The sequence below is a fragment of the Phormidesmis priestleyi ULC007 genome, from assembly GCF_003003695.1.
Classification (GTDB): Bacteria; Cyanobacteriota; Cyanobacteriia; order Leptolyngbyales; family Leptolyngbyaceae; genus Phormidesmis_A; species Phormidesmis_A priestleyi_A.
Genome location: NZ_PVWG01000001.1, coordinates 345,155 through 459,377, shown reverse-complemented (window position 1 = coordinate 459,377; position 114,223 = coordinate 345,155). Strand labels below are relative to the sequence as shown.

Below are 114,223 nucleotides of genomic sequence, written 5' to 3'. Positions count from 1 at the left end.
GTTCGATCGTGCCGTGCGTCGTGCATCTCTTCCTGTAACATTTACAGGCGGATTTCATCCTGCACCTCGAATTGTCTCTGCCAACGCACTGCCGTTAGGAACTACCAGTTCTGGCGAGATTGTGGACTTTGACTTGACCGAAACGATCGACCCCAAGGTTTTTTGGGAGAAGCTTGCCGCTAAGCTGCCGTCCGAAATTCCTATTTATAGTGTTGAATCTGTTGAGGTCAGTGCCCCCGCTGCTACTCAACTCCTAGAGAAAGCTGAGTATCAAATCACGGTTGACTTTACCAAAGCGGCTTCCTTGGCTCAGTGGCAAGAGTGGATTGACACCATCAAAGCAAAAGAAGAAATTTGGTTTGAGCAAACGACAAAATCAGGAAAGGTGCGATCGATTAACCTGCGCGATCGGCTCTTTGACCTGGCAGCGATCGAAGTAAACGAGTTGCAAGCTGTCTTTCGATACATTGGAAGTTGCCGCAACGATGGAACTCTGCTGCGTTCTGACCATGTTCTCTATCTACTAGAACAAGCTTCACAGCAAGAGTTGCGGATGCTTCAAACTCACCGGAGTCACCTGATTTTGTCGGGCGATTAAACGAGTTTCTCAGTAAGGTCACGGTCTTTGACGCAGCCTGAAATTTTGTTCACTCTCGAAAATTTCAGCTAAATCTGAGCGAATTCTCCAAATTTAGTAGCAGAGTCATGTCTACACGCTATAATGCTTTGCATCAGAGGCAGTTGTGGACTACAATTCCCCGTGGTTGCCGCCGGGTGAATTGCATTAGATGCTAGTCACAGCTTAACTCTTGCTAGACTTTCCGCTCATCGTTAATCTGTATGCAAGATTTGATTCGTTTAGTGACGGATCGAACTGCTCGACAGATTACAGCTTGTGTATTGACTCGTCTGACACTGAAGCGCCGGGCTTGAGGTTAAGGGTTTAGTAAACCTCAAACCATTGGCAGCTTCTAGGTATACGTGGCTTTAAAGGTTTAGCTCACAAAATTTAAAAAAGCGAGAGGCGCAAGAACTTCGATGCCCCCACCGCTGCCAACTTTGAGGAAATTGAATGACCAAGCAGATTGTTATCGCTGAACAGCATAGAATTGCTGCTGTTTTTTCGGAAGATCAGATTCAAGAGATTATTGTTGCGACTGGAAGCCACCAGGTTAGTGATATTTACCTAGGAATTGTTGAAAATGTCCTTCCTGGGATAGACGCTGCCTTCGTTAACATTGGAGACTCAGAGCGCAATGGGTTCATCCATGTGAGCGATCTGGGCCCTTTGCGGTTGAAGCGGGCAGCAGGTTCAATCACTGAGTTGCTGGCTCCTCAACAAAAAGTTCTCGTGCAGGTGATGAAGGAACCCACTGGCAATAAGGGGCCTCGCCTGACAGGAAATGTTTCGCTGCCGGGACGCTATCTAGTCTTGATGCCTAACGGTCGAGGCGTTAACTTATCTCGGCGCATTCGCAGTGAAAATGAGCGGAACCGTTTGAGAGCATTAGCCATTTTAGTCAAACCTGCGGGAATGGGGCTGGTGATTCGCACAGAAGCTGAAGGGATGCCTGAAGAGGCAATTATTGAGGATTTAGAAACGCTGCAACGGCAATGGGAGTCAATCATTCAAGAAGCTGGCTCTACTCGTGCCCCAGCATTGCTAAACCGCGACGATGATTTTATTCAGCGCGTGCTTCGAGATGTCTATAGTTCAGATGTCAATCGGATTGTGGTGGACTCTCACACTGGGCTAAAACGGGTCAAGCAGCAACTGGTTAATTGGGGTGGAGGAAAGTCTCCTCAAGGAGTGCTGATCGATCATCACCGTGAACGTATCCCAATGCTGGAATATTTCCGGGTGAATGCTGCGATTCGGGAAGCGCTGAAACCCAGAGTAGACTTGCCTTCTGGCGGATATATTATTATCGAGCGCACCGAAGCATTAACAGTCATTGACGTAAACTCTGGCTCGTTTACCCGATCGGCAACCGCGCGCGAAACGGTTCTCTGGACTAACTGTGAGGCAGCAACCGAAATTGCCCGTCAACTGCGTCTCAGAAATATTGCGGGAGTGATCATTGTAGACTTCATCGATATGGATGCTCGGCGTGACCAACTGCAAGTGCTCGAACATTTCAATAAAGCTCTCAGAGCCGACAAGTCTAAACCGCAAATCTCCCAACTCTCAGAACTGGGGCTGGTTGAACTGACTCGCAAACGCCAGGGCAAGAATATCTACGAACTGTTTGGTCGTCCTTGTGCGACTTGCGGTGGATTGGGGCTTTTGGCTCACTTGCCTGGAGAATCACACGATGACGAAGGGGAAAACCTGGAACGATCGGCAGTGTCTCTCAGAGAAAATCGTGAGAGCCGTCGCCTTCCAGAACCTCGTCGAGAACTTCCTGCCACAAACGATTTGTTTTGGGAAGGGGATGATGCTGACGGAGACAATGGCGATCAGGATCTAGAGTTACTCAATCATCCTAGCTATCAAGAGCGAGGGCGAGGCGGCGCAAATCGTCGTCGCCGCCGTCGCGTGGACAGTCCCACAACCAGTCCCACAACCAGAGAAGGCGTGAGTGCAAAGGGTGTTCCTTGGGAAGAACCCACTCGCTACATTCCCGCGCCTGCCACGGTAGCTCCGGTCATTTCGAGATCGGAACCGATCTCTGAACCACCATCTTCCCCTGCTGTTGAAGAGGTTTTCACTTCAGTAGAGGTTAGACCCTCTGAGGATAAGCGAGGTCGCCTGCCTCGACGCGGGGCGGTTAAACCAACTGCTGAGCCGCCTGAGTCGATCTATGTTGAGATGACTCCAGACGAGCAAGACGTTTATGCGTGGATGGGAATCTCACCGATCGTGCTCACCACTCAGGAGTTGAAAAATCCGAAATCGGCAAACATCTTTGTAACCCTACCAGGGCAAGCTCCTCCTACACCACCCGTTGTAGCAACTGAAGCTCCAACGATCGAGGATGAAGACTTTGCGCCAGACGTGGAGGCTGCTCCTTCACAAAATTCTGAATTGGTCTCTCTGAAAGTCAGGAAAAAGCCTTCTACTAGAGTGGTTGATGAACCTCTTTTGACTTCTGACCTCATTGAAGAAGCTCCCTCAGAACCGAGTTTAAATGAACAGCCTGCACCCGAACCGGAAGAAGAGGCCCTAGTGACTCGTCGTCGTCGCCGCCGATCTTCTGCAACTACAGGCGAGTAGATATAGCAATCCTCCTGAAAGATTTGTGGGATGGGCATCCTGCCCGTATAGGCTAGAAGCCTGTCTCACTCTTACAACTGAGATGGGATTGCTATAGCTCCTACGCTAAAGTCTGTAATTTGATCAACGCTATGGCAAAGAATCCAGGCTTGGAGGTTGAGCAAGCCTTCTGGCAGCAGGGGCAACTACGAATCGCAGGAGTAGACGAGGTAGGACTTGGAAGTTTGTGTGGCCCGATCGTGGCAGCCGCGGTGTTGCTTCCAGCTCATTGCCCAATGATTGCAGGAGTTCGCGATTCTAAACTTCTATCTGCTGCCCAGCGAGACCGTCTCTTCACCCAAATTCTCAACCAGGCGACCTCGGTTGGAGTCGGAATTGCCACCGTTGCAGAAATCGAACAGTTTAATGTGCTCAGAGCATCTCATCTAGCAATGCAGCGATCGTTACGTCGCATTGCGCCAATTGATCATGCCCTGATTGATGGACGTGAAATTAAGAAGGCAGATTTGGGGGCGCACACAGCGATCGTTGATGGAGATGCGTCTTCTTATGCGATCGCCTGCGCCTCGATTATTGCAAAAGTGCGCCGCGATCGTTTCTTAAAGCGTTTGGCGAAGCGGCATCCGGGTTACGGCTGGGAGCGCAATGCTGGCTATGGCACAAAAGAACATTTGAACGCGATCGAAAAGCTTGGTATCACTCCTTTTCATCGTCGCAGCTACGCTCCGATTCAAAAAGCTCTACTTCAATGGGAATGATTCAACTAGGATGCGGGATGATTGACTGGAAATAAATTTCTTCCTTGAGAAACTTCCGTTTCTGATTGACTGGTTGCCCAATTGCGATAGTCGAGCAGGAGTTGATGAAGTAATCTTTGTTTGATGGTACTCAAAACACTTAGCAGCAAACCATTCCCGGCTCTCTCTAGCAAAAACTTGGGAGTTAGCAGAAAAGGCGGCGGCAACTCGACTTGCACTTCTAGATCGGCTCTCCCTTTCAGATAGGTGGTTTGCTCGATTTGAGTAGGATAAAGCTGCCCAACAAGATTGAGAGAAAAGCGTTGGTTAATATATTCAACGCCACGAATTTCACACGCGATCGACTTCACATTAATCGCTCCGTTAGAATCTGCCCACACCCTCATATCCACGGTCGGTTGAATGCTAAGAGACAGAAAATTCAACGGACGCATCGTGAGACGAAACTGATCGTCATTCAACAGTTCGATTCGACTAGAAGCGGCAAGGGCAGTCACCACTCGCTGGGGCTGGCGCAAATAGTGAGCGATCGGAATCGGCTGTTCTTGAACAACAATTTCAACAGATTGAGAAGCGGCAAACCGAATATCCATTGATAATAATGTAGGGGTTTAATGAATGAGAAGTAATCGTTAAGTAATTCTAACTAGCTTCTCATAAATTGAAGTAGCCCTATCGGAATATTAAAAAATTGTTTAGAAAAAGAGTAGTAAGATGGCAATCTCGATCGCGCACCTGGGTCCTCCTGGCACTTATACAGAAGCGGCTGCGATCGCGTGTCTAGATTGGCTAAAGCAGGAGACAGGACAAGATGCCATTCTGTGTCCTTATCCCAGTATTGGTCAGACGCTAGAGGCAGTTGCTTCTAAAGAAGCGCAGATGGCAGTAGTGCCGATGGAGAACTCGATCGAAGGCAGTGTCACCATGACGCTGGATAATCTTTGGCAGTTAGACACCTTAAGAATTCAGCGCGCGTTAGTCATGCCGATTTTTCATGCGTTGCTCTCTCGTGCTGAAGATTGGGAAGCGATTCGCGTCGTCTATTCTCATCCTCAAGCGCTAGCTCAATGTCAGAAATGGTTAGACAATTTTTTGCCAAAAGCCCAGCCGATCGCGCTCAATTCCACCACGGAAGCGCTGCAATATTTAGATGGGGATCCGACGATCGCGGCAATTTCCTCCCAGCAGGCTGCCCAGTTGCACCACTTGCCGATTCTAGCTTGCCCAATCAATGACTATCCGGACAACTGCACTCGATTTCTATTATTGAGCTTAACTCCCTCTCCAGGGGGCGCTTATACCTCTCTAGCCTTTAGCGTTGGAGCAAACCAACCCGGAGCGTTGGTGACACCCCTCCAAATCTTTGCAAAGCGCTCGATTAACTTGAGCCGTATTGAGTCACGTCCTACCAAACGCTCACTGGGAGAATATCTCTTCTTCATCGATCTAGAAGCTGATGCTAGAGGAGCCTCAATGCAGTCAGCTTTAGTAGAGTTAGCCGACCACACTGAAACGCTCAAGATCTTCGGAAGTTATGACGTTTTGTCGATCTGACTACCAACATCCTCTCAGGCAGAAGTATCTCCAAGCGTGTCTTTAAGAACGGTACGGGCAGCTAAATGATTACGCGTCGAAGTTAAGATTTCTGCTTCGCGATCGAGCCGGGCGGCGGTGTCCTGCATCTCTAAAAGTGATTGCTGTTCGTCTGCCACTCCATAGAGATTGCTGGCAACCCAGTAAGACAACTCAGTCGGCAAATCTGGGATCGTCTCAGGCAGCTCGATTTCTTGCCCGGTTAGCTTCGCAGATAAACGAACCACGTCTTGCAATAGTTGACTCACATTATTAGAGAGGGGTCTTAAGTCTTGAACTGGTGGATGATCCTCAATCCATTCGACTAAGCCAACCCGATAGGGTTTTTCGCGGACATATTCTAAAACTCTAAACCTTTGCTGCCCTAACGTCCAAACCTTCATGCGATCGTCAGGCAACCGATGAAATTGAACGATCTCTGCACAACATCCTACTAATGCAGGCTTACCTTGCACCTGATCCCACATCAGCACCCCAAAGCGACGATCGCTTTCGAGGACAGTGTTCATCATCATTCGGTAGCGAAACTCAAAAATGTGCAAAGGCAGAGGTCTACCCGGAAATAAAACCACCTCAGGTAGTGGAAAGATGGGAAGTTCTCGAACTGCGATCGATGAGGTTGCCATTATTCGTCAACTGTAAAGACTGCTCCTCTTATTACTCTAGCCCATCTAGAGCTAGGGGATCGATACAGAGAGACGGTTTCAGGGGAAATTTATATACGTAAAACGCAGGGAGACAACTTGATCATCCCTGCATTTAGTCAATTTGGATAACGTCAGTGTTGGCTTATAGTTTCACTTCAATGTCAACGCCTGCTGGTAAATCGAGCTTCATCAAGGCATCGATTGTTTTAGAAGACGGCTGATAGATATCAATGATGCGATGGTGAGTGCGTGTCTCAAAATGCTCACGAGAGTCTTTGTCAACGTGAGGTGAACGCAACAAACAATAGATGCGACGACGCGTAGGGAGAGGAATAGGGCCGACTGCTGTAGCGTTTGTGCGGTTAGCGGTGTCTACGATCTTCTCACAGGAAGTGTCTAGAAGACGGCGATCAAACGCTTTCAAACGAATCCGAATTTTTTGCTGCTGAATCGTTGCCATGAGTAGTTCTTTAAATTGTCTAGGTTCTGGATTAAATCAAACATTAAAGCTATCAGCAGTCTCGCTAGATAGCTCTGACTGCTGATAGCCGCCTACAGTCCGTTAAAACTACTTGAGGATCTTCGCGACGACCCCTGCACCTACCGTCCGACCACCTTCACGAATTGCAAAACGCATTCCCTGTTCAATGGCAATTGGGTTGATCAGTTCAACGGTCATTTTGATGCGATCACCAGGCATCACCATCTCAGCCTCACTTCCATCGTCAGAGGTAAAGTTGCTGATGGTGCCAGTTACGTCGGTTGTCCGCACATAGAACTGAGGACGGTAGCCAGGGAAGAAAGGCGTATGACGACCGCCTTCTTCCTTCTTAAGAATGTACACTTCAGATTCAAACTGAGTGTGAGGCGTGATCGAACCGGGCTTGGCGATTACCATCCCGCGCTCAATATCTTCCTTTTTGAGACCCCGAAGCAGAATACCCGCGTTGTCGCCAGCTAGACCCTGCTCAAGACTCTTCTTGAACATCTCAATCCCGGTCACAGTAGTCTTCTGGGTGTTCCTGATGCCGACTAACTCGACTTCATCTTGCACCTTGACGGTACCGCGCTCAATCCGTCCAGTTGCGACGGTGCCACGACCAGTAATAGAGAACACGTCCTCCACTGCCATCAAGAATGGCTTGTCCACTTCCCGCGCGGGAGTTGGGATGTAAGCATCAACCTCGTCCATGAGCTTGTAGATCCCATCGACCCACTCGTTGTCGCCCCGCTTTGCCTTAGGGTTTGCAGCCATGAATTCCAACGCTTGCAGGGCAGAACCTGTCACGATCGGAACGTCATCGCCTGGGAAATCGTAGGAACTGAGAAGCTCACGCACCTCTAGCTCAACGAGTTCTAGGAGTTCTTCGTCATCTACCATGTCTTTCTTATTTAAGAAAACCACGAGATGAGGAACGCCTACTTGTTTTGCTAACAAGATGTGCTCACGAGTTTGGGGCATCGGGCCATCAGCAGCAGACACGACGAGAATACCACCGTCCATCTGAGCTGCACCCGTGATCATGTTTTTCACATAGTCAGCGTGACCCGGACAGTCTACGTGAGCGTAGTGACGTTCAGCCGTCTCGTATTCGACGTGAGCGGTGTTAATCGTAATCCCTCTCGCCTTTTCTTCAGGAGCAGCGTCGATCTCGTCGTACTTTCTGCCGGTTGCTTGACCCAGTGCCGATAGAGTCATTGTAATTGCAGCCGTCAACGTAGTTTTGCCGTGGTCAACGTGACCAACTGTGCCAATGTTGACGTGAGGCTTTGTCCGTTCAAACTTTGCGCGTGCCATGTGTTATTGTTCCTCTTTCTGATTATGCGTTCCCTTTGTTCTTTGCGATGATGGTTTCAGCCACGTTACGAGGCACTTCTTCATAATGGCTAAACTCCATTGTAAACGTACCTCGTCCCTGAGTCATAGACCGAATATCGGTGGCATAACCGAACATCTCAGCCAAGGGGACTTTGGTTGCAACCTTCGCAATTCCTCGTTCAACCCCTTGAGATTCAATCTGACCCCTGCGAGAAATCAAATTGCCCATCACGGGGCCGAGAAAATCTTCAGGTACTTCGACTTCGACCTTCATGACTGGCTCTAGAAGGACGGGCGAAGCTTTCATGACTCCATCTTTGATTGCCATTGAGCCTGCAATCTTAAATGCCATCTCATTAGAGTCAACCTCGTGGTAAGACCCATCAATGAGGGTCGCTCTTACGTCAATCAGGGGGTAGCCAGCAAGGATACCAGACTCACAGGCTTCCTTCATCCCTTGTTCAGCAGGCCCGACATATTCTTTAGGAACAGTGCCACCCACAATCTTCGAGACGAACTCAAACCCAGTTCCCGGTTCGCCGGGTTCTACCGTGATCACGACATGACCATACTGACCCTTACCACCACTCTGACGAACGAATCTTCCTTCGGCTTTGACCGCCTTGCGAATGGTTTCACGGTAAGCCACTTGCGGCGCACCTACGTTTGCTTCGACCTTAAACTCACGCATCATGCGATCGACCAGAATCTCTAGGTGGAGTTCACCCATTCCAGCGATAATCGTCTGATTGGTTTCTTGGTCAATGTTGACTCGGAAAGTTGGATCTTCCTCAGACAGAGCTTTCAGCGCTTTGGAGAGCTTTTCCATGTCCTGTTTGGTTTTCGGCTCAACCGCCACCGAGATCACTGGTTCTGGAATAAACAACGTCTCCAGAATCACCTGTGCGTTCTCGTCACAAAGCGTATCTCCGGTCAATGTATCAGACAGACCCGGAATAGCACCCAAGTCACCTGCACGAAGTTCGTCTACGTCAATGCGATCGTCCGCTTTCAAGATGATTAAACGAGAAACCCGTTCTTTCTTGCCTTTAGAGGAGTTCATCACGTAGCTTCCCTTCTTAAGCACGCCAGAATAGACGCGAACGAAGGTCAAGCGGCCCACAAACTTGTCAGACATCACTTTGAATGCCAAAGCAGACATCGGCGAGTTATCATCCGCCCTTCGCTCAACGGTGGTGCCGTCTGCAAGCAGCCCTTGAACAGGAGGAACGTCAAGCGGGGATGGAAGATAGTCGATTACTGCATCCAACATGAGCTGAACGCCTTTGTTTTTGAAGGCAGAACCGCAGAGCATGGGCACGAAGAATTCGCCGTTGACTCCTTCGATCGTACCTTTGCGAATCGCTTTTCTGATTTCTTCTTCAGTTAGCTCCTCGCCAGCAAAGTATTTCTCCATTAGAGCGTCGCTGGTTTCTGCCACCGATTCGATCAGCTTGGTGCGATACTCGTCTGCTAGATCCTTAACGTCGTCAGGAATATCAGTTTCTTCGATGTCTGTACCCGCATCGTTGTTATAGATGTAGGCACGCATCTTCACCAGGTCTACAATGCCTCTGAGCTTATCTTCAGCCCCGATCGGAATCTGAATCGGAACGGCATTTGCGCGGAGCCGATCGCGAACCTGCTCATACACCTTATAAAAATTCGCGCCCGTCCGATCCATCTTGTTGACGAAGACGATTCGAGGAACGTTGTAGCGATTTGCCTGCTTCCAAACGGTTTCAGACTGAGGTTGAACACCACCCACTGAGCAAAACACCGCGATCACACCATCCAACACTCGCATTGAGCGTTCGACCTCGATCGTAAAGTCTACGTGACCAGGCGTGTCAATAATGTTGATCTGGTGATCTTTCCAACTGGTGCTGATAGCGGCGGCAGTGATCGTAATACCGCGCTCACGCTCTTGCTCCATCCAGTCAGTCGTTGCGGTTCCTTCGTGAACTTCGCCGATCTTGTGAACGACCCCTGAGTAGAACAAAATCCGCTCGGTTGTCGTTGTTTTGCCCGCATCAATATGGGCTGCAATTCCAATATTGCGCACTCGTTCGAGCGGGGTTGTACGAGCCACAGCTACCTCCTTGTTCTCTGCCGCATGAGTGAGTTAAGAAGCACGACTGCCTCTATTGAGATTTTAGGCTTTTTAATAGCGATAGTGTGCAAACGCTTTGTTTGCCTCTGCCATCCGGTGAGTTTCCTCACGTTTGCGGATTGCACTTCCCGTTTCGTTGGCGGCATCCATCAACTCGTTGGCCAGCCTAGCAGACATCGTTCGACCAGGACGTTGACGCGAGAATTGAATGAGCCAGCGCAGAGCCAGCGCGATTCCACGATCAGGACGCACTTCCATCGGCACTTGGTAGGTGGCACCACCGACCCGACGCGCTTTGACTTCTACCAAAGGCGTTGCGTTCCGAACTGCCCGCTCAAAAACTTCGAGGGGTTCAGTCCCCGTCCGTTCTTTAATGGTTTCAAAGGCATCATAAATAATGCGAGAAGCCAAAGACTTTTTGCCGCTTCTCATGATTCTACGCATCATCATGCTGACGAGGCGAGAGTTATGAACGGGATCGGGGGGAACTGGACGCTTTTTGACGACAACGCGACGAGACATAGTGAGCCTTCTAGAAAAAAATCAAGGATTTACTTTGGTTGCAACCTTTTCAGGGTGACAGAGGACAGGTAGAAGCCAGAGCGCACAAACAACCTTGAGAAAGTTATGTAAAAGAACTCTCTTCAAAGCTGTTCTCTATGAGATGACTACTAACAAACCAGGGTTAGCTAGATATAAGCTGACGACGAATGAAATCAGATGACTGTAAGAGCCTCAAGCAAATGCTTGATCATCTATACGGGTCTTATGAAGCTTTCTTAGGACGCTTTGCACCGTACTTAGAGCGTGCTTGCTTGCGGTCTTTAACACCTGCGGTGTCAAGAGTTCCACGAATGATATGGTAGCGAACTCCGGGAAGATCTTTTACCCGACCGCCACGAATCATTACGACAGAGTGTTCTTGGAGATTATGACCGATGCCGGGAATGTAAGCCGTAACCTCAAAACCGGAAGTCAAGCGAACCCGTGCAACTTTACGCAGGGCAGAGTTGGGCTTTTTAGGAGTCGTTGTGTAGACTCTCGTACAGACACCACGACGCTGCGGGCAACTCTTGAGAGCTGGAGATTTAGTCTTCTTTTGCGCTTTGTAGCGCTCGTCACGAATGAGTTGCTGGATTGTGGGCATTTTATAGCATGTTCAGTCTTTTGACTGTTCCAACTTTCAACAAATATTGAGCATATCAATTTACGAGTGCCCCTGTCAAACAATTTTCTATAATCGCCAGGGGGCAAAGTATACAGAGATATTCAAGCATCTAATGGAACTATTCCGGTGATGCCTCTGCGATCGAGAATGAATTCCCGCAGTCACAGCTTTTGACGGCATTGGGATTATGAAAGCGAAAGCTTCCTCCCATTAGATCCTCTGAATAGTCTAACGTCAAACCTTGCAGATGAGTCAGACTATCGGGGTCGATCGCGACTTGAATGCCATTACAGTCATAAATTTGGTCTTCTGGCTGCAAGACTTGATCAAATTTGGTCAAATAAGATCGTCCAAAACAGCCCACGGGTTGGATGCTCAGACGGAAAAAGACTTGTGAGTTTCGCTGCCTGAGCTTGAGGCGAAGAATTTCTTCAACAGCAGAATGGCTTAGATGAATCATACGATCGAGCGTTCAGCGCAAACAAGATGTAATGGCAATCGTATCGCGCAAAGCCAGACTCGTAGCATTTAGATTAAGGACTTTAAAAAATATGAGACAGCCAAAAAATTGACTGCCTCGTTAATCTTGATGTTGAACTTATGGACTGGCTAATTATTTGTTAGAACCAGCACGAGCGTAATCATCTTGGAAGCGAATGATGTCGTCTTCGCCCAAATACTCACCGTTTTGAACTTCGATCAGCACGAGAGAAATCACACCAGGATTTTCTAAGCGATGAGCCGTACATTGAGGAACGTAGGTTGATTGATTGCTGCTGAGTACAAGTTCTTCTTCGCCACAGGTGACTCTAGCAGTCCCTGAAACCACGATCCAATGCTCACTGCGGTGGTGGTGCATTTGAAGGCTGAGGCGGTGTCCGGGTTTCACTTCAATTCGCTTAATTTTATAGCCCCGTCCTTCTTCAAGCGTGGTGAATGAACCCCAAGGACGAAGTTCGGTTGCTGCGGCTCCTCTGAGCGGTGATGTCGATAGAGCTAATGTAGGGGTTTGAGTCATTTCTTGAAGTTGAGCCACCGTTTTATCTCCTTTATCACACTAAGTTTAAGTATTTGACAGCTTATGCTTTGAGAAATTCAAAGGCTTCACTATGCCCAGTTGCCTATTTGCAACCTGCAACAACCGACAAGGCTAACAAAGAGTTTTGATTGACACCACCTAGAAGGGAACGATTTAGAGGAATTTTACTAACTCTTCATGCGAACCACCCTAAGCTTGAAGCCGACTTGGTTTTGAGCAGTCTTTTGCATCATTGATTCACGATTAGGGAATCGGCTGAAGAAAAATGCCGATGCCGTTCTGAACGCGAGCAGAACTGCGCGGGGGACGATCGAGAATTTGTCCTCCTAAATAAAGGGTGGTTGAACTGCCGCCATCTAAGTTCAGAGCATTAACGGCTCCTAACTGATTCATGATTTGAGCCATTTCTGACAAGGTTGCCCCCCTGCCGCCAATTCGGTTATGAACCGTCACCAGCAAGAGGGTGCCGTTTGTCGTTTGCCCGATCGCGCTACGAGCCGCCATTTCTCGAATAAAGGCATCACTAAACTGTTCTGCTTTTGCATCTAAAACAATGCGACCGTTTTGAATCAAGAGCGGCCCCGCCCCAGTAATATTCGGGTAAAGATTAAGATCAGCAGGAACCGTAGCGCTGTCAATCTGAAGCGAAGTGCCAATCGGCAAAGAAGCCGCGATCGCAGAATTAGAACGAATCACCAATAAATAACCGTCCGCAGGAATTGAAAAGAGACTTCCAAGTGCCCCTCCAGTTCGCTGCTCTGTCACCCGATTGTTTTGCACAGTAAGCACTATTTCAGCCTGTGAGAGAGCGGCATAGGTTGCTCCCCAAGCGGCGCTATAACGAGCCACACCCGCCTGAGAGTAACCACTATTCAATGACGTGAGAGGAAGGCGCTGTCCGTTAGAGGTGGTGATCGTTTCTTGAAGCGTTAAGCGATCGACTCTGGCTTCTCCCCGATCGTTCCAGGCAAACACGCCTCGGTTTAAAATCGGACTAGATAACCACTCACCGCTTCGACGAATCGCACCCAGCGGCAGTTGATTATTGCGATTAAAAAATCCGCCATTGATCGCAGCGCTGGCTTGAGCTTGTCGAGCCGTTTGGTTCAAGGGAGCAATTCCAGGAACGGTGGTCGGATTGGGGAGAATAGGTCGAAGCCGCAGCCCAGGCTGACGAGAATTTGCCTCTAACCAAACCACCGGAAATTGAGCCGTTCCTGAAGTCAGATATCGTTGCCGCCAGCGTAGCCCTGGTGCCCATAAAATGTCACGATCGACTAAATAATCAGGACGAACATCGAGAACGATCCGATTGGGGCTAGATAGCGTTGAAATTTGTGAACGCAACTCGATCGGAATGCCGACTCGAATGGTCGTGCGATCGCTGGTTGCCTCTAACTTAATTGACTTAATTTGTTTTCCCGGTTTGGCTTTAAAGCTTTGGATCAACGCCGGATCAGATTGAGCATCCAGGGTGATGACCAGTTCTTGACTTTGAGGATCGATTTGATAGGGAGCTGGATGATCGAGGTCAATTACAAGCCGTTCTCCATTCGGCTGCTGTCCTTGGCGAATTCCCAGCACTTTTGCAGATGGGGTAGAAATTTGCAGCGTGTTTCCTTGAGACTTAAGTTGCCAGCCTGATTGTTGAGCGAGATTGGTGATGTCAAGATAGCGAAAAGGAGCCACTAGACGAGTTGGAAGTGGAGGAGTCGGGGTAGCAAACCAGTCGATCGGTTGGTTCGTCGCAGTGGACGTGTTGAGTAATTGCGCTCCAAACAATTGCACGAGAGCGGCATCACTCAAACCGATGCGGGTTGCTCCTGCGCCTTGCCATTGGCTCCAAGGGAGTGTAAATACTCGCCCGTTTAGAGAGATTTGACTGACCTGTTGAATCGGCAAAGCTTGGGCAACGGTAGGAACTAAACTAGGTCGTGACAGCGTAGAAGGCGGTTCAGGGAAAGGAGTAGCGATCGCTGGAATCACGAATCCCACGATCGAAGTCACTGGGATAGAGAGGATTTTTATGAGGAGAGTCCAGCCTAAGAGAGGCAGTGCTGGCGATCGAGATCGGCTGCAAGTTTGAGTCTTAACCACAGGTTTTTTAATAACTTCAGACAGGTTTCTGAAAATGACTGAGCAAAGGCAAAAAATGTTCGCAGCGTAATTCTACTCATATTTTCGGATGTATCAGGAAACAATGACTTTCTGACTTCTGCTATTTCTAAACGCCCCTAATTTCAGCTAAATCTTAGTAGCATAGAGCTATCAACGCTTTGCAGAGATAGAGAATGTTTGCAATCTGGGGGATGTAGGGATTGTCAGAGAAGCAGATTTTTTATAATATCTTTACTCCTCCTCTCTAATTCGTCACTTTGTGAAAGCAGAATTTGGCTCTTTCAATCAGGTTTTTAAAAGTATTGGTCTACGCATTCTTTCTGAGAGAAGACTGATCTTATCTAGAATTTCTGCCTGAGTTTGTTGGTCAGCAGGCTTGACTAGCAAGAATTTTTACTCGATTGTGTGATCTATGTCAGTTATGTTCACATTTTCTTCATAAAGTTTCTAGTTAGATGTATCGATCGGCAATCAGCGTCAAAAGCGGGTAGAGGCAGCCCGACCCATTGCAGTCCTTTTTTCAGAACCATTTTCTCGTTGACAGTGAACGAAATGAGCTATCCCATGATTAAAGTCAGTGAAAATTTAGACAATCAGTCTCCTCAAGGGGATGCTGGGTATGCAGGTCAGCCTTGGCTCATCGAAGAACGGGATGCGTGTGGAGTCGGGTTTATTGCAGATCAACAGGGTCGGAAGAGCCATGATTTGGTAGAGAAAGCGCTATCTGCACTGACTTGTCTAGAACATCGGGGAGGCTGTAGCGCTGACCAAGACTCTGGGGATGGAGCAGGTTTGATGACGGCGATCCCGTGGGAGATTTTTGACGAGTGGGCAGACTCGATCGGACTTCCACCTCTACAAATGGCACACGTTGGAGTAGGAATGATTTTTCTGCCCCAAGATGAGGATGCCGCCACTACAGCGCGACAGATTCTAGAACAGGTTTTAGTTGAAGAAGGGCTGACCGTTTTAGGTTGGCGCGTGGTTCCCGTCAAACCTGACTCGTTGGGAGTTCAAGCACGAGAGAACCAGCCTCAAATTGAACAGATTCTAGTCCAGTCTGAGCAGCTTCAAGATGAAGATTTAGAGCGGCGGCTTTATCTGGTTCGCAAGCGAGTCTTGAGAGCGCTGGCTGAGAATGGCGACCTAGCGCTAGCAGAATTTTATGTATGTTCGTTCTCAAATCGCACGATCGTTTATAAAGGCATGGTGCGATCGGCGATTTTAGGCAGCTTTTACGAAGATCTGCAAAACACTGCCTATCAAAGTGGGTTTGCAGTTTATCACCGCCGCTTCAGCACCAACACGCTACCAAAATGGCCGCTTGCCCAACCGATGCGGCTGTTAGGTCATAACGGTGAAATTAATACTCTGCTGGGCAACGTTAACTGGATGAGAGCGCGAGAGGCTGATATTGCTCATTCCAACTGGGGCGATCGTATCTCTGAGCTAAAGCCCAGTGTGAACTCTGACAACAGCGACTCAGCGAATTTAGATAATGTCATGGAGTTGCTCGTGCGTTCTGGACGCAGCCCCATGGAAGCGCTGATGATCATGGTGCCAGAAGCTTATAAGAATCAGCCCGATCTGATTGACCACCCAGAGATCGTGGATTTTTATGAGTATTACAGTGGCATTCAAGAGCCTTGGGATGGGCCGGCTTTGCTAGTTTTTAGTGATGGCAAGCGCGTGGGAGCAACGCTCGATCGCAATGGTTTACGTCCCGCCCGTTATACCGTCACTCGCGATGGTTACGTTATGGTGGCATCAGAAGCAGGGGTGGTAGATATCCCTGAGTCTGAAGTGCTTGAAAAAGGTCGTCTGGGGCCTGGACAGATGATCGCCTTTGACTTGGAAACCCATGAAGTCTTGAAAAACTGGGAGCTAAAGCAGCGCGTCGCGTCGGCTCACCCTTATGGCGAGTGGTTGCAGAAAAATCGTCGCGATCTGCAAACCCAACCTGCTGTTGAAGCGTCTGTGATGACTGCTCAGGCACTGCTTGGCTATCAGACTGCTTTTGGCTACACCTCTGAAGATGTGGAGATGATCATTCAGGAGATGGCGGCTCAGGGCAAGGAGCCAACATTTTGCATGGGCGATGACATTCCTCTAGCGGTGCTGTCAGAGAAGCCTCATATGCTTTATGACTACTTTAAGCAGCGATTTGCTCAGGTCACTAATCCAGCGATCGACCCGTTGCGCGAAAAGCTGGTGATGTCGCTGACGATACAGCTTGGAGAGCGAGGAAATCTCCTAGAGGCAAAGCCTGAGTATGCAAAAATGCTCAAATTAGAATCTCCAATTTTAGATGAGGGAGACTTAGAGCAAGTTCAGAATTCTGGCTTTGAAGCGGCTAAGTTATCGACGCTGTTTGCGATCGCCACCGGACCCGAAGGACTCAGACGCGCCGTGACTGAGCTTTGTCAAAAAGCGACTGAGGCAGTTAGGGCTGGGAAGAAGATTTTGATTTTGAGCGATCGCCTCGACTCAACAGGCAACTTCAGCAATCTCAGCGCCGATCACAGCTACATTCCGCCTTTACTTGCTGTAGGAGCCGTTCACCATCACCTGATCCGACAGGGATTGCGGATGAAGGCTTCTTTGGTCGTTGACACCGCTCAAGCGTGGAGTACTCATCATTTTGCTTGCTTGATTGGCTATGGCGCGAGTGCTGTCTGCCCTTATCTGGCCTTAGAAACCGTTCGTCAGTGGTGGGGCGATTCTAGAACCAAGAGCCTGATGGAGCGAGGCAAGATCAAATCGGCAAGTCTGGCGGCAGTTCAAACCAATTTCCGTAAAGCCGTAGAAGACGGGTTGCTGAAGATTCTCTCAAAGATGGGAATTTCGCTGCTGTCGAGCTATCAAGGCGCACAGATTTTTGAAGCGATCGGCATCGGCGCTGACTTGCTCAATCTGGGCTTTTATGGAACGGCTTCTCGGCTAGGCGGCTTAACCGTTAACGATCTTGCCCAAGAAGTTCTATCTTTCCACTGCCGCGCTTTTCCTGAACTGGTGGGCAAAAAGCTCGAAAACTTTGGGTTTGTGCAATACCGTCCGGGCGGTGAATATCACATGAATAGCCCAGAATTGGCGAAGCATCTGCACAAGGCAGTGGCAACAAAAAGCTTCGACCACTATGAGCTTTATCAAAAACACCTGCAAAATCGTCCTTTGACTGCGCTACGAGATTTGCTCGACTTCAAGAGCGATCGTCCTTCAGTGCCGCTTGCAGAAGTCGAGCCTGTGACCGAAATTGTCAAGCGATTTTGCACGGGTGGAATGTCGCTGGGTGCGCTCTCACGAGAAGCGCATGAAGTGTTAGCGATCGCCATGAATCGCATCGGCGGCAAATCCAACTCTGGTGAAGGGGGCGAAGATCCGGTTCGATTCAACATTCTCAAGGATGTGGACGAAACCGGACTTTCTCCGCTGCTGCCTCACTTGAAAGGATTGCAAAAAGGAGACACGGCTAGTTCTGCGATTAAACAGGTAGCCTCTGGGCGATTTGGCGTGACACCCGAATATTTGATGAGCGCAAAACAGCTCGAAATCAAAATCGCGCAAGGTGCCAAGCCGGGTGAAGGCGGACAGTTACCGGGGCCAAAAGTTAGCCCTTATATCGCGATGCTGCGCCGATCGAAGCCCGGAGTCACCCTGATTTCGCCGCCGCCGCACCATGACATTTACTCGATCGAAGATCTGTCCCAGCTAATTTTTGATTTGCACCAAATTAATCCAGTTGCCCAAGTCTCAGTGAAACTGGTAGCAGAAGTGGGAATCGGTACGATCGCCGCTGGGGTCGCCAAAGCCAACGCCGATATTATTCAAATTTCGGGTCACGATGGCGGCACGGGTGCGTCTCCTCTCAGTTCGATCAAACACGCAGGCAGCCCGTGGGAACTCGGCTTAACCGAAGTGCATCGTGTGCTAATGGAAAACCAACTGCGCGATCGCGTCCTACTGCGCGTCGATGGGGGCATCAAAACTGGGTGGGACATCATCATGGCGGCACTGATGGGCGGCGAGGAATATGGCTTTGGCTCGATCGCGATGATCGCAGAAGGCTGCATTATGGCGCGAATTTGTCACACCAACAACTGTCCAGTGGGCGTGGCGAGTCAGAAAGAAGAACTACGGAAACGCTTTCCTGGCACCCCAGAACACGTCGTTAATTTCTTCTATTTTATTGCTGAAGAAGTGCGATCGCTGTTAGCTCGCCTGGGCTACCGCACTCTCAATGACATCATTGGTCGCTCAGACTTGCTGAAGCTGCGCGAGTCGGTGCAGTTAACTAAAACCAAGAGTCTTAACTTAGATTGTTTAGTTCGGCTCCCTGATACGCGTGAAAATCGGGACTGGCTGAAGCATGAACCCGTTCACAGCAATGGCGTTGTGCTAGATGATGAGTTGCTCAGTGATGCTGATATTCAGTCTGCAATTCAAAACCAGACTCATGCAGACAAAACTCTAAAAGTCGTCAACACCGATCGTACAGTGGGCGCTCGGTTGGCAGGGGCGATCGCCAAGCGCTATGGCAACACAGGCTTTAGTGGTCAAATCACACTTAACTTCGAAGGCAGTGTGGGTCAAAGCTTTGGAGCGTTCAACCTTCCTGGCATGACCCTTAACTTAGTGGGTGAAGCCAATGACTATGTAGGCAAAGGGATGCACGGCGGCGAAATTGCCATTCAGCCTAGTGCGGACATCACTTACGATCCTGCTCAGAGTGTGATTATTGGTAACACTTGCCTCTATGGTGCGACGGGTGGCAGCTTATTTGCCAACGGGCAAGCGGGTGAACGATTTGCAGTTCGCAATTCTCAAGCGCAAGCCGTGGTTGAAGGGGTCGGTGATCACTGCTGCGAATATATGACAGGCGGCACGATCGTCGTTTTGGGTCGAACGGGTCGCAACGTTGGTGCAGGCATGACGGGCGGTTTAGCTTACTTCTTAGACGAAGACGGCAGCTTCCAATCGAAGGTCAACTCAGAGATTGTGAAAGTCCAACGAGTGAGCGCGCCTGCGGGTGAGCAACAATTGAGAGAGTTGATTGAAGCACACGCCGATCGTACCCACAGCCCAAAAGCCAAGGTAATTTTGGCAAACTGGTCAGATTATCTACCTAAGTTTTGGCAGGTAGTGCCACCGTCTGAGAAGGACACGCCCGAAGCCAATCCTGATGCTGAAGTGAAGGAATTAAGCTCGGTGCAATAATCTCAAAATTGGAAAGCTGTTAGTTCGAGCCGTTAGCGATCGCTGACGGCTTTTTTGATTTAAACCGCTAAAAGCATATTTCCAAACACAATGGCACAGTAGCCCATTCCCTTTTCTGAAATACAATTGAATGAAGTTGAGCTGTCCTGCTAATTTTCATGAATGACAGTGCTGCCTTGAAGTCAATCTTGCTGTTAGCTGCCAATCCCAAAGGGACAGTAAGTTTGCGCTTACAAGAAGAGGAACGGGAAATTAAGGAACGGCTGCGTTTAGTGGGATATGGCAAAGTACCCATCAACTCAACTGGAGCAACCCGAACTAGAGATATTCAGCAAGCAATGCTGGACTTTAAGCCACAGATTGTACATTTCACAGGTCATGGGACGGGGAAAGATGGTTTAGCGTTTGAAGATGGGACAGGACAACTTAAACTGGTTAATTCAGACGCATTAGCCAGTCTATTCAAACTTTTCTCCAGTCGTGTGGAATGTGTTGTTTTGAACGCCTGTTACTCAGAGTTTCAAGCCAAGGCGATCGCTCAACATATTGATTATGTGATTGGGATGAATCAGGCGATCGGCGATCGGGCGGCGATCGAATTTGCTGTCGGCTTTTACACTGCTCTAGGTGCTGGAGAATCAATTGAATTTGCTTATGAATTAGGTCGTAATGCTATTCAACTGGAGGGAATTCCAGAACACTTAACCCCAGTTCTTTTTGTAAAAAATAAAGATGAATCTATCAGCTTGAATTTAGGAGAATTACAGGCTCAATCACCTGTACTCCTTCCGGAGCGGAAAACTTCTCCTCCGGAGAATGATGCTCAACTATATAACACTCCGTTTGAAGGAGAAATGGCGCGTCATTCTCTTGAGCCTACTTCTGTAAACTGGCATACATGGCTCCCAGTATTGATAAGAAGAATTGCAGTATTGATTCCCACAACACGTACTTCTTTCTGGCGACGATGGGTTCTCTCAACTACTTTAGGAGTAGCTTTAGGAGCTTTTGCAAGTTTTTTAGGAGGAATTCTGGTTGGTTTGGCGCAATGGCTTGTACTGAGAAAATTAATTACCAGACCAAATAGATGGGTTTTCGCAACTGGAGTTGGTTGGGCTTTAGGTAGGATTTTAGCCGCGCTGATATTTTCAAATGCTACTGATTATTCGATGGGTAGCATTTTAGCTGTTATATTTGGAACTCCATTTACGTTTGCTTTACTAGGACTAGCGCAATGGTTTTTCCTAAAAGAGCGGTTTGCTGATGCTCGATGGTGGATTTTCGCAACTACTGTAGGTGGAACTATAGGCGTGGCTTTAAGCGTAGCTATATTCTCTGCGATCCTAGTCATAGCACCTAATATAAGTTCGGAGTCAGATAGAATTACTTTGACAATAATTTTAGGAATCATAGGTTTTACTGTAGGTGTAACTATATTCGGGGCTACAACGGGAATTGCAATGGTTTGGTTGTTAAAGCAGTCACGCAGTAAAGTGCATGTTGATTCACAGAAAGCACCGCCTAGTTAAACCTATAAGAGAAAAGCAAAGGATTTTGGGAGAGGCTATTCTCATGACGACTCGCGAAGCTACCATTGCCAAATTGCAGCAATTGCCTGAGCCGCTCTTGCAGCAAGTCAGCGACTTTATTGACGTTTTGACCGAAACACAACAGCAAAGTCTAGCCATCGGTAATCCTCAAGACCAACTTACTGAAGCATGGATGCGATGGTTTGAGTCTGTCGATCGTCTAGAAGTCACACCAATCGAGTCAGTCAGCGACTATCAGCAACTCCTGCTAACTAAATATCGGCAACAGGGTCTAGAGCTATGATTCTTTGCGATGCTGGGGTCTTGCTCTGTCTGGTCGATCGCACCCAACCCCAACACAAAGCTTACCGAAGTGCAGTGATGCAACTTGCCCCTCCTCTCCTCACAACCTGGTCTTGCCTGACGGAAGTTATGTATTTGGCTCTTCATCGCGGTGGGTGGACAATGCAAAAACAATTAGGAAAACTGCTTTTGGACAAACTTCTAATGACTTACGAAATTCAGGAGAGGGATTACAGCCGTTTGTTGGAGTTGATGGAGCAGTATCGCGATCGACCAATGGACTTAGCAGATGCCTCACTCGTTCTAGTGGCTGAGAAGACAAGTACTCGGCAAATTCTCACTCTCGATTCGGACTTTCTGTTCTATCGTATTGGAAATCGGGAGACTTTTGATGTTATTCAAGTTCAGTGATTAAGCGATTAAATCTCTGAGCAAAAACGCCGCCTAACATAGCCTTTAAGCCAGACGAGCCGTAACCCAAGTTAAAATCAATGGATAAAGTTGAAACGAGGTTAAGCCTATGACAGTTCGGCAACCCCGCTACAGCAAAGAGGAATTCGCTCGACGCGGCGATGAGATCTATGAATCTCAGGTGCGCTCTCAAGTTGAGACAGGCAACCACGGAAAAATCGTCGCGATCGACATCGAAACCGGAGCCTTTGAAGTTGCCGAGAATACGATCGCAGCCATCGATCGACTCTATGAATGCTACCCCGATGCTCAACCTTGGGTGATTCGGATTGGACATCGAGCAGTCTATCGCTTCGGTTCCCGGAGCCTGAAAAAATCAGTATGATGCAGTGAGGTGGAACGTTAGGCGATGGCAGTGAAGTCATCTTTGAAATGTACCGTGCAACTGTTATTTGGGATGGTCAGATCCAAGTTGTGGATGTGGCAGAATCGGAAGCAGATCCATTAATGGGAATGAGTTTGCTGTATGGATTTAAACTTCAAATTGAAGCGATTGAGGGTGGAGTCGTTACTATCGAAGCTTTGAAGTAATGTCAAACCGAAACAAACTATGACTGCACTCGTTGTAAATTTGCGCCCCACGATCGACCTGACCGATGAGCAGTTCTTCCAACTGTGTCAAAACAACCCAGAGTTACGCATTGAGCGCACGGCAACCGGAGATTTAGTGATTATGCCACCGACAGGCAGCAGCACCGGAAAACGCAACTTCAATCTGATTACACAGCTTGGAGTTTGGGCTGAACGGGATGGTTCTGGCGTTGGTTTTGATTCTTCGACGGGGTTCAAATTGCCCAATGGTGCAGACCGTTCCCCCGATGCCGCTTGAATTTTAAACGATCGCTGGAACGCCTTGACATCCGAACAACAGGAACGGTTTGCCCCGATCGCGCCCGATTCTGTGATCGAGCTACGCTCACGAACAGACTCGTTAGAAATGCTAGAAGCGAAAATGCAGGAGTATCTAGAGAATGGCGTTCGGTTAGGCTGGCTGCTTGATCCGCAAACTCCGCAAGCAAAAATCTGGCGTTGCTGAATCCAGGTATGAACCGCTAGATTTACCCTCACCCTAGCCATCTCCTTTTGGGAGAGGGAACAAGACTTCTGGCTCCCTTCTCTCTGGGGAGAAGGGTTGGGGATGAGGGCAATTCATACCATCGTTCAGCAACGCCGCAAAAATCTATCGTCAAGGGCAGCCCATTGAGACTCTACAGTCTCCGATTACACTCTCAGGTGAAAATGTGCTTCCGGGGTTTGTTTTAGATTTGAGTCGAGTTTTTTGTTAAGGATCAAGTTTTTCTAGGTAGAGTCGGACGATCGCCCCCACTACTTCATCAACACTGAGATGATCAGTTTGAATCTCGATCGCATCGTCTGCCTTTCTAAGCGGCGAAATTGCACGGGTGCTGTCTTTACGATCGCGCTCAAAAATCGATTGTTCTAACTCGTCTAAGCTGATCTCGCCTTTGCCCTGATTTTTGAGATCTTGCTGTCTGCGTCTGGCTCGTTCTTGCACCGAAGCCGTTAAAAAGATTTTCACTTCAGCATCAGGAAAGACGCAAGTTCCGATATCACGACCTTCGATCACAATGCCGCCACTGCTGCCATAGCGTTGTTGTTGTTTGACTAGAACCTTTCGCACGATCGCATGAGCAGAAATCGCCGAGACATTCGCCGTCACGTCTACATCGCGAATCTCTTCAGTGACATCTCGATCGTTGATAAAAATGCGCTTTGAGCGTTGAGCATCTGACTCGTAATCTTTAAACTCAATGTGACTTTGACTGACCAATTCTGCGATCGCTGGCTCGTCATCCACTGCAATTCCAGATTGCAACACTAGCCACGTCAGAGCGCGATACATGGCTCCCGTGTCTAAATAAAACAGGTTTAGCTGCTCGGCAACTCGACGGGCAACCGTAGATTTTCCAGCCCCAGCCGGGCCGTCGATCGCCAAAATCGGCTTACGAGTCCGCAGCAAAACGTTGTCAATCAACCGAGTCGAACCGAGGCGGGCAGCCACCGCCAGTAACCCTGCTTCTTCAACCACTTCCACAGGCGCAAGGGTCATTGGATGAACTAACTCAACATATTCGGTCTTCATGGCTGGCACCTTCTCCAGTTCTTTCTTTACTGCCTGAATTAAGTTAGCACTCAAGCGCTCCCCCGATCGAAAAGCTTTCTCGGCTTGAGAAAGTCCTTGATCAAGCGCGATTGCCTGCTGGCGCTCCTCTGCACGTAAATATTGGTTGCGCGAACTCAACGCCAACCCATCTGGCTCTCGCACGATCGCGCACGGCACAATTTCGACGGGTAAGTTTAAATCGGTCACTAAACGCTGAATGATCGCCAGTTGTTGAGCATCTTTGCGTCCAAAATAAGCACGATCGGGCTGAACTAGATTGAGAAGCTTAGTCACGATCGTTGCCACGCCTTCAAAGTGTCCGGGTCTAAAGGCACCACACAGCCCAGAAGTCATGAACGTTGGGGGAATTACCTGAACAGAGTGCTGGCGATCGATGCCCAATTCTGCTGCCGTTGGCGCAAAGATTACATTGACTCCAGCTTGTTCACAGAGTTGTTTGTCTCGCTCTAGGGTGCGAGGATATTGCTGAAAGTCTTCATTGGGCCCGAATTGCAGGGGGTTGACAAAAATTGTGACCACCACGCTTCTATTTTCTTGTCTAGCCCGCCGAATCAAACTGAGATGCCCTGTGTGCAAAGCACCCATCGTTGGCACGAGTCCAATTTCTAGGCTATTCAAGTCATTTGAATAAGATTGACTTCTTCGGCAGAGGTCTAGGTAGCAGCGCAAAGCCGCAACAGTCGTAAACAGGCGCACCGGAACCCCCAAAAATGATTTCGCTCTTCGCCTCTCTTAGTGTATAGAATTCTCTCAAAGATGTGGAGGGAGGAATTGTGAAGGAATCAGACCAAATAATTTGACCCTCATTTCTTTTTGAAAAGCGCGCTACGATCGCACTCAACAGCCTCTTGACAAAACTTCATGAACTTTTTAACTCAAATTCTGCACATAGCGGGGTCTGGAGCGGTGGCATTTATTTCCGCTCGGAGCCTGAGAGATTTGTAAACCCGACCCAATGTTTTGGCTGGGTTTCAACTAGCAGAGTCTGGCTCGGTGCCGTTTCTCGAAGCGCTGCGCGATCGTGCTCAAGCTGAGGAAAATTCTTGGTTAGCTGAACGGCTCGATCGCCATGCTTCTGATGAGCGGCGGCATGGGCAAATTTTTGCTCACGCGCTCAAACAACTCAATAAGCACGTCATTGATTTCAAAAAGCTGCCTCAAAAAACGGTCGATGGCAAACTGGATGAGCGCAAACGCAGTCCGTTTTTTGATGCTTATTTTCAGGGCTATTCTCAAGAGCAACTCAAGCCTCAAAATATGGAGTGGGCAGTGTTTTTTGCGAGTACTTATATTCTGGAGTTAGATGCCAGTAAGGATTTCCTGCGAATGGCAAACACCTTGCCAGAAGATGAATCTCATAGCGCCAATCTGAAGAAAGGAATGACAAGTATCGCTCAAGATGAAACGGGTCATGCGGCTTATTTACGCGAAGCGATGGAGCGTTATTTAGGATTGGCGGCAACCGAGCAAGCGATCGATGAATGGCGCACCCGCAAAGTCAATGCAATGTTGGCGATGGTGACCAATTTCGTTCAGAAAGGTGGTCAAATGGCATCAATGGTCGAAGAGGGTGCGCCCGTGGAGATGGAGACATCTTTGACTTCACAAAGCAACTCGGTTTTAGAGAAAGTTGCGGCTTAGAAGGGTGTATTGGCAAGCAGCGATCGGGCTTGAGAATTTTTTAGGCGCGATCGCTGCCCGTCGATCGTCTACAAATCCGTCTCATAAAGGCTTTACAATGGTTTACAATAGCAAAAATAGCTTTTATCTTTAGATCATGCAGGTAGCGCCCACAGTTACTTCCGTACCGGGTCAATATTGGAGTTGGCGACAGCAGCCCATTTATTACGTCAAAGCAGGACAGGATTTGCAGCGTCCGCCTCTGCTACTCATTCATGGGTTTGGGGCATCAACCGATCACTGGAAAAAAAATGTGATTGGGTTGAGCCAACATTTTGAAGTCTGGGCGATTGACTTGCTCGGATTCGGACGATCGGGCAAACCTGACTGGGAATACAGTGGCGATCTTTGGCGTGATCAGCTTCACGAATTTATCACTGAGGTGATTGGAAGACCTGCGGTTTTAGCTGGCAACTCATTGGGTGGCTATGCGGCTCTCTGTGTTGCTTCGCAGCGTCCCGAATCGGCAGCAGGATTGATTCTGATCAATAGTGCGGGCCCCTTTACTGACCTTCAGGGCACTACAAAACCTGATCCCATTCGCAAGGTGATGGGCGAAGTTGTGACCACCCTGTTTCGGCAAGATTGGGCGAGTTTCCTGCTATTTCAATACATCAAACAAAAATCGGTGATTCGCAAGACTTTAGAGAAGGTTTATCTCGATCAAAGTGCCATTACCGATCAGCTAGTCGAAGATATTTATCGTCCGTCGTGTGACATCGGCGCTGAGAAAGTTTTTGCGTCTGTCTTTCGCACACCCCAAGGCGAAAAAGTGGATGTGTTGCTCAATCAACTGACCAAGCCGCTCTTAATGCTCTGGGGTGAAGGCGATCCCTGGATCAATGCACGAGAACGCGGTGAAAAGTTTCGCAGCTATCACCCTCGACTAACGGAATATTATCTGAATGCGGGTCATTGCCCTCACGATGAGGTTCCCGATCAAGTGAATGAGTTAATTCTCAATTGGGTAACGGATGTAGCCAATCACACTTAGGCTCCTGGCTCCCAGTGCTGCACACCTAAGCGCAAAATTGAGAGGGCGAGAATCATCAGAAACATCACCAGCCCGATCGTGCAGGCATAGCTGATTTCTAAACTCTGGAAGGCTTGCTCATAGACGTAATAGACGATCGTCTTAGAACTATTGAGCGGGCCGCCCTGAGTCATGATGTAAATCTCTTCAAAGACTTTAGTGGCCGAGATCGCCGAGATCACAGCCACTAAAAGCAAGTAAGGACGCATCAATGGGACGGTGATATCCCAATGTTTGCGAAACCCATCAGAACCGTCGATCGCTGCTGCTTCATAGAGATCTTCTGGAATTGACTGTAACCCCGCCAGATAGATCACCATGTAGTAGCCTAATCCTTTCCAAACCGTCACCACCATGACGCTAAAGATCGACCAATCAGGACTGGTTAGCCACGGAATTCCTTCGGCTGAGAGCTTAGACAGCTTTAGAAACTGATTGAGCAACCCGTTATCGGCGTAGAGCCACTTCCAGGCAATGCCCGCAACCACCATTGAAATGATCACTGGTGTATAATACGCGACTCGAAACCAGCGAATTCCTCGCAGCTTTTGATTGACTAAAATCGCTAGACCTAACGGAGCTGTCACTAAAATTGGGACAACGCAAACCAAATAAAGGAGAGTATTTCGCAGCGTTTGCCAAAAAATCGGATCAGCCCACAAGCGACGAAAGTTGGCGACACCAATCCACTGGGGTGGGTCAATCAAGTCATAGCGCGTGAAGCTGAGATAAAAAGCCTGTAGTGCTGGATAGAAAACCGTCAGCCCTAAAATTAACAAAGCGGGCAGCAAAAACAGATAGGGAGTCAAGTGCTGTTGATGAATGCGCCAGCTTTTGGGCAATTGCTTATACACGATCGTGCTATTCCCAATCGTCTGCATCGACCCGCTTAATGGTGCGGCGCGGGGGCAACACTTGCGACTTGCGGCGAGCAGGCAGATAGTTTGGATAGTCGTCGTGAATCACCTCGATCGTGCGCGAGGGTCGCTGCTGACGAGAAAATAAAACAAACATTCCCACCAGGGCAAGACCGCCCCCAAACGCCAGCAGCATTCCGCCTAACGCCCAGAGAATGCCTGTCATCATCGGGTTAGAAGCAGTCTGCTCTAAGTTTAAGGGTTGCCCCTGGACTGATTTTCCAGGAATTGGCATCACGCCGTTATTTTTGCTTTGGGCATTCAAGGTTTCAATTAGCGCTTGCTGGCTTTGAATCTGCGCCTTCAGTTGCTCGGTCTGCATGCGCTGCTGCTCAAACTGTGCCCTGAGTTGCTCGGCTTCTACTCGCTGTTTCTCTAAATCATAGACCGTCGGTGCGGCTGTCGTAGAAGGCATCCCCGCAGCAGGCAAGGTCGCTGTCGGATAAGGTTGAACCGGATAAGCCTGAGGCGATGTAAAACTAGGCGCAGTCGCACTGACACCACCCTTCAACAGAATGATGGCGGCTAACCCTGCTAATGCGGCTCCTCCTAAAAACGAAGTGGTATCGCTCATCTCCTCACACCTTCACGTCTGGATTGAATTTTAACGGATAAACCTTGGGTCTGAAACTCTATTCAGCGATCGGTGACTCAATCCAGGAACACTCTAAATTCATGACACCAGTTTACCTTGCAAAATGCCAGGGTTAAGATGTTTGCCTCTATTCAATAACACAAATTTTCATTTGTCTACTCAAGTTTATCCAGAATTAGCGAAATAAATCATAAATAATGAGTTTGTTCAGCCAGAACTATCAGAATTTTGAAGATAAGAAGGGGTGCGATCGGAGCAAGATTTAGCTGCTTTTTAGCGTGTCCCATGATCAGGCAAACAGAACGACTGATCAGGATTGTAGCTGACACAAAATCAATCCAAACCACTGCTTGGCATCCGTCCAAACCTGTCGCGATTTTAGCCCCTTGCTCTCAAGATCTTGCTGAATTTTTGTCAGGCTAAATTTACGAGAGATTTCACTCAAAATCGATTCTCCTAGCGCAAACTCAACAGTCAACCCTAATGATTTGAGTTGAGCGACTTGAGACTGCACACTGCGAAGGTGCATTTCGATTTGGTGTTGAGACTCGTTATAAAAAGCGAGATGCTCAAACTGAGTTAGATCAAATGTGCCCTCAAAGCGGTGATTGAGATGACGCAGCATGTTGAGATTAAAGGCTGCGGTGATTCCCTGGCGGTCATTGTAAGCCGCTTCTAGTTGAGCCTTTGACTTTTGCAAATCGATGCCTAATAGAAAATATTCACCCGGTTGCAGCGCGTTTTTAATCTGTTCGAGAAACCGATCGCATTCCTGCGGGTTGAGATTGCCCAATGTGCTGCCAATAAAGCAGATCATGCGCGTAGGCAAATGACTGGGTGCTAACCGTTGGAGGGCGAGTTCATAAGTGCCGACCAAGCCGTGAACCTGCAAAGCTGGGTAGTCAAGCAGCAGACTTTGAGCGCTGCTTTCGAGAATGCCTGCACTAATGTCGATCGGACAATAGCAAAGAGAATGCCCGGCTGTTTGATAGGCATCCAGTAAGAGTCTGGTTTTGGTAGAACTGCCGCTTCCCAATTCCACTAGTTCGCAGGTGCCTGTGATCTCAGCAATCTCAGAAGCACAACTTTGCAGAATCTCAGTTTCGGTGCGCGTTAGATAATATTCTGGCAGGTCGCAAATTTGTTCAAAAAGTTGAGAACCACGATCGTCATAAAAATATCGCGGCGGCAGCGTCTTGGGCTGTTGACTCAACCCTTGAATCACGTCACTACCGGGATGCAATTCTTCGTCTGAGGGTCTGGCGGTGTTGACGAGATGCTCGATCTGCAACCGTTCTTCTAACGAGTAAGCTGGCTGCTGAGGTTGACGTGCAAAAACTTTCCGCCCTGCGGATTGAAACGTTGACATATCTCTTTCCTTATTTCCTCACATTCCGTTTCTGATTAACGCTTGCTCTAGGGGGCTGAGTAACTCCCTCACAAGACAGAATCTTTAATGACTGTAGCGCTTAAGCACTCTGGATTGGCATCGCTCACACAGCGAAACCCTGACAGCATTTGTCGCATGTGAGGGTAATACCAGTTGCGAAAGGCACACCGCATCGCCCAGGGACGAGTTGCCCAACTGCCGCCTTTAAGCACTCGATGTTCGCCATCAAAATAGACTTGAGAATAGCCTGGGTAAGGATAACTTTCAAATTCTGCATAGCGATCGAACCAGGTTGCCGTCCATTCCCAAACGTTGCCTAGTAAATCGTAGCAGCCAGCGAGATTTGCAGGGTAGCGATCGACGGGCGTAGTTGTACTCCACTCATGACCATAGTTGCAGCGAGTTGCATCAGGAAACTGATCACCCCAAGCATAAAGCGATCGGGTTCCAGCTTGCGAGTTCCAGCTTGCGGCTTTTTCCCATTCTGACTCGGTGGGCAGTCGCTTGCCCACAAATCGAGCATAGGCTTCTGCTTCGTAATAGCTGACCCCGCAAACGGGATGATTGGCGTAAGTTGGATCTTCTCGCCAGTAAAGCGGGTGCGTCACAGGATTTTTTTGTAGCCATTGCCAACCCTCTGATGACCACCAACGCACATCTTGATAACCGTTTGATTGAATGAACGATCGATAGGCTTGATGGGTGACAGGGGTGCGATCGATGCAATAAGTCTCTAAATAAACTTGATGCACCGGGCGTTCATTATCGAGTGCGTCGAGCGATTCATTTCCCTGCTCAAAATATCCGGCAGGAATGCAAACCATCGAAGAGGTTTGAGGTTTAAGATTGGATTGAGAACGCGAGAGTTCAGGACGCTTTTTTTGTAATTCTAAAATTAGCGCGACGGTTTCACAGTGTTGGCTCTCGTGTTGCAAAATCCATCTCCAGAGCCGTTCTTGTTGATCTAGAGGCGCGATTTGCAAATAGTCAAAAACCTTTGCTCTGACTGCCTTGAGATAGTCACACACTTCTGAGAGGGGAGGCAGTTTGACGCGATCGCCCTTCGGCATTCCATCTTGGGCAAACAATCGGTGATATTCGGGAAACAAAGGACGATCGCCAGCACTGTGTTGAAGCAGCCAAAGCGCCTCGGTGTAAGCAATGTGCCCCAAATGCCAGCCTACTGGACTGAAATCGGAATGCGGTTGACGGCAGAAGGTTTCGTGATCCATGCCGTCAAAGAGCGCTAACGTTGCGGTGCGGCAGGCGTGCATCCAGTCAGCAATGCATTGTCTGCGATCGACCAGATCAGAGAGATTGGACTTGAAAGTTAAAGTCATCTTGAACGGTAAGGAGGCTACGATCGGGCAATAAATTCCAGTCGCCAGGAAATAGCGGCTCAGAGGCAATCACAACCGCGTCAGGCAGAGTCAAATCGTCTCGCAGCCAATAAAGCGTTGGAACGGGCGTGTGACTTGCAAATCGAGACGCAACGATTTGATGACCATCAGTGACGATCAGATTAGCTGAAAACGAAGTGTGATGCTTCTCTCCTAGCTCTGTCAAAATGTCGAGAGTCTGCCGTAAAGCGCCTGTGAGGCTCAAATTAGGATCAGACAACAACTCATCAATTAGCAATGCAAAAATATGCTCAGAGTCGGTCGAGCCTTGAATGAATTGATAGGCAGTGTCGCTGAGACGATCGCAAATCGGCCGATACAACGTTTGCCGAAAGCTTTGAATAAAACCATTGTGCATTCCTAAAAGGTGAGAATGCTGAAACGGCTGACAGTTACTCAGATCTACGGCAAGACCCGCCGTAGCACTGCGAACCGATGCCAGAGTGCAGCCCGACTCAATATATCGGCTCAAACTGGGCAGGTTGACATCGTTCCAGATCGGCAGCGTATTTTTGTAAATAAAAGGTTCGATCTGACGGTGCGGGTGATACCAACCGATCCCAAACCCGTCTGCGTTGAGCAGTCCTGCTGTCATTTCGCGAGGCTGATAGCTTTGCACGACGAGAGAATGGTCAGGTTTATAGAGCAGCCGATCGAGTTGAACGGGCGAACCGAGATAGCCTAAAAGACGGCACATTTGGGTTAGTGAAGATTTGTTTCCCGATCGTGCCACACGAATCTAAATTTAGGGGAATTTATTAAGGTTGACTTTCGAGAGATTCTTAATGGCTGAGACCACGATCGTTAAAAACCTTTGCAACCCACACAACCATGTCAGACAATCAACCTCAACTCACGCCTACAGAACTGCGCGAATGGCAACAAAGCCTTGAAGAGGCAAATCGACACAATATTTTCTGCCACTGTCGAGAGTGCAACTATGAATGGGTTGCGTCTAAACCTGAAGCGTGTGTTTGTGGCAGTAAAAGCATGGAATACATCTCCTGTTGGCAGTTTCCAGATGGTTGAGCCGTTAGAACGATACATCGAACGTCTGCGAAGACTTAGACTATCGGGAGAACACTTGGGAGTAATGCTGATGAGCGACAATGATTCTTCACAATCTGATCAGGAGTGGTTCGATCGCGGGAAGGAAGATGCTTGGGCAGGTAAATCAAAGCAGCCACCAGAGCATGATCCCCAGGCTGCTAGTCTGTATGATTTAGGCTACAGCGAGGGAGAGATTGAACGCCCACCGACCAGCAAGCCATCTGCTGACGCAGAAAAATCATGAATCTATTTTTTGTGGATTAACAATACGCTGCGATGTCTTCACCACACACATCAGCCAAGTAGCAAAGCGCTTTGAATCGTAATCCCACCAGTTGTTCATAAAACGGGTTCAGTTTGCACATTGGGGGAATGTGCAGTAAGACACGATCGAAGCAGCGAATATCCCGTTCAAATGGGCATTGGGCAGGAATGAGACGACAGAAGAAATGGGCTGTTTTGGCGTTGCAAATCTCGATTTTGTCGAGTTTTCGGGCGATCGGTTGAAGAAAGCGAACTGCGAATTTATGGGAGGTAAGGGATAGCATGATTAATCTCCTGAGCCGTTGATGGAGCATTTTGGCTTCAATGGCTGCTACTGATTTATACGCTTGTGCTGGATAATTTATGCAACAAAGTTAGGATCGTGATGCTTGATCTCCTTAATCACTACCGAGCAGGAATGGCAGCGTATGACTATTGCCACCCTCCAACCCTTCAATCTCAATGGGCAGCATTCACGACAGAACTGAAAGAATTTATTGCAGAACCCAGCTTAGAAGAGGCTTGGGATGTCCTACATTCTTTTGGTCGATTGGTTTGGAAACTGACAGGAATTCCGCTTCAACGGCTGGCTCATCCCACGGTGCGAAAGCATGGACAGCGCTATGCAGAAACGGGTTGCATTCGCAGTCGTCGTAACTGTGAGGGGCGTTGCTGCTGAAACGATCGCATCCTTGTTCTAGGGGAAGGTGAAGAGTGATGCCGTAGATAGGTTTTTAAAGTTACAGGAAGAGCCGTATTTTCACTTATAAGAATTCTAAAGTTTCCGCCTAATCCCACTTTCTTGAGAGATTATATGGAAGGATTAGCGGGATAATGCCTCTATTCCGGTTCAGCCCTGAGCTAAACCGATTAGCCAGTTGTGAGAACTGAGTGTTGAGATTGTGATTCTCGTCAGCTTCTCACTGACTTGACTGTAAACAGAGTTTTTCAAAATAAGCTAAAGGCACGATATTCATGTCCACCAAATCTGAAATTCAATCTGGGTCAATTAAGGCAAATTTGAGTAATCTGTTTGGCTTAATTGCCATGGGAACAATAGTCTCGCTTGCTGGTTTCAGCCAAAAGACAGTAGCGCAAAATACCAAGCTTCCGATGACGATTCACTGGTCAGACAACGAAGTCTTTTTCTTAGATGTGCCAAATAAAGATGTTAGTCGTCCAGCCTATGGCGCGAAACTCAAACTCTATGATGCACATGTTGCCAAGATGTTTGAAGTTACTCAACACCTTTGCCAGAGGGAGCCGAAGCGAGCAGGCTACAGTTGGATTTATGAAAAGAACGGAGGTCGTACACGTATTGGCGGGTTTGAAATTAGCTGTGATTTAGCCAACGATATTGCAATTGCATACGGAGCTGGAAAATCAGAGAGTACAACGGTTGAGTGTTCTCGTGGAGGTAGAGCCTGTCCTTCTAAAACCTACAGCGTTCCCATTCTAAATATTACGGGTGGCAAAGTGAATTCATGGATACAGTTTATGTCGAGGTTTAAACCAACTTGGTAGCAGGATTAGTCAGTGTCGTAAAGGTGGGGCGCTCCCATCGTTTGCTGCTCAAACATCTTAAAGAGCGATCGGTAATGCTATTCCAAGCCAACTAATCTACTCGTCACCCTTTCAACTTCCAGTCTAGACACTCGATCGAGACACAAAGATTCTCAGTTGGATGATGGAAAGCGTTGCAAGTGTTTGGTTCACCGAATTTGACTCCAGGCATGAGATAAGAGCAAGTTGAGCAAGAACGAGCAGAAACATCTGGTTTAGACAACGTGGGATTGACACTCCTTTGCTGTCGAGCTTCTTCCAAAATCTGATGTCGATGTTGAGGAGAGATTGCACTCAAAACTTTTAATATCTGGTTCATTACCTTTTCCCTTCTCCTGCTTTCTTGGCTTAATTCTAGCAATTTTGGTCTGAGATCATTTTTTCCATTCGCGTTAGTGTTAGACAGTTAGTTTCATTAAGACTTTGACAACCAGAGAATTCTTCCGAGCGTCCCACTCACCATTCCTAAGCTTCCCAAAATTGCCCAAAGTTTCCAGGGTCGATGGGTTCGTACACTCAGGATATTGGCTTGAGGGGTCGTGAGAAATCGGTCAATCTGGTCACGTTGGGCGAAGAGTTGAGCATTGGCAGTTCTCGACCCATTGCGGGTGAATGGAATCTCGTCGTGTGCTTTTGTGTTTAAGACAAGTCGAGCAACGGAACCCCGATAAAGGCTCCATTCCATCTGCACGTTGGTTTTGATCAGGTCAGATTTAGCGAGATAACGGGTGTTTAGATTGCCCATCAGCGGTTCGCGGGTGAGTTCGCAGATCACCTGGTCAGGTTGAGGGCGACAGTTGAAGTGAACTAATTCACCCAGATCTGCGATCGCGATTCCCCCAATTCCCAAAATGATTGACATCAAGAAAGCCGTGACACCGAGTTTTAAGAGAAGCTGGGAACGATTCACAAAAGGATGAGTGCTTGATGTTGGGAAAATCTCATTTACCTAAACGTTTAGGATCGTGGATTAAATAACCTGTCAAACTTGTAATCAAATCTTTTGATTCGTCATGGCTGAGATCTTCGCCCCCTAAATCCCCCATTCATGGGGGACTTTGAGCTAAAATTTCCGGTTTCAAAGTCCCCCAAAATGGGAGATTTAGGGGGCACAAGCCGACTCCAACGGAGTCATCAACAAACTTATCTACACTCTAGTTGAGTCCGAGAAGTTGCACCTTAATAAATTCACGTTCCTTAGATCAGTCTAAGAGGCGATCGTCAAGAAAATTCTCGTCATCATAAAGTTTTGCAATCCTATCGCAAAACAATTAATACGCTTGCCCCAACGGCTTCTAATTGCCGACGAAACTGATCGGCCGTCGGCTTCGCAACGTTTTCAGCAATCAGAATGGGACTGGCTCGACTTCCTTTAATCACCCGTTTCGCAGGTTTCTCATCCAATCCTGTAAGCTGCTGGATGACGCGCACTACGTCTTGTCGAGTCCGAGGCGGAACGTATTCTAGAACGACATCATAGGTTTCTTCGCCCGCGATCGACTTCAAAGTCGGCGTGTTGAAGTCTCCATCAAAATAATAAAAGACTCTGCCTGCTTCACTGACGTTAAACGCAGCATTAAATTCTCTGGCACGCTCATCTAGATAGATTTTTGCTTCAGCACCGCTAATGTTTGCCTCCATTGAGAAGCGCAAGATGTTGATGTTTCCGTCCCCTTGGCGCAGCAGATTAAAAAATACTCTTTGAAGACGATCGCGCTCCAATTTTTGACTTTGACGATGATTGTTCAAAGTGAGCCAACTTCCGATCGCGACAGGCAAAATTCCGTAAAAAATAAGAGTCGCAATATTGATCGATCGCGCCGAATCCGTTAAGGAATCGCTCTGCTGAATCAGGTTCCAAATACACACGAGACTAATCGGCAACCCCATGCCTAACAGCATCCCCGCTACGATCGTGTTCACTCGCCTCATGGTTTCGGCTAATGGTAGTTCTAGTGCGATCTTAGCGGTTGCTGACGAGTGTTAGGCGTGGCGATCGTGAGATTAACGCTAGGCTCCTTTTACAATGAATCTAAAAACTTCGATTTATCATTCCGTGATTTTTGCAGCAATAGATAGCGAGTAATTTTAGCGTCTGGAATGTTTAAATCTTCAGAAATTCTCACATCGAGACCTCTTATAGCGATTATCTACAAAAAGCTGGAGTTTCCTTCAAGGATATCGCTACTATCTCGCTCTATGCAGCCGCTTCTGGTGTGACGAATCTACCCAAAAACAAGACAATCCCAGTGTGCTTCTCACGAATTAGAAGAATAAAGGGATGATTAGCCTGAAAAACGGCGGGGCGGTGGTAGACTCCTCTCTACTAAAAAGTGAAGAACTTGAGCCATTTGCCGTCCTGTCTCTCCATGAGCACCAGCATAGGTCATAGCGAATGCCACAGATACGCTGTATGGGAGAAAAGAAGAGGTTATCTTTTCCTTGCAATGCTTTGTAAAGGTCAAGTGCAAAAGCAGTGTTTTCTTGCACAATCGCTACAGTGCTTGGATCAACATGCTCTCTAAAATCCCCTTCTCTAAATTTGCTAAATGTCACTTTGACTGTTCTCCAGTATTACCCAACATTGCTTTAACGATAACTCAGCAAGGAGTTCCTGCCCTTACAGATAACTCAGAGTAGGCTGAAAGTATCGTGTTAGATATGCCAAGAAGAGAGCATGAAAGGTTAGCAATCGTCACTTTAGAATTAGGATATGCAACGATCGCCCCAGCCCATAGTTAAAGATCTCGTTTTGATCGGGGGTGGACACAGCCACGCGATCGCCCAATCCTCCCTATGCGATTGACTTACAACAGGGCTGTTAGTCAGAATCTGAGCCATCCAACAGATCAATCAAGGGTTTGAGATCAAGATACATCGTGCGGTAGGGGGTGGACGGTGGCAAGGCTTCTTCGATGTTGGCAAAACGAAACCCAAACTTTTCGTAAAAGCCAGAAGCATCGTAAGGCGGTGTCAAATCCGCGTCATATAGGGCATCCACTGTCCTAAACCTGACCCCGATCGTAGGTGCGATCTCACTCGCTACGTATTCGATCGCCCACTCTACTAACCGACGACCGACACCCTTTGCCCGTCGATCAGCCGCAAGCAAACCAATTTTGATGGCTGGAAACATTTGATATTGAACGCCTTCGTCAATCAGAATCGGTTGGTCAATCTCCAGTTTGTCAGCAATGAGAGTGATGTAACCAGCTAAAGAATCTTCGCATCGCAGAATCCAACATTGACTGATCCGGGCGTTAATTTCCCGCTGGATACGCCCTTGTCGCCAATAGGTAACAAATTCTCCTCGCGAACAACGAAATCCTTGACCCAACCTAGCCAGTGTAGGAGTGACGCGCTCGACTGGAATCTCGGAGAAGTCAACACTTGTAAACTTACTACTTGGCGGCATTTGCAGACTTTCGACGGCGACGTTCTGCGATCCGTTGCATCAGAGCAAGGGCGGTTTCATTCGCAATGTAGCCACCACTTTGAATGGCTTGAGCCAGTTTCTCAGCTTCACTGCCAGAGACAGGCTTTGATACGGTGTGGAGAGGGTATTTCATGTTTCTATTCTAGCAAGGCTCTGTTGTTCAGTCACTCCGGTAGAAGTTCCTCTAGTAACCCGAAGATACCTATGACGATCGGACTGTTGATCCGATCGATACTAGTAACTGGTGCGAGTCTTCTTTACCAGCAGCTTTCGACAGTCCGCTCGATCGTATGTTTAGATCGCCGCTACTCAACTTGCTTGAGTTTCTCTCTGAGGATGGCTTCTACTTCGCGCTCAGGATCATCAAGGTCAAACGGATAAGGTTGCCGAGGAGCATTAGGATCTTGGCGGCTCATAATAATTTGCAGCGCTGCACGAAATGCTTCCTCGTCATTCCGATGTTCTGAAAGATAGCGCTTCAATTCAGGAGTGGTCAGTTGATCAAGATTTTGCATCATAGAACAAAGTTCCAAATTCCTTCTTCATCAATTATGAGCGCAATTTGATCAGTTGCTCCCGCCTGAACATAAAGCGTTTTTAGCTTTTGATCATAGCGAAAGATCTGAATTGGCTGGTACAAATTCGAGAGTAGCTGACAGACGAAAATTGCTGTATTGGACTGCTTCTGTGTCGGCAACCTGAAACTCCTAGAGACACACCAAAAACATCAAACAGACCAAACAGACTATCTCTAAACTCCTACCACTGACGTGACTTAATTTTAGGATCTAGCGAAGAACTTACATGCAGCACCTATACAAACAGCCCAAATGATAGCGATACTCGATATTAAGAGAATTAAATTCTGATTTAAAGCTGCGCTGGATGTTTGAATGTGAGCATACAAGAGGCAGCACGCAATCAGAGGTATTAAACACGCAAATCCGCCCACAGAAATCTTTAATTTCTTCGCCGATGATTTCTGTAACATGTCACTTACGCCTTCCCCAAGTAAAGCGACAGCTACGATAAGTAGCTCTCCCCTAGATGACACTGCTTGGACAAACCCATTAAAACCTGGCTCCAAATGTTTGCCTGTTAACAATGCACCGATATATACAAATAACATTGGTGTCAACGCAAACCCTACTGAGGTCAAACACCAGATAAGTAGAGTCATAGATATTCCGTTAGGCAGAAAATGTTTTTTCCTGGGAGGCATTGAAGATCTACTCTACTGTCTCATTTTTTACTAAGACTGATTATAGCTGTTATTTCTGGCACTAGATAAATGCCCTAACAAAAGCGACCGCCCCACGTTCAACTCTATTAATAGTGCAACAACTTTCTACAAGTTGCTTGAACTTACCTTGATTTTGAAAGCCAAAAGGCTGTCCACGATCGCTCCGAAATTACCCATGCTTCGTGCGCCAAGAAAAGAGCATGAAAAGTTCACGATCGTCACTCTAAAATTGAGACATGAAACGATCGCCCCAGCCCATAGTTAAAGATCTCGTTTTGATCGGGGGTGGACACAGCCACGCGATCGTACTCCGAATGTTTGGGATGCACCCATTGCCCGGAGTGCGGCTAACGCTGATCACCGAAGCCTCCGACACGCCTTATTCGGGAATGCTGCCGGGGCACATTGCTGGGTTTTATGACCATGAGGACTGTCATATCAATCTGCGATCGCTCTGTCAATTTGCTCAAGCTCAGATTTTCATCGATACCGCGATCGGACTGGATTTAGAGAACAATCGAGTCTTGTGTGCAAACCGTCCGCCAGTTGCGTTTGATTGGGTATCGATCGACATTGGCAGTACGCCGAAAATGCCGATCGTCACAGGCGCAGCAGAACACAGCATTGCCGCAAAACCTGTTCAACATTTGTTGTCGTGGTGGAATCGCTTCACCGATTCTCTCAAGCAAACCCCTGAGAAACCATTAGCTCTCAGCATTGTGGGAGGTGGAACGGGTGGTGTTGAGTTAGCCCTCAACATGCAGCATCGCTTGCACGACATTTTGCAAAAGGCTGGACAGTCGAAAGATCTTTTGACGCTGCATCTCTTCCACAGTGGGGCTGAACTGATGCCCAAACATAATGCTTGGGTACGCCATCACTTTTATAACCTACTGACTCAGCGAGGAATTCATCTGCACTTGTCTGAGAAGATTTGTGAAATTAACCAAGGGACGATCGTCAGCAAGTCTGGCTTAGAAATTCCTTGTGATGCGACGGTTTGGGTCACGCAAGCATCGGCTCCTGATTGGTTAAGCAAAGCCGGATTAGCGGTCGATGAGCAAGGATTCATTCTCGTCAACAATGAGTTGCAGTCCATTTCTCACCCGCAGGTGTTTGCGGCGGGAGACATTGCCACAATGGTCAATTATGCTCGTCCCAAAGCGGGAGTTTTTGCAGTCCGGCAGGGCAAGCCACTCTTCAAGAATTTGCAAAACATCGTTCTCGATAAACCGTTGCAGCCTTACCATCCGCAGAAAAATTATCTCAGCTTAATTGGCACCGGAGACGAGTCTGCCGTCGCATCTTATGGGAAAGTGGGCTGGAATTCTGCACTTTTATGGCGCATTAAAGATCGTATCGATCGCACATTCATGCGACGTTTCCACGAGCTTCCATCAATGGCAACAGAAGATACCGAGAACGCTAGTAAAGATCCGAGTCAGCCGTTGATGCGATGTTTGGGATGTGGTGCCAAAGTTGGGGGCAATACACTAGAACGATCGCTCAAACGCATCCAGCAAGACCAGCCGATCGCTCAATCTCAAGATATTCTCATCGGCTTAGACGCGCCCGATGATGCAGCCGTTGTGCAAGTTCCGATCGGGAAAGTGTTGGTGCAAACGATCGACTATTTCCCCGCACTGTTGAGTGACCCTTTTTTGTTTGGTCAAATCAGTACTCATCACAGTTTGAGCGATGTGTTTGCAATGGGAGCAACCGCGCAGAGTGCATTGGCGATCGCGACGATTCCCTACGCTACAGAAGCCAAACAAGAAGAAACTCTCTATCAGCTACTCTCTGGGTCAGTCAGAGCACTTCAGCAAGCAGGTGCCGTCTTAATCGGAGGCCACACGGTTGAGGGTGCAGACTTAGCCTTTGGCTTGTCGTGTAATGGCTTCGCCGATCCGACTCGGCTGCTTCGCAAAGGTGGAATGCAACCGGGACAGGTGCTAATTTTGACGAAAGCGATCGGCACCGGAACGCTGTTTGCAGCCGAAATGCGGCGACAGGCAAAAGCGAGTTGGATCGATGGCGCGATCGCCTCAATGCTGATCTCTAATCAACAAGCTGCTGTCTGTTTTCTGACTCATGGCGCAACTGCTTGCACCGATATTACAGGCTTCGGCTTACTCGGCCATTTGGTTGAAATGACTCGTGCATCAGGTCTGTCAGTTCAACTTGATCTCTCTGCACTACCGATTTTAGAAGGCGCACGACAGACAGTTCGACAGGAAATTTTTAGTTCTCTCTATCCTCAAAACTTGCGATCGAGTCAAGCGATCGCGAACGTTGATGAAGCTAACAATCATCGTGACTATCCACTGTTGTTTGACCCGCAAACGTCGGGCGGTTTGTTAGCGAGTGTTGATGCCAATCGAGCAAATGCGTGTTTAACAGCACTTCAAGCTGCCGGGTATGTGGAGGCAGCCATAGTCGGTTATGTATTGTTAAAAAGTGCCTCTGACTTGCCCGTTGTTCTCTGTCAAAGTGTAAGTTGAGAACGGCTCAAATCAGCGGCGGCAGATGAACTCGAACTCAGTGCGAACGACTCTCGACCGTCCGATGCATTTGAATGGTTAGGCTGACATATAATGTACGAAGCTATTGGAGTTACTTAGAAACCTTTTTTGTGTAGAGGATTTGGCAAATCTCGTCAACAGTTGAGAAAAACGCATCTCCCATGAATCTGAGACTCGCGATCGCACGCTGACCAGCTTCTTCATTACCTGCTCCACAGGCATCAGTAACTACAACAGGGATATAGCCAAGATCAGCCGCATGGCGAACTGTTGGCTCAATGCCGATTTCGGTTGCCACGCCCACAATAATAACAGTTTGGATACCACAATCACGCAGAGCAATATCCAAAGGAGTACTCTCAAAGGCCGACATTGTGATCTTGTCGAAAACTGCTTCAGAGGAAAGCGGCATCATCTCTGGAATGAGTTGAAAACTGGGTGAGTCACGAAGAAACCAGGGTTTAACATCATTAACTGAGGTAGCTTTTTGCCATGCCTTTGCCGTCCTGAGTTGGAATACACCTGATAGCTCATTTGGCAGCGACATGTGGCGCATAAAAAATATACGTAAATCAACTTCTCTTGCTGCTTGAAGAACCTTTACAACCTGTGACTTGATCTCAGATCCATTGCTTAATTGGCTAAAAATACCTACCTGCATATCGTAGACGACTAAAGCCGTTCGATTAAGTTCGCAGGTTTCTTCCAAGTTTTCAGGAATTTCTAATCCAAATGCCTTCTCCATCTGTTTCTCCCTTGAGCTTACCTTTAGATAGTATCAGGTCAACTGTTATATGGCATTCTGCTGGGTCCGGTCAGCCTAACAACCATTTACTCAACCACTCGCTCTGCAATTCTGAGTTTTGCCGATCGCGCTCTAGGGTTCTCGTCTAACTCATCTTCTTGAGCAATGATCGGTTTTTTGGTTAACACTCGCAGCAACGGCGACTCTTTTAATCGGTGTTTGACAATCCGATCTTCTAAACTGTGAAAGCTAATCATCGCAATTCTCCCGTCTGGTTTGAGCCACTGTGGAGCCTGATTGACAAACGTTTCTAAAACGGTGAGTTCTTGATTGACCGCGATGCGAAGTGCTTGAAACACGCGAGTTGCAGGGTGAATTCGTCCGTAGCGATATTGACGAGGCACCGAATGCGCGATCGTTTCTGCTAATTCGGTTGTGGACTGAAAGGGTCGCCGCTCTACAATTCGTCGGGCAATTCTTCGTGAGAGCCGCTCTTCGCCATAGGTGTAGAAAATATTGGCAAGTTTAGTTTCATCCCAGTGATTAATGATCTCGGCGGCGGTGAGCGATTGCCCGCGATCCATTCGCATATCTAATGGTGCTTCATGGCGAAAACTAAACCCTCGATCGGCAATATCAAACTGAGCAGAACTTACGCCTAAATCTGCCAAAATGCCGTCAAACCTCGTCTCTCCTGGATCGAAATTGGCAAAATTAGTTTGCTGGAATTCGACTCGATCGCCAAATTCTGCTAGTTTTTGGGTTGCCGCTGCGATCGCCTGATCATCCTGATCGATTGCAGTGACACGCACCCCGTCTGCTGCCGCTAAGATCAGTGCTGTATGTCCACCCCCGCCAACCGTTGCATCTAAATAGTGACCGTGAGGACGAATCGCTAAACCCTCGATGACTTCGCGATGCAGCACTGGAATGTGTAAAAACTCAGGCGCGATCGCCAAATCAGAATCATCCGATACAGAAGTCATAGTTTTAGCCACCCAAACACATCACCCACCGTTAACTTTAGATCCTTCACTGTTGATCTTGCCTGTCTTTCCCATCTTAGAAGCATCGGTTTGGTTCAACATCGACTTCGCTCTATTGATTTTCTGCAAAAACTTCATTGTCAGCTAAATCTATTCCAGTCAACGTTTACAGCCAGCCATCTCTATAATTAAGAAGGCGCAACAAAAGCGAGCAACGATATACATTCAGCTAATTAAACGCTTTCGACTCAACTGCTGCCAGTCGCCTATTATGATCCGAGACTGAAGCAGGGCTATTCCAAAATCTGTAAGGGAGAGGCTGAACATCTATGGCAATGCTCGAAACCAAAACCGAACCCATGGTTCTCAACATGGGGCCGCACCATCCCTCAATGCACGGAGTGATGCGGCTGATCGTCACCCTCGACGGGGAGAACGTGATCGACTGCGAACCCGTGATCGGCTACTTGCACCGAGGCATGGAAAAAATTGCCGAAAACCGCACTAACATTATGTTTGTGCCCTACGTGAGTCGATGGGACTACGCCGCAGGCATGTTTAACGAAGCGGTGACAGTTAACGCGCCAGAAAAGCTAGCCGGAATCACGGTTCCTAAGCGGGCTAGTCACATCCGCGTCATCATGTTAGAGCTAAATCGCATCGCTAATCATCTACTGTGGCTTGGGCCATTCATGGCAGACGTGGGAGCGCAAACCCCGTTCTTTTATATCTTCCGCGAACGCGAACTGATTTATGACCTGTGGGAAGCGGCTTGTGGATATCGCATGGTTAACCATAACTATTTTCGCATTGGCGGCGTTGCGGCTGACCTCCCCTATGGCTGGATTGACAAGTGCGAAGACTTCTGTGATTATTTCATGCCCAAAGTGGATGAATATGAGCGGCTGATCACCGACAATCCGATCTTCCGCAAGCGGGTCGAGGCAGTCGGCACTGTTACACGCGATGAAGCGATTAACTGGGGTCTGTCTGGGCCGATGTTGCGCGCATCAGGCGTTAACTGGGACTTGCGAAAAGTTGACCACTACGAATGCTACGACGATTTTGACTGGGATGTGCAGTGGGAGACGGCAGGAGACTGCTTTGCCCGTTACATCGTGCGAATTCGGGAGATGCGCGAGTCGGTCAAGATTATCAGACAAGCGATCGCGGCTCTACCCGGCGGCCCGTTTGAGAATTTAGAAGCGAAGCGAATGGCAGAAGGGCCAAAATCTGAGTGGAATAGCTTTGACTATCAGTTCATCGGCAAGAAAATTGCACCGACATTCAAGATTCCCAAAGGCGAACACTACGTCAGAGTTGAGAGCGGGAAGGGCGAGTTAGGCATCTTTATTATGGGCGACGACAACCCATTTCCCTGGCGCTGGAAGATTCGGGCGGCTGACTTTAACAACGTGCAAATTTTGCCCCACTTGCTAAAAGGCATGAAGGTGGCAGATATTGTCACCATTTTAGGAAGCATCGATATCATTATGGGATCGGTCGATCGCTAACAAAATGTCTTGAAAGTCTCTTGATCTTGGAGGGATGTACTTTGGTGCATCCCTATTTTTTGTCTCAAAACGTTGAACGAATCGTTAAGGGAGTGATGGAATTCGTCATAGCTCTCAGTGATATCAACCACTGTCTAAACCCTGTGTTTCGTCAAGCTCCGTAAAACCACTGACTTTTTTACTTGTTCTTTATAGATTATAAAATCAGATTTAAACACCATATGTTGAGCCTTTAGACGTTTTATTTCAATCTGCGACACAATGGTTAAAAAGACGCAATGGTTAAAAAGAACGAAATTCATAAACTTGAGTCGTTTTAGGGTAGTATAAAGTGTTAGTAAAGTTAAGAGCGCTGAAAATGCTTTGTCGTCCGTAAGTTCTCAGTGCTTGAAAGGTGCCTCTATAAAATTCTTTCTGACTTGCATAATGTGCATCATGACTGGTGCAAACGTACGCTTCTTAATTAAGTCAGGATACTTAATATCTAACTAAATCTAAGTTCATGGGCTATGCCTTTTGAGCTTTTAAGGTCGGAAGTTGCGAGAGTTTCGATCGTGCCCAAAGCCCACAGCATTCTTCACTAGGCAAAGCAGTTTGTAGTGCAAAAGTCTGGAGATACAACCACTAAAAGTTTGCTTGAGCTAAGGGTTGACAATCTCAAAATTAACCGCTATCACTAGTAGAAAGCAAAGAGCAGTAACGCTACATCTAGCATCTGACCCGGCACGTCCTGAACCGCTCCCCTAAAGTTTGTCAACTCCATCCATTTCGTCAACTATTACTCCTCACCCCAATAGAACTATGAATTATCAAGAGCAATTGACTCCCTGGGCTGTCTATCAAACCCTGCCCGATCTTCAACGTCAGTTAGTTATTCGCTTCCGTCGCCGCACCGATGCCGATTGTTATATAAAGGTGCTGAAGCAAACCCGACCCCAGACTGATTTTATGATCGCTTTTGAAACGGTTAAGAAGGAAGTCATTCCTGCTGCGATCGCTTAACTCAACTCTAACGAGCCAGATGTTAGGGTTTAGAGGTCAGACAGAGGCTAATTTTTACTGTGAACGATTTACCCGATCGCACATCTGACCTTTCTAGTTTGATTACTCAGCAGATTCTCCACAGTTCCGAATGTCGGATTTCATTTGCTGAGTATATGGAGATGGCGCTTTACCATCCACACTATGGCTACTATGCTGCAAATCGCGGAAAAATTGGGGCGCACGGTGACTTTCTCACCTCGCCCCATTTAGCGGTTGATTTTGGTGAGTTATTGGCTAAACAGTTTGCAGAGATGTGGCAAATTTTGGGTCAGCCTCAGTCATTCACCTTAGTTGAAATAGGAGCCGGACAAGGACTATTAGCCGCAGATGTTTTGAGCGGTTTGCAACGTCATCATCCTGATTGTTTCGCTTGTCTAGACTATGTGATTGTTGAGAAAGCCGCCGCTTTGATGGCAGAGCAGCAGCAACGATTAAAGTCGTGGCAAGCAAAGGTGAAGATTGAGTGGCGATCGCTAGACGAAATTCCTGCTCATTCGATCACAGGTTGCGTCTTCTCAAATGAATTGATTGATGCTTTTCCGGTGCATCTGGTGACATTGACCGATCGCAAACTCCAAGAGATTTACGTCACTGCACAGCCGAACGGATTTGCGGAGGTGATTGATGAACCCTCGACTTCGAGGTTGACTGACTATTTTGATCTAAACGGAATTGATTTATTCTCGCCTAATTACCCAGATGGCTATCGGACTGAGGTCAACTTAGCGGCATTAGATTGGCTGAGTTTAGTCTGCGATCGTATCCAGCGTGGCTATATTTTAACGATCGATTATGGTTACACCGCGACTCGCTATTATAATCCCAGACGATCGCAGGGAACGTTGCAGTGTTACTACCAGCATAGCCATCACAACAATCCTTATATCAATGTGGGTCAACAAGATATCACGGCTCACGTTGACTTCACCGCACTAGAGGGGCAGGGCGATCGCTGTGGCTTAAAAACTTTAGGATTTACCCAGCAAGGGTTATTTTTAATGGCGTTGGGGTTGAGCGATCGACTGACGGCGCTCAGTCAAATTGACGCTAAAAATGCTCAAGACATTCAGAATGCAATTCTTCGTCGTGACGCGCTTCACCAACTGATGAACCCAATGGGACTCGGCAACTTCGGCGTTTTGATTCAAAGCAAAGGTTTGACAAAACAAGAAACCGAGCGACCTTTGATTGGGTTAAGGGAATTTTAATCTGATCGTAGGGACACGACATGTCGTGTCCTAATTGGGTCACGGGGACACGGCATGGCATGTCCCTACGGTTAATACGTGAGTTCGACGAGTTTTTTCGCTTCGTTCTCAGCGGCTTCTGCCCCCTAAATCCCCCAAATTGGGGGATTTAGGGGGCTTCCCGAATTCACACTGCCTTCAGCTCAGCAAAGATGTTCGGAGTGAACCACTTCTATCGAACTCATGTGGTTAATGGTCAGACGAACTATCGAGAACTCATCACCTCTAGGCGCACTGGGGCAATGCCACTTTGGATGACTCCCAAAACACGGGCGGCTCCTGTTGAAAGGTCAATCACACGATTGCCCGAAAAAGGGCCACGATCGTTGATTCGCACAATCACCGATCGTCCGTTATCTAGATTCGTGACTTGCACTTGTGTCCCAAATGGCAGAGAGCGATGAGCCGCCGTCATCGCATTTTGATTGAAAGTCTCACCACTCGCACTCGCGTTGCCATCAAATCCAGGGCCATACCAAGATGCCCAACCATTAATGCGAAGCTTAATCGGGCCTAGAGAAATCTGCTGTCCTCCATTGTTTGGCTTGTTAGGCACTCCTTTGAGCGGTGCGGCATCTCCGATCAGACGACGAAGCCGATTGGTAACTTGCAGCGCATCTTGCTCAGGGTTTTTGGTGGTGTCGGGCAAAATCGTATCGGCATCAACTGCCACGATCGTCGTCTTGTTAGCCTCGATGATGTAGCGATCGCCTTTTCCGTTGGGGGCTTGCTTCCATCTGACGGTGATGCCTTTTGCATCGACCCCTTGGCGATAGAGTTGGTTGAGTTTGGCAGCGATCGCGGTGGCTCTTGTGACCGGATCAGACTGCGAAGTTTGGGTAGAATTCTGACGCTGATCTGAAGAAGGTGCTGCTGCTGCACTCACAGAACCAGACTTGAGTTTGGCGATTTGAGAAGATTCATCAGTCTGCGTTGCTCCCATTTTTACGCCGTTAGAGGAGGCTGACTGTGAACCGACAAAGGTTAGAACCGGGATGTTGCGAACATAGAGCGTTGCGGCTTTGCGTCCAGCGCGCTCGTGGGTTTGAATCTTGGCGATCGAGTCCTCTGAGGACGGGGTTTGGCTCTGTTGCTCACCGACTTTGACAACATCGCCTATCGGCGAATGCGGGCGCGGTGGAGAATTTTGATCGGCTTCAGAAGCTTGACTCACCGCTGGGGATGATTCGGCGTTACTGCGTTGGTTGAGACCTAACAAGGTAGTGATCAACAGGGTTGCAGTCAGACCGCTAATAAGTTTTTGATTCATATCTCCGTGTGTGAAGGACATTTGCCATCGAGCCTGAGTTCGGTAAGCAGATTGCAAATTTGCAAGAGGCTTTTAGTTAACTCGTACTCGTTCCGTTTTTTACTCCCAGTTACAGAACTGCAACAGACTACCATGAAGTTTTTGCCCAGGGGATCAGGGTGCTATCAGTATGCAAAGAAACTTCATGTTACCTTCACACTGCGTGTTTGACTTCAAAGCCTTATCCTGCGATGGTTCTAGAAAAGTTTTAAGATTTGCTGCGATTAGGAACTTTACTAAAACTTCACACTAGCTTCACAGTGTTTGTAGGGTATGCTGAAGTCTTGTGTCTGCACAGCCAGAAAAACTCAGTGATTTTGCGTGGGTCAAAATTGCAGCACTCAGCATTGGTGACGGATACAGAGGTGTTCATTTCATGGATTATCGAGAGGCTGGGGTTGACGTTGAAGCAGGGCGGGCATTTGTCGATCGCATCGGCAGCATGATTAAACGCACCTATCGCCCCGAAGTGTTGGGCGGCATTGGTGGCTTTAGCGGATTGTTTCAACTGCCGACAGGCTATCAAGAACCCGTTTTGGTATCGGGCACCGATGGCGTGGGCACTAAGCTCAAACTCGCTCACACCTTAAATTGTCACGATACGGTTGGCGTTGATCTCGTTGCCATGTGCGTCAACGATGTGCTGACCTGTGGAGCAGAGCCACTGTTCTTTTTAGATTATTTAGCAACCGGGCATCTGCAACCCGAACAACTGGCAGAGGTCGTGTTAGGCATTGTGCAAGGGTGTGAGTTGGCAGGATGTGCGCTGCTAGGTGGAGAAACGGCTGAGATGCCAGGGTTTTATCAGGCAGATGAATATGATTTAGCAGGTTTCTGCGTCGGTATTGTCGAAAAAAGTCTGATTTTAGACGGCTCTCAAGTGCAAATTGGAGATGTAGCGATCGGGCTTCCGAGCAGCGGCGTACACAGCAATGGTTTTAGTTTGGTTCGCAAAATTGTCAGCGATCGTGGATTTGAGTGGAGCGATCGTCCCAAAATTCTGGCTGGAAAAAGTCTCGGTGAAGTTCTACTGACTCCGACTCACATTTACGTTAAGCCGATTTTGGCGGCGCTCAAACATCAGATTCCCATTCATGGCATGGCGCACATTACGGGGGGCGGGCTGCCAGAAAATTTGCCTCGCTGTTTGCAAAAAGACCAAACAGTTGAAGTGAATCCAAATAGTTGGGACGTTTTACCCATCTTTAATTGGTTAGCCACTCAAGGAAACGTTAGCCCGATCGATATGTTGAATACGTTTAATATGGGAATTGGGTTTGTGGTGATTGTGCCGCCCGATCGTGCAGCAGAAACCCTAGAATTTTTTGCGTCTCAAACAATTAAAGCATCCACGATCGGCACGGTGATTCCCGGTGCTGGACAGTTAGTTGGTTTACCTGCGTAAAATTGTGACCAAAACCCGCAAACAATTTGGTCAACATTGGCTCCGCAGCGAAAAGGCATTGGCTAAAATTGTCAGTTCGGCAGAGTTATCAAAGTCCGATCGAGTCCTAGAAATTGGGCCAGGTACAGGCGTTTTGACACGGCAATTATTAGCCCAAGCTGAAGCCGTTGTCGCCGTTGAAATCGATCGAGATTTGTGTCAACTTCTCGCTAAAAAACTGGGTCAAGTCAAAAATTTTCTGCTGCTGCAAGGAGATTTTTTATCGATTGACTTTGACGAACTTCTAGAACCTGCACCTGCCTTTCAAAATCCTAAAAAAGTTGTCGCCAATATTCCCTACAACATTACTGGGCCGATTTTAGAAAAATTGCTGGGCACGATCGCAAGTCCCAATCCCAATCCCTTTAACTCGATCGTGCTACTGGTGCAAAAAGAAGTGGCACTGCGGCTGTGTGCCAATCCTAGCTCGACCCATTTTGGTGCGTTGTCAGTGCGGGTTCAATATCTAGCAGATTGTCAGTTTGTTTGTGATGTCCCAGCTAAAGCCTTTCAGCCACCGCCAAAAGTAGATTCGGCGGTGATTTGTCTGCGGCCGCGTCTGGTTGAAAACCCGGCTCACAATCCGCGACAAATGGAGACGCTGATTAGACTTGGTTTCTCTAGCAAGCGCAAAATGCTGCGAAACAATTTGAAGAGTTTGATCGAAGGCGATCGACTGACCCAGATTCTGGAACAATTAGAAGTCAACCCTCAAGCTCGTGCCGAAGATCTCAGCGTCGCCAATTGGGTCGCACTCAGCAACACCGTAGAAGTCGTGGGCAATGGCTCACCCACCCTGACCCCAGAACCCTGACCCCCAACTTTTTATGCGCTCCTATTCTCTCGTTGCTCCAGCAAAAATTAATCTCTATCTGCAAATTGTGGGCGATCGTCCCGATGGGTTCCATGAGTTGGTGATGGTGCTGCAAAGCATCGAGTTAGCCGATTTAGTGACCGTGCGCCCGATCGGGGCAGAGACGATTCAGGTTCGGTGCAACCATCCCGATGTGCCTCAAGATCAAACAAACCTGGCTTACAAAGCCGCCGATTTGATGGTGCGGCAGTTTCCAGACTATTTTGCCAAGTTTGGGGGAGTCGAAATTAATATTCAGAAGCGCATCCCTCTGGGCGCAGGGTTAGCAGGTGGCTCTAGCAATGCGGCGGCGGTGCTGGTCGGTCTAGATCTAATGTGGAATTTAGGACTCACCCACTCCGAACTGCAAGAGTTGGGTGCAACGCTAGGGTCAGACATTCCGTTTTGCATCTCAGGCGGCACCTCGCTGGCGACCGGGCGGGGAGAACAACTAGACGGTTTGCCCGATCTTCACGATATATATGTGGTGCTGGCCAAATATCGCGATTTGCCAGTTTCGACTCCCTGGGCCTATAAAACCTACCGACAGCAGTTTGGTGACACCTATCCAAAAAGTGTGAGTGAGATAGAGACTCGAAAACAGCAGTCTAGAGGAATGATGGCAGCGATCGCCCAGCAAAATCTCGCTCAAATTGGTAAACTACTCCACAATGATCTTGAGCGCGTCGTGTTGCCCGAATATCTGCAAGTGCAGCAGCTCCGCGATCGCTTTCAAAGTTTAGGGGTGTTGGGCACGATGATGTCTGGTTCTGGCTCTACGGTTTTTGGGCTAGTCGAGTCTCAAGCCCACGCCGAGCAAGTTAGAGAGCAGATGAAAGGGGCGATCGCTGACCCCAATCTAGATCTCTGGGTTACGAGGTTTTGTCCGTCTGGAGTTCGGTTAGCAACCAGTTAATGAAATATGCCTGAATCTTCGTCTGAATCTTCTCAATCCAAGACTCGATCTAACGCAATGCCCAGCCCTCTCCAGTGCGTCTTGGGTTCGCTCGTCGCGGGTGGAATTGCGTTGGTTTTATACAACATGACTCAATCGATCGCCCTCGCTTTCGCTAACAGACCTTTGCAATATCACAACGTCACCACCATCAATATTGCCGTTGCAGTCAGAACATTGGTGGTTGGGTTAAGCGCCTTGGGCACCGGAATTTTTGGGTTAGCTGCCGTCGGGCTATTTGGCTTAGGCATTCAGGTTTTGATTGGGCAAGTAAAGCAGCGATCGACGGTAGACTGATCTAAGGGTTCGCAGATCCAGAAAGATTTTAGAATTGCCCTCTAGCTTTTCCACAGAACATTCAAAGTTTTCCACAGATCAACTGATCCAGCAGAATCGGTTTTTCTGCTCTGTGGAAAACTTTTTGCCTGTGAAGGGCTTTTCTTAATTTACGCGCTCAAACCCTGATTCTCTCGTGATGTTTGAGATGAACCGCTCCATACTTTATCACCTTTTAGCAAAGACGGTTTAAATTTTCCTCAAAAGAGAAATCTAGCTCAAAAGTTGATTGATTATGGCTGAGAACTATGTATGTACTGGTTTCTAGCAAAACGAGGTAGCCCGATCGCCCAGGGCGTGGATTAGCAATTCAATTTTTATATAAATTAGAGTTTTCCACAGCCTACGATCGTAATTCTAGATTTCAAATTGCCAACGCGCTTACCGCTTGATGCCTCAATATTAGAGAATTATAGATAGTCCGTCTCAATCTCCTTGAGCAGATTCGTTTCGTAATTCAAAATCTCGAAGAATTTTTTATGACATATCTCTGGTTCAAAGCATTTCACCTTGTGGGAATTGTCGCCTGGTTTGCAGGAATGTTTTATCTACCTCGACTGTTTGTTTATCACGCAGAAGCTGACGAACAATCAGAGCCAGCGCGCACCATTCTCAAAAATCAATACCAGATCATGGAGAAGCGCCTTTATAGCATCATCATGACTCCTGCAATGTTGTTGACGGTTGTCATGGCGATCGGGCTGGTCACCACCGAACCAGACGTGCTCAAAGAACCCTGGCTGCACGCCAAACTTGCCTGCGTTGCAGTTTTGCTGGTTTATCACCACTACTGCAAAATTATCATGAAGCGACTCGCTGCCGACGAATGCAAAATGACTGGGCAACAGTTTCGCTGGTTTAACGAGTTGCCGACTGTGTTTTTTGTGATTGTCGTGATGTTGGCAGTGTTTAAGAACAATTTACCCACTAGCGCCACCGCCTGGGGAATCTTTGCCATGATCGTGGCAATGGCGGCGATCATTCAGCTTTATGCTAAAAAGCGCAGACTGGCAAAAGAGAAAGAGCTGGCAGAAGCCACCGTTGCAACAAAATCGACTTCAGAAGTGGGCGCTTAGGATTGTAAATTAACGTGAATTCGATGAAGCTTTTCGCTACGGTTGCAAATCCGGGCTGTCCCCTAAATCTCCCAATTTTGGGGGACTTTGAATCTCAATTCTGGGCTTGAAGTCCCCCAAAATTGGCAGGACTGGTTTGTTGAAAAAAGAATGATGTTGAAGCCCTTATGAATTGGTTGCCTCTGTACATAATGTTCAAAGCGATCAAGGGAGAAATAGGGAGTCTAGCTTTTTTCTCTTACTAATAAACCAGCCCTGCCTTCAGGGCCGGGGATCAATTTGTGGCTGACATTTCCCACTGCTTCAACCGCAGGCCTACCCCGCTTGGCAAGCACACCCATCACCGCATTGGCGATCGTCGCATTGTTGCGCGCATTAAAGGAAGACTGTTGCTCGATCGGAGGGGCTTCAAAGCTGGCTAATTCGTCTGGAACTGCCTTCATTTGAGCATCAGGTGTAGATGCCGCGTCTGCGGTTTCAGTCAAAAGCGGGCTGCCAAGGGCAATCGCGGCGGCTCCTGCTCCGGTGACTTTCTTCTCGATAGTTCTGGAGTCATTTGTTCGTTAAAGAGTGGGCGATCGTGACGCAATTTAAGCGAGGCATCGAGCGATTTCTGCGGTGTGTTGATCTCGTTGCCTACGATCGCCGTATTCTTGCGTTATTCGTTTGTCAAATTTCTAAAACGAAGATCACGAGAAGGATTCAGCGCTGTGGATACAACAGCGATAACAGGTTGAAGAACGGCACTCAAGCCGCTTGTAGCTACGAACATTTGAGGCTAATCTTAAAAAGATCAGCGTCACCTCTCCTCTAGCCTGAGTTAGGGCTGTGGAACCAATAAAGTATTTCCAAGAGACTATTCTTCTGTTAAAAACAATTGATTGATTTAGATCTTGCACCTGTGTCATCTGGGCGATAAGAACCTGTTGTTCATGGCATTCTCCCGCCCGAACTTCAGTTCAGGGCGGGTCAACGGACTGACTAAAAATGCTGCAAGCTTTCAGTTAACCTTGACCGATCGCGCCGTCAAGGAGTCGCTTGCTTGAGTACTTTTTCAACCTGCTTAGGGGCGCGCATTTCTAAAAATAAACGTATTGCCCGATCGAAACTCTCTCGACTTTTGCCTATCTCTTGCATGGCTTGATAAGTTAACCCTAACTGAAAATAAGCGTCTGCTAGATCACATTTTGCGCCCATTCTATCGAGAAGCTCGATCGCTTCTATGTGTCGAGTGAGGGCAGTTTTAAATGATTTTTGCTGACGATCTATTTCCGCAAATCCGTTGAGGGTTTTGGCTTTAATTTGGGTATAGTGTCCGGCTTCGGCAAAGGTGAGCGCTTGACGATATAAAGCGATCGCTCGGTCAAAATTGCCTAAGTTGAGGTAGGTTTGACCGAGAATTTGCATGAAATAAGCAAATCTTACAGACTGCTCGACTAATGGGGCTGAAAGCGTGTGATGAATATCATCGGCTAAACTCAGCGCGTCTGCTCGCTGCCCCAAATAAGAATAGACAAGTGCCAAACAAACAGACGCTTTTTCTGCCCAACGATGATGCTCGGTGTTTTGCGCGGATCGGATCACTTGCTGAAATAAACAAGCCGCTGCTTCGAGTTCCCATAAATCGATTTTATAGAGACCCATGCTCAACTGTGAGTCTACGGCTAACATGTTTAGATAATAAAACTGGCGCTTTGTTTCGGCTGTGAATGTGAGTACTTTAATCGCTTGATTGGCTAAAGAAATCGTCTTTTCTTGGCACTCGATCGCGTCATGAATATTGCCCGTGATCCATCGTAAGTCACCCAAAATATTATAGAGTTCACTTAAATTTTGATCGGACTGAATATTACAAATTATCTGGCTAATAGCAGCAAGAACAGGCTGCACTAATCCCATTCGATAGAGTGTGCTGCCCAGAGGTAAAAACTGCCGCCATTGATTATTTCTGCTCTTTAGAATGACAATGCCTGCTGACTCGAAATCGTCAATTTCAACATAGTGATAGTAAGCTTCTAAAGCGGTTAAAGCATCTTTTGTGGTCTCGATCGTTTCAACACGGGTCGTCCAAAATTCTGCGGCTTTCGCATTCACAATTTGCCACTCGTCACTCGTTCGCAACCGAGCGATCGCTTCAGCTCTAATCACGGGGTGCAACCAATATTCGTTGTGATGACACTCGATTAGAGAGCGATTTCGCAACGACGCGATCGTGGCTCGATGATCATCGGGGTGAACGTCCCACAGCAAACACTGCAACGCCTGCGCTGTCAGAGTCGGCACATCTTGATAGCGATAGCATCCCAACCGACAAAATAAGCGATAGGCTTGAGGGTCAAGGCTTTGCAGGCGGTTGACTTGATTTGCCACCAAATCCTTTAGATCGGTCGTCACCCACAAATCGCCGTGTGTTTCCTGCCAGTAGACAACCATATCGCCCCCTAGATCCTCCCAAATTGCCCCACAGAGGATGCCCATTGCCTTGGCGTTGCCTCCGTAGGCGCGGTGCATCTTTTCGATCGTTGGGGCATCGATCGCGATCTTTCGATGGGTGAAAAATTCGTTCCAGGCGCGTTGATCTAAGCCTGGAAGCCGATAGTGAGCGACGTTGAGACTTGACTCACACAAGCGATCGCGGCTCGTCACCAGCGTCACAGACTGCACTCTGGCATCTGCCAAGACGCGAAACAACTCAACATAGCTACGATGAAGAGCAATGAAACGACCTTGTTGATCGAGGGCAGGTTCTAGATTGTCAATCAGCACCCCGATTCGACGATCGTGCAGTTGTCGTTTCAGTCGTCCTAACGTCACCCCAAATTCGATGCCGGGTTCTTGATTAAAGTCTTGTTTGAGCCACTCTTCGACCACCCGTTCGGCTGAAGTGATAGTTTGGGTTTCTTTGGCCATCAACAGTTCTAAAACCAGGTCAAACCCTTGAGTTTGAAGATATTGCTGCGCTAGTGTGGTTTTGCCTAAACCGCCTTCGCCTTGAATCACAATCACCTTTGCGCCTTGGTTAATCAGCGCGTCGAGGTCAGCGATCGCACCAGTGCGTCCGACAAAGTGAGGCCTGAGGCTAGCCGATTTTTTGGCAGTCGGAGCGATTTGAAAATAACGAGATAGGGCGGTGCGACAGTTGCTTTTGGTGATTTTTTCGCCAAGCTGTTTTGAGAGAAATTGCCAGAGATCGGCGCTAACGTCTTTGACGTGTCCTTCGGTGCAGCCATAGTGGGCAGCGATTTCTAAATATTTGTGCCCCTGCCAAACCTTTTGCAAAACGGTTCTTTGCAGGTCGCTGAGGCGTTTTCCAGTGTTAGAAACAATTAGGGCATCCACCCAAGTTAAGACGGCTTCAGCATCCATCGATCGTGACACACCATAGATGCATTGAGTCTATCCTGTCGGCTTCCGACTTTTTCCGACTTTTTGAAATCCTTAAATTGCCGACTTCGCCCGACTGACAAACCCTTGGGTTTCTTTATAAGCTGTCAGCAGCTCAACAATTGCTTGATTTACACCGATTCAAATCATCAGATTTTCGATTCGCTAAAGGTGAAAATTCTATGATCAATGCGCCTAATTGTAGACTCGTCAACGCCGATTCATGCAGTGAGAATTCTAGAAATGAGAGTCACATTTATGATCGAATCAATCGGCTACTCGATCGCTATCTTTCGTTTGAACACCTTCATGAACGGTTGCGAGATCTGCCAGTGCAATTTGAGAATCCGCAACCGCGCCCCTGGAGTTTGATTGATTGGCATCTCGATCACCAGCAGATTGTGGGCATTGACCCAGACGTGTTTCTTTCGATTTTGGTGGGCGCGATCGATACCGAAGCGCCGATTCGTGCCTATACCGAGACGAGTCGGCGCTATTTAGAAACGCTGCATCCACCGCTTGCCCGCTTTGTGGGAGGCACGACTGATTCAGACGGTGTACTCTTAGAACCCGGATTATGGGAGAAAGAAGAACGCCAGCATACGCCTGCTTTGCTCAAAATTTATGGGCAGCTTGCGGGTGAAAAAGTTGCCCCAACGCCTCGTGCTGTCCGTCAATATGAGCCGTCGGGCGATCTTCGCACTGACCTCTATCGGCATGGGCTACGGGTGCGACCTCCATCCGATACATTGGAAAAAACCGATTACCTTTTGCTCCATAAGGGTTTTGAGTGCCTGTAAAATTGATCAATGGATAATCAAAAGGACTACTGTGAAATCGTTCAAAAACCTTATCAGCAGGAGGCTTGAGTCACTTTAGTATCAGGTAGAGGTCGCACCCTGGGCTACACCGCATCGCGACAGAATATGGAGCAACCTGTTTATATCTCTGGTTGATGGCACACTCTACCGGGTCGCTTCACGACATCCTGGCAGAATTGGCGCAAGACGAAATCAACCACATGACTAAATTTTGGGGGTTTGGGGTCTGGGCGTTTCCAGAATCTTCGGTGCGTCACATTTTTCTGACGCTGCTCAAAACTATGAAAGGGCAAGTCACTTATCGGGCTGAACGCAGCAGTTTGATTGGCACCTTACACCGGATGATGAACGTTCTGTCGTGGCGATCGTGGTCTTGGACAAACCGAGCCACCTTTTCGTTTACCTGCTTACGCACTTTGTGGCATCTCTGGCGCTGGAATCAGAGTCTAACGCCCGACTATTTGCAGAGTCTATTTGGGAAAAATCAAGCATGAGAAACCCGCCTGTTCACCTAGTCACGCATAAAATCCCCATGTCTTCTAATCTTTTTTCAACGCTTCCGTCTGATTTAGACCCCGATCGCTTGCCTCGCCACGTCGCTGTAATTATGGATGGCAATGGTCGATGGGCAACTCAACAAGCACTGCCCCGCATTGTTGGGCATCGTCACGGCGCTAAGACGCTCAAAGACCTGGTGCGGTGCTGCCAAGACTGGGGAATTGAAGCGCTGACCGCCTATGCGTTTTCGACCGAAAATTGGAGCCGCCCGATCGAGGAAGTCAACTTTTTGATGCTGTTGTTTGAGCGGCTGCTGCGTCGAGAATTGGCAGAAATGCAGCGCGAGCAAGTGCGAGTCTCATTCTTTGGAGATTTATTGACATTGCCAAACATCTTACAACGCGAAATACACACTGCGATGATTGCGACTGAGAATAATCAGGGCGTTCGACTTAACATTGCAGTCAACTACGGCAGCCGGACTGAAATAACGCAAGTGTGTCGCCAAATTGCAGCGCAAGTAGAACGGGGAGAACTTCGATCAGACGCGATTAGTGAACAACTGATCACTAACGCTCTCGACACATCAAAGATGCCTGATCCTGATCTGTTGATTCGTACGAGTGGCGAGATTCGCTTGAGTAATTTCTTACTCTGGCAGCTTGCTTACACAGAACTGTATTTCACCGATGTTTTGTGGCCAGATTTCAATCGAGTCGCCTTTCATCAAGCATTGTTGGAGTATCAACGGCGCGATCGGCGCTTTGGTCGAGTTACCGCCGCATCTGCTTAAAGCGATGGCTACGAGGTGAATCGAAACTTTCCGATAATGGATTGAAAGTCCCAGCGAATTTGATCGGCTGGATAGTCATAAAGAACGGTGAGCACCATGATCGTCTGGCGATCGCGACTCGGAAACACCACGTTATCTGCACACACTTTGTCACACCACGGGTAAGAAATCGCGGGCTGCCCTGCAAAGCTATAGCTTCTAGGAGTATCTTGGCGATTGCTGAAGTTAGACTCCGCCGTCTGTTGGCTCACCCATTCCAGAGCAGAAAGTCTATTAGGATTGCTAAACGCTGCAATCACAATGCTTCCAGTCTGATCTTTCGTTGTTGGCTGAAGCCGTATGCCGCGACTTTCTTCGGTGGCATCTAAGCGATAGCTAGGCGGATAGTCAATTTTGAACTTAAAACGCTGGCTTTGATAGGTTTGATAACCGTCTTGATTGGTCTGGGCGACCTGTGGGGAAGCAGTGACAGCGCGTGCGATCGCCGCCACATTATGAGACAAGAAGCTCAATACAATTAACGCTCCGGTCAAAAAACTGACTCGTTTAATTTGCGAAATAGTGTGTGTCATGAGAGTCATTCAAACAACAGGTTAAGAAATATGATCTTAAAAGACTGATAATTATCAAATGAGGCTATTTAAATAGTATCGATAATCTCAAAGCGATCGTCAATTTTCTGTCTCAGACTAAGCAACTCCCCAAATTTTAACCGTTTGATCTTCACTGCCACTGACTAGTAAAGGGCGATCGTGACTCACTGCGACTGCTGTCACTAAACTGGAATGCCCTTGCAATAAGCAGACTTCTCGTGCGGCGTGTAAATCCCAAATTTTGATGGTTTTGCGGCTACCGCTAATTAAGTGTCTGCCTTCGTTTACGGTCACGGACGCGATCGTTCTCGGCTGTTTTTGAGCAGGAGTCACTGGCTGCTCAGTTCTGAGACTCCAGGATTTTATAAGCTGTTGTTTGGTTCTAATCGTGAAACTGTCTTCGTCAGGGTCGATAGAAATCGCAAACACGATCGCCCAGACATTCACACTAAACAGTTCCTCTTGTGCCTGCAAATCCCAGACTTTAACTACGCCATCTCGACTGGCGCTGATGACAATCTCTTGATCAGGACGGTAGACAAAACGCCGCGTGGCGATGGCGATCGCGGTGACTCCTGCGGCGTGTCCTGCCAAGGTTGCTAGACATTCAAACAGCGCATAGGGGCTATAGTCGTCTAACGCCTTTTTTGCCTTGAGTTCACACCGCTTTTGCAGCAGCAAATACGCCACTTTTTGCACCACAAGCGACGAGTCTTGCAGCCCTTGAATCAACAGATCCAACCCGACACTGGCGCTCCCTGCTTCTCGAAGTGCAGCGATGCGCTGGTCTATGAGATCACTGGCAAACCGTCGTTTGATTCCATCTAGCCCGCCTAGCACAACACTTCCCGACGGGGCTGTCACCTGACCACCCAGCACCGCGTCATCTCTTTTGGGTTGATTTAAAGGACTGATCACACCGCCTATTCTACTGTTTGCAGCCCACAGAATCGTCAGCAGTCGGAGCCGCCAATTTTTCATATACTAGCTTGGCAACAAATGATCTGGCATCTGAACCGCCCTCGCCCTAAACCTCTCCCCAAAGAGAGGGAATAAGATTCTGGCTCCCTTCTCTTTGGGGAATAGGGTGAGAACGGAGTATTTATGCAGGAAGTCTATTGAAGCAGCAGATCCTCTAAAACGTTTCTAAAATCTTCCCGATCAAGTATGCTGAGTTCACGACTCGGTTCTGACGGGGAGCAGCCGTCAGAGGAAACAGGGAAAGTGTAGTGAAACTCTACCGCTGTCCCGCAACTGTGAAGGAAATGAAAAATTAGAAATGAAAAATTTGTAGGATGTGTGCTTCTTACCATTTTTAATTTTGCATTCTCCAAGTCAGAACGCCTGCCGAATCGCCTAACATCGTCTCATTTACGAGGTACAAAATGACGACTCAATCTTATTCTTCAGTTCAGCAAAAAATCGCACAGCGGACGCTATCAGTTCCGGTGCAATCAGCCCTTTACGTCTCACTTTTCGCACTGATCCTGTGGACTGTTTACTTCACCACCTATCCAGCTATTCACGACAAAGTGCATTCACTGCGTCACCACACTGCGCTTGTGAGTTGTCATTAGGGCTGAGATTCAGCCCATTTGTGTTGTGATTGCAGAATAAAACGATGTCAAAGTTCAAGCGTTCAGCGCTTATCAGTGTGATTTGTCTGATAGGAATGATCCTTTATGGTTGGATCGGGTTCTCCCAAACTCCCCAACCTTCTATACGATTAACAACCCGCCCAGTTGTAAGCGAGATTAAACCATTTGAAGCGGAGGCAACCAGCCCCCAACCCCCGGTGCAGTTGACACTGCAAGCAATAGATGAGTCAGGTCATTCTGTAGAAAACGCCAAGATGCGGCTGCAAATTCTGACTCGATCGCAAAACCCCTGGTTCACAACAGATTTCCCGATCTCGGAAGGCACAACGCTGTTAGATCTAGAAGCTCTAGCGCCCAAGGGTGAGCTACAGATTCAACAAATGTTGCCAATTCGAGGAACTTACCAACTGTTGGTAGATGTGATGCCGATCGTCCCCAATGCCTTTGCACCGATTCACCAAACTCTGACTCTATCGGTGCCAGAGAACTGGGTTAAATATCGTAACTTTGGCATTTTGGCAGCAATTTTGCTAGCAGCAGGGCTAGGAGGTGGTTGGTTAATTGGCAGTGGGCAACCCATTCAGCCAGGAGAAATTGCACCGCAACGGGTGAGATTGTTGCTGAGTGGCGTGACTGTGGTGGCGATCGCGGCTCTCCTCTATGTCAACATCAGCGCTGAACTGGGTCAATCTCATAGGTCGATGGCAATGTCTCACATGACAGAAGACGTGCCTACATCCGACAAGCCATCCAAAGTGCAATCTCAGGGTTTAGAGATGCAACTTTCGGGTGACTCAAGTGCTACTGTGGGTCAACTTGCTAAACTGCAAGTCGGTGTAATCGATGTCAAAACCAAGCAACCTGTCACCGATGTAGCTTTACGGATCAAAACCACACAGCTAGAAAATAATTGGGTTGCGTTTGCCTACCAGGGCATTCCAGACAGCACCGGAAAACTCGCATGGCAGCAGCAGTTCTTTGATGGTGCGCCCCATAATATTGAGGTCGAAGTTGCGCCTCAGCCAACCTCTACACGACGGTTTCAGCCATTTCAAGTCGCTCAGAATATTCCTGTAGAAGGCGTTGCGCCGCCGCTGGTTGTTCGATTGATTTCGCTTGCTTACATGACAGGAATCGTAGGCGTTGGTTTGCTGCTAGGACTGTGGCTACAGCGGCGACGAACTCAGCAGTCACCACCCACTTTGAAGCGTAGTTTTTCTTAGGAATCTGGAGCGGCTTTGTTGGGAAGCGATCGCGCTTCAACAATCAACGTCGTGCCCTCTTTGAACGATCGCTCCTTGTTTAGTATCGATTCAATCTAACTATGCACTGGCGAATGCACGAGCGATCGCGCCTGTGAATTTTGCTTTGGGGTGGGGCGATCGCGGCAAATTTATGGATGTGGGCAGTGTTCACCCTACTAACTTCTGTTTATTTATCAATCTTTCAGGTCATCAAAATCAACCGCAGTGTAAAGAATATTATCATCATAGATTCTCTTGAGAACGGCTTTAGCATCTTCATGGTTTTGAACAAAGCGGTTGGCACTGAAGAGTACAAGGTCTCTTAGTGTGTCTTCAGGCAATGAACTTTCAAGAACCTTCCTGAATGCCGCTGCTAACTCCCACTTATATTGATGGCGATCTTTTAAAACTTGCAAAGCTCTTATTGTGGCTTCAAAATAATCAGGTTCTTGGTGATAGAACCTGACAAGAAACTCACTAACAATATCTAAATCATCCTGACTAATCATTGGATTTTTCTTAACGCTCTGGGTGAGCAGTCTCTACTTTGTAAAGGCGTTTCTCGCTGTCTGTGAGTACAATAACTACAACAACATGGTTCAAGGAACCGATTGGAACCGTTTCCATATTTGAACCTAGTTCATAGCCCACACCTAAATTCTGAGAGAACTTATGCTTGATTGGCGGGCGTAATGTTGTCCCAACTTCTAAGGAACCACCATTTTTATCAGTAAAGCCTTTATCGATTTTCTCCTGATTCTGTTCTAATGCTTCCGTTACTGCTTTCTCCATGATCTTTTGATCATAAAACTTAGTCGCTCGAAAAGTTATATTCAAGTGCCATTCTGTATTCAATGCATATTCAATCGCAGATTTGTCGTCTTCTTTAATATTCAACAACCAGCGAAGCTTGCTCTGTATATCTTTCACTTGGGCTTCTAGACCTTGACCTTTATCTCCTTGAATTCTCTTCAAAATTTTCTCAAGTTTGTCTGGCTTAGCCGTTTCAGTTTGTTTCCATAATTCATCAATTGTTTTCCTTATATTTTCAATTTGCTCTTTATAGAGCTTCTCTCTTTTTTCGCGTTCCTCCCGAAATCTTTTCAGCGGCTCTTCAAGACGCTCCTTCAAGTAAACTGAATTAACTCTTGAACCATGTTTAGTTAGAAGATGTACCTTCTTATCCGCATCTTCTGATGATAAGATGTCTTCCTCATGAGCTGCAAAGCCACCAGGAGCTAGCTTGAAGGATACTCCTTTTTTACCACCCAGCTTATGTTTTGGGCCTTTCTCTTCGGGATTAATCTTGGCTTCTATATGGTATTCATCCTCAGCATCTTTGAGTAACTGAAGCGAAGTTAATTTGTACTTCGATTGAATTGTAGGCAGTTTTGTTTTGACGCTGTCGGGGGTTGCATCTTTTTCCGCCATGAGTTTATCCGCTTCACCCACACCTTGGTCAAGGTCAGCTTTCTTTTGCTGATCTGTACGCTCATCTGGTTTATCATCTTTGCTCTTGCCAAATCCAAGAAGTTTGCCAGCAGATTTGACTAAGTTGTAGGCTTTGTTAATCAGCCAATTGATCGCTTTACTGACAGGTGCCTGAACTTTCTCGATGATTTCTCGAACCTTCTTGCTGATGCCAGTGACACCCAGCAGGGCAGCCAGGAAGCTGATCACCACAGGAACGGCTTTGGAGAGGGCATTTTCTACGGCACTGGCGGCAACGCCGATCGCACCCTCGGCGATCGCGCCAACCGAATCAAGCACCGCATTAACCAGGGCAATAATCTGACTGCCCCGCTCGACAAAAAACATGATGATGTCATAGATTGCCTTGCAGGCTTTGATAAAGGCCCCAGCAGGATTGAGTAATCCGATAATCCAGGTGATTCCCGCCTTGATAATGCTGTCGCTAACGAAGGACTTGATGCCTTCAATCACCACATCCTTCAGACTGCTGAGTTGCTCTTTAATGTACTCCCACACTCCCACAATGCCCTGAGTCATTAGAATCTGGAAAATCTCGGCGGTGGTTTCCATCGTCTTGACCACTTTCTCACCCAAGGCTTTCACCGCACGGGCACGAATGAACGCCCAAGTTGCCCCCAGCACTTGCATGACCAGACTGAGAATGCTCTTCAAGTCAAAGCTCTCTGGAATCTGAATCCCGGCTTCTGCGATCGCGCCGAACAACCAGCCCATCAATCCTTTCTGCAAGTGCGAGGCAATATTTCCAACAAAGTTCATGAAGCCCTGTTTCACGCCAGCCACCAGGTTACCCAGAAAGCCGATCGGGTCTTTGATGATTTTGCCAATCACCGAGGCGGCTTTTGACAGCACATCCAAGAGCATATTTTTCAGCGCTAGGATGGTTTTGATCACTCCAGCAATGGCATCAATGGCTTTATCGACCAAGCCGCGGTTTTCGGCTTTCATCTCGTCGATGCGAGTGTCGATCGCCTGCAATTTTTCGTTATATTTTTGGGCTAAAGAATCAATCAGTTGATTTTGCTTATCGTCAACACTTTGCTCTAACTGGTCAAACTGCCCTTGGATTTTTTTGGCATCCTCCTGTAATGCTTTTCGCAAAGAGGGTTCCTGTTCTGATAGCTTCTGCTCAATTGCTTTTTTGCCCTTGGCAATTTCAGCTTTTGCCTCATTTAGCCCCTTTTCGACCAGAATGGAAACCCGATCGAGCACCGCATCCATCTGAGCAATATAAAGCTGTCTGCCCTCTTGATAAAAAGCATTCACTTCACTCGGCAAGCCCAAGAGTTTATCTTTCAACCACAGAATGCTTCCGCCTATCCTGTCATAGCGATCATCCTTGTAGGTCTTCATCCGCCGGGTAACATAATCCTCAAAATTTTGCTGGGCGGCGGTAGCCCCCGAATCAAAGGCTTGGTTGACCTCGGTGTCTAAGCGGGCGAGGCGGTCTTCAGCCGCTTTCTTGGTTTGAGCATAAGCAGTCTGAAGTTCATTCGCAACGTCCTTGCGCTTCTGCTCATCCTGGTTTTTGGCTTGCTGTTGGGCAGTGGTAGTTTTAGTTTGCGCTTGCCCGCGTACGGCGTGCATTCCAGTCAGTTGCGCCTTTGCTGTCGTGACTGCCTGCGCTTGCGCTTGCGCTAATACTCCCTGTTCACCCTGGCGATAGGCTTGAGGAGCGGTGACTGCATCTTTTTGCGCCTGTTGTTTCGCAGTTGCCGCAGTCTTAAAATCCGGCTCGTTCGATTTTTTCAGTTGGCTTTCTGTCACCTCGGCTTGAGCCATTTGTTGGTCAAGAGATTGACTTCCAGCTTGGAGGGATATCTCGGCAGCAGTTTTAGGTTTGGGCGCTGCTTGGGCGGCATTGATCGCTCTGGGAGGGGCACCCGACGGATTAGGCGGTAAGGGCGTGACGGCTTTGGACGCAATGCCGCTGGGGTCGGGGGTGCCTTTGACCTTAGCCTCGATCGCTCCTCCCGACTGCTGTTTGCTGCTAGTCACCTGTCCGGTCAGCTCACCTTTGACAGCCCCAACTTTACCGCTTTCTTTGAAATTGTCGGCTTCCTCCAGATTTTTGGGGGCAGCGGCGGCAATCTTGGCAACGAGGGCAGCTTTGAAGGCTTTGCGGTCAAAGGCTTTGGGTTGCTGCTGATCCATCTGCTGCACCTGTTTGCCTGCGGCCTTACTGGTAACATCGTTCGCAGGAGGCACTGCGGCAGTCTGAGCTTGAGCCGCTTTGCTTTTTGCAGGCTCATGGTGCTTTTGTTGTTTTGCAGCAGCTTTTGCTTTTTTGACCACTGCCTGAAAGGCTGGGTCTTGAGCAGGGGAAGTGGGCGCTTTACTGCCACTCACTTTTTGCTGGATTGTAGGACTGGAGTTTTGAGAAATGGCGATCGCCCCGTTTTTCTGCAACTGCAAGCGAGGGTGCCCAGTCCCACCTTCTGGCTGCGGCTGCACGATTTTGCGCTTCGCTACCAGAGAGGCTCCTGGGTTTTGCTGGATCGTATGGGTTAATTCGTGTGCCAGAAGCCACTTGCCTTGGCTGGTTTGGGGTTCATAGCGTCCAGCGTTGAAGAAAACATCTTGACGTAAGGTAAAGGCTTGAGCGTTGAGTTGGCGAGCAGCCTCACTGGCTTGAGAATCGGTGTGGATGCGGACATTGCTGAGGTCGTAGCCGAAGCGCGGTTCAAAAAAGGCGCGGGTGGAGTCGGGAAGGGGCTGTCCACTGCCGCGCATCGTCTGAATCCGAGTTTCTAGGTTGGAAGTGACAGCAGGCGTTGATTGGGTTGCTTTTGCCTGAATTGGTTCTTCTTCAACCTGTCGCTGAAGCATCTGAACAGGTTCTTTTTCTTCCTCAACTTGCCGTTGCAGCATTTGCACAGGTTCTTCTTTTTCTTCCTGTCGCTGCATGAGTGGCGTGACGCGTCCGATCGGGGCTGCCTGAATCGTTTCTTCTTCAGAAGGTTGGCGCTGCACGATCGGATTAGGCATCCGCATCACAGTATCGGCAACGCGATCAGCTTCTTGCTCATAGGCATCGTTGGGCTGACTGACGCTGAGTTTTGCTTGAATTAACTGAGTGACAGCCCGATTGCCGAGTTGTTGTTGCAGTTGCAGCAGTGGGTGAGAAGCATGAGTCGCGATCGGCGGTTTGGAGGTTGGCGCAGCACTCTGTTGCCGACTGCTTTCGAGGGTGGTAGTTTGATCCGATCGCTGGTCTCCCATAAAACCTTCCCGCTGATGTGAGAATGTTCAAATCCTAGCTTGCAAACTGATAGAAACACGGTTTGTGAAACCATTTGTCAAATTAATGGTTTGGGTGTGTTGCTCAAAATTTCATTCAAACTGGGCTTCTAGATGGTTAATGCGCTCTGTCATGGTGGCGATCGTGGTTTGTTGGGCTTGCATCACTTTCGTTAAAACGGCGATAACGTCCAGCGGCCCAACTGATTTTCTGTCTAAAGATGCCAGCAAATCTGGAACATCTTCTGCAATAAAGCCAGTATGACGGGTTTCTTGAGTGTCTGTTTTATAGCTAAACCTCACCGGATTGAGACCGTTTAACGCTTCGGCCGCTTCCTCAGTGGATAACTCAACAATGTTCTGCTTCAATTCACGAGATGACACAAATCTGCCATTAACAATATCAACTCCTTGGGGATAGTCATTGGCAATGTTAATAATTAACTTGTTACCGTTATCTACTAATGCTCGACAAGGTGATCCTGATGGGTTACCGCTGGGGTTGGTGCGGGCTGAGAGAATCAAATCACCTGCCCCATTGAGTGCCATTAGTCTTATGCCGCCACCGGGGTTGTCTCGTGCATCATTATGACGACCACCCCTAAACCAGCAGTAGTTATCTCCAGACCTGAAGTAAGTGGTGCCGGACTGCACACCAATGCCATAATCTTCAGCCCACAGATTGATCATTTGACGAACCGCAGCGCCAAAACTCAGGCGACCCCCAGGGATACTGACTTCGCCCCCGGTGTCTTGCAGAACCACCTTCCCAGTCGATGCAGCAGAGCGAATATACCAATCTCCCGTTGCGCCCCAGTGAACGTGCGAGAAGTTGGGACCAATATTTGGAGCATAGAATACAGCGGTGTTATTTCCCGCATTTTTTGACGAAGTTTGAACAAAAAGTTTGGCATCTGGTGTCATGTTGCCAATGCCAACATTGCCGCCCCCGGCTGGATTAGCATCGATCGTCATAATGTACTGACCTTCTGCCATATCCGCAAAATAGAAATGGCGATCGCTATGCAAACCAAACAGTAAGTTTCCACCGGGATGAGTTATTGCAGAATGAGCACTCTGACCAAATTTGATTGCTTCGTACCATCCATTCCAGGTCGTAGAGTTAGCGGTCACTGTCAAACTAGAGTTAACTTGCAGCAACCCTGAAGAATGCGTCGATCGTAGACTGCCATGCACTTTCACTTGATCGGTGTCTGCATCACCCAGTTCCAGGTCTCCCTGATGCTGTTCAATATTGCGAAAGGTGGTTGTTCCCGTTACATCCAAGTTGCCTTGCACTGTCAAGTTATTTTGAACCGTCAGCGAACCAGTCAGGGTGCTGTCACCCGCTTGTTTGACCACTCCCGTCAAGGTGGAGCCATCTCCTTGAAAAGATGTAGCTTTAACGGTGCCATTGACCTCCAGTTTGGTGGTTGGCGTAGGGTTGCCAATGCCAACATTGCCGTTGACTAGAATTGATAATTTTTCACTGGCAACCGGAGCATCTGTAAACAGGCGCAGACTCCCGGCAGTGCTAATTTTTCCGTTGCCTTGAAATTGCAGGGAGCGATCGTTATCCAATCTTAGGTCGCTCACATCTAAATCTAACAGACCCAATTCGCTGCAACTCAGTTTGGGCCATTGCTCAAAGACGGCCCCGGCGCATCTAAGTCGAACGCTGTCAAAACTTTCATCTCCAGGCATGTTTGTTCTCCAATTGTAGAATGGGCGATCGTTGTTGATATAACCAATTGTTAGGCTTTATCAGGCTGCAAAAACACTTCAGGATGAGGCGAATGAGCATTATTTTCATCAGAAGTTTTGGCATCGGTCAGGAGTTCTTCTAGCACCTGGATTGCGCCACTAATCCGCAGTAAGGTACTTCTCAAAGCTGCCTGCTTCGTCTCTAAATCTGCCAGCATTGTTTGACCTGACTCAAACTCTGCTTTCAGATCTTTGAGTCGCTGCTCGATTTGTTCTTTCATTATTTTTACCCTATTGTTTGCGAGGCATAAACTCAAACCCTAGAGAGCTACTTGTGGCTCCCTCCGCTGAGACTTCTACGGTGACTGAAACTGTTTCCAGTGACGAGGTTAGTTCAACCGTGGCTTGTCCAGTATTGGTCGTCACCCTTCTCGCCGAAAGTGCGCCTCCGGTTGTTTTGAAATTTAGCGTCAGTTCTTCCGTGAACAGGTCTCCTCTGGCATATTTGACCTCAACTGTGATGGTGGCTTTGCTTTGACCATCTGCAATCAGTTCGGGTAAATCATCGCCATCGGTGTCGATCGCGTCTGTGGCTAAGTAGAGTCTGAGCGGAGTAGGTCTGCGTTCGATGCCAACCGGGGTGCCGCTTTCATCAAACTTTGCCTGCCAGCGATCGGGGTGTAATGCGTATTTGGGAGAATCTTTCACGTGCAAAAATCCCAAGTTAGAGCGATCGCGGTCAGGATACAATTCCTCTAATGTGGGCTGTCGAGAAGTGCCGTTGTCTATCACTTCCATGGCCACACCCACTAGCTCATTAGTGCGTTTATCGTAAACAACAATCATGTTTAAATCTCCTGGTTAATGACGTTTACCATCCACCTTTCTTGGCGAGCGCCACCCCGATCGCCACCACTTTATCCGGAGGGTTTATCGTTACTTTCCCGGTTCCGTCCACAACGACGTTTACAGAAACCGCTTCACCACTTCTAAAGTTGAGAAACTTAATTGAGGCAAAAAATACGCATTCCTCTCTTGTAAAGCCAGAGGGAACAGGAATCGTTTGACCATTTTGAACCGAGGCAGACGCAAACCCAATCCCGGTGACTCTGCCGTTAATGTTGCCTGTTACATCCAAATTGCCGTTGACTTGCAGATAGTCCCACAATTTAACCACTCGCGAGATGCTGCCGCCTGTGCCCTGATTTCTGCCTAAAATCATTAGGGATTCATGACTAGCGGAGTTCTCGATCGCGGCCCAACCCGGCGTGTTACCAATTCCAGTGTGATTGTGGTCTGTTTTGGTGAAGTAAAGATCAGAGTTGCCAGCCCGAATGTCGCCACTCACATCCAATTTGCCTTGCGGTGTTGTGGTGCCAATTCCCACGTTGCCAGCGCTATAAGAAATGCTGCTGCTTGCGCCATTTTGCCACTGACTCGCTGCGACTGAGAGGTTGGTTAAGGCAGAGCCATCGCCGGAAAAGTTGCCTTGAAATAAGTTCGCTTTGACGGTGCCGCTGACTTCTAACTTGGTGGTAGGTGCTGCATTGCCAATTCCAACATTGCCGTTAGGTAAAACGGTCAGTTTTTCGGTGGCAACGGGGGTGTCAGTGAAGATACGAAGACTTCCGGCAGTGCGAATTTGTCCGTTGCCTTGAAATTGCACGGAGCGACCGCCATCCAATCTTAAGTCGCTCACATCCACATCTAACAGACCCAATTCGCTGCAACTGAGTTTGGGCCATTGCTCGAAGTCGGCTCCAGCGGTTCTGAGTCGAATACTGTCAAAACTTTCATCTCCAGGCATGGTTAGTTCTCCTAATTTAAGATGGACGATCGTTCTTCAAACAATGCTTAACTGAACATTAATGAGACTGCCAAAAAACGTCAAACTGAGGTTTACTCAGGTTCATCGGCTACACGATCGATTTGGGCAGGCGGCTCGTTCTCAGTTGCGTTCATAGCTATAGCCATTAGACAGGATTCACGACGGCACGATCGATCGGAAAGGGAATGCGATCGATGGGTATTCTGAATCGACGAGCGCCTGCTCGAAAGGTAATGCCATCTAACGAAATCCAGGCATTGTTGCCTTTCTGCATATAAACTTGTCCATTAGTCAAAATATCAATTCGACCCATTTCATTTGGGTGAGTCGCAACCGCATGTAGCTCCTGGTTTAAGGGTCGGTATCCGACAGGCAGCGTAAAGATTGTGCCAGTTCCCGCTTTAACCAATCCCTTCAAATGAACAATGCCCAAACTGTCCTTAAAGTAGGCAGCAGAATTGTAAGTAGTGTCGTAATTAACCCAGCCATTTTGTAAGGTCGGAGTTTGCCAATCTTCCTGTTCCAGGCTGGTTTCGCCACCTCGAACGACCAGTTTGCGATCGGGGGCAGTCGTGCCAATACCCACATTGCCTGTGATGTCCAAACCGCCATTGACTTGCAGATAATCCCACAGCCGCACATAGCGACCTTTGGAAGTGCCTGCCCTGCCAAGAATCATAAGCGCTTCATAGTCGGCGGCATTTTCGATCGCAGCCCAGCCCACCGTGTTGCCAATTGCAGTGTGATTGTGGTCTGTTTTGGTGAAGTAAAGGTCAGAGTTGCCAGCGCGAATGTCTCCACTCACGTCCAATTTTCCTTGCGGCGTTGGGGTGCCAATTCCCACGTTGCCAGTGCCGTAAGAAATGCTGCTGCTTGCGCCATTGAGCCACTGACTCGCGGCCACTGAGAGGTTGGTTAATCCTGAGCCATCCCCTTGAAAAGATGTGGCTTTGATCGCGCCATTAACCTCTAGTTTTGTGGCAGGTGCTGCTGCTCCAATGCCGACATTACCATCAACGATCAAGTTGTTCTGAAGCGTCAGTGCGCCTGTAATGGTGTCGCCTGTCTTTTTGACTACTCCATCCAGGGTAGAGCCATCGCCTTGAAACGAGGTTGCTTTGATTGCGCCCGTTACTTTTAGATTGACGGGTATTGATAGAGGGTCGGTTGCGATCGTCAGTTCACCTATCTCGGTACAACTGAGTTTGGGCCATTGCTCAAACTCAGCCCCAATGCGTCTGAGTCGAATACTGTCATAACTTTCATCTCCAGGCATCGGTTTTCTCCTAAACGTTTGAATTCGCCCACAATCTAACTCTCAAGCACGATGTAAATTTTGTATTTCACATCAATTGGAGTCTCGCTCAAATTAGTAAAAGTCACCGTTTGGTTGATGGTTAAATTGGGTGCTGTTCCAGCCGTACTATATTGTTGCTCCCATCGAAATTTAGCTGCGGCAGTGGGCGAAAAAGCGTACACCACTAAAAACGCGCTACTGGCTGAAGCAAGCGGGGCAGTAAAGGCGGGAATTTGCCTACTCTCGCCCCGTGGAATCGTCACAGTGTCAGTACCAGACAGCGACGAAAGGGTTTTTTTCAGCTTCTTCACAGACACAGAATTATCCGCCAAGACTGAACCCGCCGCAACGCGCACACCGCCGTCAAATGAGTCGTTTACGTTCCCTGGTATGTTGCCACTGCCATCTAGCGTGATTCTTGCCAATTGTACGACGCTACTGTCAGGCAGGGCGGTGCTGGCGACGATCGTCGGCTTTTCGGTCACTCGCGTATTGCCCACAAGGGTTGCGGGTGGCGGGGGCTGCGGGTCAGATTCCTTTTCGCCGTAAGTGATCGTGATAAACACCACTGCGTTAGCGGCAGAGGTGCTGGCGGAGGCGCTAAGGTCGATCGCAAAATTGTCCAGTAAAACGAGTTCCTGGCCTTTGCTATCGAGTGCTGTTCCTGGCGTTATGTTCAATTTTTTAGCATCGGTTTTAACGACTTGTAGCCCTTCGGCAACCCCAGAAGTGTGCAACAAACGATTGTGACGACGACGCATATCCAGGTGATATTTCTGCTCGCCTTCAAAATCGACCTCGACCAAAAACTGTTGATTAAAGTAGTTCAAACGTTGAATATCAGCCATCGGTTTCTCCTGTTTTATGCAGTAGGAATGCTTCCCAGTAGCGTGTTCACTCCGACTGTGGAGCGGCTGCCAATTTGCATCGTGTCAGTCCGAATTAAAATCGGCAATTCATAGTAGGTGTGGGCGGGTTTCTGCAAATCGACGATCGCTTGAATAATCTGCCGCTGTCGGGCTAATTCATCGGTCGAAGAAGACTTCATCGTGACTGTAATGCGAAAGCGATGAGGAGTGCCGCCGCCAATCTGAGCAGTGTCGGCGCTGATCGTAGAGGAGACGGTGGAATTGACCCCAATCTGAAACGGACGATCGGGCGCTTCCTCAATAATTGGTAACAATCCAGTGTAGATTTTCAGCAGTTGCGCCAGGTTTTCTTTGGTGCCACGACGCTGATAGAGCGGAACAATTTCCGCTAAAAATCGCTGCTGCTGTCCCGTGTCCCAATCGGCTCGTAAGCTCAGAGCAGTCCAGCCTGATAACCATTGCAGAAAGGCTTTTAAGGTTTTCTCATCGTCGGTAAACAGGGTGTCGATCGCACTGGGATCGAACAGTTTAGACAGGTTAGCGATCGTTTGTTCGAGTCCTTGTTTGGGTTCATCTTTTGCCGCATCTAGCCCGGTGAGAACCTGCTCAAACGCTAGCAAGAACTGCCCCAAAAATGGGTCTTCGCTGAAAATGGCGGGAAGGGAATTCAGGTAGCTGCTGGTGTCGGGCATGGTGATTGTTGAGGTTAATTGATGGGGCGATCGATCTGGACAGTAATATCGGTGTCAGTGAGTTTGGCGACTAATTCATAGGGTTTGATATCGATTCCAACCAATAGATTATTGTTGAGGATTCTGCGATCGACGGCATCGATTTGTAAATCAAACTTGATGTCAGTTGCAGTGTTGTCATTTGCGGTGTAGACATAATCAACGCTAGGAAGTCGATCGAGCAGTTGATAGATTTCTGAAACAAACACATTGCGACCAAAGGGCCAATTCGGTTTGTCGTCTGAAGTCAACGGCGCTAGAAATTGCTTCAACGCCTGCTTGACGGAGTTCTGAAGATCAACATCTCTGACATCGGGCAAGGGAACGACAGTGGTAATGATTTTCAGCTTGCGGAATTGGGCAGCGGCAACATGCAGGTGAGTGGTTAGCAGGCAGCGCGGCTCTAGATCTTTCTGCACGGTGGCAAGAATGTCAGGCAGTTGAGATTCAAACGCAGTTTTGGGCACGATTAGTACGCCCATGTGTCCGGCCCGATCGGTTTCAAAATCCTGCATGAGCAAATTGCGGCGCGGTAGGCACTCGGCACGGGCGACGCGATCGTCTGCTTTCAGCGCTAACTGCTCAAAATCTTTACAGGTGACAGCGCGTTCAATCTGCCGTAGCTGCTGCATGGTTTTTCGGATATCGTTTGCCAGATCGTTGGAGGGTTGCCAGTCGGGCCCGTTTAGCAGTTTGAGAAACGACCCGACATTGGCATCGGTGACGCGGTTTAGCCGATAAATCAGCAGTTCGGTTAAGTAAGCAAACAGTTCAATCAGCGTGATGCCGGGGTCAGAAGGATTGTGGTTTGTCCAGTCTGGCGCGTAGGTGGGAATCAGGCTGCGGGCTTCTTCTACTAAATCGTCGTAGGTGCGATCGTCAAGGTTAGGAAGTTGGAGGGGCATGAGCGTGAGGAGTAGGGTTAGCTTAATCGGGGTCGAAGAAGAGGGTGATCACGGGGTTGCCGGAGTAGACGAGAAAGCGATCGGTTTTTTTGATATCTTGGGTTTTTTTGATATCTTGGGTGTCGGGAGGTGGCTTGACGGTGAGAGTGCGGACGTAATCGACACCGGGAATGGCTTCGATCAGGGCGTAGAAATCGGATAGGTGGGGTTCGCGTCCGAATGCCCAGCCTGTGCCGTCTAAGCCACCTGTGAGCGGATGCAAAAAGCTGGCGAGGGTTTGTTCGACTGCCTGTTTGACGGTGCTTGATCCTTCCAGGGAAGTTAGGGCGATTTCGGCGGTGACATCGACGCGGATATAGAGCGGCCCGACGACGAATAAATCGACGGTGGGCGACGAGTTGGCGTTGAGAAAATCTTGGACGCGGCTGATCAGTTCCAGGCTGGGGAGCGGTTTAGCATCGATCGCAACTCCAGCCGCATCAAGGCGCGATCGCGGCACAATGATCACGCTGACACTGCCGGGAGCTTTGGGTGGCTGTCCAAGTGGGTTTTGCACCGCTTGCGGGTTTTGTCGCAAATTCAGCAACGGTACGCATTTGGCGCGGGCGACTTCAGGAGATGCCAGCATTGCCAGATCTTCGTAGTCTTCCAGGGTCACAGCGCGGTGACTGTGGCGCAGTTCACGAGGGACGCGATCGCGCAGCGAGTCCAGACTTTCGGCATTCGCTCCTCCGGCAGCGGCGATCGGATTCGTAACTTTATCCACGTAGGGAACGGTGGTTTTAAGCTGGACGATCGCGCCTTCTGGCTGATTGCCTGCGGTGCCGCCTCCAGTCTGGTAACGGGCCAGCCGCAGATTGCCAACCCCAATCGGAGGCACCAATCCATTAATGCCATCGCCAACGCGAATCTCCCCAGTCAGTCGATTGAGAACGTAATGACGGCTGCGGGGATTGGACTGGTAGAAATCAGAGACTTCGTGCCAGCGCACCCACACGTCTCGCGAACTGCCCAGCACGTCGGGCGGAATCGCGTCTAGACCTTCTTCGGCTTCTAAATCGATTCGCTCTTGCGCTGAAGGGCGTTCGGGTTCGCGGACTTCAAGCTGCTGCCCGTGCAGGATCGGCGATCGGGTGGCGCGAAATCGCTGATTTTCGGTGCCATCGCTGGAGCCGAGAATTTCGTGGTGCAGGGTGACGGTTTGGGCGGCGATCGTTGTGTTGAGCAAAATTCGTCGCAGCCTCGGTTCTACGTCATAATCGCCGCTGTCCCAACGCACCCGCAGCCAGTAGCGCGGCGGCTGACCAAATTCTTCATGCAGGGCAATATCGGCAGGCGGCAAAAACTCGACTAAGCCAGAGCGGGTGAAGTTTTCGGAGCCATCCTGCACACTCAATTTTGTCCACTGGGTGCCGTTCCAATATTGCCAAGAAAGTTGCAGTCGCTCATTGGCGGGTAGGGCAGTGGCGCTCGTCTCAAAAGTGGCGCTGTAGGAGCGATCGGGTTCGTCGCTTTTTATTAGTTTAAGGATGCCGCGATCGCGGCTATTGGGGGCGGCATTAGCCGGAATGCTGACCTCGATTTTTACCTCCTGAGATTCCCCTGCCGCCAGTGTGATGGTCTGAGTGATCACTCCAGTCTTATTGCTATTCTCAATCTTGCCCCAAACGAGTTGTGGGCGGGGAGGTGGCACTTTGGTCGTATCTAATGCTAATGTTGTCTGCCAAGCGAGTTTAGGTGGATCTGGCTCTGCAATGATTAACGCCAGTCCAGATGCTGAAAGTTCGAAGCTAACCGCGGTAGCTGTGGGGTTGGTCAGGGTAAATGTGTGTGTTGCAGAGTCGCCAGGATTCGCTGTCTGTCGGCTGGTAGTGGGCGATAGGGGCACGAGGTCTTCGCCATACTTCACATCGGCAGCCTGCACAAACAGACTAATTGGACGATTGGGGAAGGGGCGATCGATCGGCACGGCAAATCCCAAATAGAGACTTGGCTTATCAGGCGTGGGGTTGAACGGGGGAAATCGTCGGAATCCGTTATCCGATGCCCGTTTGATGGTTCTGTAAGCAAAGTCATTGTAGGTGAGGATTTTGTCGGGTGCTGACTTGTCAAACACGACCGTATACCCTACCTTGAGCGATCCGATCACAGGTGGCGCAAACGAGGCAGGCTTGAAGTCGTAGCTGGCGGGTTGGCTGTCAGTTTTACGGACGTAGGTGGCTTCTTTGCCGTAGTCGCCTGCCACAATCCGCACCCGAATCCAAAAGTTTTCGATGCCGTTGACGATCGTCGGTTTCAGCGGTTTATTGGGCAGATTAAACTTCACCGAAGGCGCAGGATGTTCACGTAGGGTAAATGCCTGAGTGTTGTCTCGAAAATTGCTGGCGTAGTCGGTCGTGGGCGTTCCTGGATCGAGCCGATTTGAGAGGCCGATCGGTTTCCAAACCGTGTTATCCCAATACTCCCATTGCAGTTTCAGACTTTGGTTGACCGATTCGCCAGTCGGTGTAATGCCCAGATCAGCCAGATTCGTTAAATTGATTTGCAGCGTAATCGCGGCACCGCTTTTCGAGAATGCTTCTCGGTTCGCCAAATAAAATGTGTCGCCAAATTTGGGCTTTTCGCCAAACGGGAAAAACGGCTGAGTCAAATCGATCGGCAGTTGATTGGTGAATGCTGCGTCGATCGCGAGTGGAGAAGGATTGTCGGTGGGTGGAGCGATCGACAGTCGAAACCGAATCGAATTAATCAGCGGCAGTTGAGAAACGCGAACTCTGCCAGTTTGAGGCGTGGCGGAATTGGTAATGGGCGTGTCCGGCTTTAACAGACAGCGCAACCAGCGGCTTTCCTCGGAGGCAACCGTGCTGAGGGGCACCGCCTTAATTTCCGATTGGTTAAAGCTGGGTGAGAAAATGATCTGACAATCGCCATTGGTTGCTGCTGCTGCGAGGTTGCTAGCATTGTTAGGCGCTTCTCCGGGACGTTTATCTTGCCAGATTTGACCGTTCCAAACTTGCCACTGCAACTGTCCGCCGTCTCCTAGCAGTCGTGCCACATTAATCGTCAAAGTCAAGGTCTGAACCTGCGGTGAATCGAGGCTAACATCGGGCAAATCAAATAAGTCGCTCTGCCCGATGTATAAGATGTGAGCGATCGCACGATTCCCGCGAAAAATCGGCACATCCAGAGACGCGGCTGAAGTGGCGTTACCTTCGGTCTGCGAAGCGATCGGGCTATAGTCGGCGTAGAAGTCTTGCTCTGGGTCGCGGACAAGCACCGATGCTAGTTGCGCGGCAGTCACAACTAATTCTCGTTCGGTTTCAAAAATCACGGGGTCTTTCTCGCCTACAGCCGGAGGTGCGGCAACTTGCGTTCCCGGTGGCACGACTGCCTGTGTGCTGCCCGGAGCCAGTGAAAAAGTTAACGGCACACGAGCAGGTTGCGGCGGCAATCGCGACGCGCCGAGCAAATCTAGAAATGCCAGAAAATTCTTATCGGGCACCTGATTGAGCCGCTGAATAATCAGTTCGGCAAACCGGGCAAAGATACCGACTAGTGCCGCCTCGATCGTTTTGTCGTCGGGTTTAAGCGGCGTGGCGATCGGAGGCTTTGCCAGCAGGTCGCGCACCTGTTGGGCAATTTCTTGGGCAGTTCGTGGATCGAGCTTCGGTGGCGTGCTCATAAGCTGGCACTCTTTTCTAGATAGAACGGGTAAACGAGGTTAAACACATTGTTGGTCGATCGCACCCGGTAGTCTACGCTGATCAGCAGCGTTTCGCCTTCTTCGTCCGATCGGGCCATTACATCAATATCCAGTACGTCAAGGCGCGGTTCAAATAGCAGCAGCGCTTCTTGAACTGCCTGTGAGACTCGACCTGCGGTGGCGGCGGTTTTGACCTCAAACACCAGGTTGTAAATCCCACAGCCAAACTCTGGACGCATGACGCGCTCTCCTTTGGCAGTGCCGAGAATGATCACGATCGATTGACGGACGCTTTCTTCATATTCGGCAACGTCTAGACTGCCGTCGCTGGGTTTGACTGGAAATCCTAAGCCGCGTCCGAGAAAGAGTTTGGGCATGGGAGTGAGGAGTAAGTTATCCGATGAATACAGTGCCGACGGCGATGACTTGTCCGATCGGTAAGGCAGCCGGGTCATTACAGGTTTCGGCAATGTCGCCGTTGCGGGCTGCCATTTTGCCGTTGATTTTGACGGTGGGACTGCCGATTTTGATCGTGCCTTGGTTGGCAGGTGGGTTTTGAAAAGCAGTTCCAGGGGGGGTGGGAATGTGCGGCGGCGTGTTGGCTGCGGTGCTGTCAACTGTGGCGGCGGGCAGCCCCATGATGTTGACGTTGCTGCTGAGGTTGCCGTTGATGATGCCTGTGAATGGATGCGGCAATGGAGTCGGCACGGGAGGCGTTCCCGGCACGATAACGATATGGGTATCGATGGCGGTGATGCGATCGTTCTGTTTGGCAGCGGGTTGTCCCATAAGAGTGAGGAGGCTAATCGCTAATAACTTAGGACTTACGCAAACCTCGGAGGTTTTAACCAAGAATCAAGCATTGCGACCAACATAGTGGCTTAAACCGCCGAGGTTTTGGTCAAAATGCGTAAGTCTTGTAACTAATTCAGATTGATTGTTGCGCCTTTGACGTTCATCGTGGCGTTAGCTTTGATGTCCATTCCAGCGTTGGCTTCAATTTTGGTTTCAGCAGTTGATTTGAGTTGAATTTTTTGTGCCTCTAGCTTGATTGCGCCTTTTGGGGCGGAGAGCGTGATGTCTTTGTTGCTGGTGATAGCGATCGTGTTCTCACTGGTATCAATAACAATTTTGTTTTTCTCCGTTTTGTCGATAATTTCGATCGTTTCTTTGCCGTCTTCGTCGTTGAGTCGAATCACGTGGCCGCTACGAGATTTAATTAAGCGGACATTGTTTTTGCCGTCGTCGTTTTTTGCTGGAGGTTTGTCTTTACCGTTCCATAGCGCTCCGATGACGTAGGGAAAGCGCACGTCGCCTTGCTCAAAAATTACCAGCACTTCGTCATCCACTTCCGGTAAGAAATAGAGTCCTCGTTCTTTTCCTGCCATTAAGCTAGTGATCCGCGCCCAGTGGCTTTCGTCTTGATCACTGAGCCAGGGAAATTTCACTTTCACACGCCCCATGCCATCAGGATCTTGATTGTTTGTGACTAGTCCAACGACAGCGCCATGAATTCGACTGGCGATCGTCTGCTGCTCGGTTGTGTCAATTAATACTTCAAATAAATTCATCGTCTCTCCCCCGCAAAAATTATCGATTTGTACTATTTCGCTGCACTGTGAAATGCGTGTAATATCCGCGTGAACTATAGCGATGGCTGGCAGCAGTGACGTAATATTTGCCACTGAATCGCTGCCCGATGCCATCGATTTTGATCACCTTGCCCGCCCGGAGAAGAGGATAACCGTGACACACGCCTTCGCCTTTGATCAGCGTCAGCACGTCGTGATTGAAGCGGGCTTTGGCGAGTTGGTCGGCTTCGGCTTGAGTGCGAACTGGACGATCGCCGACTCGCGCAACAGCCGCACCAAAAGCAGTTTCAGCGATCGCGGCTCCGCTGGTTTGTCCGCCCATTGTCGAGACTTCATCGCCTCGTCTTGCCTGCCCGACAATTTCTTTTTTGTCTTTGAGATTCCAGCCGCGCACGGCAACTTCGTTCACCTGACCGATCGAAGATAGGCGAGGATAAAATTCCAGTAGGTCATCGTCGAAGGTGAGAGTGAGAATTTCGCTCTCCGCGTTGGCGACTGGGCGAAACATCAGAGTGCGATCGTCCACGATCACTTCATAGCGAATCTGTCGCGATCGCGTTTGCAGAAATTCTAGATCGGTCTGATTGGCTTGCAGCATATATTCGTGAGTTACCTGGCTGTCTTGGGTTTGGGCAGTCAGTCCGGCTTCGCTGGCAATTTGGGCGGCAATGGCGCTGTCTTTTTGTTGGACAAAGGTGCGAGTTTTGCGACCGCGCTGCAATCGGTGGCGGCGATCGTAGCCTCTTACCGTCAGGCTCGGCAGCCCGTTAAAGCTGAATTCTGGCTCTAGCCCAGTGATTTCGCCGCTAATCAGGCGCGTGAGTTGGTCATATCCGAGCTTGACTTCGACAGCATTGCCGATCCTAAACAGCGCTTGATCAACGAGCTGATTGGCGTTCGGTTGCTGCTCAGAACTGGTTAGCCCCAGCGTAAACATGCTGGGTAAATTAGTGTCATCGTCCACTGCCACGCTCAGGAGGCTCGTTTCTAGATCGGCAGGCAGCAGCGCTCCGTTAATGCGGACTTCAAAATTGGACGGAGCGTTTCTGGGGTTGGCACCTGGCATAGCTCTCTCTATTGCAGTTTTGGAATGTTTAAGCGTTGACCGGGTTCAATCTGGCGGGGATCGTCTAGCCGATTGGCTTCGGCGATCGCTCGCCACTGTTTGGGATCGCGATACATCTCTGCGGCAATGCTGCTGACCGTATCGCCCCGCACTACTACTCGTGTTGTAAATTCCGGGTCAATTTCTTTTTTGTCGCGTTCAGAAATCAGATACTCCCGAAACTGAACCGATAGCGTCGCCCTGACGGGGCAGCCATTTCGTCTAAACAGCGTGAAGTTTTGAGTCAGACTGGTGATCACGCCTTTAAAGGGAAAGTCAGACCCCGTAGGCGGTTTGCCCCATTCAAGCAAACAGACAGGGGGCGGCGGTTCATCTTGCGCTTTACCCCGCTGGATGCGAGTTAGCTTGACGATTTCGTTAGTTAAGACGCGGACATCTGCGATCGTTTTTCTCTCCCCTTTAATTTCGACGGGTTCGGTCACGTCAAACAACAGTTCTAGCGTTAGGGTGCGACTGCCACCGCCGCCAAACACAATTTCGGGCGCATTCAATTTGCGAGTAGCCGCTGGAGTAGCCGCTGGAGTAGCCGCTGGAGTTGTAGATGGCGGTTGAGGTTCGCTCCAGGTGACGGGCTTTGTGATCGATAGCGAGGTGGGGTTGAACAACACCTCGATCGTCTCAGACCGCTTAAACTCCTGCGTCAAGGGCGTGATCGTCAATTTCTCCAGCTTGTCGATTGCCCCCGCGCCCGTTAAGGCTCCGATCGCGCTTCCGATCGCGCCTGCAACTCCACCTAAGACCATTTGCCCATCCCCCTGCGTTCACGTTCAACGGTTAACTGACGAAACAAAATTCGGCTGACTTGTTCTGCAATCTGCCCGACATTGATGGCGTTGCTTGAAGTTGGGGGCGGGACAGGGGGCGGCACCTCAGAACTGGACGGGACTAAAGCGATCGTCGAGGAACCATTCGTCGCAGTTTGACGAGCGATCGTCGTCTGAACCCCCTGTATAGGACTGATCGCCAACGGCAAATCCGGCTGAATGCGTCGCTGCAAAACACCATTCGTCATGGCATTAAAACCGCTCCGCCCAATCAGATTCGGCTGCAACAGCGGTTCGCTAATCGACAGAGTGGATGCGATCGCTGCTGGCTCCTGACGGTTGAATCCAGTTACCATCGATTGGGGATCGGGCGATCGCTGCACGATCGTGGGCAATGAAGCAGCCTGTACTAGCGGACGAACAACAGGAACTTCAACACTCGTTTGGGCTGGGGCGATCGAGTTTTGAGGGATCGAGTCCTGAGCGATCGTTTCAGAAACAATCGTTTCCGCTGGCGATGTATCCGACATGTGTCGCAGCACTAACGTTGCTTCCGTTGGTTCCACTGATTGAAAGGTGCTGATCGGCGCGATCGCGGTCGTTGAAGTCCCAAAATCTAAGGCGGGTATTGCTGAATTAGAAGTCGGATCATCCACTTTTGCACGAGTCGGTGATTCAGTCGCGATCGAGACAGCCTCGGAGAATGATTGAACGGGTGAGACTGAGGCGATCGTGGCAGACGAATCGGACGCTGCTTTTCGTTGGATTGCACCTGGTTGAGTCGGATTCGCTGAAATGCGTCTGATCCGGTATTCGTGATTGGGTTCGGTGGGCACGATCGCCAACTCGCTGACAGACTCGTTGAAGGGCGCGATCGTCTCTGGCGCAGTCGTGAACGTGGCTGAATCCGGCTCCGTTATAGGCGACGTGGCGATCACAGGAGCGATCGCACTCAGCGGCAGTGGTTCCGAGGTGAGTGGCGCTTTGGCTGCTAGCGGTGTGGATGGAGCGATCGCGCCCACTGAAGTGACTTCAGGCGATCGAAACACCCGTTCCGCTCTAGGTGCAGGCGATGCTGTTGCCAACGCTAATTCTGTACTACCTGCTGAATCACTGTCGCGACTGCTGTAACGAGTTTGCAATTGCTCCACTAGAGCAGAGCGCTGCACAATCGATTTTGGTAGCCCTGTAGATTCAGTGCTGTAGCGGCTCAGGTCGATTACCCCAGGTTGAGTGCGACGACGATCGAGCCGTTGAATTAGCGGCGATGTTTGTAGAAGTTCTGCTTGCTCTGCGTCCATCAAAATCCTCCTGAAAGTCCGATCGACCCACTGATTTCCGCTCCAATTCCCGCAACCAGATTGCCGAGGCTAGGACGGCTCAGACCCCGATGCGACAGTTCCACACTTTCAACCGCAACATTGCCAGAATCTGCCCGCAGATCTGGGCCGGCCCACTTGTAGGGAAACGCTTCTTTGAAGTTCCACCAAATGACAGGAATTTGTTGGCGATCGAGTAAATAAATCGTGCCGTTGCGCCGCTTAATTTTGCCCTGGATTACGTCTTGGTGCCAACTCCAGAGGCCATCAATCTGCGTGATCCCATGCTTCAAAACCAGCGGTGGATATTTGCTGGCTCCGGCAAAACGATGCATATATTCGTTCACGCCACCCTCGCGATAGTCCAAAAACTCGGTTTCGGCTTGCAAACCGCTACATTCAGAAAAACCTCCCACCACTAATCCTTCAATTTCGACTAAAAAATTTGTCACCTGATAGGGATCAAACCGAACGCCTAACAGATTCGATGCCAAACTTAGGGCAGCATTTAATGGCGGATCAAAGGGTGGCATAGGTCAATTGTTTTAAGAAACAGGTTCGTTTAAGCGCTGATTAATTTTGGCAATCTCAGCGACCCAATGCAGACGATCGGGATGTTCGAGTGCCAGAATTTGGTCATGTGTCCAATGAAAGTGATACGCAATATACGCTACCTCCTCATACAGTCGTTCTAAGGGGTAGCGTGTTACTCCCCCACGCTGCTCAACTCCACTTGAAACGCTTTTTCACAGTAGGGACACTGCGTTTGGACGCGATTATGTCCGTTTTGATTGACGCGACAATAAAGATCTTGTAAGTACGCCAGATCTGCTGCGAATAGTTCCTCGATCGTTTTAGGGTTAATGTGTTCCAGTGTTCCGAGTTTGGTCACCACGCGAGACAGCAAAATCAACAGCAAGTAGGCTGAATTACTACGAACGCGCGGATCTTTGAGGGGCGCAATTTCATCAAATGCCGTTGCCAATCGCATGGTGCCCTCTTTGTGCAAGGTGCCTTCTGAGTCAACATAGCCCAGCGGTAGCGTGAATGGAAACTCGGTTTGTAGCATGTTCTTTTAAGCTTTAACCATCTCCTCATGAACAATTTCTAGTGTTTCAATGGCTACATCATTGCTCGTAGCATTCAAGGTCGGGCCTGTCCATTTTGAGGGCCAAGCATTGCGAATATTCCAGCGCCATTTCTCTTCGCGAGCTTCGTTTAACAGGACGATCGAAACATTTTTGCGATCGGCTTTTCCATCCACCACGCTTTGTCGCCACTTCCACAGTTTGTCGGAATCGGTCAGCCCTCGTTTAAGGGTGATGGGGGAGTGTTTGTTTAACCCAGTTAGTTTCCGCACATGATTGGGATCGCTGCCCTCACGGTAGTCTACAGCGTCAGTTGTCGCATCTAACCCACTACATTCGCGAAAACCTGCTTCGGTAATGCCATCAATTTCAACTAAGAAATTAAAGCCACGATACGGATCAGCCATTGTTCATCTCCTTAGTTAGGTGTTAGTTATGTTTGATCAAGAACAAATAATCATTAAGAACTCACTTCAATCCCACCAGCGCGATGAATGATTCGGATGATGAGAAATTCTGCTGGGGCTGCGACGGCTAAACCAATCTCGGTGATCAGTTCTCCAGCCTCGCGACGATCGGACGGATTCGTTTCAGCGTCGCATTTGACGTAGAACGCTTGCTGTGGCGATTGGCCCTGAAGGGCACCCGCTTGCCAGAGCCGTTCTAGATAGACGCTGAGTTCGCGCTGAATTCGCACCCACAGTCGCGGGGAGTTGGGTTCAAAGCTTGCCCATCGCATATTTGCGTCAATCCAGCGGCCGAGAGTCAGGAACACCCGACGCACATTGATGTAGCGCCAGTTGGGATCGCGGCTGAGAGTGCGTGCGCCCCAAACGCGAATGCCGCGACCGGGAAACGATCGTAAACAATTCACATGGGCTGGATTCAAGTCATCTTGCACGGTGTTGTCGATCGCGAATTCTAGATCCAAAGCATCGCGCACTTCTTCATTCGCCGGAGCCTTAAACACTCCACGAGCGGCATCACTGCGGGCAAAAATTCCGGCAACGTGACCACAGGGCGGCACCCAACGATTTTGAGAATTTCTCAACCAGGGATAGTAGAGAGCAGCGTTGACTGGCTCTTGCTGATTTCGCAACAAATCCAGGCGCTGTTGCTTAACGGTCTCGATGCTACTGCCAGGGATTGCATCCAAAATTGCCATGCGATCGCCCTGCTTCCCACAGTGCATCACCACTTGCTGCTGCACCTGAATTACAGCATCGCGATCCAGCGTCATGGCATCGGGAATGGCAACCAGATCTAGATCGGTGAGCGTCGTTAATCCAGCGATCGCTTCCTCTAGCGCGGTCTTTCGGTCTTTCAGAGTATCCGCACGGGCAAGATAACAGCGGCTACCACCATTCTCGAAAAATCCGATCACCGCATCCGCTAAATAGCCCGTTGATAATCCCAGGAAGTTCTCGGTAAACTCCTGTTTGCGGCGCAGCGGCACCACAGTTTGTCCACTCAGAAATAACCCATTAATAGCTTTACGAAAAGCCGGATCGGGGGACAGTGCTAACAGACGATCGCGATCCTCTTGAGCCATGATCCCGTTCAAAACCAAGCGCTTTTGTTGAACATCATGTTCCAGTCTGGTTTTAAGTACATTGGGCAGCGCATTGGGAAATTGCACTCCAGCGGGCAGTGCATCGAGTTTGGCGATCGCAGCCGCAAACCCGATAAACACCGGAATCCCCGTTGGCAGCGCGACCTCCGGTTGTAGGAACACTTCCTCGCGATAGACTCCAGGACTTCGATAAGCCACAGACATACTCACCTCATGCCATTTTGGATTACGGATTTGTGATGTTGAATTGCATCAAAACCTGATGTGCAACTAAAGTCAGCCCTCATCCCCCAGCCCTCATCCCAAGGCGGGAGAAGGGGAGCAAGAAGAGGTCAAAGTCCCTCTCCCGCTCTGGAAGAGGGATTTAGGGTGAGGGCAATCGGGAAAGTCGTACATCGCGTATCAAAACTCCTCTACTTCGCCTGCACCATCTGACTAATGCGGAAAATTACAAACTCAGCCGGACGGACGATCGCCACGCCAATTTCTGTAACCACCCGCCCATTTTCCCGGTCATCTGGGGAATTCGTGCCTTCGTCGCATTTGACGTAGAACGCCTCTTGCGCCGTATTGCCAAACAGAGCGCCCGATCGCCAAACGCTGGTCAGAAAGGCCGAAACGTTGCGGCTGATCGTTTGCCACAAGGCGGGTGTATTAGGCTCAAATACAATCCATTGAGTGCCTTCGTCGATCGATTCGCGCAGATAGAGCAGCGTCCGACGCACGTTGATGTACTTCAAATCCGCGTTGGCGTTGCCCCCCACAGTTCGCGCTCCCCACACCAAAATGTTGCTGTTGAGGACACGAATCGCGTTAACACCTTTGTCATTCAGGCCTTCCTGGTCGATACTGCTGACTGGCTGCGTCACATTCAGCGCCCCGAGAATCGCTTCGTTTGCTGGGGCTTTGTGGACACCACGATCGTTGTCTACTCGCGCATAAACCCCCGCAATATGACCACTGGGAGGAACCGCGATCGACCCATCGCCGCTCGGATTCTGCAATTTGGTCGCGGGATCAAAGACGCGAATCCAAGGGAAATAGAACGCGGCTAAATCTGTGCGTTTGGGCATTACACCACCATCAGCCGTGATGCGCGTCAGCGTGGTTAGATCCGTCACAGTGTCAGGGCCATCCAGAATTGCAAAGCGGTCTTTGACCTTGGCGCAGTGGGCAACTAGCTTGTCTCGCAGCGCGTCATCTAGATTTCCTGGCATCAGCACTAAGGCAATTTCGTCGATCGCCTCGAATGCCTTGAGCGCATCGTCAAGCGCGGCAGTATTTTTGACTCGCACCACATAACAGCGACTACCGCCGTTGTTGAAAAACCCATAGACGGCATGCGCCAATTGTCGATGTCCTTCATCAATGCTGGACGTGGGTGTGGGTGTTGGAGTCGGTGTGGGTGTTGGAGTCGGTGTGGGTGTCGGTGTTGGAGTAGGCTCTGGAGCTTGTCCCACTAAATCGCCAAACGTCCGTGTGAACTGCGTCCAGCTTGTAATCAGCACAGCAGTTTTTTCGGGGGTCAGCAGCGGGAACTCTACAAACGTCGTTTGGCTGGGATCATCTTTGCGTTGAGCAACCAAATTAATTTTATCTGGCACAACTCCAATAAATCCGGGGGTGCTGGTGCTGACCCCCGCGATCGCTTTTACCGACGATGGAACTTCTTCAACATAAACACCTGGGGATCGATAATTAGGCATAGCGCTCTCCTTTTCAAATCAGCGTGGGCTGCGGGGCTGAATGGGTGGGATCGGAACGGTTGGAAGCTTAGAAATTAAGGGGGGACACTCAGGCTGAAGTTGGCAGTGGTTTCGGCTCCAGCCGTCAAAACAACTTTTTGAATCGAGGTAGAAAACCCTTTTGCAGAGGCTTGAACAGTTGGCTCACCTGCTAGAAGACCGGACAACGTATAGCGACCCTCCTTGTCAGTTAAAGTTTGGACGGTACTCCAACGAAGCTGCACGATCGCCCGCTCGATCGGCTGGTTATTATCGTTACGAGTCACCCGTCCAACGAGAGTAGTGGGTGTTAATCTCACTCTGGCTTTCGAGTCTAAAATCGGCTGGTTATCTACCGTGTTTTGCACCAGAATGTTTAGCCCATTCACCACTCCATATCGAGTGCCAAAAAGCGGCGCAGAAATATTTAGCGTGTATGAACCAACGGGTAGATCAATGAAATAGAAGCTTCCTTCTTCACGGGTAAACGTCTGCAAAGGTGGATCTAGGAGTTCCACGATCGCGCCAGCAATCGCACGTTCGCTCACTGAATCTGTAACAGACCCGGCGATCGCAACGCGATGACGAATTTCTTCTACTGCTGGGTTTGACATAGCCTCAACAGGAATCAGGAATTGGGTAACCGCCCTCAAGAGAACAGTTTAGTTTTAAGAACAGTCCTAAGAAACTTTTAAGCGATATTGTTGATGTTGATGCCAGATTTTCACAAATATGCTTAATTTTTCACAAAAGGTTACTCTTCTCTCCTGAGAAATCACTAATTAGGGTGATTAGAAACTCCTCAGTCTGCAAAGGAGCGTGACACTGTTCGAGCTACGTTTTAGCCTTTCGCTCTCCTCGCGAAGTGGGGCGAAGCCCTCGCCTAGCCCTTCTCCCCCAAGAGAAGAGGAACAACCGGGCGGTTTCATACCTAAGCTGGCGGTGATTGCTCTGGTGCTGCCTTGGGCTTATTTCCAGTATTGCGGACGTTGACAAACCTGTTCAACAGATCAAACCAGAATGGCGCGCCCATTGCGATCGCGATCCCACTCAGCACCCAACCGAGCAACATCTTAAACGCCTCCCAGGGATGCCTAAAGGCAACTTGTGCCGTCAGCCCAATTTTCTTGAAGAAAGAGATGTCCCGCTCTTCGGGTGGACGGTTGAGACAACTTGCAAACATCGTTGCCCATTCTTGCTCACTGGTGACGTTATCTCGATTAATGGGCGCAGCCGGAGGACAGTCAAATTGTTTCGACAAGTTTGCCGGATTCCAGCTAATCGGCAGCGCCACATTCCTCAACACAGAATCTGTTTGGTTGCGAATGTTATCTAGCTCTTGACGCAGAGGAGGTCTATCTCCAGAGGTTGCAGGAGAAATTACGTCGCTTGCCCGTTTTGTGATCACTTGTCTCAGATTCTCATCGCTCGAAAGACGATTGAACACATGGAAGGTATCAGAATTTGTAAAGGAAGCGATCGTAATACCAATCAGAATTGCAACCCCTTTAGCATTGCGTTTATAAACGCCCGAAGTTCGCGACATTGAGCGATCGAACCACAACGAAACTTCTTCGCGCAGTTGATTAATGTCACTCTCAGTTTGCTTGACTCTGGTCTGGGCACGTCTCGCCAAAACGGCTAAACTCTCTCTCACCGCATTGGGAAGCTTACCCAGTCCTTTTTGAATCTCAACATAGGATTGATAATCTTGATAGAGTGCATATTCTTCTTCTGAAATTTCTCTAATCGCAGCATTGCGAAACAGATCACGCTGTTCATTTGTGAGATCACTTAGTTTTAGAGTCAGAGGTGGATCTTCAGAATTGTTATAAGCATCAAGCTGTGCCTTAACAGAATCGTCAATCTTGGCATTAATCGGCGGTAATTTTGTTTTAACGGTTGCGTAAGCATCTGTGATTTCTCGATAGACATCACTGCTTTGATTAACCATATCCGCAATTTCGGATAGCGAGGGTCTGAGTCCACCAGAGACGATCGCCCGTTCGTTGTCTGCTCCAAAAATTCCGAGCTTAAAAGATTTTAGACGACCGATCAAAGGCACTCCTTCCGCTTCAGGATTCGTTGGAGAACCTGCCACAATGAAGCGATCGAGGCTTTCTCCCATCCGCTCAACGCACGTCTTTAAAGTCGCTTGTTTGATTCTAAAATCTTTGAGAATCTCATGATAGTCAGTCACCAACCCAACAAAGTTAGAATCGGTGCTTAAATCCGCCTGATCTGGATTTGCCTGCTCAACAATTTGCCTAATTTTTCCAGCTTCCCAGTTGTCTTTGATCTCCTGACGCGTCGGAATTTCAACTCCGCCATTGTCATTGACTTTATAGATTCCGACCAGTCGGGTTGCAAATTTTTCAAGTCTGACTTCTGTGAGCTTATTGATTAGTTTAGAGATTCCTAATCGCTCTAACAGTGAGGTCGCAAATGTTTCAGGTGCAATGTAAGACGGCCCCGTTGCCAGTTCTTCTCCATAAGCGCCTCTGCGATTGCCCGGAAAAAGTTTTGTGAACTGTCGAAACCAGCGCGCGATGCCGCCCGTGACTCCCTGATTGACGTTTTGCAGCAGGGGATCGTTGTAGAGTTCATCAACCAGAGTCTTGACCTGCGTTTGATGCTCAGAAAGCTCTACGCCGCCACCTAAGAGAATCTCGATCGACTCCTTAAGGTGCTTTGCCCGCCATTGCAATAGGGTGGTGATCAGTTCTTGAACTTCAGACGCAAGCAGACTCAGAATTAAATAAATAAACACCAAGCCGATCGCGACATCTAAAACAAATGGCAAATTCATCTTCAATCACCCTAGCGCTAAGGATCGTGGATTAAATAACCTGTAAAAGTCCTCTGATTTGTCATCGCCGAGGCTTTCGCCCCCTAAATCCCCCACTCGTGGGGGACTTTGAAACCAGAGTCTTAGCTCAAAGTCCCCCAAAATGGGGGATTTAGGGGGCTGAAGCCGACTGAAACGCAGCGAAGATTGGTGTACACCAACTCCTTAGAGAGGGCTAGAAGTTACACCTTAATAAATCCACGTTCCTAAGTAGGCGTTCGATAAGCTACAGACAAGTTAATATACAAGCTTTTTCAAAAGTAGCTTATTTCTGTTAAAAAAATTAAGCCCCCAATCGCTGGAGGCTTAATACAAACGCTGCTGCAATCTGATCGCTAGAGAATGTAGAGCAGCAAAAAGAGAATCACCCAAATCACATCGACAAAGTGCCAATAAACTTCAGCCGCTTCTACGCCAAAATGACTGTTGGTGTTGTAGTGATCGGGCTTTAACGATCGCCACAGCACTCCTAAAATCAGCATCAGCCCAAATAAAACGTGCAGCCCGTGGAAGCCAGTCAACACATAAAACGTGCTGGCAAAGAGATTGGTTGTCAGCCCAAACTCTAGATGAAAGTACTCATAAAGTTGACCTGACAAGAAAATAGCGCCCATTGCGGCAGTGATGCCAAACCAGAGCCGTAGCCCTTTCACGTCATTCTTTTTGATCGCCGTATCTGCGTTGTGAATGACAAAACTACTCGAAACCAGAATGGCGGTGTTGATTCCGGGCAGCAGCAATTCGAGTCGAGGCGTACCTTCGGGCGGCCACGTTGGAGCGACCGATCGAAAGGTGAAATACGCCATAAAAAGACCCAGGAAAATCATGCCCTCAGCCACCAGAAAGACAATGATGCCCAATAGCCGAAAGTCGTGATGTTCTACGCCGTGGGCGACCACCACGTCTTCTTCAGGGTGATGATTGAGAACCGTTTTTGCAGAATCGAGGGTGGAACCTGTCATGAATCTTGCAGTTTGGTAAAGAACAAAACGTGGCTTTAACGATTGTGGCTTTCGCCAACGCGATCGCTAGGGCTGACTGCAACCGCCGGATCGGGTTTTGCCCGCAACGTAGAACTAGGCCCGGCTGAAAGCGCAGGATCGCTGGCATCTGAGAACGGAACATCGACTTCGGTCGCGCGGCTGCCCATGCCATAGTCATAAGGTCCAGTGGCTAAAACCGGATCTGCCTCAAAGTTTTCGACCGGAGGCGGAGAAGTGGTCATCCATTCCAACGTTAAACCACGCCATGGATTGTCGCTCGCTTTCTCACCATAAACCCAACTCCAGCAAACATTCACCAAAAAGGGCAGGGTGGAGATGGCTAAGAGGTAGGCTCCGATCGTACACAGCAAGTTCAGTGAGGCAAACTTGGGATCATATTCGGCGATCCGACGATTCATGCCTTCGATTCCCAACTTGTGCATTGGCATAAATGCCAGGTTAAAGCCCACATAGCTCAAAGCAAAGTGAATTTTACCCCAGGTTTCGTTGAGCATTCGTCCCGTCATTTTAGGGAACCAATGGTAGAAAGCGGCATATAACCCAAACACGCTGCCCCCAAACAACACATAGTGCAGGTGAGCCACGATGAAGTAGGTGTCGTGAACGTGAATATCCCAAGGCACAGACGCGACCATCACGCCGCTAATGCCGCCAATCACGAATAGAGAAATAAACCCCATCGCAAACAGCAACGGACTTTCGAGCCGAAGTTTGCCGCCCCAGATCGTTGCCAACCAGCTAAACACTTTAATGCCCGTCGGCACGGCAATGATCATCGACGTGATCATAAAAAACATTCGCAGCCAGGGAGGTGTGCCGCTAGTGAACATATGGTGTGCCCACACAATCAAGCCCAAACCGCAAATTGCAATACTGGAGTAAGCGATCGCTTTATATCCAAAAATTGGCTTGCGAGAGTGGACTGACACAATTTCTGAAATCATCCCAAACACGGGCAAGATCATAATGTAGACCGCCGGATGGGAGTAAAACCAGAACATATGCTGATAGACGATCGGATCTCCACCCCCTGTTGGGTTAAAGAAATTCGTCCCCACCATCAGGTCAAACGACAGCAAAATCATCGCACCTGCCAAGACCGGAGTCGCGATCAGAGCCAGAAATGACGTTGCCAGCATTGCCCAGCAGAATAGGGGCATCTGGTTTAGCCCCATTCCAGGGATTCGCATTTTGAAAATAGTGACGATGAAATTCACCGCCGCCAAAATCGAAGACGTTCCCAACAGCAAGACGCTGAGAATCCAAATCAGCTCTCCAGGCTTGCCGTTCATCAAGCTCAGAGGGGGATAAGAAGTCCAGCCTGAGCCGGGGGCACCGACCAAGAAGCTCGACATTAAGAGAATTCCGGCGGGTGGAATAATCCAGAAGGCGATCGCGTTGAGGCGAGGAAACGCCATGTCTCGCGCCCCAATCATTAGCGGAATCAAATAATTGCCAAATCCACCCGTTCCCGCAGGCACGATCCACAAAAAGATCATCACCGTTGCGTGAACCGTAAACAGGCTATTATAAACTTCGCGACTGACAAAATCAGATTCTGGAGTCGCCAACTCAGTTCGCACCATTGTTGCCAGCACGCCGCCGACGAGATAGAAAATAAACGTCGTAACGAGATATTGAATCCCGATTACTTTGTGGTCGGTGCTAAAACCAAAATATTTGCGCCAATCGCCCTTGTCCGGCTCGGTGCCGTGGGCAGGAAGATTAGCTTGTTCTTGAAATTCTGCGGCTTGGGTCATAAGAAATGTCAGGGGTTCTCTGTCATTCGTCACGGGTTACGGGTCATTTGCCATTGACTAACGACGAATGACGCATAACCACTAACTCATAGAATGGTGATCAGAATGGAGTTGCTTAAGCGTATCTGCGCTGATTCCCACTTCTTTGGCGTAGGGAGCGAGATACTCGGTTTCAGTCATGGTTGCCGGAGTCGTGGCAACTGCTTTACTCAGTCCTTCAGCGCTGGCAACTTGCTGGCTCTGAATCCATTTCTGGACATCTTCGGCAGACTCAACCACAACTTTAGTGTTCATTGCGCCGTGATAAGCGCCACACAACTCAGCGCAAATGAGCGGATATTCACCCAGTCTATTGGCGGTGAATCGCACTTCAGTTTGCCGTCCGGGAACTGCATCTTGCTTCAAGCGAAATTGAGGCACCCAAAAAGCGTGAATCACATCATTTGCGGTGATGTTGACTAGCACTTTCTGATTGATCGGCACATGCAATTCGCCTGCCACAACTTCCGTGCCGGGGTAAGTAAACAGCCAAGCGTACTGCATTCCCGCTACGTTGACGACAAATTCAGGCGCTCCTGGCTCTGCTCCGCCAATTTTAGGAGAAACAGTGCCCAGAGTCGGCGCGTCTTTTTTCTGCGGCAAATCTTCACGGATGGCAGCAGTGGTCGGATCTTGATTAACCTCTGCGGCTTTTTGCTGATTGGGATCGGCTTGCGCCATCAAAGTTCCTGCCATCGCCGATCCGGGCATGGTTGCCATTTGATGGGAAGCTTTGCCGTGTGCCATAGAGTGATCCATCGGATCAGCGCCACCATTGTCGTTATAGATATCAAAACTAAGGATTGAGATACCCAGAACCATAATGGCTGGGATCGCCGTCCAGAGAATCTCTAGGGGAATATTGCCGTGGACGGGAGGACCATCTGAGTCGTCTCCAGGCTGGCGACGAAACTTAAAGGCAGAGTAGACCAACACGCCGATCACGAGTAGAAAAATCCCCGTTCCGATCGTCATCATCAAATTAAAGAGACTATCAATGCGAATAGACTCTACCGACGCGGAGATAGGTAAAAGATCATGATTCTGACCGTACCAAAAACTGACCAGGGTCAGAACGATACCAGCCAGTAGGGTTGTAATCTGACTTGGAATGTTCACAGTTCGTCAAATCTCACAAACAACTGGGCGATCGCAGCAGCGACCAACTGAAAACCACCGAATATGCCTTGAATTTTAGGACTTGAATCTAACCTTAGAGATGGTCTTGAGGTAGATACATTCACCATACTGCACCTGAACTGTCTCAGAAATTCAGGCTTAAAATCCGCGGCTACTCGTTCTTCTTACTACACGGTAAGCTACCCATCTTGGGAGAGGGTAACCATTTCACTATCCTTAAGGATCTCTTTGGGATCTGGAGGAGTTTGCTGAAAAGGTGACTGAATATTGACTTCACGCCCTCTGTAATCCGAAGAAATTCCGAAAGCTTGCCCCTAATTAGACTTGCATCACTAAAGTAAACGCTAGAGTATATGCTCATAGTTTAGTTAACTTTTATTTTATTTTCAGAAATCGGAATAAAGGCTCTTAAACCTATGTCTGAATCCTTTCTGCATCAGCCTGCCGTCTCAACACCTGATTCCACAGTTGTTAGAACTTGGGTGACTCGTCTGGTGTTTGGGTTAGCGATCGCCACTCTCTTCTTAATGGCGTTGGGTAGCGCGACTCGCGTCATGAATGCTGGCTTGTCTTGCCCTGATTGGCCGCTTTGCTACGGTGAATTCGTCCCTCGCGATCAGATGAATCTTCAGGTGTTTTTAGAATGGTTTCATCGGCTGATTGCCACATCGATGGGGTTTGCTACGATCGGGCTTGCCAGTCTAGCCTGGTGGAATCGACGAGTTCTGCCTGATTGGACACCCTGGGCAGCGACCTTTGCCCTGTTCCTGGTCGTGATTCAAGGAATCTTGGGCGGATTGACCGTCACTGAGCTGTTGCGATTCGATATCGTGACCGCTCACCTGGGAACTGGACTCCTGTTTTTCAGCACACTGGTTGCCATTGGCACCTCCCTTATCTCTCACCAAGGAACTGGAAACGTTGGTAACCTGAAGTGGGTAGGGCTGATCGCCATCGTTTTGGTTTACCTACAAAGTATTTTGGGTGGATTGGTTTCCTCTCAGTGGGCGCTTCATCAATGTCTTGGCACGAGTCAACTGTGCGGGGTGATGAACAGCCACATTGCGGGAGTGGTTCCGGCGACGATCGCTACCCTGACCCTAATCTTTCTCACTTGGCGGACTCCTGCCCTTCCTCCTTTACTCCGTCGTTGGGCAACTCTGGCTGGGCTTTGTCTGCTGCTGCAAATCACGCTAGGGGTTGCGACCTTCCGCCTTCACCTTCAGGTTGAGCCGCTCACAGTCGCTCATCAGGCTGTCGGTGCCTCCCTACTCGGAACACTAATCATCTTCACTATTTTGGCGTTTCGAGATATTCCGGTCTTGAAGGGTCAATCTCAAGAGGCATTGATCGATTTTTCTGCCTCTTGAGCGTCTCCTTTAACCTTTTTCTTAACTACTCTCCAATCGGAACCTTTAGAGAATGCAAAATACTGCGCTTCCTGGCATTTCTCGCCACAATCAAGACTTTCTGCACGTCATTCAAAGCTATTGGCAACTCACAAAGCCAAGAATTATTCTGCTGCTGTTGATCACCACCGCAGGCGGGATGTGGATCGCGGCTGAGGGGCAAGTAGATCCCTTTTTGCTGATCATCACGCTGATTGGCGGCGCATTTTCTGCGGGGGCGGCAAACACGATTAACTGTTTGTACGATCGTGATATCGACTATATTATGGAGCGCACTCGCAACCGTCCGCTGCCATCGGGCCGAGTCAGCCCTAGAGATGCGCTAATTTTTGCGACGATTCTGGCAGTGACTGCCTTCACACTATTAGCAGTGTTCGCGAATCTGCTCAGTGCGGGTCTCGCCATGTCTGGCATTTTCTGCTACGTCGTGGTCTACACTCACTGGCTCAAGCGTCACAGCACCCAAAACATTGTGATCGGCGGGGCAGCCGGGGCGATTCCTCCCCTTGTGGGATGGGCGGCGGTGACAGGCGATTTGAGTTGGGCAGCCTGGGTGCTGTTTGCGATCGTCTTTATGTGGACTCCGCCTCACTTTTGGGCATTGGCGATCATGATTCGTGAAGATTATGCCAAAGTGGGCGTGCCGATGATGCCTGTAGTGGAGGGCAACGAATCGACAAGTCACCAAATTCTCTACTACACGCTGGCACTGATCCCGGTGACGCTGCTGTTGGTCTACCCGCTGCATGTTATGGGCGCTGTGTATGCGGCGATCGCGCTATTACTCGGCAGCATCTTCGTCCAGAAAGCGTGGAAATTAGTCCAAGAGCCGTCTGAATTAAGGGTGGCGAAATCTCTGTTCAAATACTCCATTCTCTACCTAATGCTGCTTTGTGCGGGGATGGGAATCGACAGCTTGCCCGTGACCCATCGACTTACTGCTGCCCTCGCGGCCAATCTAGGAAATCATCTCGTAGATGCTCTCTAGAAGTCCTTACAATAAGGAGGATAGCGATAAAGATTTGTATCAAATAAGGGAGGAGTAGCAATGGCTCCTGCGGTTTTAATCGAACAACTCCAGAAACGCTATGGTGCGATCGAAGCGGTTAAAGACGTTTCTTTGCAGGTAGAGTCAGGTGAAATCTTTGGCTTATTGGGCCCCAATGGAGCCGGGAAAACCACCACACTGCGATGTTTGTGTACTTTAACCGAACCCGATTCGGGACGAATTGAGGTATCTGGAGTTTCGGCGATCGAGCATCCTCGTTTGGCTCGTCAGCATTTGGGCTATGTCGCTCAAGAAGTCGCGTTAGACAAAGTTTTAACGGGGCGAGAATTGCTAGAGCTTCAGGCAGCGCTCTATCATCTTCCACGGCAAACCATTAAACCGAGGATCGTCGAGATTCTGACCCTTTTGGGATTGGATGAATGGGCAGACAAAAAATCGGGCACCTATTCTGGTGGATTAAAGAAACGCCTAGATTTAGCAGCCGGACTGCTCCATCAGCCAGATGTGCTGATTCTTGACGAGCCAACGGTCGGGTTAGATATCGAAAGCCGAGTGGCAGTGTGGAACTTCTTGCGCGAACTGCGATCGCAAGGAACCACTGTCTTAATCACAAGCCATTATTTAGAAGAAGTGGATGCCCTTGCCGATCGAGTCGCCATTATCGATCGTGGCATCGTCATCGCAGCGGGCACTCCCTCAGAATTGAAGGATCAGGTTGGGGGCGATCGTGTCACCCTGCGGATTCGCGAGTTCTCTCCGGTTGAGGAGGCTGAACAAGCAAAAGTCTTGCTAGAAGCTTTGCCCTTAGTGCAGGAAGTGATCATTAATCGCGCTCAAGGAAACTCTCTAAACTTAGTGGTTGCCCCTCAAAGTGAGGCGTTGATCACCATTCAGAACGCCCTTCAGCAAGCTGGACTGCCCACGTTTGGCATTGCTCAGGCGCGTCCCAGTTTAGATGATGTCTATCTCAACGCGACGGGTCGCACACTTTTAGATGCCGAGATTGCGGCAGCGGGAAGTCGTGATCTTAAAGCCGAAAAAAAGCAAAATATGCGCTGATTCACTTGTCCCTCATTGCATTGTCTTATGAGTCGCACTATTACTCCTCCCCAATCTGAGTTTAAAGATCAAGTAGGCGCGATCGCCCTACCAAAATCTACGCCTTTAAGTGACTTTATCCAAGAAACGCTGGCGCTGACTCGTCGCTTATTTATTCAACTTCAGCGTCGCCCTTCGACCCTGGCAGCAGGCATTATTCAGCCGTTAATGTGGCTCGTCTTATTTGGGGCACTGTTCCAAAACGCGCCCCAAGGATTGTTTGGAGATAGCGCCAGCTACGGGCAGTTTCTCGGCGCAGGAATTATTGTCTTCACCGCATTTGGGGGCGCATTAAATGCTGGATTGCCTGTGATGTTCGATCGCGAGTTTGGCTTTCTAAATCGTTTGCTCGTCGCGCCTCTCGCTTCTCGCTTCTCGATCGTCATGGCATCAGCTATTTTTATCACGACATTGAGCTTGATTCAGACGGCAGCGATCGTGGTGATGAGTGCCTTTTTAGGATCAGGGTTGCCCAATGCATTAGGGTTAGCGTTGGTCGGACTGATCGTGTTAATGCTGGTTCTTGCCGTAACCGCATTGAGTTTAGGATTAGCGTTTGCACTTCCCGGTCACATCGAATTGATTGCGGTGATCTTCGTGACAAACTTGCCGCTTTTGTTTGCCAGCACGGCATTGGTGCCCCTGTCATTTATGCCCAAGTGGTTGCAGGTTGTGGCGACGTTGAATCCCTTGAGTTATGCGATCGAGCCAATTCGCTATGTCTATCTCCACAGCGACTGGAATCTTGGTAGTGTCGTTGTGCAAGCTCCGTGGGGAGCCGTCACGATGGGAACGTCTCTGCTCATCTTACTGGGGTTTAACGTTGTGGCATTTTTGGCAATTCAGCCTTTGCTGAAGCGCACCTTAGCGTAAAGTTTTGAATTGAAAGATCTCAGGAGCAATTCCTAGATTATTGCGTCTTGAGTAGAATTAGCAGTAAGCACTCATTAATTCAGGATTCCAACCCGATGAAAACCAAACTTGAGAGTCAGTCTGTTAAGCCGATTGCTTGGGTTGCGCTTAATCTTCTCATAGGCTTGGGCATGGCTTCTTTGATGGCTCGACCGTCGATCGCTCAGGTTACAAATGTCGATCCCTTCAAAGATACGCAATCAAAAGACGGGCTTTCTGATATTTTTTCTAACCGCAGTGATGGCTCATCAACTAGCGTGCTTAACCTGATCCAGCGACTTACCACAGGTGGCACAAACGCGGCTGACTTTCAAGCGCAACAGCAGCAAAATTTAGACGATGCGGCGGCCCAGTTTCGGGCACAGCAACGTCAACGCATTCAAGGGCAACAACCTCAGACAGTTCCTTCTGCAATTCAGGTCGTGCCGCCTGCCAATGGAACGACTCCTACCCCATAAAATCAAACAAACTTTTTAAAGACAAACGGTGAATGATTAAGTTGCATTTACCGTTTTTTGTTGACTGTTAAGTGCTGGTGCGATCGCAGCAGGTGCAGAAATTTTGCACCGTTAAAAAAATCCATATCCGCATTCTTCTACTACAATCGAGGTCATTCCAACGCGGGTCATCATGTCAGTCGCATCTTCTTCTAAAAAAGCTTTTCCAGTCTGGACGTTGTTGACGATCGCAGCCAACGGTCTACTGATCGCGATCATCGTTTTATTAGTGCTGAGACATGAACGCACCGCAGCGCGCCGCCCCTCTCAGGTTAAAATTTCACCGCTTCCGATCGCCTCAGAGCAGCTAACCTCGACAATCGACCAACTCGAAAAACGGCACCCACTCACTTATCAACAATGGGTCAACTTGCTGGGCAAAGAAGCCAAAGCCATCGTTAAAAATAAGCCCGATCGCTTAACCATTCTCGCCGGAGATTCTTTAAGTCTTTGGTTTCCGTCTGAGTTGTTGCCCAGCGATCGCATCTGGCTCAATCAAAGCATCTCTGGCGAAACCTCGATCGGGTTACTCAAACGCTTAAGTTTGTTCGAGCAGACAGAGCCGCAAGCCATCTTTGTAATGATTGGCATCAACGATCTGACCAAAGGCACCTCTGATCAAGAATTGTTAGATTCCTACGAGCAAATTATTGAAGCGTTAAAGCAGGCTCACCCCAACTCTAAGATTGTGGTGCAGTCGATTTTGCCCCACGGCGCTAACCCAGACGCAACTCTTGAGAAGCGTCAACAGCTTCTAGAAATTTCTAACGAACGGATTCACACCCTGAATCAGACCCTTGAGACGATCTCCAAAAGTGCAGAAGTCTTTTATCTCGATTTGCAGCCATTAGTGGTCGATGACGAAGGATATTTACGATCGGAATTTACCACCGACGGCTTGCACCTAAATCGGCAAGGATATCTAGTGTGGCGATCGGCGATTCAAACGTTTAGCCAATTGGCATTGGATTCTGAATCTGCTGAGAAACTTTAAAAGTAATCGAAACTTTCCACTATTGCTAAAACGCTAATCTTGTACCTCTTCAATCTCTAACAAACTGACGATGACTCCGGCGATCGGAATCGATAAAAAGACTCCCAACAAACCCGCCATTCGCGTCCCTACTAAAAGCGCAAAAAATACAATAATCGGATTTAAGTGAACCGTGCTTTGCATGACGCGAGGAGCCAGTAGATTGTCTTGAAGCTGTTGCAGGACCACGCAAACAATCAGCACCTTTAAAGCAGCAAGCCAACCGCTTTGCACCAAGATAATCAGACAAATTACACTCACTCCTAACGTGGCTCCGATGCCGGGAATCACGTCTAAAACGCCAACTGTCGCGGCTAACAAAAAAGGAAATGGAATGCCAAACAGGACAAACACTAAAAACGTGGCGATCGTCAGAATTAATGAGATGAACAGTTGCCCCCGCAAAAACCCGATGAAGTTTTTTTGAACCGCGATCGCAAAACGACTGCGGTGCGGAGCGGGGATCATTTTCAGCACTAGTTGCCAAATCTTTTGTCCATCAGCCAGCATAAAGAAGGCGACCACCAAAATGATAATAAAAGTAACATAATTTTCTAAAAGAGCGGGCACAGAGCTAACCAGCCAATTCAACCCGAATACAAATGCATTGCGGATTTGAGCTTCGATCGCTTCTAAATTCAGGGGAATGTTTCGCTCTGCCAGTCCACTTTGCAGCCTTTCAAGCGGATTGTTTGAACTGTTGAGAACTTGTAAGAGAGCAGTGGCTAACTGTTGAAGCTGAGTAGTGATAATTAACCCAATTCCAATTAAAAGAACTACGATCGTAAGCAGGCTCAACGCAATTACAATACCGAGCGCAGCACTTCGCCGCAGAAATCGCTCTAGATAATGGACTGGATAGCTGAGAACTAACGCTAAAGTTGCCGCCGCTGTAAATACAAAAATAACATACTCAAAATATCGAAAAAGTTCGACAAACGCCCAGCCTGACGCAAAGAAAAGCAGAAAGCGAACGAGCGCATTCGTGCTAATTTGGCTCCAAAAGGATGGGTGATTGGGTATTTCTGGCGGTTGATTCATCAAATTTGCAGCTTCGTTGAAAGGGTCACTCAATCAAGATAGATGACAGCGGACAGCGGGAATCAGACTTCTGTTGAACCATTTTATGGCTTGGGTTTAGAGAGAGAAGCAGGTGCTTCCTGCCGTCGGACTTCTTCAACTTGATTCACTTCAAAAATTAGGGTGAATGGTTTCCCTATTTCCTGCTCGATAAATTCTTCTAGCAACTGCACCTGACGCGGCGTAACGTTCTCTTTCGCCCGGACGCTTAAGTAAACTTCGGGTGGAGTCATGAGCCATTCTGTTTGAATTTTGAGCAGTTCCATCCGTTGAAAGGTCACAGTGCGATCGAGTAAAGCCTGTTTAAGACTCGTTTCTAGCTGGGCTTGGCGCACTAGTTTGACAAAGCTGACTCCCAAAGGAACGATTAAGACTGATGTCAGCACGAGCATCCAAACGAGAGCTTTTTGGGCACGTTTGAATGGAGCATAGCCGACCAGCAAGAAGGTCAATGTACAGGAGAGAGTAATTCCGAGCAAGTTTGTGAGGTAGAGCAGCGTTGCACCGAGGCTGAGAGAGCTATTTCCCTGCGAGAGTCCTAAGCCGATGACGCAAACGGGAGGCATCAGGGCAACTGCGATCGCCGTTCCCGCCAACGTGCCAGAGATTTTGGGTTCAGCTTTGGCATAGCCACTAATGGCTCCTGCCGTGACGGCAATCCCTAAATCTAAAAGAGTCGGCTCAGAACGGGCGAGGACTTCACTGCCATAGCTCGGTATCCCAACCAGCAACCCCAGAAGCGAGGAGATGACTATTGCAAGCAGCGTTCCCACCGTCACGGCGATCGCGCCTTTGCGAAACAGCCTTAAGTCTCCTGCTAGTGCGCCGAACGCTAATCCGCGAATGGGCAGCATTAACGGGGCGATAATCATTGCGCCAATAATCACGGCGGCACTGTTGGAGAGTAAGCCAAACGTCGCGATCGCGCAGGAACCCACAATCAAAACGAGGTAGCTCGTGCTGAGAGTAGACTCATCCAACAGGTCTGCCCGCAACTGCTGAACCTGATCTGGCTGCCCGTTTTTCTGTCTAAATTGTGTGAAACGGCTGCGAGGGTTGCTTGGCATTGAAGAATCTCTGCTTTAAACTCTGAAAATTATCAGCCGAACGCTGATCCGTTCACTTCCCCCCTAAGCTTGAAATTTCGGATGGAATAGAGATTGCTATTAGAAAAACTTGATCCTTCGCCCTTGATTTCATCCGCTGTTACCCAACCGCTTTATGATCACGAGTAGAGACCAAGAGACCAATAGCGCCACTGAAGGGAAAAGACCGGATGGATACCAAAGCGTTTAAGCGATCGCTCAACAGTTCTGAAAACTATCACCGCAAAGGGTTTGGTCACGAGACTGAAGTCGCGGGAGTCATGGAGTCGGAATATCAGAGTGATTTGATTCAGCAGATCCGCGATCGTCAATACACGCTGACGCGAGGCGATGTCACGATTCGATTGGCGGAGGCGTTTGGGTTTTGCTGGGGCGTTGAGCGTGCGGTCGCGATGGCGTATGAAACTCGCCAACACTTCCCCACCGAGCGGATTTGGATCACCAATGAGATTATTCACAATCCCTCAGTTAATCAGCGGTTGCGAGAGATGAACGTGCATTTTATCTCGCTGATCGAGGGCGAAAAAGACTTCTCTGGAGTCGGAACAGGCGACGTGGTGATTTTGCCTGCGTTTGGTGCCAGTGTTCAAGAAATGCAGATTCTCAACGATCGCGGCTGCAAAATCGTCGATACCACTTGTCCGTGGGTGTCTAAAGTCTGGAACACCGTCGAGAAGCACAAAAAAGTCGCACACACTTCGATTATTCACGGCAAATATAACCACGAAGAAACAGTCGCGACCAGTTCGTTTGCCGGAATTTATCTGATCGTTTTGAACTTGGCAGAAGCCGAGTATGTCGCCAATTACATTCTCAACGGCGGCGATCGTGACGAATTTTTGACCAAGTTTCAGCGATCGATCTCGGTGGGTTTTGACCCCGATCGTGACTTAGAGCGCGTCGGCATCGCCAATCAAACCACAATGCTCAAGGGCGAAACCGAGCAAATCGGCAAACTGTTTGAACACACGATGATGCGAAAATACGGTCCCGATCAGCTTAATCAGCATTTCCTCAGCTTCAACACGATTTGCGATGCCACCCAAGAACGGCAGGATGCCATGTTCGAGCTAGTGGATGAAAAACTCGATTTGATGGTCGTGATCGGTGGCTATAACTCGTCTAACACGACACACCTGCAAGAGATTGCGATCGATCGCCAGATTCCCTCTTATCACATCGACAGCGCCGAACGCATTAGTAAGAGTGGCATTGAACACAAGCCGCTCGATCGCGAGTTAGAAATCACCAAAAACTGGCTTCCTGACGGCAAAATTGTGGTTGGCATCACGTCTGGCGCGTCTACGCCCGATAAAGTCGTCGCCGATGTGATTGAGAGAATTTTTGAGCTAAAAGCTGCGGCAGTTTTTTAGAACAATGAATTTTATTTGTTCTCTGCTGTTCTCTATAATTTGGCTGTTTTGCAGCGCTCCCGCTCAAGCAGAAACCCTGGCAGAACGAGTCGCCGCTTTTCCTGACTGGCAGAGCAAACCCACGGTACAAACCGCCGAAGGAGACTTAGCTTATCCCGCGTGGCTAGCCGGAACTTGGCGCGTCAAGAGTACGCTGGTTGATTTAGTGGCACCCCTTCCCGGTTTAACAACGCCCGGATTTGAGAGCAATCGTGACTATCTCAATCAGCCGATCGAGTTCGATGTGCGATTTGTGCGGCAGAAATCGGTTAAGACTGCGATCGCGAGTATCTTAAAATCGCTGCAATCCAAGTCAGGTGAGACAGAAGTGGTTGCCGATCGCGCCTTCAACGGCTTGAATTTAGCCAAAGCTTATCTGGGCGATCGAGCAGTTCTCGCCGTCAAAGTCGATCCGAGTTCTCCCAATCGGCAGATCACTTTGCTGCGAGGCGATCGTCAGCTTGTTTCGATCGTCAACGCCAGAGCGGTTGAAACGCCTGCTGCTGACCAATTCATCACCACAGAAATCTTTCAGCAAGTCTTTCGGGGCGCGTCTCAGCCTTATCTCAATCAGGTTGAAACGACTACGGCTTATAAACGAGGGTCTGCGATCGAGGCAAACCAGATCACAGCAGTTTATCTCTCTCCGCAAGACCCCGACTATTTCAAGGCAGGAGAAACGCCCGTTGCCCTTTATCGCTATCGTCTAGAATTTCTTCCGGCAGACGATCCAAACAGTCTCAGTGATTCTAGGCAATAATTTCGACGGTGCCTGTATCGAGGTCATAGCGTCCGCCAACTATCTTAAGTTTCTGGTTTTCTACAAGACTAGCTAGAGGCTCAGACACACTCATCTTTTCTACAACCAGTTGCACATTGGCTCGAACTGCATTGTCTAACAAGTCGCCCGACTTGCCCTTAGCCTGTTCCACAGCAGGTTGAATGGCTTTCACCAATGAGTCAATGTGAGCCGCCACCTTCCCGCCCTTGACGGCTGCTGTAACTGCGCCGCATCGCTCATGCCCCAACACCATCACAAGCGGAACGTTTAAATTTTGAGCCGCATACTCGATGCTGCCTAAAACAGCGTTATCTAAAATATTTCCAGCGACTCGAACGACAAATAGGTCGCCAAGCCCCTGATCAAACACCAGTTCGGGGGGCACGCGCGAGTCAGCACAACTCAGAATAACGGCAAAGGGAGTTTGTCCGTTTGCTACTTCTAACAGGCGTTTCTGATCGGCGTGTGGGTAAGACAACTTGTGCAATACATAGCGCTGATTGCCTTTGACTAATAGCTTGAGCGCTTGGTCTGCGGAGATTGTTATCGCACTCTCAGTTAGCGTGGCAGCCAGGGACTGACTGGGAATCAGCAAATTAGTCGTTAGCCCAGCAGCGATCGCACCTGTTCCGACAGATAAAAAAGTTCTTCTAGAAAACTTGGCTGAGAATCGATCGATCGTCATGGCAGTATCTCAATTAATAAGGCTTCTTATCAACCCATAGTTCTATAAAATCTATGAGTTTTCCATTAATCAAACAAGCTTCTTAGAATTTCATGGCTATGGCTGCGAGAAATATTTATAAAGCAGTGAAGCAAGTTAAAAAAGATTACACTAACCCTTGAGTGAGTAAACTTTATTGTCTTTGACTGTCATCACAGAACCAGTTTTGTTAGGGTCATTGAATGAAATGGTGATAGTTCACACTTGAATATGAATCATTATTGTGAACAATGGATTTCTGATTGGTGCCAAGAAAACGGCTGGACAGATTGGTTTAAGGAGCGATCGAGCTATTGGGCATTTCCTCCTAACGCAGTCATGCCTGTCCCCATTCCAACAAAAGTGTTAAGAGCCATCAAAGCTGAGAGAGGGCTTACCACCAGCGAACGGTTGTGGGGTCTATCTGCCATGGTCGGCACGATCGTTGCCGCCGCTTCGGGCTACTTCTTGGAGTCACCCATGCCGATCGTGTTGGCATTTGGCTTTTGCGCGATCGTCGTTGCCCACTTAGAAGACGAAGAAGATTAGCGTCTATAAAATTTTGGACATACAAAAAAGGTAGCCAATGATGTCTACCTTTTTTATTCAAAACTTGCCTTTAGCTGTCGTCGATCGTCGTTGCCGAAACCTCGACAGCATCGACATCGATCGTGCCCACAGGCGTTAGCCGCTTAAAGCGCCCTTGCTCAACCTGCACCGCTTCTCCGCAGTTAGGGCACTGAATCTCTGCCCCATTAAAACCCGTAAACTCATAGCGACAGACTGGGCAAGCATCCTGCACGATATTTTTCTGAAGCCACCAGCGAAAGCCCAAAAACGCGACCACTGGCGCAAGCAGCAATAGTGCCAGCAGCACAAAAAACGACTTCACCAACCAGCCCAGCCCCAATGCCGCGAGCAGCCACGCAAACCCAATAATGGTTAAAATGCGTCCAAAGCCAGTAATACTTAATTGAAGATTGTTGAGGCTGTTCTGGTTCACAGCAAACTCCTATAAACTCAAAGATACGATCGGTCTACTTCAATCTAATCAGAGACTGTCAACTTTAGTAGACGGCTTTCTCTACCCAAACCAGGTTTGATTTCCGATCTAAATTCGCTATTAATCAAGAATAAGTGATCTTACAGAGTTGCTAACCAATATTCGCTAAACTTTAATGAGTCGAGAGATTCAGAGTTTTAGGTTGGCACTTAGCCCCGTTAAAGGGCAAAGTAGGGAAGATATGCCATGACGCAAGCAAAACCACGATTTAGAACGTTTGAGGAATATTTGAACTATGACGACGGCAGCGATCGGCGTTATGAGTTGGTTGATGGAGAATTAGTTGAAATGGCTCCAGAGAACCCTCTCAATGCAATGATTGCAAGATTTCTGCTGGTGTACTTCATTCAGATGGGAATCTCGATCGAGCGGGTAGGAGACAAGCAGCAAATCGCGGTCATCTCTGCTAAGGCAACGGCGCGAGAACCTGATCTAACCGTTCACTCTGAAGCATCAGCCGCCGCAATCTTGACCCAAAAACAGGCGTTGCTTGGTTTAGATATGCCAGTTCCAACGCTGGTAATCGAAGTCGTTTCACCCGGAAAACCAGGCAGCGAAAACTATGACCGCGACTATATAGAGAAACCAAAGGGTATGCAGGGCGAGGCATTCCTGAATTTTGGCGGATTGACCCAGACAGAGCAGCAGTAGCCGTGCTGACCCTCAGAGATGGCGCTTATCAATCTCATGAGTTTCGGGGTAGTGAGCGAGTTGACTCGCCCACCTTCCCAGATCTGCAATTGACGGCTGAACTGATTTTGAGGGCGGGGAGATAGCACGATCGTTGAGCAAACCCTAAAATCAATTGTCTAGATCTGAATTTGTAAGTTGCGGTGTCGCAGTTGAGGTAACGATGTCAAATCACGTTTTTTTAGCCGGGGCGAGTCAGGGAGTCGGGCGAGAAATTCTCAAGGGGTTGCTTGCCCAAGACACATCAGTCAAAGCGTTCTTGAGATCAGAATTGATCGCGACTGAATTGCAGACAATGGGTGTTGAAACGGCGATCGGAGATGCCCTCAATCTCGAACAAATTGAGCAAGCAATGGCAGGAAGCCCGATCGACCTCGTGATCAGCACGATCGGAGGCAAACCCCAAGATGGAGAACGCTCCGACTACACAGGCAACAAAAACTTGATTGACGCTGCCGTCAAAGCTGGGGTGAAGCGATTCATTCTAGTCACCTCGATCGGCAGTGGTGAGAGTGTCGCCGCTCTGCCGCTCCAGGCATTTGAGGCTTTAAAAGAAGTGTTGGCAGAAAAAGAAAAAGCCGAACAGCATTTAATTGCCAGTGGCTTAACCTACACGATCATTCGTCCAGGCGGTTTGAAATCTGAACCCGCGACTGGGAATGGCGTTCTGACCGAAGATCCTAAAATTGCGGGCACCATTCATCGTGCCGATGTTGCTGACTTGGTTTGTCGTTGTTTGAAGAGCGATCGCACGAATAACAAGATTTTTTCGGCGGTCGATCGCACCATGACCTACAGCGATGCGACCTTTGAGGAATTCGCAGTTTAACAATCTGCTCAAGAGTCGGTTCAAAATCCTGCGTCAGTTGTCGCGGCTGACTGTGGTCAAGTCCACCAGAAAATTGTTATTGCTCATCGTCAGCCGCAGATCGGCAAACCAGCCCGTCGAGCTAGATTCAACCTGCACTCGCGATCGCACAGGTTCCTCTCGCCCAGCCCCATTCTTCGGTTCCGACTGAGACTTGTGAACCCGGACGCACATTGCCTTGTCCTAAATCCACCAGCGAAATTGCAGTGGCTCCCTGGAATGATCCTCGGTAGATAGGCTGTCCTTGTTCATTGTTGCGATCGAACGTCAGTGGCGAGACCTGCGTTGGCTGTCCCGATCGCGTCCAGGTAATTTGTGTAAAGCGACCATTCCGAAATTGTGCATCATAGTTCCAGCCGTTGACTTTAACTCCAGTGCAGGAAAACTGTTGAGCCGCAGTTGGCTGTTGAGTGGCATTTGGCTGTTGAGTGGCATTTGGCTGTTGAGCCACATTTGTCTGTGTGGGAGAGCAACCTGCACTAGTAACCATCAGGCTAATTCCAGCCAAGCCAGCGGCGATCGCTTGGGTCATCTTGTCCGTCATCAATAGTTTCCCGAAGTAAGTTATTTTGAATCCAAAGTTAGTTCTTGCTGTGATTTAGATAAGTCAATCTGTGATACAGCTTTCGTCCCTTTCAAGAGATTTTGCAGAGATAACTGAAATGACTTGCCATATACAATAGAGCAAGAAAATATGAAACTAATAGGATGAGAAATACCGCCTTTTGCCACTTTCGCCTGAACCAGATTGCCCGGATACTTTTACTTTACATTGGCGCTAATGAATGACACTAAGGATCGTGGATTAAATAACCTGTAAAAGTCCTCTGATTTGTCATCGCCGAGGCTTTTGCCCCCTAAATCCCCCACGAGTGAGGGACTTTGAAACCAGAGTCTTAGCTCAAAGTCCCCCAGAATGGGGGATTTAGGGGGCTGAAGCCGACCCAAACGCAGCGACAAAGAGTGGTGTACACCGTAGCTCCTTAGGGAGATGGCGAGAAGTTACACCTTAATAAATCCACGTTCCTAAGCAAATTTTAATCAATTTCCTGGCTCACAGCGAAAGTGCTCTGAAGAACACTGAATCAGAATTTCAGTCCATTTCAATGGACTTTGGCTATTAGCCCAGAACTTGAGTTCCGGGTGAGCTTTCGGGTCAACAAGCAAAACTGAATTACAATCCCTTGCTCAAGATTTGAAGGGTTTAACCCACCCATCACTCATCGCCCGATCGAGCACTACACGAGCCACCGCAAATAATAAAATACTTTCTAGTGCCAGCACGACAAACGGCAACAAACTCCCTTGAGTCATCACGCCGACATCAATTTGTGCCAACCCGCGCACCAGCCCAAATGCCAAGACTGCTCCTGATTTGAGGTGCGAGTTTTGGTCTTGCCGAACTACGTAGCGATAAGTGATGCCAAACAACACACCCGCGATCGCCGCGATCGCGCCACTCAACAAAAAACTCACCCCGACCGCAGACACTTGCAGCCCTACCAGCGGCTCAAACCGAGTCGCTAAGATCAGCCGATTGATTAAAGATGCGCCACAAAAAGCGATCGCCACCGACAGAGAAGCAACCATTCCAGCTTTGATTGACTCGATCCGCTCTGCCAACGTCATGTCACCATTCATCATGCAATTCCCAAACCCAAAGTAAAGCTATCACGCCTTTGAATTATGATAATGATTAGCATCCTTTCGTAATGTTTTTACTATCGAAGCTATGGATATTTTGACTTTGGGCTGGGTTTCAATGCTGGCAGTGTTTACATTCTCAATTTCAATGGTGATCTGGGGTCGTAACGGCTTCTAACTAAGGCATGGGGGCATTGTGGAATCAACAGCATTTAGCGTTCTCGTAGTCGTCGCATTTGTGTTGCTGATTAGCGTCACAGGTGGAATTGCCTACCTGACTTTGAATGATTGGCGCGACCGACGACGGCAAGAAAAAGCCAGAGGGAAATAAGATCTCTCCTTTAAACTAATCAAAGGCTCCAGATAGAACTCTTCTCATAGAGTCTTATCTGGAGCCTTTGAGCGTTATAATTCACCTTTCTCGAAAACCAGACTTTTTAAGATTCGCTGCGGGTCAAGCTAAAGCCAGGAGAGAGTTCCTCGCCGTAGCCTTCTTCACCGTGTTCGCTGATATCGACACCCTGAAGCTCGACATCAGGATGGACTCGCAGCCCGATCGTGGCATCGAGCGCTTTAAGAATCACAAAGGTTCCAGCCCCAGCGATGATGACGGTGATCACGATCGCAATTAACTGAGTCACCAACTGACCCGGATTGCCGTAGAACAGACCGTCGCCACCTGCCGAGTTGACTAACTTGGTCGCAAAAATCCCTGTCAAAATTGCACCCGTGATTCCGCCAATCCCGTGAACCGGAAAGGTGTCTAAAGAGTCGTCAAATTGCAGCCTTGCTTTCAAGCTGATGGCAAAGAAGCAAGCCGTTGCCGTAATTGCACCAATCAAGATTGCACTCACTGGAGTCACAAATCCTGCCGCAGGCGTAATGCCTACCAGCCCTGCAACTGCACCTGTTGCAATGCCAACCGCCGTCGGTTTGCCGCGCAGCACCCATTCTAAAATTACCCACATCAGAGCCGCCGCAGCAGCAGACGTGTTGGTGGCAACAAATGCCACGGTTGCTAGAGAGCCAGAAGCTAACGCGCTTCCAGCGTTAAAGCCAAACCAGCCAAACCACAGTAAACCTGCACCCAACAGGATAAAAGGAACGTTGTGAGGCGCAGCAGGCTGGTTTGGATAGGTTTTGCGAGGACCAATCACCCAAGCCGCTACCAGTGCCGAAACTCCAGAGCTAATATGCACGACGGTGCCGCCCGCAAAGTCTAAAGCACCGATGCCGCCATATAAGCCTAGGAATCCGCCCTTTGCCCAAACCATGTGAGCAAAAATTGGGTAAAGAATCGATGACCACAGAACGATGAACCAGAAGTAAGCCTTGAAGCTAATGCGCTCGACGATCGCCCCAGAGATCAGCGCCGGGGTGATGATGGCGAACATCGCCTGGTAAATCATAAAGGTTTGGTGAGGAATCGTAGCCGCGTAAGACACGACTGCATCCGGTTGAGTGCCTTTCAAGTAGTCGGTAGTCTCTAGCCCAACCCCGTTTAAGAACAGCCACTGCAAGCCGCCAATAAATGAATTTCCCGGTGCAAATGCGAGGCTATAGCCCCACAAAATCCAGGAGGTGCCCACAATGCCCATGAGGATGAAGCTCATCATCATGGTGTTGAGGACGTTGCGCGTTCTGACAAAGCCGCCATAGAAAAACGCCAGCCCAGGAGTCATCAACAGCACGAGGGCTGCCGAGATCAGCATGAATGCCGTGTCTCCCGAAACTTGGGCTGCTGCCGCTGCATCTGTTGCTGCTTTGATCGGATCATCAGCAGCCAAGGCACTTGAAATCAAAGGACCATTCAGCAGTGCTAGCGCTGCCAGCCCCGTCATTAAGATTTTATTCAACACTGAACTTTCAACCCTCAACGCCAAGAACTCAGATTCGGCTATCAACCGAACCTGATTGGTATCATTGAATTCCACAGTTTTACACCATTTAGTTCTGTATAGCGGAATACCTTTTTATTTTTATTAATTGACTGTTGCATTCTTTGTTGCTACGAAAGCATGAGTTTAATTGAGAAATTTTATGGTTTGCCCATTTAAGTAAAATTTTGAATCAGCCAAAAAAAGGAGGGAGGTTAAAGCCCGATCGTGCCTCAACCTCCCTCCTTTTAATCTGAAAGAGAAACCTTATGGATATGGGTTAGTTGCACTTGAGATACCGCTAGTTACGCCACTGGTTCCACTAGACGAAAGTCCTGAAGCTTCCTTCACAAAACCCGCATAAGCTTCCATGCCGTGTTCTGAAATGTCTAAACCCTCAAACTCTTCTTCAGCACTGACGCGAATTCCTAATGTTGACTTGAGAGCGAGCCAGAAAATGCTAGACAGCAGAACGGTAGCCCCGCCCACAGAAATTGTCCCTAAAACCTGTAGCCAAAGCTGACTAATTCCCCCGCCAAACAATAGCCCTGCTGCGGGTGCGGGTGCTGCCCCAAACTGTCCTGCTTGACTAAACAAACCAAGCGCCAAGGTGCCCCAAACCCCATTAACCAGGTGAACAGACACCGCCCCAACCGGATCGTCGATGTGTATTTTGTCAAAAAAGCCCACTGCAAACACAACTAAAATGCCGCCGATCGTGCCAATAATCGCCGCTGAGGTGACACTGACAAAGGCACAGGAAGCCGTAATCGCAACCAACCCTGCCAACAATCCATTGATGATCATTGAGAGGTCAGGCTTACCCAAAACTACCCAGGCAGTGATGGTGGCAGCCAGCGCCCCAAATGCGCCAGCGGTGTTGGTAGTCAACGCAATGTGAGCAATCAGTGAGCCGTTGCCTACGCCCATTGTGGAGCCAGGGTTAAAGCCAAACCAGCCCAACCACAAAATCAGCGCCCCCAGCGTCGCAATGCTCATGTTGTGAGCAGGCAATGCATTCGCAGAGCCATCGGCGTTATATTTGCCGATTCTGGGCCCGAGAAAGGCGGCTCCCATCAGGGCAGCCCAGCCACCGACCGCATGAACGACCGTCGAGCCTGCAAAGTCATAAAATCCTGCATCTGCCAGCCAACCGCCGCCCCAGATCCAGTGCCCGGTGATTGGGTAAGCGATGCCGACTAGCAGCAGACTGAAGATCAAAAAGTCAAAGAATTTGATGCGCTCTGCAACCGCACCTGACACGATCGTGGCTGCTGTTCCGGCAAACACTAGCTGAAAGAAAAACTTTGCACCGAGCGGAACGCCCGTCCAATTGAGGGCCGAGAAAATGCCCTGATAGGCATCTCCGATCGCCGGACTATTGTCTGCCCCTGAAAGAAAAAATCCGCCACTGACCCCCAAAAAGTTATTGCTGTTGCTAAACATTAGCCCAAAGCCGAGTGCCCAAAACGCAACCGTTGAGAGCGCAAAGACAACCAGGTTTTTTGACAGCACATTGACTGCGTTTTTCTGGCGACACATCCCCGTTTCGAGCATACAAAAACCAGCATTCATGAAGAACACTAGCATTGCGGCGATCATCACCCACATAGTATCGATGCCAACTTTCAACTCGGCGGTTGCCTGAGAGACACTTTCTAACGTCGGGGGGGTTTGAGTCATTCCTGCATAGCTCCACCCCAGCACGATCGTCAGTGCGAGTGGAATGCAAGCTTGCCAACTGGGTGTCAAACGTTTGGCATACCAACTTGGAGAGAACCATTTAGAAGATCGACTGAATAATTGACGTTGCTTCAGGGCAGGCTGAACTTTTTTGAGCGTTGCTCGGTGCATCATGACAAGGTTCTGTAGGTGAGTGGACGGACGAATAAGAAAGTTTTTCAGAATGAATCAAATACTGAAGGACTTCCAGGTTCTAATTTGTCTTGCTTGTTACAGTTTTTGGTCTACATGATTACGATTTTGAAGACTGATCATTGGCTTTTCCCAATTGTTTGAGAGACTACGATTGTTTGAGAGACTAAGATCGGGCTGCTTCATTCGCGCTAGAAATAAGTTGACAAATTCGCTTTTAGCAGTATTCTTGTACTATCTCTGCTTCATCACTCCTTAAGTAATGCCTCCACTGACCTCCGGGGGCATTTTTTTTATGATTTGACGGTTTAAGATAAAAAAATGAGTGAAAAGAGTGAAAGTTTCAAAATTGTTAGCGACAACCGCCATGCGCGCTTCCAGTACGAGATTCTGGAAACCTATGAAGCTGGCATTGAGTTAGTCGGAACCGAGGTCAAATCGATTCGAGAAGGCAAGGTCAACCTCAGAGATGGCTTTGCCTTGATTCGAGATGGAGAGGTGATGCTGCTCAACGTCCATATTTCTCCGCATCGAACCGCTAGCCAGTTTTTTAACCACGATCCCCGTCGGACTCGCAAGCTTTTACTGCATCGGGCAGAGATCCGCAAGTTGCTTGGCAGAGTAGAGCAGCAAGGCTTAACGCTGGTGCCGCTCAAGATGTATATGAAGCGGGGCTGGGTAAAGGTCGATATCGGGTTGGCGCGAGGCAAAAAGCTCTACGACAAGCGAGAAGATATCAAGAAGCGTGACGATCAGCGAGACATGCAGCGGGCGTTGAAGAACTACTAATGCGGGTAACACGAGATTTTTCAGTCAGGCATTCCTTCTTCAGTTAATGCAGCGATCGTAGGAGTCGAGTCGATCTCCCAAGGGTCTGCGATCGCCGATGGTTTAAATTCTGGTTCTGAATGTACTGTTGCCTGATCGGAAACCAGCATCGCTGCGATCGCAGGTGGGGCGGTAGCGGTGGAGTCTTGCAGTTCTGTAGGTTGCTCTGATTTGGCTGGGTGGCGATAGCGGGAGACACCAAAAATAACTCCACCTGTCAACATCACAAACACAGCGATCGCAAGCAGACTTTGCATGATAAACCTCTTCAGCTCTAGCCAGTGTCACCATTCTGACATTTCCTCAGCTTGATGGAGCTACCCAAAACAAGGAGACGACTTACCTTGATAAGTCGCCCCTTCACCTCTTATTTTTTAGCTGGCGTGAATGGTTGAAGCCGCCTCTAGTTGGGAAGAGGTGCGATCGTGAAGTCTCTCGACCTAGTGAGGTGAGCAGCTAACTAGATGCAGCACGTCATCACGAACGACACTGTGACCAGCAAGATCCTAGACCAAATAAGCCAGAAATCCAATCATGGCAAGCCGTCCGTTCCAGAGTTCAGTTTGAGGAATCCAGCCAAACAGAAACGCATTGCGGTCTTTGCCGTTGTATTCAGTAGAGACGGGGGGTAAGTCAGTACTAGAGCGCGTTTCCATTGTTAAGTTCCTAGAACGCTTTATATCTTGAATGTTAGTTACCTTTTTTAGAGTTGCTGTCTATGTACAGAGGTAATCTTAAACCAATTCCTAACAGGGAAAAGATCACTAATTCTGAGTTTTAAATATGCTTACTTCATAATCACCAAAGCCGTTGGTTTATTCAGGGTAGAAAGTAGAGAAATAAAAGGTAACTTAAAATACAAACTGTTAAGGTGTTTTGTATTTGTTAGTTGCGACGAGTGGATCTCGCCCCGACCAACAAGAAC

General features: G+C 48.8%; 116 protein-coding genes, 2 pseudogenes and 1 riboswitch (1 of these 119 only partly in view). Of the genes and pseudogenes, 47 read left to right on the top strand and 71 right to left on the bottom strand.

Annotated elements, in window-relative coordinates:
- From C7B65_RS02095 to C7B65_RS02085, 3 genes are all read left to right on the top strand, one after another.
- Positions 1–598, top strand: partial view of a TIGR03960 family B12-binding radical SAM protein gene (locus tag C7B65_RS02095; protein ID WP_106253889.1) — the end only. The gene continues 2,006 nt to the left of window position 1, outside the view; only the last 598 of its 2,604 coding nucleotides appear in the window; its start codon lies beyond the left edge, outside the window; its stop codon occupies positions 596–598.
- Between the two features lie 474 nt (positions 599–1,072).
- Positions 1,073–3,217, top strand: a complete 2,145-nt coding sequence (gene rne, locus C7B65_RS02090) for a ribonuclease E (protein WP_073069233.1) — start codon at positions 1,073–1,075, stop codon at positions 3,215–3,217.
- Between the two features lie 131 nt (positions 3,218–3,348).
- Entirely contained in the window at positions 3,349–3,975 is a 627-nt protein-coding gene (locus tag C7B65_RS02085) for a ribonuclease HII (RefSeq protein ID WP_073069232.1), read from the top strand.
- A gap of 5 nt (positions 3,976–3,980) precedes the next feature.
- Here the strand turns inward: C7B65_RS02085 and C7B65_RS02080 are convergent, their stop codons facing one another.
- Positions 3,981–4,568, bottom strand: coding sequence for a DUF1997 domain-containing protein (locus C7B65_RS02080; RefSeq protein WP_073069231.1), 588 nt, complete (start codon positions 4,566–4,568; stop codon positions 3,981–3,983).
- A gap of 121 nt (positions 4,569–4,689) precedes the next feature.
- Between C7B65_RS02080 and pheA the strand changes: the two genes are divergently transcribed.
- Entirely contained in the window at positions 4,690–5,529 is an 840-nt protein-coding gene (gene pheA, locus C7B65_RS02075) for a prephenate dehydratase (protein ID WP_073069230.1), read from the top strand.
- A gap of 14 nt (positions 5,530–5,543) precedes the next feature.
- Here the strand turns inward: pheA and C7B65_RS02070 are convergent, their stop codons facing one another.
- The 9 genes from C7B65_RS02070 to C7B65_RS02030 all read right to left on the bottom strand — a co-directional run bounded on the left by C7B65_RS02070 (position 5,544) and on the right by C7B65_RS02030 (position 14,451).
- Positions 5,544–6,194: an LON peptidase substrate-binding domain-containing protein gene (locus tag C7B65_RS02070; RefSeq protein WP_073069229.1), complete on the bottom strand. Its 651-nt coding sequence runs from the start codon at positions 6,192–6,194 to the stop codon at positions 5,544–5,546.
- A 163-nt stretch (positions 6,195–6,357) separates the two neighbouring features.
- A complete protein-coding gene (rpsJ, locus tag C7B65_RS02065) occupies positions 6,358–6,675 on the bottom strand; it encodes a 30S ribosomal protein S10 (RefSeq protein ID WP_073069228.1) in 318 nt (105 codons plus the stop codon).
- A 108-nt stretch (positions 6,676–6,783) separates the two neighbouring features.
- Positions 6,784–8,013 carry an elongation factor Tu gene (gene tuf, locus C7B65_RS02060; protein ID WP_073069227.1) on the bottom strand — a complete coding sequence of 410 codons (1,230 nt, stop codon included), beginning with the start codon at positions 8,011–8,013 and terminating at the stop codon, positions 6,784–6,786.
- 22 nt (positions 8,014–8,035) lie between these two features.
- On the bottom strand, positions 8,036–10,126 hold the full coding sequence (gene fusA, locus C7B65_RS02055; protein WP_073069226.1) for an elongation factor G: 2,091 nt from the start codon (positions 10,124–10,126) through the stop codon (positions 8,036–8,038).
- A 72-nt stretch (positions 10,127–10,198) separates the two neighbouring features.
- Entirely contained in the window at positions 10,199–10,669 is a 471-nt protein-coding gene (gene rpsG / locus C7B65_RS02050) for a 30S ribosomal protein S7 (RefSeq protein WP_073069225.1), read from the bottom strand.
- Positions 10,670–10,913: 244 nt separating this feature from the next.
- A complete protein-coding gene (rpsL, locus tag C7B65_RS02045) occupies positions 10,914–11,294 on the bottom strand; it encodes a 30S ribosomal protein S12 (protein WP_073069224.1) in 381 nt (126 codons plus the stop codon).
- Between the two features lie 139 nt (positions 11,295–11,433).
- Entirely contained in the window at positions 11,434–11,775 is a 342-nt protein-coding gene (locus C7B65_RS02040; protein WP_073069223.1) for a HesB/IscA family protein, read from the bottom strand.
- Between the two features lie 153 nt (positions 11,776–11,928).
- The gene (locus C7B65_RS02035) at positions 11,929–12,351 is read right to left on the bottom strand and encodes a phosphomannose isomerase type II C-terminal cupin domain (RefSeq protein ID WP_073069222.1); all 423 of its coding nucleotides are present in this window, start codon (positions 12,349–12,351) and stop codon (positions 11,929–11,931) included.
- Between the two features lie 246 nt (positions 12,352–12,597).
- Positions 12,598–14,451, bottom strand: a complete 1,854-nt coding sequence (locus C7B65_RS02030) for a phosphodiester glycosidase family protein (RefSeq protein WP_106253885.1) — start codon at positions 14,449–14,451, stop codon at positions 12,598–12,600.
- Between the two features lie 573 nt (positions 14,452–15,024).
- Here C7B65_RS02030 and C7B65_RS02025 point away from each other — a divergent pair.
- The 7 genes and pseudogenes from C7B65_RS02025 (at position 15,025) to C7B65_RS01995 (ending at position 23,025) form a co-directional block, all read left to right on the top strand.
- On the top strand, positions 15,025–19,686 hold the full coding sequence (locus tag C7B65_RS02025; protein WP_083582621.1) for a glutamate synthase-related protein: 4,662 nt from the start codon (positions 15,025–15,027) through the stop codon (positions 19,684–19,686).
- A gap of 158 nt (positions 19,687–19,844) precedes the next feature.
- Positions 19,845–21,215 carry a CHAT domain-containing protein gene (locus C7B65_RS02020; RefSeq protein WP_073069221.1) on the top strand — a complete coding sequence of 457 codons (1,371 nt, stop codon included), beginning with the start codon at positions 19,845–19,847 and terminating at the stop codon, positions 21,213–21,215.
- A 43-nt stretch (positions 21,216–21,258) separates the two neighbouring features.
- Positions 21,259–21,519 carry a hypothetical protein gene (locus C7B65_RS02015; RefSeq protein ID WP_073069220.1) on the top strand — a complete coding sequence of 87 codons (261 nt, stop codon included), beginning with the start codon at positions 21,259–21,261 and terminating at the stop codon, positions 21,517–21,519.
- Complete coding sequence (locus C7B65_RS02010; protein WP_073069219.1) at positions 21,516–21,929, top strand: type II toxin-antitoxin system VapC family toxin; 414 nt, start codon at positions 21,516–21,518, stop codon at positions 21,927–21,929. Before C7B65_RS02015 ends, C7B65_RS02010 begins: the two co-directional genes overlap by 4 nt.
- 109 nt (positions 21,930–22,038) lie before the next feature.
- Positions 22,039–22,314 (top strand): hypothetical protein, encoded by a 276-nt coding sequence (locus C7B65_RS02005; RefSeq protein ID WP_073069218.1) that lies wholly within the window; start codon positions 22,039–22,041, stop codon positions 22,312–22,314.
- A gap of 47 nt (positions 22,315–22,361) precedes the next feature.
- Positions 22,362–22,520: a hypothetical protein gene (locus tag C7B65_RS02000; protein ID WP_219898285.1), complete on the top strand. Its 159-nt coding sequence runs from the start codon at positions 22,362–22,364 to the stop codon at positions 22,518–22,520.
- Between the two features lie 19 nt (positions 22,521–22,539).
- Positions 22,540–23,025: pseudogene (locus C7B65_RS01995) on the top strand (Uma2 family endonuclease).
- A 246-nt stretch (positions 23,026–23,271) separates the two neighbouring features.
- On the opposite strand, the gene C7B65_RS01990 reads toward C7B65_RS01995, so the two are convergent.
- Positions 23,272–24,831 (bottom strand): bifunctional pantoate--beta-alanine ligase/(d)CMP kinase, encoded by a 1,560-nt coding sequence (locus C7B65_RS01990; protein WP_073069215.1) that lies wholly within the window; start codon positions 24,829–24,831, stop codon positions 23,272–23,274.
- A gap of 264 nt (positions 24,832–25,095) precedes the next feature.
- Here C7B65_RS01990 and C7B65_RS01985 point away from each other — a divergent pair, with 264 nt between their 5' ends.
- Genes C7B65_RS01985 through C7B65_RS01980 form a run of 3 tightly spaced genes read left to right on the top strand, consistent with a single transcriptional unit; the run spans position 25,096 to position 26,809 of the window.
- Complete coding sequence (locus C7B65_RS01985; RefSeq protein ID WP_223257269.1) at positions 25,096–25,776, top strand: ferritin family protein; 681 nt, start codon at positions 25,096–25,098, stop codon at positions 25,774–25,776.
- Positions 25,777–25,780: 4 nt separating this feature from the next.
- Positions 25,781–25,909, top strand: a complete 129-nt coding sequence (locus tag C7B65_RS29155) for a hypothetical protein (protein ID WP_262983510.1) — start codon at positions 25,781–25,783, stop codon at positions 25,907–25,909.
- A gap of 3 nt (positions 25,910–25,912) precedes the next feature.
- Entirely contained in the window at positions 25,913–26,809 is an 897-nt protein-coding gene (locus tag C7B65_RS01980; protein WP_073069214.1) for an alpha/beta fold hydrolase, read from the top strand.
- On the opposite strand, the gene C7B65_RS01975 is transcribed toward C7B65_RS01980, so the two are convergent.
- From C7B65_RS01975 to egtC, 5 genes are all read right to left on the bottom strand, one after another.
- Positions 26,806–27,729 carry a carbohydrate ABC transporter permease gene (locus tag C7B65_RS01975; RefSeq protein ID WP_073069213.1) on the bottom strand — a complete coding sequence of 308 codons (924 nt, stop codon included), beginning with the start codon at positions 27,727–27,729 and terminating at the stop codon, positions 26,806–26,808. The two genes, C7B65_RS01980 and C7B65_RS01975, sit on opposite strands and share 4 nt — an antisense overlap.
- Positions 27,710–28,339 (bottom strand): SNF7 family protein, encoded by a 630-nt coding sequence (locus C7B65_RS01970; RefSeq protein ID WP_073069212.1) that lies wholly within the window; start codon positions 28,337–28,339, stop codon positions 27,710–27,712. The genes C7B65_RS01975 and C7B65_RS01970 overlap by 20 nt, the downstream gene beginning before the upstream one ends.
- Positions 28,340–28,670: 331 nt before the next feature.
- Positions 28,671–29,729: an L-histidine N(alpha)-methyltransferase gene (gene egtD, locus C7B65_RS01965; RefSeq protein WP_073069211.1), complete on the bottom strand. Its 1,059-nt coding sequence runs from the start codon at positions 29,727–29,729 to the stop codon at positions 28,671–28,673.
- A 68-nt stretch (positions 29,730–29,797) separates the two neighbouring features.
- Entirely contained in the window at positions 29,798–31,090 is a 1,293-nt protein-coding gene (gene egtB / locus C7B65_RS01960; protein WP_223257268.1) for an ergothioneine biosynthesis protein EgtB, read from the bottom strand.
- Positions 31,059–31,847, bottom strand: coding sequence for an ergothioneine biosynthesis protein EgtC (gene egtC / locus C7B65_RS01955; RefSeq protein ID WP_073069209.1), 789 nt, complete (start codon positions 31,845–31,847; stop codon positions 31,059–31,061). The genes egtB and egtC overlap by 32 nt, the downstream gene beginning before the upstream one ends.
- A 134-nt stretch (positions 31,848–31,981) precedes the next feature.
- Here egtC and C7B65_RS01950 point away from each other — a divergent pair, with 134 nt between their 5' ends.
- Both C7B65_RS01950 and C7B65_RS01945 read left to right on the top strand, forming a co-directional pair.
- Positions 31,982–32,179 carry a hypothetical protein gene (locus tag C7B65_RS01950; protein ID WP_073069208.1) on the top strand — a complete coding sequence of 66 codons (198 nt, stop codon included), beginning with the start codon at positions 31,982–31,984 and terminating at the stop codon, positions 32,177–32,179.
- A gap of 70 nt (positions 32,180–32,249) precedes the next feature.
- Positions 32,250–32,444 carry a hypothetical protein gene (locus C7B65_RS01945; RefSeq protein WP_181314312.1) on the top strand — a complete coding sequence of 65 codons (195 nt, stop codon included), beginning with the start codon at positions 32,250–32,252 and terminating at the stop codon, positions 32,442–32,444.
- 16 nt (positions 32,445–32,460) lie between these two features.
- Here the strand turns inward: C7B65_RS01945 and C7B65_RS01940 are convergent, their stop codons facing one another.
- Positions 32,461–32,748, bottom strand: a complete 288-nt coding sequence (locus tag C7B65_RS01940) for a Mo-dependent nitrogenase C-terminal domain-containing protein (protein ID WP_073069207.1) — start codon at positions 32,746–32,748, stop codon at positions 32,461–32,463.
- Positions 32,749–32,849: 101 nt separating this feature from the next.
- Between C7B65_RS01940 and C7B65_RS01935 the strand changes: the two genes are divergently transcribed.
- The gene (locus C7B65_RS01935) at positions 32,850–33,143 is read left to right on the top strand and encodes a hypothetical protein (protein WP_073069206.1); all 294 of its coding nucleotides are present in this window, start codon (positions 32,850–32,852) and stop codon (positions 33,141–33,143) included.
- Between the two features lie 296 nt (positions 33,144–33,439).
- Complete coding sequence (locus C7B65_RS01930; protein ID WP_073069205.1) at positions 33,440–33,988, top strand: hypothetical protein; 549 nt, start codon at positions 33,440–33,442, stop codon at positions 33,986–33,988.
- Between the two features lie 103 nt (positions 33,989–34,091).
- On the opposite strand, the gene C7B65_RS27265 is transcribed toward C7B65_RS01930, so the two are convergent.
- From C7B65_RS27265 to C7B65_RS29510, 9 genes and pseudogenes are all read right to left on the bottom strand, one after another.
- The gene (locus C7B65_RS27265) at positions 34,092–34,346 is read right to left on the bottom strand and encodes a hypothetical protein (RefSeq protein ID WP_143161988.1); all 255 of its coding nucleotides are present in this window, start codon (positions 34,344–34,346) and stop codon (positions 34,092–34,094) included.
- A 96-nt stretch (positions 34,347–34,442) separates the two neighbouring features.
- Positions 34,443–34,937 (bottom strand): hypothetical protein, encoded by a 495-nt coding sequence (locus tag C7B65_RS01925; protein ID WP_143161987.1) that lies wholly within the window; start codon positions 34,935–34,937, stop codon positions 34,443–34,445.
- Positions 34,938–35,284: 347 nt separating this feature from the next.
- Positions 35,285–35,959, bottom strand: a complete 675-nt coding sequence (locus C7B65_RS01920; RefSeq protein WP_073069203.1) for a ribosomal protein L7/L12 — start codon at positions 35,957–35,959, stop codon at positions 35,285–35,287.
- Between the two features lie 265 nt (positions 35,960–36,224).
- Positions 36,225–36,323: pseudogene (locus tag C7B65_RS29520) on the bottom strand (serpin family protein); the annotation flags it as partial.
- Entirely contained in the window at positions 36,313–36,492 is a 180-nt protein-coding gene (locus C7B65_RS29515; protein WP_223257267.1) for a serpin family protein, read from the bottom strand. The gene C7B65_RS29515 and the pseudogene C7B65_RS29520, both read right to left, overlap by 11 nt.
- 356 nt (positions 36,493–36,848) lie before the next feature.
- On the bottom strand, positions 36,849–37,442 hold the full coding sequence (locus tag C7B65_RS01915) for a GNAT family N-acetyltransferase (protein ID WP_073069201.1): 594 nt from the start codon (positions 37,440–37,442) through the stop codon (positions 36,849–36,851).
- A complete protein-coding gene (locus tag C7B65_RS27590; protein ID WP_181314311.1) occupies positions 37,429–37,596 on the bottom strand; it encodes a hypothetical protein in 168 nt (55 codons plus the stop codon). The genes C7B65_RS01915 and C7B65_RS27590 overlap by 14 nt, the downstream gene beginning before the upstream one ends.
- 172 nt (positions 37,597–37,768) lie before the next feature.
- On the bottom strand, positions 37,769–37,981 hold the full coding sequence (locus C7B65_RS01910) for a DUF6887 family protein (RefSeq protein WP_073069200.1): 213 nt from the start codon (positions 37,979–37,981) through the stop codon (positions 37,769–37,771).
- On the bottom strand, positions 37,978–38,160 hold the full coding sequence (locus C7B65_RS29510) for a DUF6888 family protein (RefSeq protein ID WP_073069199.1): 183 nt from the start codon (positions 38,158–38,160) through the stop codon (positions 37,978–37,980). The genes C7B65_RS01910 and C7B65_RS29510 overlap by 4 nt, the downstream gene beginning before the upstream one ends.
- Before the next feature lie 782 nt (positions 38,161–38,942).
- Here C7B65_RS29510 and selD point away from each other — a divergent pair.
- Positions 38,943–41,207 (top strand): selenide, water dikinase SelD, encoded by a 2,265-nt coding sequence (gene selD, locus C7B65_RS01895; protein WP_073069197.1) that lies wholly within the window; start codon positions 38,943–38,945, stop codon positions 41,205–41,207.
- A gap of 112 nt (positions 41,208–41,319) precedes the next feature.
- Here the strand turns inward: selD and C7B65_RS01890 are convergent, their stop codons facing one another.
- Positions 41,320–41,973, bottom strand: coding sequence for a cysteine hydrolase family protein (locus tag C7B65_RS01890; RefSeq protein ID WP_073069196.1), 654 nt, complete (start codon positions 41,971–41,973; stop codon positions 41,320–41,322).
- Between the two features lie 86 nt (positions 41,974–42,059).
- On the bottom strand, positions 42,060–42,959 hold the full coding sequence (gene rsmH / locus C7B65_RS01885) for a 16S rRNA (cytosine(1402)-N(4))-methyltransferase RsmH (protein ID WP_073069195.1): 900 nt from the start codon (positions 42,957–42,959) through the stop codon (positions 42,060–42,062).
- A gap of 329 nt (positions 42,960–43,288) precedes the next feature.
- On the opposite strand from rsmH, the gene C7B65_RS01880 reads away from it, so the two are divergent.
- The 3 genes from C7B65_RS01880 to C7B65_RS01870 all read left to right on the top strand — a co-directional run bounded on the left by C7B65_RS01880 (position 43,289) and on the right by C7B65_RS01870 (position 46,725).
- Entirely contained in the window at positions 43,289–44,473 is a 1,185-nt protein-coding gene (locus C7B65_RS01880) for an NAD(P)H-quinone oxidoreductase subunit H (RefSeq protein ID WP_073069194.1), read from the top strand.
- Positions 44,474–45,274: 801 nt separating this feature from the next.
- Positions 45,275–45,475, top strand: a complete 201-nt coding sequence (locus C7B65_RS01875; protein ID WP_073069193.1) for a hypothetical protein — start codon at positions 45,275–45,277, stop codon at positions 45,473–45,475.
- Between the two features lie 59 nt (positions 45,476–45,534).
- Positions 45,535–46,725: a class I SAM-dependent methyltransferase gene (locus C7B65_RS01870; RefSeq protein ID WP_223257266.1), complete on the top strand. Its 1,191-nt coding sequence runs from the start codon at positions 45,535–45,537 to the stop codon at positions 46,723–46,725.
- Between the two features lie 244 nt (positions 46,726–46,969).
- Here the strand turns inward: C7B65_RS01870 and C7B65_RS01865 are convergent, their stop codons facing one another.
- Entirely contained in the window at positions 46,970–48,034 is a 1,065-nt protein-coding gene (locus C7B65_RS01865) for a septal ring lytic transglycosylase RlpA family protein (RefSeq protein ID WP_073069191.1), read from the bottom strand.
- 325 nt (positions 48,035–48,359) lie between these two features.
- Between C7B65_RS01865 and purM the strand changes: the two genes are divergently transcribed.
- The 5 genes from purM to hemJ all read left to right on the top strand — a co-directional run bounded on the left by purM (position 48,360) and on the right by hemJ (position 52,737).
- Positions 48,360–49,478 carry a phosphoribosylformylglycinamidine cyclo-ligase gene (purM, locus tag C7B65_RS01860; protein ID WP_317615779.1) on the top strand — a complete coding sequence of 373 codons (1,119 nt, stop codon included), beginning with the start codon at positions 48,360–48,362 and terminating at the stop codon, positions 49,476–49,478.
- Positions 49,479–49,482: 4 nt separating this feature from the next.
- On the top strand, positions 49,483–50,331 hold the full coding sequence (gene rsmA / locus C7B65_RS01855; RefSeq protein WP_073069303.1) for a 16S rRNA (adenine(1518)-N(6)/adenine(1519)-N(6))-dimethyltransferase RsmA: 849 nt from the start codon (positions 49,483–49,485) through the stop codon (positions 50,329–50,331).
- A gap of 13 nt (positions 50,332–50,344) precedes the next feature.
- Entirely contained in the window at positions 50,345–51,286 is a 942-nt protein-coding gene (gene ispE, locus C7B65_RS01850; RefSeq protein ID WP_073069190.1) for a 4-(cytidine 5'-diphospho)-2-C-methyl-D-erythritol kinase, read from the top strand.
- Positions 51,287–51,343: 57 nt separating this feature from the next.
- Positions 51,344–51,622: a DUF3082 domain-containing protein gene (locus C7B65_RS01845; RefSeq protein ID WP_223257265.1), complete on the top strand. Its 279-nt coding sequence runs from the start codon at positions 51,344–51,346 to the stop codon at positions 51,620–51,622.
- Positions 51,623–52,140: 518 nt separating this feature from the next.
- On the top strand, positions 52,141–52,737 hold the full coding sequence (gene hemJ / locus C7B65_RS01840; protein ID WP_073069188.1) for a protoporphyrinogen oxidase HemJ: 597 nt from the start codon (positions 52,141–52,143) through the stop codon (positions 52,735–52,737).
- Between the two features lie 224 nt (positions 52,738–52,961).
- Here the strand turns inward: hemJ and C7B65_RS01835 are convergent, their stop codons facing one another.
- Both C7B65_RS01835 and C7B65_RS01830 read right to left on the bottom strand, forming a co-directional pair.
- Positions 52,962–53,222, bottom strand: a complete 261-nt coding sequence (locus C7B65_RS01835) for a hypothetical protein (RefSeq protein WP_143161986.1) — start codon at positions 53,220–53,222, stop codon at positions 52,962–52,964.
- A 541-nt stretch (positions 53,223–53,763) separates the two neighbouring features.
- Entirely contained in the window at positions 53,764–56,115 is a 2,352-nt protein-coding gene (locus tag C7B65_RS01830) for a tetratricopeptide repeat protein (protein WP_223257264.1), read from the bottom strand.
- A 188-nt stretch (positions 56,116–56,303) separates the two neighbouring features.
- Between C7B65_RS01830 and C7B65_RS01825 the strand changes: the two genes are divergently transcribed.
- The 3 genes from C7B65_RS01825 (at position 56,304) to C7B65_RS01815 (ending at position 58,233) form a co-directional block, all read left to right on the top strand.
- The gene (locus C7B65_RS01825) at positions 56,304–56,921 is read left to right on the top strand and encodes a hypothetical protein (protein WP_073069185.1); all 618 of its coding nucleotides are present in this window, start codon (positions 56,304–56,306) and stop codon (positions 56,919–56,921) included.
- A 155-nt stretch (positions 56,922–57,076) separates the two neighbouring features.
- On the top strand, positions 57,077–57,436 hold the full coding sequence (locus C7B65_RS01820; protein WP_073069184.1) for a hypothetical protein: 360 nt from the start codon (positions 57,077–57,079) through the stop codon (positions 57,434–57,436).
- A 38-nt stretch (positions 57,437–57,474) separates the two neighbouring features.
- Positions 57,475–58,233, top strand: a complete 759-nt coding sequence (locus C7B65_RS01815; protein WP_073069301.1) for an undecaprenyl pyrophosphate synthase — start codon at positions 57,475–57,477, stop codon at positions 58,231–58,233.
- 8 nt (positions 58,234–58,241) lie between these two features.
- Here C7B65_RS01815 and C7B65_RS01810 read toward each other — a convergent pair whose 3' ends face one another.
- Positions 58,242–58,805, bottom strand: coding sequence for a hypothetical protein (locus C7B65_RS01810; RefSeq protein ID WP_073069183.1), 564 nt, complete (start codon positions 58,803–58,805; stop codon positions 58,242–58,244).
- Between the two features lie 117 nt (positions 58,806–58,922).
- A complete protein-coding gene (locus C7B65_RS01805; protein ID WP_073069182.1) occupies positions 58,923–59,807 on the bottom strand; it encodes a WD40 repeat domain-containing protein in 885 nt (294 codons plus the stop codon).
- Positions 59,808–59,993: 186 nt separating this feature from the next.
- Positions 59,994–60,192, top strand: a riboswitch (cobalamin riboswitch).
- 19 nt (positions 60,193–60,211) lie between these two features.
- Between C7B65_RS01805 and C7B65_RS01800 the strand changes: the two genes are divergently transcribed.
- On the top strand, positions 60,212–60,403 hold the full coding sequence (locus C7B65_RS01800; RefSeq protein ID WP_073069181.1) for a CbtB-domain containing protein: 192 nt from the start codon (positions 60,212–60,214) through the stop codon (positions 60,401–60,403).
- A gap of 218 nt (positions 60,404–60,621) precedes the next feature.
- Positions 60,622–61,647, top strand: a complete 1,026-nt coding sequence (locus tag C7B65_RS01795) for a hypothetical protein (RefSeq protein WP_223257263.1) — start codon at positions 60,622–60,624, stop codon at positions 61,645–61,647.
- A gap of 215 nt (positions 61,648–61,862) precedes the next feature.
- Here C7B65_RS01795 and C7B65_RS01790 read toward each other — a convergent pair whose 3' ends face one another.
- From C7B65_RS01790 to C7B65_RS01660, 28 genes are all read right to left on the bottom strand, one after another.
- Positions 61,863–62,177, bottom strand: a complete 315-nt coding sequence (locus C7B65_RS01790) for a hypothetical protein (protein WP_073069179.1) — start codon at positions 62,175–62,177, stop codon at positions 61,863–61,865.
- 10 nt (positions 62,178–62,187) lie between these two features.
- Positions 62,188–66,381, bottom strand: coding sequence for an eCIS core domain-containing protein (locus tag C7B65_RS01785; protein WP_073069178.1), 4,194 nt, complete (start codon positions 66,379–66,381; stop codon positions 62,188–62,190).
- A gap of 111 nt (positions 66,382–66,492) precedes the next feature.
- The gene (locus C7B65_RS01780; protein ID WP_073069177.1) at positions 66,493–68,103 is read right to left on the bottom strand and encodes a tail fiber domain-containing protein; all 1,611 of its coding nucleotides are present in this window, start codon (positions 68,101–68,103) and stop codon (positions 66,493–66,495) included.
- A 50-nt stretch (positions 68,104–68,153) separates the two neighbouring features.
- Positions 68,154–68,384 carry a hypothetical protein gene (locus C7B65_RS01775; RefSeq protein ID WP_073069176.1) on the bottom strand — a complete coding sequence of 77 codons (231 nt, stop codon included), beginning with the start codon at positions 68,382–68,384 and terminating at the stop codon, positions 68,154–68,156.
- A gap of 10 nt (positions 68,385–68,394) precedes the next feature.
- Positions 68,395–68,949: an Ig-like domain-containing protein gene (locus tag C7B65_RS01770; RefSeq protein ID WP_073069175.1), complete on the bottom strand. Its 555-nt coding sequence runs from the start codon at positions 68,947–68,949 to the stop codon at positions 68,395–68,397.
- Between the two features lie 25 nt (positions 68,950–68,974).
- Entirely contained in the window at positions 68,975–69,910 is a 936-nt protein-coding gene (locus C7B65_RS01765; RefSeq protein ID WP_073069174.1) for a hypothetical protein, read from the bottom strand.
- A 166-nt stretch (positions 69,911–70,076) separates the two neighbouring features.
- On the bottom strand, positions 70,077–71,207 hold the full coding sequence (locus C7B65_RS01760) for a hypothetical protein (protein WP_073069173.1): 1,131 nt from the start codon (positions 71,205–71,207) through the stop codon (positions 70,077–70,079).
- Positions 71,208–71,242: 35 nt separating this feature from the next.
- A complete protein-coding gene (locus C7B65_RS01755; RefSeq protein ID WP_073069172.1) occupies positions 71,243–72,076 on the bottom strand; it encodes a hypothetical protein in 834 nt (277 codons plus the stop codon).
- A gap of 14 nt (positions 72,077–72,090) precedes the next feature.
- Positions 72,091–72,789, bottom strand: a complete 699-nt coding sequence (locus C7B65_RS01750) for a phage tail protein (protein WP_073069171.1) — start codon at positions 72,787–72,789, stop codon at positions 72,091–72,093.
- Positions 72,790–72,803: 14 nt separating this feature from the next.
- Complete coding sequence (locus tag C7B65_RS01745) at positions 72,804–73,733, bottom strand: baseplate J/gp47 family protein (protein WP_073069170.1); 930 nt, start codon at positions 73,731–73,733, stop codon at positions 72,804–72,806.
- A 22-nt stretch (positions 73,734–73,755) separates the two neighbouring features.
- On the bottom strand, positions 73,756–77,415 hold the full coding sequence (locus tag C7B65_RS01740) for a putative baseplate assembly protein (protein WP_073069169.1): 3,660 nt from the start codon (positions 77,413–77,415) through the stop codon (positions 73,756–73,758).
- Positions 77,412–77,813, bottom strand: a complete 402-nt coding sequence (locus C7B65_RS01735) for a GPW/gp25 family protein (RefSeq protein WP_073069168.1) — start codon at positions 77,811–77,813, stop codon at positions 77,412–77,414. The genes C7B65_RS01740 and C7B65_RS01735 overlap by 4 nt, the downstream gene beginning before the upstream one ends.
- Positions 77,814–77,829: 16 nt before the next feature.
- The gene (locus C7B65_RS01730; protein ID WP_073069167.1) at positions 77,830–78,225 is read right to left on the bottom strand and encodes a PAAR domain-containing protein; all 396 of its coding nucleotides are present in this window, start codon (positions 78,223–78,225) and stop codon (positions 77,830–77,832) included.
- A gap of 134 nt (positions 78,226–78,359) precedes the next feature.
- Positions 78,360–79,007, bottom strand: coding sequence for a phage baseplate assembly protein V (locus C7B65_RS01725; RefSeq protein ID WP_073069166.1), 648 nt, complete (start codon positions 79,005–79,007; stop codon positions 78,360–78,362).
- Positions 79,008–79,026: 19 nt separating this feature from the next.
- Entirely contained in the window at positions 79,027–80,094 is a 1,068-nt protein-coding gene (locus tag C7B65_RS01720) for a phage late control D family protein (protein WP_106253884.1), read from the bottom strand.
- Positions 80,095–80,102: 8 nt separating this feature from the next.
- Positions 80,103–80,897 carry a CIS tube protein gene (locus C7B65_RS01715; RefSeq protein ID WP_083582617.1) on the bottom strand — a complete coding sequence of 265 codons (795 nt, stop codon included), beginning with the start codon at positions 80,895–80,897 and terminating at the stop codon, positions 80,103–80,105.
- A complete protein-coding gene (locus C7B65_RS01710) occupies positions 80,888–82,219 on the bottom strand; it encodes a hypothetical protein (protein ID WP_073069165.1) in 1,332 nt (443 codons plus the stop codon). The genes C7B65_RS01715 and C7B65_RS01710 overlap by 10 nt, the downstream gene beginning before the upstream one ends.
- Positions 82,219–82,770: a phage tail protein gene (locus tag C7B65_RS01705; protein WP_073069164.1), complete on the bottom strand. Its 552-nt coding sequence runs from the start codon at positions 82,768–82,770 to the stop codon at positions 82,219–82,221. The genes C7B65_RS01710 and C7B65_RS01705 overlap by 1 nt, the downstream gene beginning before the upstream one ends.
- Positions 82,771–82,782: 12 nt before the next feature.
- On the bottom strand, positions 82,783–82,923 hold the full coding sequence (locus C7B65_RS29450) for a DUF6760 family protein (RefSeq protein ID WP_317615783.1): 141 nt from the start codon (positions 82,921–82,923) through the stop codon (positions 82,783–82,785).
- A gap of 20 nt (positions 82,924–82,943) precedes the next feature.
- Positions 82,944–83,306 carry a hypothetical protein gene (locus C7B65_RS01700; RefSeq protein ID WP_073069163.1) on the bottom strand — a complete coding sequence of 121 codons (363 nt, stop codon included), beginning with the start codon at positions 83,304–83,306 and terminating at the stop codon, positions 82,944–82,946.
- 6 nt (positions 83,307–83,312) lie between these two features.
- Complete coding sequence (locus tag C7B65_RS01695) at positions 83,313–83,732, bottom strand: phage tail protein (RefSeq protein ID WP_073069162.1); 420 nt, start codon at positions 83,730–83,732, stop codon at positions 83,313–83,315.
- A 53-nt stretch (positions 83,733–83,785) separates the two neighbouring features.
- Positions 83,786–85,102 (bottom strand): phage tail sheath family protein, encoded by a 1,317-nt coding sequence (locus C7B65_RS01690; protein WP_219898281.1) that lies wholly within the window; start codon positions 85,100–85,102, stop codon positions 83,786–83,788.
- Between the two features lie 209 nt (positions 85,103–85,311).
- A complete protein-coding gene (locus C7B65_RS01685; protein ID WP_073069161.1) occupies positions 85,312–86,604 on the bottom strand; it encodes a phage tail sheath family protein in 1,293 nt (430 codons plus the stop codon).
- Between the two features lie 74 nt (positions 86,605–86,678).
- Positions 86,679–87,236 carry a carboxypeptidase-like regulatory domain-containing protein gene (locus tag C7B65_RS01680; protein WP_073069160.1) on the bottom strand — a complete coding sequence of 186 codons (558 nt, stop codon included), beginning with the start codon at positions 87,234–87,236 and terminating at the stop codon, positions 86,679–86,681.
- Between the two features lie 317 nt (positions 87,237–87,553).
- Positions 87,554–89,431, bottom strand: a complete 1,878-nt coding sequence (locus C7B65_RS01675; RefSeq protein ID WP_073069159.1) for a hypothetical protein — start codon at positions 89,429–89,431, stop codon at positions 87,554–87,556.
- A 374-nt stretch (positions 89,432–89,805) separates the two neighbouring features.
- On the bottom strand, positions 89,806–90,432 hold the full coding sequence (locus C7B65_RS01670; RefSeq protein WP_073069158.1) for a cytochrome c oxidase subunit 3: 627 nt from the start codon (positions 90,430–90,432) through the stop codon (positions 89,806–89,808).
- A gap of 35 nt (positions 90,433–90,467) precedes the next feature.
- Entirely contained in the window at positions 90,468–92,234 is a 1,767-nt protein-coding gene (gene ctaD / locus C7B65_RS01665; protein WP_073069157.1) for a cytochrome c oxidase subunit I, read from the bottom strand.
- An 81-nt stretch (positions 92,235–92,315) separates the two neighbouring features.
- On the bottom strand, positions 92,316–93,392 hold the full coding sequence (locus C7B65_RS01660) for a cytochrome c oxidase subunit II (RefSeq protein WP_073069156.1): 1,077 nt from the start codon (positions 93,390–93,392) through the stop codon (positions 92,316–92,318).
- A gap of 437 nt (positions 93,393–93,829) precedes the next feature.
- On the opposite strand from C7B65_RS01660, the gene C7B65_RS01650 reads away from it, so the two are divergent.
- The 6 genes from C7B65_RS01650 to C7B65_RS01625 all read left to right on the top strand — a co-directional run bounded on the left by C7B65_RS01650 (position 93,830) and on the right by C7B65_RS01625 (position 99,332).
- Entirely contained in the window at positions 93,830–94,783 is a 954-nt protein-coding gene (locus C7B65_RS01650) for a COX15/CtaA family protein (RefSeq protein ID WP_073069154.1), read from the top strand.
- A gap of 52 nt (positions 94,784–94,835) precedes the next feature.
- The gene (locus tag C7B65_RS01645) at positions 94,836–95,810 is read left to right on the top strand and encodes a heme o synthase (protein ID WP_073069153.1); all 975 of its coding nucleotides are present in this window, start codon (positions 94,836–94,838) and stop codon (positions 95,808–95,810) included.
- Between the two features lie 60 nt (positions 95,811–95,870).
- Positions 95,871–96,890, top strand: a complete 1,020-nt coding sequence (locus tag C7B65_RS01640; RefSeq protein ID WP_073069152.1) for an ABC transporter ATP-binding protein — start codon at positions 95,871–95,873, stop codon at positions 96,888–96,890.
- Between the two features lie 27 nt (positions 96,891–96,917).
- Complete coding sequence (locus C7B65_RS01635) at positions 96,918–97,802, top strand: ABC transporter permease (RefSeq protein WP_073069151.1); 885 nt, start codon at positions 96,918–96,920, stop codon at positions 97,800–97,802.
- A gap of 95 nt (positions 97,803–97,897) precedes the next feature.
- A complete protein-coding gene (locus tag C7B65_RS01630; protein ID WP_073069150.1) occupies positions 97,898–98,299 on the top strand; it encodes a hypothetical protein in 402 nt (133 codons plus the stop codon).
- 172 nt (positions 98,300–98,471) lie between these two features.
- Positions 98,472–99,332 carry a GDSL-type esterase/lipase family protein gene (locus C7B65_RS01625; RefSeq protein WP_073069149.1) on the top strand — a complete coding sequence of 287 codons (861 nt, stop codon included), beginning with the start codon at positions 98,472–98,474 and terminating at the stop codon, positions 99,330–99,332.
- A 33-nt stretch (positions 99,333–99,365) separates the two neighbouring features.
- Here the strand turns inward: C7B65_RS01625 and C7B65_RS01620 are convergent, their stop codons facing one another.
- Both C7B65_RS01620 and C7B65_RS01615 read right to left on the bottom strand, forming a co-directional pair.
- A complete protein-coding gene (locus tag C7B65_RS01620) occupies positions 99,366–100,412 on the bottom strand; it encodes an AI-2E family transporter (protein ID WP_073069298.1) in 1,047 nt (348 codons plus the stop codon).
- Positions 100,413–100,495: 83 nt separating this feature from the next.
- Positions 100,496–101,518, bottom strand: coding sequence for a DUF389 domain-containing protein (locus tag C7B65_RS01615; RefSeq protein ID WP_073069148.1), 1,023 nt, complete (start codon positions 101,516–101,518; stop codon positions 100,496–100,498).
- A gap of 209 nt (positions 101,519–101,727) precedes the next feature.
- On the opposite strand from C7B65_RS01615, the gene C7B65_RS01610 reads away from it, so the two are divergent.
- Positions 101,728–102,930 carry a 4-hydroxy-3-methylbut-2-enyl diphosphate reductase gene (locus C7B65_RS01610; protein ID WP_073069147.1) on the top strand — a complete coding sequence of 401 codons (1,203 nt, stop codon included), beginning with the start codon at positions 101,728–101,730 and terminating at the stop codon, positions 102,928–102,930.
- Between the two features lie 4 nt (positions 102,931–102,934).
- A complete protein-coding gene (locus C7B65_RS01605; RefSeq protein WP_073069146.1) occupies positions 102,935–103,729 on the top strand; it encodes a DUF6816 family protein in 795 nt (264 codons plus the stop codon).
- On the opposite strand, the gene C7B65_RS01600 is transcribed toward C7B65_RS01605, so the two are convergent.
- Positions 103,719–104,435 (bottom strand): carbonic anhydrase, encoded by a 717-nt coding sequence (locus tag C7B65_RS01600; protein ID WP_073069145.1) that lies wholly within the window; start codon positions 104,433–104,435, stop codon positions 103,719–103,721. The two genes, C7B65_RS01605 and C7B65_RS01600, sit on opposite strands and share 11 nt — an antisense overlap.
- Before the next feature lie 249 nt (positions 104,436–104,684).
- Here C7B65_RS01600 and C7B65_RS01595 point away from each other — a divergent pair, with 249 nt between their 5' ends.
- Positions 104,685–105,002: a slr1957 family protein gene (locus tag C7B65_RS01595; RefSeq protein ID WP_073069144.1), complete on the top strand. Its 318-nt coding sequence runs from the start codon at positions 104,685–104,687 to the stop codon at positions 105,000–105,002.
- 70 nt (positions 105,003–105,072) lie between these two features.
- Here C7B65_RS01595 and C7B65_RS01590 read toward each other — a convergent pair whose 3' ends face one another.
- Positions 105,073–105,456: a hypothetical protein gene (locus tag C7B65_RS01590; RefSeq protein WP_073069143.1), complete on the bottom strand. Its 384-nt coding sequence runs from the start codon at positions 105,454–105,456 to the stop codon at positions 105,073–105,075.
- A 246-nt stretch (positions 105,457–105,702) separates the two neighbouring features.
- On the opposite strand from C7B65_RS01590, the gene C7B65_RS01585 reads away from it, so the two are divergent.
- From C7B65_RS01585 to C7B65_RS01580, 3 genes are all read left to right on the top strand, one after another.
- Positions 105,703–106,167 (top strand): Uma2 family endonuclease, encoded by a 465-nt coding sequence (locus C7B65_RS01585; protein WP_317615777.1) that lies wholly within the window; start codon positions 105,703–105,705, stop codon positions 106,165–106,167.
- Between the two features lie 2 nt (positions 106,168–106,169).
- Positions 106,170–106,292, top strand: coding sequence for a hypothetical protein (locus C7B65_RS29445; RefSeq protein WP_342352994.1), 123 nt, complete (start codon positions 106,170–106,172; stop codon positions 106,290–106,292).
- Between the two features lie 77 nt (positions 106,293–106,369).
- On the top strand, positions 106,370–107,035 hold the full coding sequence (locus C7B65_RS01580; RefSeq protein WP_073069142.1) for an SDR family oxidoreductase: 666 nt from the start codon (positions 106,370–106,372) through the stop codon (positions 107,033–107,035).
- A 127-nt stretch (positions 107,036–107,162) separates the two neighbouring features.
- Here the strand turns inward: C7B65_RS01580 and C7B65_RS01575 are convergent, their stop codons facing one another.
- Positions 107,163–107,618, bottom strand: a complete 456-nt coding sequence (locus C7B65_RS01575; protein WP_073069141.1) for a hypothetical protein — start codon at positions 107,616–107,618, stop codon at positions 107,163–107,165.
- Between the two features lie 644 nt (positions 107,619–108,262).
- Positions 108,263–108,718, bottom strand: coding sequence for a hypothetical protein (locus tag C7B65_RS01570; RefSeq protein ID WP_219898279.1), 456 nt, complete (start codon positions 108,716–108,718; stop codon positions 108,263–108,265).
- Between the two features lie 88 nt (positions 108,719–108,806).
- Between C7B65_RS01570 and petN the strand changes: the two genes are divergently transcribed.
- Both petN and C7B65_RS29150 read left to right on the top strand, forming a co-directional pair.
- Positions 108,807–108,896 (top strand): cytochrome b6-f complex subunit PetN, encoded by a 90-nt coding sequence (gene petN / locus C7B65_RS01565; protein WP_073069140.1) that lies wholly within the window; start codon positions 108,807–108,809, stop codon positions 108,894–108,896.
- A gap of 18 nt (positions 108,897–108,914) precedes the next feature.
- Positions 108,915–109,049 carry a hypothetical protein gene (locus C7B65_RS29150; protein ID WP_262983509.1) on the top strand — a complete coding sequence of 45 codons (135 nt, stop codon included), beginning with the start codon at positions 108,915–108,917 and terminating at the stop codon, positions 109,047–109,049.
- 106 nt (positions 109,050–109,155) lie between these two features.
- On the opposite strand, the gene C7B65_RS01560 is transcribed toward C7B65_RS29150, so the two are convergent.
- Together C7B65_RS01560 and C7B65_RS01555 are read right to left on the bottom strand one after the other, a co-directional pair.
- Complete coding sequence (locus tag C7B65_RS01560) at positions 109,156–110,652, bottom strand: ammonium transporter (protein WP_244913141.1); 1,497 nt, start codon at positions 110,650–110,652, stop codon at positions 109,156–109,158.
- A 210-nt stretch (positions 110,653–110,862) separates the two neighbouring features.
- A complete protein-coding gene (locus tag C7B65_RS01555) occupies positions 110,863–112,452 on the bottom strand; it encodes an ammonium transporter (protein WP_219898277.1) in 1,590 nt (529 codons plus the stop codon).
- Positions 112,453–112,791: 339 nt separating this feature from the next.
- Here C7B65_RS01555 and smpB point away from each other — a divergent pair, with 339 nt between their 5' ends.
- Positions 112,792–113,259 (top strand): SsrA-binding protein SmpB, encoded by a 468-nt coding sequence (smpB, locus tag C7B65_RS01550; RefSeq protein WP_073069139.1) that lies wholly within the window; start codon positions 112,792–112,794, stop codon positions 113,257–113,259.
- A 20-nt stretch (positions 113,260–113,279) separates the two neighbouring features.
- Here smpB and C7B65_RS01545 read toward each other — a convergent pair whose 3' ends face one another.
- Positions 113,280–113,555, bottom strand: coding sequence for a hypothetical protein (locus tag C7B65_RS01545; protein ID WP_073069138.1), 276 nt, complete (start codon positions 113,553–113,555; stop codon positions 113,280–113,282).
- 249 nt (positions 113,556–113,804) lie between these two features.
- Positions 113,805–113,954 carry a chlorophyll a/b-binding protein gene (locus C7B65_RS01540; protein WP_073069137.1) on the bottom strand — a complete coding sequence of 50 codons (150 nt, stop codon included), beginning with the start codon at positions 113,952–113,954 and terminating at the stop codon, positions 113,805–113,807.
- Between the last annotated feature and the right edge of the window lie 269 nt (positions 113,955–114,223).

What these genes read in the sequence shown, in the direction of transcription:
- egtB (WP_223257268.1), bottom strand. Translation starts at nt 31,090, where the DNA reads ATGACTTTAACTTTCAAGTCCAATCTCTCTGATCTGGTCGATCGCAGA.
- C7B65_RS01865 (WP_073069191.1), bottom strand. Translation starts at nt 48,034, where the DNA reads ATGAATCAAAAACTTATTAGCGGTCTGACTGCAACCCTGTTGATCACT.
- C7B65_RS01935 (WP_073069206.1), top strand. Translation starts at nt 32,850, where the DNA reads ATGCTTGATCTCCTTAATCACTACCGAGCAGGAATGGCAGCGTATGAC.
- C7B65_RS01765 (WP_073069174.1), bottom strand. Translation starts at nt 69,910, where the DNA reads ATGCCTGGAGATGAAAGTTTTGACAGTATTCGACTCAGAACCGCTGGA.
- C7B65_RS01810 (WP_073069183.1), bottom strand. Translation starts at nt 58,805, where the DNA reads ATGACACACACTATTTCGCAAATTAAACGAGTCAGTTTTTTGACCGGA.
- C7B65_RS01720 (WP_106253884.1), bottom strand. Translation starts at nt 80,094, where the DNA reads ATGCCAGGTGCCAACCCCAGAAACGCTCCGTCCAATTTTGAAGTCCGC.
- tuf (WP_073069227.1), bottom strand. Translation starts at nt 8,013, where the DNA reads ATGGCACGCGCAAAGTTTGAACGGACAAAGCCTCACGTCAACATTGGC.
- C7B65_RS02000 (WP_219898285.1), top strand. Translation starts at nt 22,362, where the DNA reads ATGTACCGTGCAACTGTTATTTGGGATGGTCAGATCCAAGTTGTGGAT.
- C7B65_RS01845 (WP_223257265.1), top strand. Translation starts at nt 51,344, where the DNA reads ATGCCCAGCCCTCTCCAGTGCGTCTTGGGTTCGCTCGTCGCGGGTGGA.
- egtD (WP_073069211.1), bottom strand. Translation starts at nt 29,729, where the DNA reads ATGTCAACGTTTCAATCCGCAGGGCGGAAAGTTTTTGCACGTCAACCT.
- C7B65_RS01680 (WP_073069160.1), bottom strand. Translation starts at nt 87,236, where the DNA reads ATGTCAAACCCAGCAGTAGAAGAAATTCGTCATCGCGTTGCGATCGCC.
- C7B65_RS01675 (WP_073069159.1), bottom strand. Translation starts at nt 89,431, where the DNA reads ATGAATTTGCCATTTGTTTTAGATGTCGCGATCGGCTTGGTGTTTATT.
- C7B65_RS01600 (WP_073069145.1), bottom strand. Translation starts at nt 104,435, where the DNA reads ATGACGATCGATCGATTCTCAGCCAAGTTTTCTAGAAGAACTTTTTTA.
- C7B65_RS01980 (WP_073069214.1), top strand. Translation starts at nt 25,913, where the DNA reads ATGCAGGTAGCGCCCACAGTTACTTCCGTACCGGGTCAATATTGGAGT.
- C7B65_RS01920 (WP_073069203.1), bottom strand. Translation starts at nt 35,959, where the DNA reads ATGAGGCGAGTGAACACGATCGTAGCGGGGATGCTGTTAGGCATGGGG.
- C7B65_RS01605 (WP_073069146.1), top strand. Translation starts at nt 102,935, where the DNA reads ATGAATTTTATTTGTTCTCTGCTGTTCTCTATAATTTGGCTGTTTTGC.
- rpsG (WP_073069225.1), bottom strand. Translation starts at nt 10,669, where the DNA reads ATGTCTCGTCGCGTTGTCGTCAAAAAGCGTCCAGTTCCCCCCGATCCC.
- C7B65_RS01615 (WP_073069148.1), bottom strand. Translation starts at nt 101,518, where the DNA reads ATGCCAAGCAACCCTCGCAGCCGTTTCACACAATTTAGACAGAAAAAC.
- C7B65_RS01585 (WP_317615777.1), top strand. Translation starts at nt 105,703, where the DNA reads ATGACGCAAGCAAAACCACGATTTAGAACGTTTGAGGAATATTTGAAC.
- C7B65_RS01710 (WP_073069165.1), bottom strand. Translation starts at nt 82,219, where the DNA reads ATGGACGCAGAGCAAGCAGAACTTCTACAAACATCGCCGCTAATTCAA.
- C7B65_RS01970 (WP_073069212.1), bottom strand. Translation starts at nt 28,339, where the DNA reads ATGAGCGATACCACTTCGTTTTTAGGAGGAGCCGCATTAGCAGGGTTA.
- C7B65_RS01685 (WP_073069161.1), bottom strand. Translation starts at nt 86,604, where the DNA reads ATGCCTAATTATCGATCCCCAGGTGTTTATGTTGAAGAAGTTCCATCG.
- C7B65_RS01640 (WP_073069152.1), top strand. Translation starts at nt 95,871, where the DNA reads ATGGCTCCTGCGGTTTTAATCGAACAACTCCAGAAACGCTATGGTGCG.
- C7B65_RS01785 (WP_073069178.1), bottom strand. Translation starts at nt 66,381, where the DNA reads ATGGGAGACCAGCGATCGGATCAAACTACCACCCTCGAAAGCAGTCGG.
- C7B65_RS01775 (WP_073069176.1), bottom strand. Translation starts at nt 68,384, where the DNA reads ATGAAAGAACAAATCGAGCAGCGACTCAAAGATCTGAAAGCAGAGTTT.
- rne (WP_073069233.1), top strand. Translation starts at nt 1,073, where the DNA reads ATGACCAAGCAGATTGTTATCGCTGAACAGCATAGAATTGCTGCTGTT.
- C7B65_RS01740 (WP_073069169.1), bottom strand. Translation starts at nt 77,415, where the DNA reads ATGAGCACGCCACCGAAGCTCGATCCACGAACTGCCCAAGAAATTGCC.
- selD (WP_073069197.1), top strand. Translation starts at nt 38,943, where the DNA reads ATGAAACGATCGCCCCAGCCCATAGTTAAAGATCTCGTTTTGATCGGG.
- C7B65_RS01645 (WP_073069153.1), top strand. Translation starts at nt 94,836, where the DNA reads ATGCAAAATACTGCGCTTCCTGGCATTTCTCGCCACAATCAAGACTTT.
- petN (WP_073069140.1), top strand. Translation starts at nt 108,807, where the DNA reads ATGGATATTTTGACTTTGGGCTGGGTTTCAATGCTGGCAGTGTTTACA.
- C7B65_RS01915 (WP_073069201.1), bottom strand. Translation starts at nt 37,442, where the DNA reads ATGCCGCCAAGTAGTAAGTTTACAAGTGTTGACTTCTCCGAGATTCCA.
- rpsL (WP_073069224.1), bottom strand. Translation starts at nt 11,294, where the DNA reads ATGCCCACAATCCAGCAACTCATTCGTGACGAGCGCTACAAAGCGCAA.
- ctaD (WP_073069157.1), bottom strand. Translation starts at nt 92,234, where the DNA reads ATGACCCAAGCCGCAGAATTTCAAGAACAAGCTAATCTTCCTGCCCAC.
- smpB (WP_073069139.1), top strand. Translation starts at nt 112,792, where the DNA reads ATGAGTGAAAAGAGTGAAAGTTTCAAAATTGTTAGCGACAACCGCCAT.
- C7B65_RS01695 (WP_073069162.1), bottom strand. Translation starts at nt 83,732, where the DNA reads ATGGCTGATCCGTATCGTGGCTTTAATTTCTTAGTTGAAATTGATGGC.
- C7B65_RS01700 (WP_073069163.1), bottom strand. Translation starts at nt 83,306, where the DNA reads ATGCTACAAACCGAGTTTCCATTCACGCTACCGCTGGGCTATGTTGAC.
- C7B65_RS01670 (WP_073069158.1), bottom strand. Translation starts at nt 90,432, where the DNA reads ATGACAGGTTCCACCCTCGATTCTGCAAAAACGGTTCTCAATCATCAC.
- C7B65_RS01815 (WP_073069301.1), top strand. Translation starts at nt 57,475, where the DNA reads ATGTCTTCTAATCTTTTTTCAACGCTTCCGTCTGATTTAGACCCCGAT.
- C7B65_RS02020 (WP_073069221.1), top strand. Translation starts at nt 19,845, where the DNA reads ATGAATGACAGTGCTGCCTTGAAGTCAATCTTGCTGTTAGCTGCCAAT.
- C7B65_RS01975 (WP_073069213.1), bottom strand. Translation starts at nt 27,729, where the DNA reads ATGCAGACGATTGGGAATAGCACGATCGTGTATAAGCAATTGCCCAAA.
- C7B65_RS01825 (WP_073069185.1), top strand. Translation starts at nt 56,304, where the DNA reads ATGATCAATGCGCCTAATTGTAGACTCGTCAACGCCGATTCATGCAGT.
- C7B65_RS01705 (WP_073069164.1), bottom strand. Translation starts at nt 82,770, where the DNA reads ATGCCACCCTTTGATCCGCCATTAAATGCTGCCCTAAGTTTGGCATCG.
- C7B65_RS01725 (WP_073069166.1), bottom strand. Translation starts at nt 79,007, where the DNA reads ATGAATTTATTTGAAGTATTAATTGACACAACCGAGCAGCAGACGATC.
- C7B65_RS01630 (WP_073069150.1), top strand. Translation starts at nt 97,898, where the DNA reads ATGAAAACCAAACTTGAGAGTCAGTCTGTTAAGCCGATTGCTTGGGTT.
- C7B65_RS02010 (WP_073069219.1), top strand. Translation starts at nt 21,516, where the DNA reads ATGATTCTTTGCGATGCTGGGGTCTTGCTCTGTCTGGTCGATCGCACC.
- C7B65_RS01635 (WP_073069151.1), top strand. Translation starts at nt 96,918, where the DNA reads ATGAGTCGCACTATTACTCCTCCCCAATCTGAGTTTAAAGATCAAGTA.
- C7B65_RS01580 (WP_073069142.1), top strand. Translation starts at nt 106,370, where the DNA reads ATGTCAAATCACGTTTTTTTAGCCGGGGCGAGTCAGGGAGTCGGGCGA.
- rsmH (WP_073069195.1), bottom strand. Translation starts at nt 42,959, where the DNA reads ATGACTTCTGTATCGGATGATTCTGATTTGGCGATCGCGCCTGAGTTT.
- hemJ (WP_073069188.1), top strand. Translation starts at nt 52,141, where the DNA reads ATGACATATCTCTGGTTCAAAGCATTTCACCTTGTGGGAATTGTCGCC.
- C7B65_RS02005 (WP_073069218.1), top strand. Translation starts at nt 22,039, where the DNA reads ATGACAGTTCGGCAACCCCGCTACAGCAAAGAGGAATTCGCTCGACGC.
- C7B65_RS01805 (WP_073069182.1), bottom strand. Translation starts at nt 59,807, where the DNA reads ATGAAAAATTGGCGGCTCCGACTGCTGACGATTCTGTGGGCTGCAAAC.
- C7B65_RS01930 (WP_073069205.1), top strand. Translation starts at nt 33,440, where the DNA reads ATGTCCACCAAATCTGAAATTCAATCTGGGTCAATTAAGGCAAATTTG.
- C7B65_RS01595 (WP_073069144.1), top strand. Translation starts at nt 104,685, where the DNA reads ATGAATCATTATTGTGAACAATGGATTTCTGATTGGTGCCAAGAAAAC.
- C7B65_RS01760 (WP_073069173.1), bottom strand. Translation starts at nt 71,207, where the DNA reads ATGCCTGGAGATGAAAGTTATGACAGTATTCGACTCAGACGCATTGGG.
- C7B65_RS01620 (WP_073069298.1), bottom strand. Translation starts at nt 100,412, where the DNA reads ATGAATCAACCGCCAGAAATACCCAATCACCCATCCTTTTGGAGCCAA.
- C7B65_RS01575 (WP_073069141.1), bottom strand. Translation starts at nt 107,618, where the DNA reads ATGACGGACAAGATGACCCAAGCGATCGCCGCTGGCTTGGCTGGAATT.
- C7B65_RS01820 (WP_073069184.1), top strand. Translation starts at nt 57,077, where the DNA reads ATGGCACACTCTACCGGGTCGCTTCACGACATCCTGGCAGAATTGGCG.
- C7B65_RS01890 (WP_073069196.1), bottom strand. Translation starts at nt 41,973, where the DNA reads ATGGAGAAGGCATTTGGATTAGAAATTCCTGAAAACTTGGAAGAAACC.
- C7B65_RS01770 (WP_073069175.1), bottom strand. Translation starts at nt 68,949, where the DNA reads ATGATTGTTGTTTACGATAAACGCACTAATGAGCTAGTGGGTGTGGCC.
- C7B65_RS27590 (WP_181314311.1), bottom strand. Translation starts at nt 37,596, where the DNA reads ATGAAATACCCTCTCCACACCGTATCAAAGCCTGTCTCTGGCAGTGAA.
- C7B65_RS01555 (WP_219898277.1), bottom strand. Translation starts at nt 112,452, where the DNA reads ATGATGCACCGAGCAACGCTCAAAAAAGTTCAGCCTGCCCTGAAGCAA.
- C7B65_RS01790 (WP_073069179.1), bottom strand. Translation starts at nt 62,177, where the DNA reads ATGATTAGTCAGGATGATTTAGATATTGTTAGTGAGTTTCTTGTCAGG.
- rpsJ (WP_073069228.1), bottom strand. Translation starts at nt 6,675, where the DNA reads ATGGCAACGATTCAGCAGCAAAAAATTCGGATTCGTTTGAAAGCGTTT.
- C7B65_RS01690 (WP_219898281.1), bottom strand. Translation starts at nt 85,102, where the DNA reads ATGTCTGTGGCTTATCGAAGTCCTGGAGTCTATCGCGAGGAAGTGTTC.
- C7B65_RS01650 (WP_073069154.1), top strand. Translation starts at nt 93,830, where the DNA reads ATGTCTGAATCCTTTCTGCATCAGCCTGCCGTCTCAACACCTGATTCC.
- C7B65_RS27265 (WP_143161988.1), bottom strand. Translation starts at nt 34,346, where the DNA reads ATGAACCAGATATTAAAAGTTTTGAGTGCAATCTCTCCTCAACATCGA.
- C7B65_RS02085 (WP_073069232.1), top strand. Translation starts at nt 3,349, where the DNA reads ATGGCAAAGAATCCAGGCTTGGAGGTTGAGCAAGCCTTCTGGCAGCAG.
- C7B65_RS02080 (WP_073069231.1), bottom strand. Translation starts at nt 4,568, where the DNA reads ATGGATATTCGGTTTGCCGCTTCTCAATCTGTTGAAATTGTTGTTCAA.
- C7B65_RS01780 (WP_073069177.1), bottom strand. Translation starts at nt 68,103, where the DNA reads ATGCCTGGAGATGAAAGTTTTGACAGCGTTCGACTTAGATGCGCCGGG.
- C7B65_RS01545 (WP_073069138.1), bottom strand. Translation starts at nt 113,555, where the DNA reads ATGCAAAGTCTGCTTGCGATCGCTGTGTTTGTGATGTTGACAGGTGGA.
- pheA (WP_073069230.1), top strand. Translation starts at nt 4,690, where the DNA reads ATGGCAATCTCGATCGCGCACCTGGGTCCTCCTGGCACTTATACAGAA.
- C7B65_RS01950 (WP_073069208.1), top strand. Translation starts at nt 31,982, where the DNA reads ATGTCAGACAATCAACCTCAACTCACGCCTACAGAACTGCGCGAATGG.
- C7B65_RS01800 (WP_073069181.1), top strand. Translation starts at nt 60,212, where the DNA reads ATGACGACTCAATCTTATTCTTCAGTTCAGCAAAAAATCGCACAGCGG.
- C7B65_RS01735 (WP_073069168.1), bottom strand. Translation starts at nt 77,813, where the DNA reads ATGCCCAAACTCTTTCTCGGACGCGGCTTAGGATTTCCAGTCAAACCC.
- C7B65_RS02015 (WP_073069220.1), top strand. Translation starts at nt 21,259, where the DNA reads ATGACGACTCGCGAAGCTACCATTGCCAAATTGCAGCAATTGCCTGAG.
- C7B65_RS01940 (WP_073069207.1), bottom strand. Translation starts at nt 32,748, where the DNA reads ATGCTATCCCTTACCTCCCATAAATTCGCAGTTCGCTTTCTTCAACCG.
- C7B65_RS01730 (WP_073069167.1), bottom strand. Translation starts at nt 78,225, where the DNA reads ATGGGACAACCCGCTGCCAAACAGAACGATCGCATCACCGCCATCGAT.
- C7B65_RS01625 (WP_073069149.1), top strand. Translation starts at nt 98,472, where the DNA reads ATGTCAGTCGCATCTTCTTCTAAAAAAGCTTTTCCAGTCTGGACGTTG.
- ispE (WP_073069190.1), top strand. Translation starts at nt 50,345, where the DNA reads ATGCGCTCCTATTCTCTCGTTGCTCCAGCAAAAATTAATCTCTATCTG.
- C7B65_RS01610 (WP_073069147.1), top strand. Translation starts at nt 101,728, where the DNA reads ATGGATACCAAAGCGTTTAAGCGATCGCTCAACAGTTCTGAAAACTAT.
- C7B65_RS01750 (WP_073069171.1), bottom strand. Translation starts at nt 72,789, where the DNA reads ATGCCCGACACCAGCAGCTACCTGAATTCCCTTCCCGCCATTTTCAGC.
- C7B65_RS01540 (WP_073069137.1), bottom strand. Translation starts at nt 113,954, where the DNA reads ATGGAAACGCGCTCTAGTACTGACTTACCCCCCGTCTCTACTGAATAC.
- C7B65_RS02025 (WP_083582621.1), top strand. Translation starts at nt 15,025, where the DNA reads ATGAGCTATCCCATGATTAAAGTCAGTGAAAATTTAGACAATCAGTCT.
- C7B65_RS01910 (WP_073069200.1), bottom strand. Translation starts at nt 37,981, where the DNA reads ATGATGCAAAATCTTGATCAACTGACCACTCCTGAATTGAAGCGCTAT.
- C7B65_RS01570 (WP_219898279.1), bottom strand. Translation starts at nt 108,718, where the DNA reads ATGATGAATGGTGACATGACGTTGGCAGAGCGGATCGAGTCAATCAAA.
- egtC (WP_073069209.1), bottom strand. Translation starts at nt 31,847, where the DNA reads ATGTGCCGTCTTTTAGGCTATCTCGGTTCGCCCGTTCAACTCGATCGG.
- C7B65_RS02070 (WP_073069229.1), bottom strand. Translation starts at nt 6,194, where the DNA reads ATGGCAACCTCATCGATCGCAGTTCGAGAACTTCCCATCTTTCCACTA.
- C7B65_RS01945 (WP_181314312.1), top strand. Translation starts at nt 32,250, where the DNA reads ATGAGCGACAATGATTCTTCACAATCTGATCAGGAGTGGTTCGATCGC.
- C7B65_RS01715 (WP_083582617.1), bottom strand. Translation starts at nt 80,897, where the DNA reads ATGGTCTTAGGTGGAGTTGCAGGCGCGATCGGAAGCGCGATCGGAGCC.
- C7B65_RS02040 (WP_073069223.1), bottom strand. Translation starts at nt 11,775, where the DNA reads ATGATTCATCTAAGCCATTCTGCTGTTGAAGAAATTCTTCGCCTCAAG.
- C7B65_RS01875 (WP_073069193.1), top strand. Translation starts at nt 45,275, where the DNA reads ATGAATTATCAAGAGCAATTGACTCCCTGGGCTGTCTATCAAACCCTG.
- C7B65_RS01745 (WP_073069170.1), bottom strand. Translation starts at nt 73,733, where the DNA reads ATGCCCCTCCAACTTCCTAACCTTGACGATCGCACCTACGACGATTTA.
- C7B65_RS01880 (WP_073069194.1), top strand. Translation starts at nt 43,289, where the DNA reads ATGGCAATGCTCGAAACCAAAACCGAACCCATGGTTCTCAACATGGGG.
- C7B65_RS01755 (WP_073069172.1), bottom strand. Translation starts at nt 72,076, where the DNA reads ATGGCTGATATTCAACGTTTGAACTACTTTAATCAACAGTTTTTGGTC.